At 67.2% G+C, this 114,514-nt stretch carries 97 protein-coding genes, 1 tRNA gene and 3 riboswitches (2 of these 101 running past the window's edge); of the genes, 52 read left to right on the top strand and 46 right to left on the bottom strand.

Features of this window, described 5'->3' with window-relative positions:
- A protein-coding gene (locus ABLE91_RS08035) for an RluA family pseudouridine synthase (protein WP_348930184.1) crosses the window boundary here: on the bottom strand, positions 1-286 show its 5' portion. It extends 755 nt beyond the left edge of the window; the window shows 286 of its 1,041 coding nt (coding positions 1-286); its start codon is at positions 284-286; the stop codon falls past the left edge of the window.
- Between ABLE91_RS08035 and ABLE91_RS08030 the strand changes: the two genes are divergently transcribed.
- Entirely contained in the window at positions 285-629 is a 345-nt protein-coding gene (locus tag ABLE91_RS08030) for a hypothetical protein (protein ID WP_348930182.1), read from the top strand. The two genes, ABLE91_RS08035 and ABLE91_RS08030, sit on opposite strands and share 2 nt — an antisense overlap.
- 96 nt (positions 630-725) lie before the next feature.
- Here the strand turns inward: ABLE91_RS08030 and ABLE91_RS08025 are convergent, their stop codons facing one another.
- Both ABLE91_RS08025 and trxA read right to left on the bottom strand, forming a co-directional pair.
- On the bottom strand, positions 726-1,400 hold the full coding sequence (locus tag ABLE91_RS08025) for an LON peptidase substrate-binding domain-containing protein (protein WP_348930180.1): 675 nt from the start codon (positions 1,398-1,400) through the stop codon (positions 726-728).
- An 8-nt stretch (positions 1,401-1,408) separates the two neighbouring features.
- Positions 1,409-2,323, bottom strand: coding sequence for a thioredoxin (gene trxA / locus ABLE91_RS08020; protein ID WP_348930178.1), 915 nt, complete (start codon positions 2,321-2,323; stop codon positions 1,409-1,411).
- A 455-nt stretch (positions 2,324-2,778) separates the two neighbouring features.
- On the opposite strand from trxA, the gene ABLE91_RS08015 reads away from it, so the two are divergent.
- The 13 genes from ABLE91_RS08015 to ABLE91_RS07955 all read left to right on the top strand — a co-directional run bounded on the left by ABLE91_RS08015 (position 2,779) and on the right by ABLE91_RS07955 (position 21,441).
- Complete coding sequence (locus tag ABLE91_RS08015) at positions 2,779-4,071, top strand: SPM autocatalytic domain-containing protein (protein WP_348930177.1); 1,293 nt, start codon at positions 2,779-2,781, stop codon at positions 4,069-4,071.
- Positions 4,072-4,196: 125 nt separating this feature from the next.
- Entirely contained in the window at positions 4,197-7,649 is a 3,453-nt protein-coding gene (gene smc / locus ABLE91_RS08010) for a chromosome segregation protein SMC (protein ID WP_348930175.1), read from the top strand.
- Between the two features lie 354 nt (positions 7,650-8,003).
- Positions 8,004-8,189, top strand: coding sequence for an AtpZ/AtpI family protein (locus tag ABLE91_RS08005; protein ID WP_348930173.1), 186 nt, complete (start codon positions 8,004-8,006; stop codon positions 8,187-8,189).
- Between the two features lie 78 nt (positions 8,190-8,267).
- The gene (locus ABLE91_RS08000; RefSeq protein ID WP_348930171.1) at positions 8,268-9,020 is read left to right on the top strand and encodes a F0F1 ATP synthase subunit A; all 753 of its coding nucleotides are present in this window, start codon (positions 8,268-8,270) and stop codon (positions 9,018-9,020) included.
- 55 nt (positions 9,021-9,075) lie between these two features.
- Complete coding sequence (locus ABLE91_RS07995) at positions 9,076-9,303, top strand: F0F1 ATP synthase subunit C (protein ID WP_348930170.1); 228 nt, start codon at positions 9,076-9,078, stop codon at positions 9,301-9,303.
- A gap of 72 nt (positions 9,304-9,375) precedes the next feature.
- Positions 9,376-9,984 (top strand): F0F1 ATP synthase subunit B, encoded by a 609-nt coding sequence (locus ABLE91_RS07990; protein ID WP_348930169.1) that lies wholly within the window; start codon positions 9,376-9,378, stop codon positions 9,982-9,984.
- Between the two features lie 60 nt (positions 9,985-10,044).
- Entirely contained in the window at positions 10,045-10,539 is a 495-nt protein-coding gene (locus ABLE91_RS07985; protein ID WP_348930167.1) for a F0F1 ATP synthase subunit B family protein, read from the top strand.
- Positions 10,540-10,607: 68 nt separating this feature from the next.
- Positions 10,608-11,852, top strand: coding sequence for an SGNH/GDSL hydrolase family protein (locus tag ABLE91_RS07980; protein WP_348930166.1), 1,245 nt, complete (start codon positions 10,608-10,610; stop codon positions 11,850-11,852).
- Positions 11,853-12,712: 860 nt separating this feature from the next.
- Positions 12,713-13,666 (top strand): zinc metalloprotease HtpX, encoded by a 954-nt coding sequence (htpX, locus tag ABLE91_RS07975; protein WP_348930164.1) that lies wholly within the window; start codon positions 12,713-12,715, stop codon positions 13,664-13,666.
- Positions 13,667-13,817: 151 nt separating this feature from the next.
- Complete coding sequence (rsmB, locus tag ABLE91_RS07970; protein ID WP_348930162.1) at positions 13,818-15,170, top strand: 16S rRNA (cytosine(967)-C(5))-methyltransferase RsmB; 1,353 nt, start codon at positions 13,818-13,820, stop codon at positions 15,168-15,170.
- Between the two features lie 43 nt (positions 15,171-15,213).
- The gene (locus ABLE91_RS07965) at positions 15,214-16,935 is read left to right on the top strand and encodes a heparinase II/III family protein (RefSeq protein ID WP_348930161.1); all 1,722 of its coding nucleotides are present in this window, start codon (positions 15,214-15,216) and stop codon (positions 16,933-16,935) included.
- A 47-nt stretch (positions 16,936-16,982) separates the two neighbouring features.
- Positions 16,983-18,572, top strand: a complete 1,590-nt coding sequence (gene purH / locus ABLE91_RS07960) for a bifunctional phosphoribosylaminoimidazolecarboxamide formyltransferase/IMP cyclohydrolase (RefSeq protein ID WP_348930159.1) — start codon at positions 16,983-16,985, stop codon at positions 18,570-18,572.
- A gap of 202 nt (positions 18,573-18,774) precedes the next feature.
- Positions 18,775-21,441: a bifunctional acetate--CoA ligase family protein/GNAT family N-acetyltransferase gene (locus ABLE91_RS07955; protein WP_348930157.1), complete on the top strand. Its 2,667-nt coding sequence runs from the start codon at positions 18,775-18,777 to the stop codon at positions 21,439-21,441.
- A 25-nt stretch (positions 21,442-21,466) separates the two neighbouring features.
- Here the strand turns inward: ABLE91_RS07955 and ABLE91_RS07950 are convergent, their stop codons facing one another.
- Genes ABLE91_RS07950 through hmuQ form a run of 3 tightly spaced genes read right to left on the bottom strand, consistent with a single transcriptional unit; the run spans position 21,467 to position 23,098 of the window.
- The gene (locus tag ABLE91_RS07950) at positions 21,467-21,718 is read right to left on the bottom strand and encodes a hypothetical protein (RefSeq protein WP_348930155.1); all 252 of its coding nucleotides are present in this window, start codon (positions 21,716-21,718) and stop codon (positions 21,467-21,469) included.
- Between the two features lie 8 nt (positions 21,719-21,726).
- Positions 21,727-22,770, bottom strand: coding sequence for a ferrochelatase (hemH, locus tag ABLE91_RS07945; protein ID WP_348930154.1), 1,044 nt, complete (start codon positions 22,768-22,770; stop codon positions 21,727-21,729).
- A 10-nt stretch (positions 22,771-22,780) separates the two neighbouring features.
- A complete protein-coding gene (gene hmuQ / locus ABLE91_RS07940) occupies positions 22,781-23,098 on the bottom strand; it encodes a heme-degrading protein HmuQ (protein WP_348930152.1) in 318 nt (105 codons plus the stop codon).
- A gap of 149 nt (positions 23,099-23,247) precedes the next feature.
- On the opposite strand from hmuQ, the gene ABLE91_RS07935 reads away from it, so the two are divergent.
- Both ABLE91_RS07935 and ABLE91_RS07930 read left to right on the top strand, forming a co-directional pair.
- A complete protein-coding gene (locus tag ABLE91_RS07935) occupies positions 23,248-24,087 on the top strand; it encodes an SDR family NAD(P)-dependent oxidoreductase (RefSeq protein ID WP_348930150.1) in 840 nt (279 codons plus the stop codon).
- A 178-nt stretch (positions 24,088-24,265) separates the two neighbouring features.
- Positions 24,266-27,118, top strand: a complete 2,853-nt coding sequence (locus ABLE91_RS07930) for a DUF4114 domain-containing protein (RefSeq protein WP_348930148.1) — start codon at positions 24,266-24,268, stop codon at positions 27,116-27,118.
- 116 nt (positions 27,119-27,234) lie between these two features.
- Here ABLE91_RS07930 and ABLE91_RS07925 read toward each other — a convergent pair whose 3' ends face one another.
- Complete coding sequence (locus ABLE91_RS07925) at positions 27,235-28,131, bottom strand: LysR family transcriptional regulator (protein WP_348930598.1); 897 nt, start codon at positions 28,129-28,131, stop codon at positions 27,235-27,237.
- Positions 28,132-28,242: 111 nt separating this feature from the next.
- On the opposite strand from ABLE91_RS07925, the gene ABLE91_RS07920 reads away from it, so the two are divergent.
- Positions 28,243-29,226: an MBL fold metallo-hydrolase gene (locus ABLE91_RS07920; RefSeq protein ID WP_348930146.1), complete on the top strand. Its 984-nt coding sequence runs from the start codon at positions 28,243-28,245 to the stop codon at positions 29,224-29,226.
- A gap of 33 nt (positions 29,227-29,259) precedes the next feature.
- Here the strand turns inward: ABLE91_RS07920 and ABLE91_RS07915 are convergent.
- Positions 29,260-29,334 (bottom strand) — tRNA-Val (locus ABLE91_RS07915).
- Positions 29,335-29,578: 244 nt separating this feature from the next.
- Here ABLE91_RS07915 and ABLE91_RS07910 point away from each other — a divergent pair.
- Positions 29,579-30,706, top strand: coding sequence for an extensin-like domain-containing protein (locus ABLE91_RS07910; protein ID WP_348930144.1), 1,128 nt, complete (start codon positions 29,579-29,581; stop codon positions 30,704-30,706).
- Between the two features lie 49 nt (positions 30,707-30,755).
- Here the strand turns inward: ABLE91_RS07910 and ABLE91_RS07905 are convergent, their stop codons facing one another.
- Complete coding sequence (locus ABLE91_RS07905) at positions 30,756-32,417, bottom strand: L-lactate permease (protein WP_348930143.1); 1,662 nt, start codon at positions 32,415-32,417, stop codon at positions 30,756-30,758.
- Between the two features lie 472 nt (positions 32,418-32,889).
- Here ABLE91_RS07905 and ABLE91_RS07900 point away from each other — a divergent pair, with 472 nt between their 5' ends.
- Entirely contained in the window at positions 32,890-33,765 is an 876-nt protein-coding gene (locus tag ABLE91_RS07900) for an EamA family transporter (RefSeq protein ID WP_348930141.1), read from the top strand.
- 5 nt (positions 33,766-33,770) lie between these two features.
- On the opposite strand, the gene gcvPB is transcribed toward ABLE91_RS07900, so the two are convergent.
- From gcvPB to ileS, 11 genes are all read right to left on the bottom strand, one after another.
- Entirely contained in the window at positions 33,771-35,336 is a 1,566-nt protein-coding gene (gcvPB, locus tag ABLE91_RS07895) for an aminomethyl-transferring glycine dehydrogenase subunit GcvPB (protein WP_348930139.1), read from the bottom strand.
- Positions 35,333-36,676 carry an aminomethyl-transferring glycine dehydrogenase subunit GcvPA gene (gene gcvPA / locus ABLE91_RS07890; RefSeq protein ID WP_348930138.1) on the bottom strand — a complete coding sequence of 448 codons (1,344 nt, stop codon included), beginning with the start codon at positions 36,674-36,676 and terminating at the stop codon, positions 35,333-35,335. Before gcvPA ends, gcvPB begins: the two co-directional genes overlap by 4 nt.
- Positions 36,677-36,692: 16 nt before the next feature.
- Complete coding sequence (locus tag ABLE91_RS07885) at positions 36,693-37,166, bottom strand: OsmC family protein (RefSeq protein WP_348930136.1); 474 nt, start codon at positions 37,164-37,166, stop codon at positions 36,693-36,695.
- Positions 37,167-37,170: 4 nt separating this feature from the next.
- Positions 37,171-37,548, bottom strand: coding sequence for a glycine cleavage system protein GcvH (gcvH, locus tag ABLE91_RS07880; RefSeq protein ID WP_348930135.1), 378 nt, complete (start codon positions 37,546-37,548; stop codon positions 37,171-37,173).
- An 18-nt stretch (positions 37,549-37,566) separates the two neighbouring features.
- On the bottom strand, positions 37,567-38,703 hold the full coding sequence (gene gcvT / locus ABLE91_RS07875) for a glycine cleavage system aminomethyltransferase GcvT (RefSeq protein WP_348930133.1): 1,137 nt from the start codon (positions 38,701-38,703) through the stop codon (positions 37,567-37,569).
- A gap of 57 nt (positions 38,704-38,760) precedes the next feature.
- Positions 38,761-38,861: riboswitch (glycine riboswitch) on the bottom strand.
- Positions 38,862-38,863: 2 nt separating this feature from the next.
- A riboswitch (glycine riboswitch) is annotated at positions 38,864-38,977 on the bottom strand.
- Positions 38,978-39,233: 256 nt separating this feature from the next.
- Complete coding sequence (locus ABLE91_RS07870) at positions 39,234-40,133, bottom strand: hypothetical protein (RefSeq protein ID WP_348930131.1); 900 nt, start codon at positions 40,131-40,133, stop codon at positions 39,234-39,236.
- A gap of 113 nt (positions 40,134-40,246) precedes the next feature.
- Entirely contained in the window at positions 40,247-41,599 is a 1,353-nt protein-coding gene (locus ABLE91_RS07865; protein ID WP_348930130.1) for a M16 family metallopeptidase, read from the bottom strand.
- Complete coding sequence (locus ABLE91_RS07860; RefSeq protein ID WP_348930597.1) at positions 41,596-42,975, bottom strand: M16 family metallopeptidase; 1,380 nt, start codon at positions 42,973-42,975, stop codon at positions 41,596-41,598. Before ABLE91_RS07860 ends, ABLE91_RS07865 begins: the two co-directional genes overlap by 4 nt.
- A gap of 76 nt (positions 42,976-43,051) precedes the next feature.
- The gene (locus ABLE91_RS07855; RefSeq protein ID WP_348930128.1) at positions 43,052-43,747 is read right to left on the bottom strand and encodes a hypothetical protein; all 696 of its coding nucleotides are present in this window, start codon (positions 43,745-43,747) and stop codon (positions 43,052-43,054) included.
- Between the two features lie 52 nt (positions 43,748-43,799).
- Complete coding sequence (gene lspA, locus ABLE91_RS07850) at positions 43,800-44,312, bottom strand: signal peptidase II (protein ID WP_348930126.1); 513 nt, start codon at positions 44,310-44,312, stop codon at positions 43,800-43,802.
- A 4-nt stretch (positions 44,313-44,316) separates the two neighbouring features.
- Positions 44,317-47,301 (bottom strand): isoleucine--tRNA ligase, encoded by a 2,985-nt coding sequence (gene ileS / locus ABLE91_RS07845; RefSeq protein WP_348930124.1) that lies wholly within the window; start codon positions 47,299-47,301, stop codon positions 44,317-44,319.
- A 436-nt stretch (positions 47,302-47,737) separates the two neighbouring features.
- On the opposite strand from ileS, the gene ABLE91_RS07840 reads away from it, so the two are divergent.
- Positions 47,738-48,766, top strand: a complete 1,029-nt coding sequence (locus ABLE91_RS07840; RefSeq protein ID WP_348930122.1) for a uroporphyrinogen decarboxylase family protein — start codon at positions 47,738-47,740, stop codon at positions 48,764-48,766.
- A 286-nt stretch (positions 48,767-49,052) separates the two neighbouring features.
- Here the strand turns inward: ABLE91_RS07840 and ABLE91_RS07835 are convergent, their stop codons facing one another.
- The 3 genes from ABLE91_RS07835 to tesB form a co-directional block, all read right to left on the bottom strand.
- A complete protein-coding gene (locus ABLE91_RS07835; protein WP_348930121.1) occupies positions 49,053-50,540 on the bottom strand; it encodes an ammonium transporter in 1,488 nt (495 codons plus the stop codon).
- A gap of 29 nt (positions 50,541-50,569) precedes the next feature.
- The gene (locus ABLE91_RS07830; protein WP_348930119.1) at positions 50,570-50,908 is read right to left on the bottom strand and encodes a P-II family nitrogen regulator; all 339 of its coding nucleotides are present in this window, start codon (positions 50,906-50,908) and stop codon (positions 50,570-50,572) included.
- A gap of 257 nt (positions 50,909-51,165) precedes the next feature.
- Positions 51,166-52,035 carry an acyl-CoA thioesterase II gene (gene tesB, locus ABLE91_RS07825; RefSeq protein WP_348930117.1) on the bottom strand — a complete coding sequence of 290 codons (870 nt, stop codon included), beginning with the start codon at positions 52,033-52,035 and terminating at the stop codon, positions 51,166-51,168.
- A gap of 107 nt (positions 52,036-52,142) precedes the next feature.
- Between tesB and ABLE91_RS07820 the strand changes: the two genes are divergently transcribed.
- Positions 52,143-53,399: a ubiquinone biosynthesis hydroxylase gene (locus ABLE91_RS07820; protein WP_348930115.1), complete on the top strand. Its 1,257-nt coding sequence runs from the start codon at positions 52,143-52,145 to the stop codon at positions 53,397-53,399.
- A 3-nt stretch (positions 53,400-53,402) separates the two neighbouring features.
- On the opposite strand, the gene ABLE91_RS07815 is transcribed toward ABLE91_RS07820, so the two are convergent.
- The 4 genes from ABLE91_RS07815 to ABLE91_RS07800 are packed head-to-tail and all read right to left on the bottom strand — an operon-like array spanning position 53,403 to position 55,227.
- Positions 53,403-53,741, bottom strand: coding sequence for a type II toxin-antitoxin system HicB family antitoxin (locus ABLE91_RS07815; RefSeq protein ID WP_348930113.1), 339 nt, complete (start codon positions 53,739-53,741; stop codon positions 53,403-53,405).
- A complete protein-coding gene (locus tag ABLE91_RS07810; protein WP_348930112.1) occupies positions 53,738-53,992 on the bottom strand; it encodes a type II toxin-antitoxin system HicA family toxin in 255 nt (84 codons plus the stop codon). Before ABLE91_RS07810 ends, ABLE91_RS07815 begins: the two co-directional genes overlap by 4 nt.
- Before the next feature lie 47 nt (positions 53,993-54,039).
- Positions 54,040-55,008, bottom strand: coding sequence for an alpha/beta hydrolase (locus ABLE91_RS07805; protein ID WP_348930110.1), 969 nt, complete (start codon positions 55,006-55,008; stop codon positions 54,040-54,042).
- A gap of 6 nt (positions 55,009-55,014) precedes the next feature.
- Entirely contained in the window at positions 55,015-55,227 is a 213-nt protein-coding gene (locus ABLE91_RS07800) for a Trm112 family protein (RefSeq protein WP_348930108.1), read from the bottom strand.
- Positions 55,228-55,483: 256 nt separating this feature from the next.
- On the opposite strand from ABLE91_RS07800, the gene ABLE91_RS07795 reads away from it, so the two are divergent.
- Complete coding sequence (locus tag ABLE91_RS07795; protein WP_348930107.1) at positions 55,484-56,383, top strand: DMT family transporter; 900 nt, start codon at positions 55,484-55,486, stop codon at positions 56,381-56,383.
- 146 nt (positions 56,384-56,529) lie between these two features.
- Here the strand turns inward: ABLE91_RS07795 and hisS are convergent, their stop codons facing one another.
- Positions 56,530-58,032, bottom strand: coding sequence for a histidine--tRNA ligase (hisS, locus tag ABLE91_RS07790; RefSeq protein ID WP_348930105.1), 1,503 nt, complete (start codon positions 58,030-58,032; stop codon positions 56,530-56,532).
- A 220-nt stretch (positions 58,033-58,252) separates the two neighbouring features.
- The gene (locus ABLE91_RS07785) at positions 58,253-59,023 is read right to left on the bottom strand and encodes an MOSC domain-containing protein (protein WP_348930103.1); all 771 of its coding nucleotides are present in this window, start codon (positions 59,021-59,023) and stop codon (positions 58,253-58,255) included.
- A gap of 459 nt (positions 59,024-59,482) precedes the next feature.
- Here ABLE91_RS07785 and clpB point away from each other — a divergent pair, with 459 nt between their 5' ends.
- A complete protein-coding gene (gene clpB, locus ABLE91_RS07780; protein ID WP_348930101.1) occupies positions 59,483-62,119 on the top strand; it encodes an ATP-dependent chaperone ClpB in 2,637 nt (878 codons plus the stop codon).
- A gap of 132 nt (positions 62,120-62,251) precedes the next feature.
- Here clpB and ABLE91_RS07775 read toward each other — a convergent pair whose 3' ends face one another.
- A complete protein-coding gene (locus tag ABLE91_RS07775) occupies positions 62,252-62,488 on the bottom strand; it encodes a hypothetical protein (RefSeq protein ID WP_348930100.1) in 237 nt (78 codons plus the stop codon).
- Between the two features lie 173 nt (positions 62,489-62,661).
- On the opposite strand from ABLE91_RS07775, the gene ABLE91_RS07770 reads away from it, so the two are divergent.
- Positions 62,662-64,254 (top strand): gamma-glutamyltransferase family protein, encoded by a 1,593-nt coding sequence (locus ABLE91_RS07770; protein ID WP_348930098.1) that lies wholly within the window; start codon positions 62,662-62,664, stop codon positions 64,252-64,254.
- 152 nt (positions 64,255-64,406) lie between these two features.
- Here ABLE91_RS07770 and ABLE91_RS07765 read toward each other — a convergent pair whose 3' ends face one another.
- Entirely contained in the window at positions 64,407-64,604 is a 198-nt protein-coding gene (locus ABLE91_RS07765) for a hypothetical protein (protein WP_348930096.1), read from the bottom strand.
- Between the two features lie 147 nt (positions 64,605-64,751).
- Positions 64,752-65,345 carry a CarD family transcriptional regulator gene (locus ABLE91_RS07760; protein WP_348930094.1) on the bottom strand — a complete coding sequence of 198 codons (594 nt, stop codon included), beginning with the start codon at positions 65,343-65,345 and terminating at the stop codon, positions 64,752-64,754.
- Positions 65,346-65,842: 497 nt separating this feature from the next.
- Between ABLE91_RS07760 and ahcY the strand changes: the two genes are divergently transcribed.
- The 3 genes from ahcY (at position 65,843) to ABLE91_RS07745 (ending at position 70,618) form a co-directional block, all read left to right on the top strand.
- Complete coding sequence (ahcY, locus tag ABLE91_RS07755) at positions 65,843-67,237, top strand: adenosylhomocysteinase (protein ID WP_348930092.1); 1,395 nt, start codon at positions 65,843-65,845, stop codon at positions 67,235-67,237.
- 301 nt (positions 67,238-67,538) lie between these two features.
- A complete protein-coding gene (locus ABLE91_RS07750) occupies positions 67,539-69,425 on the top strand; it encodes a potassium transporter Kup (protein ID WP_348930091.1) in 1,887 nt (628 codons plus the stop codon).
- A 155-nt stretch (positions 69,426-69,580) separates the two neighbouring features.
- A complete protein-coding gene (locus ABLE91_RS07745) occupies positions 69,581-70,618 on the top strand; it encodes a putative bifunctional lysylphosphatidylglycerol flippase/synthetase (protein WP_348930089.1) in 1,038 nt (345 codons plus the stop codon).
- Between the two features lie 6 nt (positions 70,619-70,624).
- Here the strand turns inward: ABLE91_RS07745 and ABLE91_RS07740 are convergent, their stop codons facing one another.
- Positions 70,625-71,239 (bottom strand): hypothetical protein, encoded by a 615-nt coding sequence (locus ABLE91_RS07740; RefSeq protein WP_348930088.1) that lies wholly within the window; start codon positions 71,237-71,239, stop codon positions 70,625-70,627.
- A gap of 322 nt (positions 71,240-71,561) precedes the next feature.
- On the opposite strand from ABLE91_RS07740, the gene ABLE91_RS07735 reads away from it, so the two are divergent.
- From ABLE91_RS07735 to phoB, 7 genes are all read left to right on the top strand, one after another.
- Positions 71,562-72,890, top strand: a complete 1,329-nt coding sequence (locus ABLE91_RS07735) for an ATP-binding protein (RefSeq protein ID WP_348930086.1) — start codon at positions 71,562-71,564, stop codon at positions 72,888-72,890.
- A 137-nt stretch (positions 72,891-73,027) separates the two neighbouring features.
- Positions 73,028-74,071: a phosphate ABC transporter substrate-binding protein PstS gene (gene pstS / locus ABLE91_RS07730; protein ID WP_348930084.1), complete on the top strand. Its 1,044-nt coding sequence runs from the start codon at positions 73,028-73,030 to the stop codon at positions 74,069-74,071.
- Positions 74,072-74,450: 379 nt separating this feature from the next.
- Positions 74,451-75,428, top strand: coding sequence for a phosphate ABC transporter permease subunit PstC (gene pstC, locus ABLE91_RS07725; protein WP_348930083.1), 978 nt, complete (start codon positions 74,451-74,453; stop codon positions 75,426-75,428).
- A gap of 19 nt (positions 75,429-75,447) precedes the next feature.
- The gene (pstA, locus tag ABLE91_RS07720; RefSeq protein ID WP_348930082.1) at positions 75,448-76,281 is read left to right on the top strand and encodes a phosphate ABC transporter permease PstA; all 834 of its coding nucleotides are present in this window, start codon (positions 75,448-75,450) and stop codon (positions 76,279-76,281) included.
- Positions 76,282-76,372: 91 nt separating this feature from the next.
- Positions 76,373-77,197, top strand: a complete 825-nt coding sequence (pstB, locus tag ABLE91_RS07715) for a phosphate ABC transporter ATP-binding protein PstB (RefSeq protein WP_348930080.1) — start codon at positions 76,373-76,375, stop codon at positions 77,195-77,197.
- 19 nt (positions 77,198-77,216) lie between these two features.
- Positions 77,217-77,942, top strand: a complete 726-nt coding sequence (phoU, locus tag ABLE91_RS07710) for a phosphate signaling complex protein PhoU (RefSeq protein WP_348930078.1) — start codon at positions 77,217-77,219, stop codon at positions 77,940-77,942.
- A gap of 31 nt (positions 77,943-77,973) precedes the next feature.
- The gene (gene phoB, locus ABLE91_RS07705) at positions 77,974-78,675 is read left to right on the top strand and encodes a phosphate regulon transcriptional regulator PhoB (RefSeq protein ID WP_348930076.1); all 702 of its coding nucleotides are present in this window, start codon (positions 77,974-77,976) and stop codon (positions 78,673-78,675) included.
- Between the two features lie 454 nt (positions 78,676-79,129).
- Here phoB and ABLE91_RS07700 read toward each other — a convergent pair whose 3' ends face one another.
- The gene (locus tag ABLE91_RS07700; protein ID WP_348930074.1) at positions 79,130-81,079 is read right to left on the bottom strand and encodes a methyl-accepting chemotaxis protein; all 1,950 of its coding nucleotides are present in this window, start codon (positions 81,077-81,079) and stop codon (positions 79,130-79,132) included.
- A gap of 531 nt (positions 81,080-81,610) precedes the next feature.
- Between ABLE91_RS07700 and ABLE91_RS07695 the strand changes: the two genes are divergently transcribed.
- A complete protein-coding gene (locus ABLE91_RS07695) occupies positions 81,611-82,579 on the top strand; it encodes a Bug family tripartite tricarboxylate transporter substrate binding protein (RefSeq protein ID WP_510181916.1) in 969 nt (322 codons plus the stop codon).
- 145 nt (positions 82,580-82,724) lie between these two features.
- On the opposite strand, the gene ABLE91_RS07690 is transcribed toward ABLE91_RS07695, so the two are convergent.
- Positions 82,725-83,237, bottom strand: coding sequence for a GcrA family cell cycle regulator (locus ABLE91_RS07690; protein ID WP_348930073.1), 513 nt, complete (start codon positions 83,235-83,237; stop codon positions 82,725-82,727).
- A 452-nt stretch (positions 83,238-83,689) separates the two neighbouring features.
- Here ABLE91_RS07690 and ABLE91_RS07685 point away from each other — a divergent pair, with 452 nt between their 5' ends.
- The 3 genes from ABLE91_RS07685 to ABLE91_RS07675 all read left to right on the top strand — a co-directional run bounded on the left by ABLE91_RS07685 (position 83,690) and on the right by ABLE91_RS07675 (position 87,017).
- On the top strand, positions 83,690-84,895 hold the full coding sequence (locus tag ABLE91_RS07685) for an aspartate aminotransferase family protein (protein WP_348930071.1): 1,206 nt from the start codon (positions 83,690-83,692) through the stop codon (positions 84,893-84,895).
- Positions 84,892-85,821, top strand: coding sequence for an ornithine carbamoyltransferase (gene argF, locus ABLE91_RS07680; protein ID WP_348930069.1), 930 nt, complete (start codon positions 84,892-84,894; stop codon positions 85,819-85,821). The genes ABLE91_RS07685 and argF overlap by 4 nt, the downstream gene beginning before the upstream one ends.
- A 200-nt stretch (positions 85,822-86,021) precedes the next feature.
- Entirely contained in the window at positions 86,022-87,017 is a 996-nt protein-coding gene (locus ABLE91_RS07675; RefSeq protein ID WP_348930067.1) for an Hsp33 family molecular chaperone, read from the top strand.
- 216 nt (positions 87,018-87,233) lie between these two features.
- On the opposite strand, the gene ABLE91_RS07670 is transcribed toward ABLE91_RS07675, so the two are convergent.
- The 3 genes from ABLE91_RS07670 to ABLE91_RS07660 all read right to left on the bottom strand — a co-directional run bounded on the left by ABLE91_RS07670 (position 87,234) and on the right by ABLE91_RS07660 (position 90,434).
- Entirely contained in the window at positions 87,234-88,736 is a 1,503-nt protein-coding gene (locus tag ABLE91_RS07670) for a TrkH family potassium uptake protein (RefSeq protein WP_348930065.1), read from the bottom strand.
- A 9-nt stretch (positions 88,737-88,745) separates the two neighbouring features.
- Complete coding sequence (apaG, locus tag ABLE91_RS07665) at positions 88,746-89,138, bottom strand: Co2+/Mg2+ efflux facilitator ApaG/CorD (protein WP_348930063.1); 393 nt, start codon at positions 89,136-89,138, stop codon at positions 88,746-88,748.
- 93 nt (positions 89,139-89,231) lie between these two features.
- Positions 89,232-90,434 carry an O-succinylhomoserine sulfhydrylase gene (locus ABLE91_RS07660; protein WP_348930061.1) on the bottom strand — a complete coding sequence of 401 codons (1,203 nt, stop codon included), beginning with the start codon at positions 90,432-90,434 and terminating at the stop codon, positions 89,232-89,234.
- Between the two features lie 56 nt (positions 90,435-90,490).
- Positions 90,491-90,569: riboswitch (SAM riboswitch) on the bottom strand.
- A gap of 95 nt (positions 90,570-90,664) precedes the next feature.
- On the opposite strand from ABLE91_RS07660, the gene ABLE91_RS07655 reads away from it, so the two are divergent.
- Complete coding sequence (locus tag ABLE91_RS07655; protein ID WP_348930060.1) at positions 90,665-91,768, top strand: 2'-deoxycytidine 5'-triphosphate deaminase; 1,104 nt, start codon at positions 90,665-90,667, stop codon at positions 91,766-91,768.
- 3 nt (positions 91,769-91,771) lie between these two features.
- Here ABLE91_RS07655 and ABLE91_RS07650 read toward each other — a convergent pair whose 3' ends face one another.
- The 3 genes from ABLE91_RS07650 to ABLE91_RS07640 all read right to left on the bottom strand — a co-directional run bounded on the left by ABLE91_RS07650 (position 91,772) and on the right by ABLE91_RS07640 (position 94,841).
- Positions 91,772-94,039, bottom strand: coding sequence for an FUSC family protein (locus ABLE91_RS07650; protein WP_348930058.1), 2,268 nt, complete (start codon positions 94,037-94,039; stop codon positions 91,772-91,774).
- Positions 94,040-94,130: 91 nt separating this feature from the next.
- On the bottom strand, positions 94,131-94,427 hold the full coding sequence (locus tag ABLE91_RS07645) for a hypothetical protein (protein ID WP_348930056.1): 297 nt from the start codon (positions 94,425-94,427) through the stop codon (positions 94,131-94,133).
- Between the two features lie 108 nt (positions 94,428-94,535).
- A complete protein-coding gene (locus ABLE91_RS07640; protein WP_348930055.1) occupies positions 94,536-94,841 on the bottom strand; it encodes a hypothetical protein in 306 nt (101 codons plus the stop codon).
- A 271-nt stretch (positions 94,842-95,112) separates the two neighbouring features.
- On the opposite strand from ABLE91_RS07640, the gene zapE reads away from it, so the two are divergent.
- From zapE to lpdA, 7 genes are all read left to right on the top strand, one after another.
- The gene (zapE, locus tag ABLE91_RS07635; RefSeq protein ID WP_348930054.1) at positions 95,113-96,297 is read left to right on the top strand and encodes a cell division protein ZapE; all 1,185 of its coding nucleotides are present in this window, start codon (positions 95,113-95,115) and stop codon (positions 96,295-96,297) included.
- Positions 96,298-96,460: 163 nt separating this feature from the next.
- A complete protein-coding gene (mdh, locus tag ABLE91_RS07630) occupies positions 96,461-97,426 on the top strand; it encodes a malate dehydrogenase (RefSeq protein ID WP_348930052.1) in 966 nt (321 codons plus the stop codon).
- A gap of 123 nt (positions 97,427-97,549) precedes the next feature.
- On the top strand, positions 97,550-98,749 hold the full coding sequence (gene sucC / locus ABLE91_RS07625; RefSeq protein WP_348930050.1) for an ADP-forming succinate--CoA ligase subunit beta: 1,200 nt from the start codon (positions 97,550-97,552) through the stop codon (positions 98,747-98,749).
- Between the two features lie 3 nt (positions 98,750-98,752).
- On the top strand, positions 98,753-99,637 hold the full coding sequence (gene sucD, locus ABLE91_RS07620) for a succinate--CoA ligase subunit alpha (protein WP_348930048.1): 885 nt from the start codon (positions 98,753-98,755) through the stop codon (positions 99,635-99,637).
- 402 nt (positions 99,638-100,039) lie between these two features.
- Positions 100,040-102,982: a 2-oxoglutarate dehydrogenase E1 component gene (locus ABLE91_RS07615; protein WP_348930046.1), complete on the top strand. Its 2,943-nt coding sequence runs from the start codon at positions 100,040-100,042 to the stop codon at positions 102,980-102,982.
- Between the two features lie 51 nt (positions 102,983-103,033).
- Positions 103,034-104,272: a 2-oxoglutarate dehydrogenase complex dihydrolipoyllysine-residue succinyltransferase gene (gene odhB / locus ABLE91_RS07610; RefSeq protein WP_348930044.1), complete on the top strand. Its 1,239-nt coding sequence runs from the start codon at positions 103,034-103,036 to the stop codon at positions 104,270-104,272.
- A gap of 112 nt (positions 104,273-104,384) precedes the next feature.
- Positions 104,385-105,785, top strand: coding sequence for a dihydrolipoyl dehydrogenase (lpdA, locus tag ABLE91_RS07605; RefSeq protein ID WP_348930042.1), 1,401 nt, complete (start codon positions 104,385-104,387; stop codon positions 105,783-105,785).
- A gap of 98 nt (positions 105,786-105,883) precedes the next feature.
- Here the strand turns inward: lpdA and ABLE91_RS07600 are convergent, their stop codons facing one another.
- The gene (locus tag ABLE91_RS07600) at positions 105,884-106,033 is read right to left on the bottom strand and encodes a hypothetical protein (protein ID WP_348930040.1); all 150 of its coding nucleotides are present in this window, start codon (positions 106,031-106,033) and stop codon (positions 105,884-105,886) included.
- A gap of 264 nt (positions 106,034-106,297) precedes the next feature.
- Between ABLE91_RS07600 and ABLE91_RS07595 the strand changes: the two genes are divergently transcribed.
- Entirely contained in the window at positions 106,298-106,819 is a 522-nt protein-coding gene (locus ABLE91_RS07595) for a hypothetical protein (protein WP_348930038.1), read from the top strand.
- Here ABLE91_RS07595 and ABLE91_RS07590 read toward each other — a convergent pair.
- Positions 106,816-107,799 (bottom strand): tyrosine recombinase XerC, encoded by a 984-nt coding sequence (locus tag ABLE91_RS07590; protein ID WP_348930036.1) that lies wholly within the window; start codon positions 107,797-107,799, stop codon positions 106,816-106,818. The two genes, ABLE91_RS07595 and ABLE91_RS07590, sit on opposite strands and share 4 nt — an antisense overlap.
- Before the next feature lie 343 nt (positions 107,800-108,142).
- Between ABLE91_RS07590 and ABLE91_RS07585 the strand changes: the two genes are divergently transcribed.
- A complete protein-coding gene (locus ABLE91_RS07585) occupies positions 108,143-108,649 on the top strand; it encodes a PadR family transcriptional regulator (protein ID WP_348930034.1) in 507 nt (168 codons plus the stop codon).
- Positions 108,650-108,739: 90 nt separating this feature from the next.
- Here ABLE91_RS07585 and ABLE91_RS07580 read toward each other — a convergent pair whose 3' ends face one another.
- Positions 108,740-110,473: a tetratricopeptide repeat protein gene (locus ABLE91_RS07580; RefSeq protein WP_348930032.1), complete on the bottom strand. Its 1,734-nt coding sequence runs from the start codon at positions 110,471-110,473 to the stop codon at positions 108,740-108,742.
- 304 nt (positions 110,474-110,777) lie between these two features.
- Between ABLE91_RS07580 and ABLE91_RS07575 the strand changes: the two genes are divergently transcribed.
- Both ABLE91_RS07575 and ABLE91_RS07570 read left to right on the top strand, forming a co-directional pair.
- Positions 110,778-111,647 (top strand): 4-(cytidine 5'-diphospho)-2-C-methyl-D-erythritol kinase, encoded by an 870-nt coding sequence (locus ABLE91_RS07575; protein WP_348930030.1) that lies wholly within the window; start codon positions 110,778-110,780, stop codon positions 111,645-111,647.
- Positions 111,644-111,964 (top strand): YnfA family protein, encoded by a 321-nt coding sequence (locus ABLE91_RS07570; protein ID WP_348930028.1) that lies wholly within the window; start codon positions 111,644-111,646, stop codon positions 111,962-111,964. Before ABLE91_RS07575 ends, ABLE91_RS07570 begins: the two co-directional genes overlap by 4 nt.
- Before the next feature lie 130 nt (positions 111,965-112,094).
- On the opposite strand, the gene ABLE91_RS07565 is transcribed toward ABLE91_RS07570, so the two are convergent.
- Complete coding sequence (locus ABLE91_RS07565) at positions 112,095-113,102, bottom strand: polyprenyl synthetase family protein (RefSeq protein ID WP_348930026.1); 1,008 nt, start codon at positions 113,100-113,102, stop codon at positions 112,095-112,097.
- 144 nt (positions 113,103-113,246) lie between these two features.
- Between ABLE91_RS07565 and ABLE91_RS07560 the strand changes: the two genes are divergently transcribed.
- Both ABLE91_RS07560 and ABLE91_RS07555 read left to right on the top strand, forming a co-directional pair.
- A complete protein-coding gene (locus ABLE91_RS07560) occupies positions 113,247-113,474 on the top strand; it encodes a putative signal transducing protein (protein WP_348930025.1) in 228 nt (75 codons plus the stop codon).
- Positions 113,461-114,228: a tRNA1(Val) (adenine(37)-N6)-methyltransferase gene (locus ABLE91_RS07555; RefSeq protein WP_348930023.1), complete on the top strand. Its 768-nt coding sequence runs from the start codon at positions 113,461-113,463 to the stop codon at positions 114,226-114,228. The genes ABLE91_RS07560 and ABLE91_RS07555 overlap by 14 nt, the downstream gene beginning before the upstream one ends.
- A gap of 36 nt (positions 114,229-114,264) precedes the next feature.
- Here ABLE91_RS07555 and ABLE91_RS07550 read toward each other — a convergent pair whose 3' ends face one another.
- A protein-coding gene (locus ABLE91_RS07550) for a DUF4114 domain-containing protein (RefSeq protein WP_348930021.1) crosses the window boundary here: on the bottom strand, positions 114,265-114,514 show its end. Its footprint extends 3,098 nt past the window's final position; the window shows 250 of its 3,348 coding nt (coding positions 3,099-3,348); its start codon lies beyond the right edge, outside the window — the gene reads right to left on this strand; its stop codon occupies positions 114,265-114,267.

Here is a 114,514-nt window from a genome sequence, read left to right as displayed (position 1 = left end):
CGGGCAAAGGTTCGGCGGGCTCGGGGGCGGGCACGCGCAGGGTCAGGACATCCCCGGCATTGACCCGCTCGGCCGCGTCTCCTACCACTCTCGCGCCGTTCTCCACCCGCCCCTCCGTCACGAGGCGCTGGATGCGGGTGCGGCTCAAGGGGGCGAGGCGGGCGGCCAGCAGCCGGTCTGTGCGCTCCCCGGCCTCCTCGGCGGAGACGGCGACTTCGTGCACCTCGTCCGCCGCCTCGGTGGCGACATCGAGCGCGTCGTCGTTCTCGAAATCAGGTTGATCCATGTTTCTCAGTCCGCCCGAACCCGACACTCAGGATCCCCTCTCGCCGGAGCAGGAGCGGGTGCTGCGCAAGGTCCGGCGCTTTTCCTCGGTTTCGATCCTGATCATGGTGCTGGGGCTTGCCTCGGTGTTCGGCGTCATTGCCTATCGCATGCTGCGTGCCAAGTCGGTGAGCCCCGGGGAGATCACCGCCACCCTGCCGAAGGGCGCGCATATCGTCTCCACGGCGGTGTCCGGAGACCTTCTGGTGCTGACGCTGGACATTGGCGGCACGGTTGAAATCCGCACCTTCCACCTCGCCACCCTGGCGCCGGCCGGGCGCCTGAGGTTCGCGGCGGAGCCTTAGCTTTTCTTCTCCGTCATCCCCGGGCCTGACTCGGGGATCTCCCAGGATTGAGAGAGATGGCTGGGTCAAGCCCGGCCATGACGGCTACGATACGCGCTATTGAAGCGACGGCTCGCCGTCGTCTCCCGGCATGCGGGCGAGCATCATCTGCGTGATGGCCACCAGCATGTCGGCCCGCTCCTTCAGGTCCTTCGCCTCCAGCAGCGCCTGCTTTTCCAGCGCGCCATAGGGCGACATCACGGAGAGCGCGTTCACCAGCGTCTCGGTGCCCGCCTGCTGGATGCCGTCCCAGTCCGCTTCCAGCTTGTTGGCTTCAAGAAAGTCCGCCAGGGCGCCCAGCAGCGCGGAGCGGTCCACCTTGTCCTCACCCACGCCTTCGTCGAAATCGCCGGCGAAGGGGAGGGCGTCGACGCGGCATTGCCTATAGGGCGTGGTGGCGGCCATCTCCTCGACGATCTTCACCCGGCAGATGCCGGTGAGGGTGACGAGGTAGCGCCCGTCGCCGGTCTCGGCGAACTGGGTGATGCGGCCGAGGCAGCCCACCTGGAACAGATGCGGCCCGCGCGCATCCTCAGGCTTCGATTCATCCGGCTGCACCATGACGATGATGCGCTCGCCTGCCAGGGCGTCGTCCACCATTTCCAGGTAGCGCGGCTCGAAGATGTTCAGCGGCAGCTCGGCGCGCGGCAGCAGCAGCGCGCCGGAGAGCGGGAAGACGGGCACGACCGCCGGAACGTCGCCGGGGGCGTGGTATGAGCGATGGGCGGCCACGATTTTCCTTATGAGAACAGGATGGTCGAGAGCTTCCTGCGCCCGGCCACGGTATGGGGGTCGGTGGGCCCCCACGCCTCGAAGAATTGCAGAAGCTGCTTGCGCGCGCCGTCCTCGTTCCAGGCGCGGTCGCGCTTCACGATGTCGAGGAGGTGCTGGAGCGCGAGATCGCGCTTGTTGCGCGCATTGAGCGCCAGAGCGAGATCGAACCGGGCCTGATGATCGGCCGGATCGGCGGCGATGGCGGCTTCGAGCGGCGCGATATCGCCGAGGGAGGCGGCCTGCTCGGCCAGTTCCAGCGCCGCGCGGGCGGCGGAAACGGCGGTGTCGTTCTCCTTGCCGGGGGGCACCATGGCGAGCGTGGCCTTGGCCTGCTCCAGCGCGCCGCCCAGCACCTGGGCGCGCACGAGGCCGCCAAGGGCCTTCAGGTTTTCCGGCTCCTCGGCCAGCACATGGGCGAAGATTTCCGCCGCGCCGGGGGCATCGCCCTCGGTGAGCGCCTGCTCGCCGGCGGCGAGGATCTCGGCCACATCCGCATCCACCGCGCCGCCCAGGAGGCGCTCGATGAAGCTTTTCACCTGGCCTTCGGGCAGGGCGCCCATGAAGCCGTCAACCGGCTGGCCGTTCACGAAGGCATAGACGGCGGGGATGGACTGTATGCCGAGCCGGCCGGCAATGGCCGGGTGCTCGTCGATATTCATCTTGGCAAGCTTCACCTTGCCCTTGGCGGCCTTCACCGCCTTCTCGATCACCGGGCCCAGGGTCTTGCACGGGCCGCACCAGGGCGCCCAGAAGTCCACCAGCACCGGGCGGCGCCGCGATTCTTCGATCACGTCGGCCATGAAGGTCTGGGTGGTGGTGTCGATGACGAGATCGTCGGCGTCCGCCACCGTGCCGTTCACTTCGCCCTGGTTGAGCAGCATGTGTCCTCGTCCTTAGAAAAGCCTCGCGCCGTGCGCGCCCTTTAAATGGGGCGCCAAGCCGCGAACGCAATCGCCGCAAGAGCTTCTAGAGCGCCGGAGGCCCGGAGGGAAGCTCTGCGGCCCGCGATCGTCACGGCAGGGCTGACCCGGCCGCCTGTTCCGCCTTGTTCCGGAGAGATCCAGGTCCGCGTCAAGGCGCTGAACGGCGGCAAGAGGATGCGCGAAGGGAGTGCGCTACATTATTTTGGCGGCAAAATAGATCGTGCGTGAATCTACGGAATATCGCGTGATTGATGACAAATTTAATAAGAAATATGATGTATCTGCGGCAAATCATCGAATAATTTTTCTGGCGTGTTTCAAGTTATCGCCATCGCATGTAAAAAATAGGATGGATTGAAGTCGGGGGAATTGATAAATTTCTTAGAAATTCTTTCTCTGTGCGGGTGGAGAAAATGACTGCCGTATTAGATCAGTTAAGGGGTGCTTTCGCATCATACAAGCGCGGGGTGCTTCCTGGTGGATACGTCCGTGTTGAAGGCCTGAACTATAGTGACGGCAATACAGGTCTTTTTACTGAAGTTTATATTAAAGATAACTCCATCATCGTTTCGTTTCGTGGAACCGATGACGCGGCAGATGCTTCGTGTAATTTGGGTATGGGCTGGCCGCAGTATGAAAAAAATAGATCTCAAGTCCAGGCCATTATCGACCGGGCGGCAAATCTTGGAGGTCAGGTTCACCTGACGGGGCACAGCCTGGGCGGCGCTATAACGCAGTTTGCCCTGTACGAATATGCTTTGAGAGATCCAGCTAATCTCCGATCTATTTCATTTTCAACATGGAACAGCTTGGGAGGGTGCTGGGGTTTACGGGGTGGGTATGGGGATTTGTACGATAATTCGTCGTTGAGTCAGTTTGATGGATATCATTATATACATATCAAAGACTTTGTGGGGCGCTTAGGAGGCGACCATGTGGGAGGGCGAACGGTTATGCTCTCGTCGCTCGGGAACGAGCGGCTCTCTCTGATCGAGGCGCATGGGATCGCGGCCCTCAAGCAATCATTGGAGCAAGGCACTCACGAAGGTCGTCCCGATTACATCTCGATCAGTGAGTTTGGGAAGGAGTTCGTTTGCGGTATTTCTCAATTTCTATTGAAGAATAATTATGGAAAAATAAAAGAAACCATAGATAATTTTAAGAACTGGCCGAAAGAACAAAGAATTGAAATACTTAAAGATTTTTTGATTTTGATCGATAATATCCAAGATAAATACGAAACGGAAAGACTTCTGCCGCCGGGCTGGCTGTCTGACACGCTAGACGCCGTGATGATGGGGGCGATCCAGGGGCTTGAAGACGTCCTCCGAAACCGACTCCGTCGCCTGATCGAACCCGCCGTCATCGATCGAGACGGCATCGATCTCGTCGCCCGAACTGATGAGGATGCCGTTTTCGCCGAACTGCACGTCCGGATGGATGCGGATGGCGGTGGCGAGACCGATGCCGGCGAACTTCTCGCTATGGCGCCGGCAGGATTGGGATCGATTGATCTGCGCTTTACCACCTTGAGTTCCACCCCAGAGGGCAACCGCATCCACGAGCAGTCGACCTTTGAGAAGACCAGCGGCAAGGCCGGCACTGTCGCCGACGGCCGCATCGACGTCGACAATGCCCTAACGCTGCGTGATGCTGCCTCCTCTGGCGAGCCGATAGGCGATGCACGTCCCGGCATGCGTGACTAGGTGGTGCAGGCGGCTCGGAAGACCCCCAGCCTGTGGACCGGGCCTTCCCCGGCCTTGCTCCCAGCCGATTCGCACCCCACGGTGCATTTGACCGCAACCTGGGAAAGCTGGCACACCGCCGCGCAATGAAGTTCACCCGCCTCCGGCTCCTCGGCTTCAAGACCTTCGTGGAGCCGACCGAGATCCTGATCGAGCCCGGCCTGACCGGCGTCGTCGGGCCGAACGGCTGCGGCAAGTCCAATCTCGTGGAAGCCATGCGCTGGGCCATGGGGGAAAGCTCTCACAAGGCCTTCCGCGCCCAGGACATGGACGATGTGATCTTTTCCGGTACCACCAGCCGCCCGGCGCGCAATGCGGCCGAAGTGGTGCTGCATCTCGACAATACCGACCGCACCGCCCCCGCCGCCTTCAATGACAGCGACGCGCTGGAAGTGGTCCGCCGCATCGACCGGGGCGCCGGATCCCATTACCGCATCAATGGCCGGGAGGTGCGCGCCCGCGACGTGCACCTCTTGTTCGCCGACGCCTCCACTGGCTCCCGTTCCCCGGCTTTGGTGCGGCAAGGGCAGATCGGCGAGATCGTCGGCGCCAAGCCCGCCGCCCGCCGCCGCATCCTGGAAGAGGCGGCCGGCGTCGCCGGCCTCCATGCCCGCCGCCACGAGGCCGAGCTGCGCCTCAAAGCCGCCGAGGCGAACCTTCTGCGCCTGGAGGACGTGGTTACCCAGATCGGCGCCCAGATCGACGGCCTGCGCCGCCAGTCCCGCCAGGCCGTGCGCTACCGCACCCTGTCCGAGGAGGTGCGCAAGTCCGAGGCCGCCCTTCTCTGGTCGCGCTGGCGCGAGACCGCCGGGCAGCTTGCGGACGCCGAGCGTGCCGTGGAGGCGGCCACCCGCGAAGTGGCCGAGCGCACCCGCGCCCAGGCCGAGGCCGCGCGCCTCCAGGCCATTGCCGCCCACCATCTGCCGGGCCTGCGCCAGGCGGAGGCGGCGGCGGCGGCGACCCTCCAGCGCCTCACCATTGCGCGCAGCGAACTGGACAAGGAGGAGGCGCGCCTCGCCGCCCGCCGGCAGGAGCTGGAGCGCCGCATGCAGCAGCTCGGCCAGGACATGGCTCGCGAGAACGCGCTGTCCGCCGACGCCTCGGGCGTTCTGACGCGGCTGGAGGAGGAGGCGGAAGGGCTCAGGGAAGAGCACGAGCTCTCCGTGGATGCCGCCCGCGACGCCATGCTGAACGTGGCCGATGCGGAGCGCCGCCTGCTCTCCGCCGAGCAGGCCCTGGAGGAGCGCACCCGCGCCTATGCGGACGTGGGCGCCCGCCGGTCCGCCTTGGAATCCCAATTGCGCGACGCCCGCGCCCGCCTTGCCCGCAACGCCGCCGAGCGCGCCTCGGTGGATGCGGAGGAGGCGCGCCTGAGGCAAGAGGCCGGCACTGCCGACCTTGAGCGGCGGCGCGAGGAGGCCGAGATCGCCCGCGAGCGCCTTGCGGTGGCCGAAGAGGCCGCCAGCGAGGCCGAGGCCGCCCACGCCGCCGCCCGGCAGGCGACCGAGGCGCTGCGGCCGAGGCTGGGCGAGGCCGAGCGCACCTTTGGCCGGCTCGATGCCGAGGCCCGCACGCTGGAAAAGCTGCTGGCCTCCGCCGACCGCCGCTTCCCGCCGGTGGCGGATCTGCTCAGTGTGGCCAAAGGCTTCGAGGTGGCGCTGGGCGCTGCCTTGGGCGACGACCTAGATCTGCCCGTGGACGAGCGCGCCACCGCCCGCTGGGCCGGCGCCGCGCCGGAACCCTCCGATCCCGCTCTGCCCGAAGGGGCCGAGCCCCTTGCCGCCCGCGTCACCGGCGCGCCGGCCCTTGCGCGCCGCCTTGCCCAGGTGGGCATCGTGGCGAAGGAGGAAGGCGCGCGGCTCCAGGCTTTGCTCAAGCCGGGCCAAAGGCTTGTCTCCCGCGAAGGCGACCTCTGGCGCTGGGACGGGCTCATGGCCGCCGCCGATGCGCCCACCGCCGCCGCCCGCCGCCTTGCGGAGCGCAACCGGCTGGCGGACCTCAATATCGAGGTGGAGGAGGCGCGCCGGGCGCTCGCCACGCTGCGCGCCGATGCCACTGAGCTGGAGAATCGCCTGAAGGCCGCTGCCGGCCAGGAGCTTCAGGTGCGCGAGGCCCGCCGCACCGCCCAGCGCGCCGCCGAGCAGGCCCGCGAGGTGGAGGCCGCTGCCGAGCGTAAGGCCGGCCAGCACGCGGCCCGTCTTTCCGCCCTGGAGGAGGCGCGCGTGCGCATCGCCGCCGGCCGGGAAGAGGCCGAGGCGGTGGTGCGGGAGGCGGAAGCCGGCCTTGCCGCCCTTGAGGCGCCGGCCTTGATCGATGCCGATCTCGCCACCGCGCGCGGCGAGGCGGCCCAGGCCCGCGCCGTGCTTGCCGAAACGCGCGCCGCCGCCGCCGGCATCGAGCGCGACCGGGCGGCCCGCGCCAAGAGGCTGGAAGCCATTGCGGGCGAGGAGCGCTCCTGGCGCCAGCGCGCAGGCGGAGCCGGGGAGCGCGTCGCCGCCTTGGAGGCGCGCCGCGCCGAGGCGGCTAAGGAATTGGCCGAGACGGAAGATGCGCCGGGTGAAATGATCCTCCAGCGCCGCACTTTGCTCAGCGAGCTGGAGGCAGCGGAGGCCGCCCGCCGCAAGGCTGCCGATACGCTGGCGGAAGGGGAAGCGGCCCTCGCCGCCGCCGACCGGGCCGCCCGCGACACGCTGGAGGCCATGTCTGGCGCCCGCGAAGAGACCGCCCGCGCCGAGGCGCGCCTGGAAGGTGCCAAACAGCGCCGCGACGACGCCACCCGCGAGATCGCCGAGGCCTTCGAAGGCCCGCCCGAAAAGGCGCAGGAGGCCGCGGGCCTCGCTCCCGGCGTGGACCCGCCGCCGCTTTACGAGATCGAGGCCGCTCTCGACCGCGCCCGGCGCGAGCGCGAGCGGCTCGGCGCCGTGAACCTGCGCGCCGACCTGGAATTGCAGGAGGCCGAGGGCCAGTTCGGCACGCTGACCACCGAGCGGGACGACCTCACCGAGGCCATCAAGCGCCTGCGCGCCGGCATCCAGAGCCTCAACCGCGAGGCGCGCGAGCGCCTCCAGGCCTCGTTCACCGTGGTGGACGGGCATTTCCGCAAGCTGTTCGATACCCTGTTCGGCGGCGGCGAGGCGCAATTGGTGCTGACCGAGGCGGACGACCCGCTGGAGGCCGGCCTCGACATCATCGCCAAGCCGCCGGGCAAGAAGCCGCAGACCCTCTCCCTGCTCTCCGGCGGCGAGCAGGCGCTCACCGCAATGGCGCTGATCTTCGCCGTCTTCCTCACCAATCCCGCGCCCATCTGCGTGCTGGACGAGGTGGATGCGCCGCTGGACGATGCCAACGTGGAGCGCTTCTGCACCTTGCTGGACGAAATGACGCGCCTCACGGACACGCGCTTTCTCACCATCACCCACAACCCCATCACCATGGCGCGGATGAACCGTTTGTTCGGTGTCACCATGGCCGAACGGGGCGTCTCGCGGCTCGTCTCGGTCGATCTACAGAGCGCGGAGCGCTTACGCGAGGTGAGCTGAACTGCCGCGTGGTGTCGCAGGCGGTAAAATTTCTCAGCAATGTCATATGGTTACGCTGTATTTCAGTGTCCTTGACACTCATTTTTGCCGCAACTATGGTGCCGCGCGGTTTCGGGGGCCGCGATCGTTGTGGTCCTTTCTTCCGAAGCCGGAGTTTCCGCCATGCCCAAACGTTCGGATTCCGACCCTCGGGATACGGGCGAAAGGCCGGCGGACCAAGGCCCGGAGGCCGGTGATCCCGCTCTCTCCGAACGGCTTCAGCGGCTCAATGCCGCGCTTGACAAGGCGCGGCCGAGAGACCAATCGCAGCCGTCAGGGAAGGGCAACGACACGTCCACCTCTTCGGGCTTGGCCATGGCCTTCCGGTTGGGGTCGGAGTTTGTTGCGGGAGTTCTCGTAGGGGCGGCCATTGGCTGGGGCATCGACCAGATGTTCGACCTGGCGCCCTGGGGGATCTTGGTCTTCACCCTGATCGGTTTCGGTGCCGGCGTGGTCAATATGATGCGCGCCGCTGGCGAGATCGGACGCAAGAAGTCCTGAGGGGCGAGCCCCGAGGGTCTTCTAGAATTTTCATGATTAGGCGCGGCACTTGCCGCACGACACAGGGGCGCGCGTCGGATGACCATAGATCCGATCCACCAGTTTGAAGTGCAGCGCTACGTCGAGCTGCTGCACATCGGCGGGGTGTCGTTCAACTTCACCAATGCGTCCGTGTTCATGGTCGGCATTGTCGGCGCCATCTTCCTGTTCCTCACCTATGCCACCCGTGGCCGCACCCTGGTGCCGGGTCGCATGCAGTCGGTGGCGGAGGTGAGCTACGAATTCATCGCCAAGATGGTGCGCGATTCCGCGGGCACCCAGGGCATGGTGTTCTTCCCGCTGGTCTTCTCCCTCTTCATGTTCGTGTTCGTGGCGAACGTGATCGGCCTCGTGCCCTACACCTTCACCATCACCGCCCACATCATCGTCACCGCCGCTCTGGCGCTGCTAGTGATCGGCACCGTGATCATCTACGGCTTCTACAAGCACGGCATGCACTTCCTGCACCTGTTCGTGCCGTCGGGCGTGCCGAGCTTTCTCCTGCCTTTCGTGGTGCTGATCGAGGTGGTCTCCTTCCTCTCGCGCCCCATCTCCCTCTCGCTGCGTCTGTTCGCCAACATGCTGGCCGGCCACATCGCCTTGAAGGTGTTCGCCTTCTTCGTGGTGGGCATGGCCTCGGCCGGCGTCGCCGGCATGTTCGGCGCGGTGCTGCCCTTCTTCATGATCGTGGCGCTCACCGCGCTGGAGCTGCTGGTGGCGGTGCTGCAGGCCTACGTGTTCGCGGTGCTCACCTCGATCTACCTCAACGATGCGGTGCATCCGGGACACTGATCCCGGCCCGCGTCCGAACCTTCAAACGAGTTCAAGTTTCTCAAGGAGCAGAACAATGGAAGCGGATGCTGCAAAGTACATTGGCGCCGGTCTCGCCTGCCTTGGCATGGGCCTCGCCGGCATCGGTGTCGGTAACATCTTCGGCAACTTCCTCTCCGGCGCCCTGCGCAACCCGTCGGCGGCCGACGGCCAGTTCGCCCGCGCCTTCATCGGCGCGGCGCTCGCGGAAGGTCTCGGCATCTTCTCGCTGGTCGTCGCCCTCGTCCTGCTCTTCGTGGCCTGAGCCGGACCGGGCCTCGGCCTTGGCCGGGGCCTTTTCAGGCACATGACCTTCGGGCAAGCGGGAACGCGCACCATGATCAAGACGTCTAAGCTGACTTTGTCCGCCGTGCTTTCCGGCTCGTTTCTCCTTGGGGGAACGGTTCTGGCGGTGGCTGCGGAAGCCGAGGGCGGTCATGGCGGCGGCTTCCCGCCCTTCAACCCGGAGCATTTCGCCTCCCAGCTCCTGTGGCTGGCGATCACCTTCGGGGCGCTCTACCTCCTCATGAGCCGGGTGACGCTTCCGCGCATCGGCCGCATCCTGGAAGAGCGCCACGACCGTATCGCCCGCGATCTGGAAGAAGCGAGCCAGCGCCGCAGCGAGAGCGAAGCCGCCCTCGCCGCGTATGAAAAGGCGCTGACGGAGGCCCGCAACAAGGCCAATTCCATCGCCGGCGAAGCCCGCAACCGGCTGAATGCCGAGAGCGAGGCCAACCGCAAGAGCCTGGAGGCGACCCTCGCCACCAAGCTGGAAGAGGCCGAGCGCCGCATCGACGCCACCAAGGTCGAGGCGCTGTCCCATGTGCGCGGCATCGCCGTCGATACCGCGCAGACCATCGTGACGACCCTTGTGGGCGTCACCCCCGCTGCGCACGACGTGGAGGGCGCCGTCGATACGGCCCTCGCCATCAAAGCCGCAGCCTGAGGACGAACAGTACCCGCGCCCCGCGCGGGCGAAAACGAGATCGGTGATCGAGGATCCGCCATGAATGAAATGGAACTGGCCGAACTCTGGGTCGCCATCGCCTTCTTTTTGTTCGTCGGCATCCTGATGTATTACGGCGTGCACAAGTCCATCGCCTCGGCCCTGGACAGCCGCGGCGCGAAGATCGCCGCCGAGCTGGACGAGGCCCGCCGCCTGAAGGAAGAGGCGCAGAAGCTGGTCGCCGAGTACAAGCGCAAGCAGCGCGAGGCGGAGACGGAAGCCGAATCCATCGTCACCGCCGCCCGGGCCGAGGCCGAGCGCCTCGCCGCCGAGACCCGCACCAAGCTGGAAGATTTCGTCGCGCGCCGTACCAAGATGGCGGAAGACAAGATCGCCCAGGCCGAGACCCAGGCGCTCGCCGACGTGAAGGCGTTCGCGGCCGATGCGGCGGTGAAGGCGGCCGAGGGCATCCTCTCCCGCGTCGCCCACGAGGCCGGCACCGCCGAGCGGCTGATCGGCAACGCCATTGCCGACGTGAAGTCCAAGCTGAACTGAGGCCTTCGCGTCGACAGGGCCACGGGCCGTCTTGAAACGGCCCGAGAGCTCATGTCATGTCTTGCGGCATGAGCCGCTTTCTCCGCCATAGCCACACCGCGACCCTGCGTGCCCTGCTCGGGGCGCTGCTCTGCGTCTTCGCGGCTATGGGCCCCGGCGCCGCCCTCGCCCAGGACATCCTGCGCCCGCCCGGCAACGTGCCGCGCCCGCCGGCGAACGTTCCCCAAGGCGGCCTCAATTTGTTCGGCGGCTGGACCCTGTTCAAGCAGCAGGCGCCCCCGCCGGTCCAGGCGCCCCCCGCCAAGCGCCCGCCGCCGGAGCCGGAGGGCGCGGTCTATTCCGGCGCGGACGAGGCCGCGCAGGGCAAGAAGCAGCCGCCCGCAAAATTTGTGCTGGTGATGGGGGACGGGCTCGCCGCCCAGCTGGCCCAGGGCCTTGCCGACATCTATGTGGGTGACCGCTCGAACCCCGCCATCATCAGCCGCACCGATGACGATGAAGGCTTCCTGCCGCCCGAGCGGCCCGGCGGTCCGGACGTCATGTCCCGCATCCCCGAGGCGGTGAGCGCGGCGCGGCCCAATGCCACCATCCTCGCGCTCGGCTCCAACGATCTGCGCCCCATCAAGGAGGGTGATCTGACGGTGGAGCCTTTGACCGACCGCTGGATCGAGCTCTACGGAAAGCGGGTGGACGAGGTGCTGGCGGCACTGCGGGCCAAGGCCGGCGGCGTGATCGTGGTGGGCACCGCCCCGGTCCAGAATCCCGACACCTCCGCCCAATATGAGCGGCTGAACGACATTCTGCGCACCCATGCGGCGCGCGCGGGCGCGGCCTATGTCCCCGTGTGGGACGGTTTTGTGGACGAGGATGGCAAATATGCCGCTTCCGGTGCAGCCGTGGACGGCCAGCGCCGCCGCCTGCGCAACAGCGACGGTGTGCGCTTCACCAAGGCGGGCGCGCGCAAGCTCGCTTTCTTCACCCAGAAGGACGTGACGCGCCTTATCGCCGAGCCGTCGCGCGAGGAGGTACCGGCGGCGGCCGTGGGCGACGGCACCAAGCCGGCCTTCTCCCTCACCGACGGCCCGCGCGGCGCGAATGCCCTGGCCGGGGCGACGGCGACCCCCGCTGCCATCCCTGCCTCCGTGCCCTTGAGCGAGACTGCGCGCTTCCTCACCGAGGGCGCGCCCATCCCCGCGGTTGCCGGCCGCGCCGACGACCATTCCTGGCCGCCCCGCCCGTTACAGCCGCCCGCCCCGCCCCAGGCGGCAACCGGGCCCGACGCGCCGGCGCCATCGGTTCCTGCAGCGCAGTAGGACGAAGCGCGAGCAGCAGAAGTCCTCACCCTTGCCGGATCGTTCCGAGCCGCGGGGCGGGCCTCCCTCTCCCGCTTGCGGGGGAGGGCTGGGGAGGGGGGCCTTCAAGCAGAGCAACGGCTTGGATCCTTAGGACCAATCAACATTCACTCTTGGGACTATGGCACCAAGCACCGTCATGCCCTGGCTTGTCCCGGGCATCCACGTCCATCCTCTAAGTCCGCACCACGCGGAGCCCCGTGGATGGCCGGGACGAGCCCGGCCATGACGGCAGGAAACGTGGTGAGCCTGCCTATTTCTGAATGTCGATTGGCTCGAGGCGCGTACCCTTTGCCCCCTCCCTAGCGCTCCTGCGCAAGCGGGAGAGGGAATAAGGCGTGATTCACCGAGGAAAAACAGGCGCATAGCGCGGGGGGCGTGTCCCGAAAGAGGACGCGCCGGCCTGTGATCCCGGCACGCAGGGAGAACGAACAGGGCGCGAATCGCTGCTGTGCCCATGATCGCCATCTGTTCTCCTTGTCGCTGCCCATTCCGCGTCGTCCCAAAGCGGGACAGGCAGGTGAGCGGCCCCGGTACGCAGCCGGAACGAACAGCGCCCGAATCGCTGCCATCGGCCTGATCGCCGTCCGTTCTCCCCGAACGCACCGCGATTGCAGCGTTCCGAAACGGGACATGCAGGAGGGCGCCCGAGGTACGCAGCGGGAACGGATCCCGCCCGAATCACCGCCCCGGCTCCGATCTCCCTTCGTTCCAGCCATCCTTCTGCCCTTGCGACACCCGTGCCGCATTCCCATCCTATTCTGTGTCCGCCGCGCAGCGTGCGTGGGCGGGAGTGCGGCATCTGCCGCGCGGAGGAGAAGATGAATTACGTCCGGACGGCCTTCCTGCTTGCGGGTCTGACCGCCCTGTTCATGGTGGTGGGCTTCGTCATCGGCGGGCAGAGCGGCATGCTGATCGCCTTCCTGGTGGCGGCGGCCATGAACCTTTTCAGCTATTGGAACGCCGACAAGCTGGTGCTGCGCATGTATGGCGCGCAGGAGGTGGACGAGCGCCAGGCGCCCGAGCTGGTGCAGATGGTGCGCGAACTGGCGGTGCGGGCGGACCTGCCCATGCCCAAGGTCTATCTGATCGACAATCCCCAGCCCAACGCCTTCGCCACGGGCCGCAACCCGCAGAATGCAGCGGTGGCGGCCACCACGGGTCTGCTCCAGATGCTCAACCGCGACGAAGTGGCGGGCGTGATGGCGCACGAACTGGCCCATGTGAAGCACCACGACACGCTCACCATGACGATTACCGCCACCATTGCCGGCGCCATCTCTATGCTGGCGAATTTCGGCATGTTCTTCGGCAGCGGAAACCGGGAGAATAACGGCTCGCCGTTCGGCGCCATCGGCACCATCCTCATGGTGTTCCTGGCCCCGCTCGCCGCCATGGTGGTGCAGATGGCCATATCCCGCTCGCGGGAATATGAGGCGGATCGGGGTGGGGCCGAGATCTGCGGCCAGCCCATGGCGCTCGCCTCGGCGCTGGCGAAGATTTCCGGCGCGGCCCATCAGGTGCCGAACTACGAGGCCGAGGCAAACCCGGCCACCGCGCACATGTTCATCATCAACCCTCTCTCGGGGCAGCGGATGGACAATCTCTTCTCCACCCACCCGGCCACCGAGAACCGCATCGCCGCCCTCCAGGAACTGGCGCGGCAGATGGGGCCCTCCGGCCCGGCCCCCGGCAGCTTCGCCCCCCGGCCGGCGGCGCGCGGCCCGTGGGGCGGTGGCCAGCGGTCCGGCGGCGGGCGCGGACCCTGGGGCTGAGGCCGCCAGTTGGTCGTCATCCCCCGGCTCGACCCGGGGATACCTCTCCGGTCCGGGAGATGGCCGGGTCACGCCCGGCCATGACGGCCGTTGGACCGGGAGAAACCCTGAAAAGGTTGCCTTCCCGGCCCTTACCCCTTACGTGCGCGGGATGAGAACACCCACCCGACCGCGCCAAGCGCCTGCACGCCAAGCGCCCGCCCGCCCGGCGCAGCCCGGCCTTTCCGCGCGCCTTCTTGCCGCCGATGCCCTCGACCGCGTGCTGCGCGCAGGCACGCCCCTGGAAGACGCCCTCCAGGACATGCCCGGCCTCGAACCGCGCGACCGGGCACTCGCCTTCCACATCCTCGCCGTCTCGCTGCGGCGGCTCGGCAGCCTGCGCGCGGTGCTCGCCGGCCTGATGGAAAAGGGCATGCCGCGCTCCGCGCCCAAGGTGGAGGCGGTGCTGCTGACCGGGGCGGCGCAGATCCTGTTCATGGACGTGCCGGACCATGCCGCTGTCGGCCTCTCCGTGGAGATCGCCCGGGGCGACAATTCCACCGCCGGCTTCTCCGGCCTCATCAATGCGGTCCTGCGCCGCCTCACCCGCGAGGGGCCGGGCCTTCTGGCGCGCATCGATCCGCTCGATGCCGATACGCCGGAATGGCTGCGCAAGCGCTGGGCCGCCACCTATGGCGCCGACCGTGCGCGCGACATCGCGGCCGCCCACGCCCACGAGCCGGCTCTCGACCTCACGGTGAAATCCGACCCCGAGGGCTGGGCGGAAAAGCTCTCCGGCAAAGTCCTTCCCACGGGCAGCGTGCGCATCCTGGAAGCAGGGCCGGTGCGGGCGCTGCCGGGCTATGAGGAGGGGGAATGGTGGGTGCAGGACGCCGCCGCGGCGCTGCCGGCCCGCCTGCTTGGGGATGTGCGCGGCCTGAAGGTGGTGGATTTGTGCGCCGCGCCCGGCGGCAAGACCGCCCAACTGGTCGCTGCGGGCGCGCAGGTGACCGCCGTCGACCGCTCCGCCGAGCGCCTGCGCCGGCTGTCGGAGAACCTCACCCGGCTCAAGCTGGAAGCCGAAGTGGTGCAGGCGGATGCCGGCGCCTTCAAGGGCGGCCTGTTCGACGCGGTGCTGCTGGACGCGCCGTGCACCGCGACCGGAACCCTACGCCGCCATCCCGACATCGCCTGGAGCAAGCGGCCCGACGACGTGGCGGCGCTGGCCATGCTCCAGTCCCGCCTCCTGAACCATGCGCTGGATCTGGTCCGCCCCGGCGGGCTCCTGGTCTATTCCACCTGCTCGCTGGAGCCGGAGGAGGGGGAAATCCAGGTGGAAGCCCTTCTCGCCGCCCGCCCGGACGTGGCGCGCGAGGCCATAAGCGGAAAAGATGGCGCAGCGGTTGCGGCGTTCACCACTCCTCAAGGTGATTTGCGCACTCTGCCCTGTGATTGGGTGCGGGGAGAGCCGGAACGCTCCGGCCTCGACGGCTTTTTTGCCGCCCGCATGCGCAAACGCGGCTGAGGACCGTCTCGTCGGAATGACCCGGGGAGCCATTGCAGAACGCATGCGCCTCGCGGCCTTCCTCGCGGGGCGCTCCTGGCGTTCGCTTCTGTCCCGCACCCCCGCGGCGCCGCTGACGCTTGGCAATGTGGCCGTGCCGGTGCCCGAGCGCCTGCTCATCGCCCCCCAGGATTTGCGCACCGGCGATGCCACCCGCGCCAGCGAGATCTATGCCGGCCGCTTCGCCTTCGCCGGCAAGATCGCCATGCTGGAGGGCAAGACCCCGTTCGAATTGGAGCCGCCCTCCGACGAATGGGCCGAGACGCTGCACGGCTTCGGCTGGCTGCGCCATCTGCGCGCCGCCGGCACCACCATCGCCCGTGCCAATGCCCGCGCTCTGGTGGGCGACTGGATGCGCGACCCTGGCGCGGCCCGGCAGGTGGCGGGACGGCCCGAGGTGGCGGCGCGGCGCATCATCTCCTGGCTCACCCAGGCGCCCTTCGTGCTCCAGGACGCCGACCACGATTTCTACAAGCGCTTCATGCGCTCGCTGGCCCGGCAGGTGCGCCAGCTCCGCCGCATGGCGGCCGATGCGCCGGACGGTTATCCCCGCCTCATCGCCCTTATCGCCTTGGTGCTGGCGGGCCTGTGCATGTCCGACCAGGCGCGCCTGTCGCGCGCCGCTCAAAAACGCCTCGTGGAGGAGCTGGACCGGCAGATCCTGCCCGATGGCGGCCCGCTCACCCGCAGCCCCGGCATGCTGATCGCGCTGCTGCTGGATCTTCTGCCGCTGCGCCACGCCTTTGCCGCCCGCAACCAGCCGGCGCCGCCCGCGCTCATGAACGCCATCGACCGCATGATGCCCATGCTGCGCTTCTTCCGGCATGGCGATGGCGCGTTCGCGCTGTTCCACGGCATGAGCCACACGGCGGCGGACCAACTCGCCACCATCCTCGCTTATGACGATGCGCGCGGCGCGCCGGTGGCGAACGCGCCCCATTCCGGCTTCCAGCGCCTGGAGGCGAAGGGCACGGTGGTGATCGCCGATACCGGCACGCCGCCCCCGCTCGCCGCCTCGGGCGAGGCCCATGCCAGCTGCCTCGCCTTCGAGATGTCCTCGGGCCGCCACCGCATCATCGTCAATTGCGGCATGACGGAAGTGAACCGCGACCGCTGGCGGCAGGCCGCGCGCGCCACCGCCGCCCATTCCACCGTGGTGGTGGGCGACACCTCCTCCTGCCGCTTCCTGCAGAATGGCCGGCTCGCCCGCGCGGTGGGCGCGCCCATCGTCTCCGGCCCGCGCAACGTGCCGGTGCAGCGCGGCGGGCGCGACGGCGCCATCCTGGTGCGCGCGCGGCATGATGGGTATGCCGAGCCGTTCGGCGTTTTGCACCAGCGCTCCTGGCGGCTCTCGGCGGACGGCAGCCGGCTCGACGGGGAAGACCAGTTCAGCCCGGCCACGGGCACGGCGGCGTTGCCGCCCGTCGCCTTCACCGCCCGCTTCCACCTCCACCCTGCCGTGGAAGTGGAGCGTCTGGACGACCCCTCCACCATGCTTCTCACCGTGCCCGGCGGCGAGGCCTGGGTTTTCGTCGCGCCCAACCAGACGGTCCAGGTGGAGGAGAGCGTCTATCTCGCCGCCCCTGACGGCCCGCGCCGCAGCCTGCAGCTGGCGGTGTCCGGTGCGGTGAACGAGACCTCGCGCCTGCTCTGGACGCTGGTGCGTACCAAGGAAGGTGAGGAGCCGCGCGGCGGCCATGCACGGAGCGCACGGCGCGGCGGGTGACGGGCGGCGCGCTCCATGTTAGGGCGAGCCAACTCCGGAGAACTGCCATGACCGTCGATGTCCGCCCCGTCACCCGCGCCCTCATTTCGGTATCGGACAAGGCCGGCCTGATCCCCTTCGCCTCCGCACTCGTGAAGAACGGCGTGCAGCTCATCTCCACCGGCGGCACGGCCAAGGCCATTGCGGATGCCGGCCTGCCGGTGATCGATGTGGCCGAGCTGACCGGCTTTCCCGAAATGATGGACGGCCGCGTGAAGACGCTCCACCCCAAGGTGCATGGCGGCATCCTCGCCATCCGCGCCGATGCGGGCCACCAGGCCTCCATGGCCGAGCACGGCATCGCCCCCATCGATCTCGTGGTGGTGAACCTCTATCCCTTCGAGGAGACCGTCGCCCGCGGCGCGGACTTCGAGACCGCCATCGAGAACATCGACATTGGCGGACCCTCCATGATCCGGGGCGCCGCGAAGAACCATCACGACGTGGCCGTGGTGGTGGACACGGCGGACTATGAGGCGGTGATCGCAGAGATCGAGCTGCATGGCGGCACGACGCTCCCCTTGCGCCGCCGCCTCGCCCAGACCGCCTATGCCCGCACCGCGGCCTATGATGCGGCCATCTCGAACTGGTTTCCCGGCGAACTGAAACTCACGGCTCCTGCCTATCGCGCCACGGGCGGCAAGCTGCTGGAGGAGCTGCGTTACGGCGAGAACCCGCACCAGTCGGCGGCTTTCTATGCCACCGCCGAGCAGCGCGCGGGCGTCGCGACGGCGAAGCAGGTCCAGGGCAAGCAGCTCTCCTTCAACAATATCAACGACACCGACGCGGCCTTCGAATGCGTCGCCGAATTCTCGCCTGAGCGCACGGCGGCGGTGGTGATCGTCAAGCACGCCAATCCCTGCGGCGTGGCCGAGGGCGGCTCGCTGCTGGAGGCCTATAAGAAGGCGCTCGCCTGCGACCCCGTCTCGGCCTTCGGCGGCATCATCGCGGTGAACCGGCTGCTGGACGCTGAGGCGGCGCGGGCCATGACCGAGATCTTCACCGAGGTGATCATCGCCCCCGACGCCTCCGAGGAGGCCATCGCCATCATCGGCGCGAAGAAGAATCTGCGCCTCCTGCTCACCGGCGGCCTGCCGGACCCGAAGGCGCCTGGCCTCAACATCCGCACCGTGGCCGGCGGGCTCCTCGTGCAGGGCCGCGACAACGCCTCCGTGGACGACATGGAGCTGCGGGTGGTCACCAGGCGCGCGCCCACCAATGCGGAGCTGGCGGACCTGCGCTTCGCCTTCCGGGTGGCCAAGCACGTGAAGTCCAACACCATCGTCTATGCCAAGGACCTCGCCACCGTGGGCGTCGGCGCCGGCCAGATGAGCCGCGTGGATTCAGCCCGCATCGCCGCCCGCAAGGCGCAGGATGCGGCCGAGGCGGCGGGCCTCGCGGAGACCCTGACCAAGGGCTCGGTGGTGGCCTCGGACGCCTTCTTCCCCTTCGCGGACGGGCTCCTGGCGGCGGTTGAGGCGGGCGCCACGGCGGTGATCCAGCCCGGCGGCTCCATGCGCGACCAGGAAGTGATTGAAGCGGCGGACGCGGCGGGCCTCGCCATGGTGTTCACCGGCGTGCGGCACTTCAAGCATTAGACCAAGCCGTCATTCCCGGGCTTGACCCGGGGATCTCCCGGAGGCGGAGGCAAGGCGTAGCCACGGAGAATTCCCTCCCTCGCAAAGGGGGAGGGGGCCAAGCGAGAGTTGTTGCGCCGCATCAATGCGGCATCGAACGGTAGAAGGCACACGAACGGCGGTACATAAATCCCGGTAACAGATCCCGAGCGAGGCAGGCCCCATGACCACCCGCAATCTCGACGCGCTGTTCCATCCTTCCGCCATCGCCCTTGTGGGCGCCAGCAACCGGGCCGGTTCGGTCGGCTCGGTGATTGCCCGGAATTTGTTCGAGGCGGGCTTCCAGGGGCCCATCCTCACCGTGAACCCCAAGGAGCGCGCCATCCGCTCCTCGCTCAATTATGCCAGCATCGCGGACCTGCCCATTCCCGTGGACCTCGCCGTGGTGGCGACCCCGCCGGACGCCATCCCCCAGGTGATTGCCGATCTCGGCGCCAAGGGCTGCCGGGCGGCGGTGGTCATAACCGCCGGCTTCGGCGAGGGCGACAAGGTGGAAGGCAAGGAGCTGCGCCAGAAGATGCTGGATGCGGCGCGGCCCCATCTGCTGCGCATCGTGGGGCCGAACTGCATCGGCTTCATCTCCACCGGGCCGGCCATCAATGCCTCATTCGCGCATCTGATGCCGCGGAAGGGGGATGTGGCGTTCGTCACCCAGTCCGGCGCCATGGCCACCGCGGTGCTGGACTGGGCCGATGCGCGCGGCTTCGGTTTCTCCCACATCGTCTCTTTGGGCGACATGGCGGACGTGGATTTCGGCGATCTGCTGGACCACCTCGCCCTCGATAACCAGACCCGCGCCATCCTGCTCTATGTGGAAAGCATCACGGATGCGCGGAAATTCATGTCCGCAGGCCGCATCGCCGCTCGCGCCAAGCCGGTCATCGTCATCAAGGCGGGCCGCAGCGCGGCGGGGGCGAAGGCGGCGCTCTCCCACACCGGCGCGCTGGCGGGCGCGGACATTGTCTATGACGCCGCCTTCCGCCGCGCCGGCATGCTGCGCGTCCACGAGCTGCGCGAACTGTTCGAGGCGGTGACCACCCTCTCCTCCGGCCTCCGGCTGAAGGGCGAGCGGCTGTCCATCCTCACCAATGGCGGCGGCGCGGGTGTGCTCGCCACCGATGCGCTGGAGGGCACGCCGGGCAGCCTCGCGACGCTGGACCCGAAGACCATCGCGCAACTGGATAAGGTGCTCCCCGCCACGTGGTCGCGCGGCAACCCGGTGGACATTATCGGCGATGCGCCGGGCCGGCGTTATGCGGACGGCCTCTCGGCATTGCTCTCGGACCCCGCTTCCGATGCCGTTCTGGTGCTAAACTGCCCCACCGCTGTGGCGGATTCCACAGAGGCGGCAGAGGCGGTCATCGACACGCTGGCGCGCCATCCCGGCGCCCCGGTTCTCACCTGCTGGCTGGGCGAGACGGCGGTGGCCGAGGCGCGGCGGCGTTTCGCGGCAAAGCGCGTGCCGACTTACGAGACCCCGGACGAGGCCGTGCGCGCCTTCGTCCATCTCGCCGCCTACCGCCGCAACCAGGCGATCTTGATGGAGACGCCGCCCGCCCGCGGCTTCGACGAGCCGGACCGGGGCAAGGCGCGGGAGATCGTCCAGGCGGCGGTGGCGGCAGGGCGCTCCACCCTCACAGAGTTCGAGGCGAAAAGCGTGCTCGCGGCCTATGACATCCCCACCGTCGCGACCCGCCTTGCCCATACGCCGGAAGAGGCGGCGCAGGTGGCGCGGGAGATCGGCCGGCCGGTGGCGCTGAAGATCCTCTCCCACGCCATCACCCACAAGACGGACGTGGGCGGCGTGCGCCTGGACCTGCGTACCGCCGAGGCGGTGGAGGAGGCGGCGCGGACCATGCTGGCGACGGTGGCCGAGCGCCGGCCGGATGCGAAGCTCGACGGCTTCACCGTGCAGGAGATGATCCACCGGCCCGAGGCGCACGAACTGATCGTCGGCATTTCCAACGACGCTACCTTCGGCCCGGTCATCCTGTTCGGCGAGGGCGGCGTCGCCGTGGAGGTGATCGCCGACCGCGCCGTGGCCCTGCCGCCGCTCAACCGGCTGCTGGCGCGGGAGATGATCGAGCGCACCCATATTTCGCGACTGTTAGCCGGCTATCGCGATCGCGCGCCCGCCGACATGGAGGCCATCGAGGCCACCTTGGTGAAGATCTCCGACCTGCTGGGGGACATCCCAGAGATCACCGAGCTGGACATCAACCCGCTGCTGGCGGATTCCGCGGGGGTGATCGCACTGGACGCCCGCATCGTCGCCCATGCGGCGGAAGGCTCTGGCACCCGACACTTTGCCATCCGGCCTTATCCCACGCGGCTTTCCGGCACCATTTCGCTCGCCGACGGGCAGGTGCTGGAGCTTCGCCCCATCCGCCCGGAGGACGAGCCGGCTTTGGTGGAGATGGTGCGCCGCTCGGACCCCGCGGACGTGCGCATGCGGTTCCTCGGGTCCATCAAGGATTTCCCGCACCTCATGGCGGCGCGCCTGTCGCAGATCGACTACCACCGGGAGATGGCGCTGGTGGCGCTGAACGGTGAGGGGGAGATCCTTGGCGCGGTGCGCATTATCGCCGATCCCGACAATGAGGAGGCCGAATACGCCATCATGGTGCGCTCGGACCAGAAGGGGCGGGGCCTCGGCTACGGGCTGATGAACGAGATCCTCAGCTATGCCCGCCGGCAGGGGCTGAAGCGCATCTTCGGCGACGTGCTGCGGGAGAACCAACCCATGCTGCGCGTGGCGGAGGACCTGGGCTTCACCGTGCGCGTGGGGAGCGATGATCCCACCATGGTGCGGGTGGACCTGGATTTGTGAGACGGCCCCTTTCCGCCCTCTCTCCTCAGCTCTCCCGATGGCCCTTCATTCCCATCCCGCCGGCCATCCAGATCGCCAGGGAGGAAAGCATGAACGGCCCGAGAACCGTGAAGCCCGACCATTCCTTGTCGATCATGAGGATGATCAAGGCGCCTCCTATGAGGCCGCCCACCGCGCTGAAGATCAGCCGCGCGCGCATATCGAAGCGAAGCCGGCCATGGATGTAGGCGTAGACCATCATGAGCAGGATGACGATGACGGGAACGAACTGAAGCATTGCCTTGTCTATCCCGCCATCCACCCGGACAATTCCCGCCGCACCACGTGCTCGATCACCTGCATGCCCTCTGCCGTGTCGTTGAGGCAGGGGATGGCGGCGAATTTCTCGCCGCCATTGTGCAGGAAGATCTCCCGGTTCTCGACGCCGATCTCCTCCAGCGTCTCCAGGCAGTCGGCGGTAAAGCCCGGATTGACGATGGCGAGCTTCTTCACGCCGCTCTTTCCCAGCGCCTCCACGGTCTTGTCCGTATAGGGCTGGAGCCATTCCTCGGTGCCGAAGCGGGACTGGAAGGTGAGGCGGAAGCGCTCCTCGCTGAACCCCAGATATTCCCGCATCAGCCGCGCCGTCTTCACGCACTGGCAATGATAGGGGTCGCCCTTGGCGAGGTAGGATTGCGGCACGCCGTGGAACGAGGCGAGGATCACCTCCGGCTCGAAATCGAGCTTCGCGAGGTTTGCCTTCAGGCTCTCGCACGCCGCCGCGATATAGACTTCATCGTCGTGCCAGGGCGGGGCGACGCGCAGGATGGGCTGCCAGCGCATGGTCTTCAGCGCATCGAAGGCCTTGTCGCAGACCGTGGCGGTGGTGGCGGCGGCATATTGGGGATAGAGCGGCACGATGAGAATGCGCTCGCAGCCCTGTTTCTGAAGCGCCTCCAGTCGCTCGGCGATGGGCGGCTTGCCGTAGCGCATGGCCCAGTCCACCACGATGCGCGCATCGTCCGGGGCGAGGCTAGCGGCGAGCTTCTCCGCCTGGGCGCGGGTGATGGTCTTCAGCGGGCCCTCGTTGCGTTCCTTGTTCCAGATGCTGTCATAGTCCTTGCCCTTCGGCCCGGGCCTTTTGGTGAGGACGATGAGGTTCAGCACCAGCCACCAGACCACGCGGTTGACCTCGATGACCCGCCGGTCGGAGAGGAACTCCTTCAGATAGGCCCGCATGGACCAGTAATCGGTGGCCTCGGGCGTGCCGAGATTGACCAGCAGCACGCCGATGCGCCCGGAGGCCACCTTGGGATGGCCGGGCGGGAAATGATCGGCTGCCTTCAGCATGGGCGGAGGCTCACGACGCGCTCTGGGACAGGATGCTCTCGAAGCCCTCGAATTCGGGATGGCCGAGATAATGCACCTTGTTGTTGCCGGCATCGCGATGGGCGGCGCGGAAGGCCTCCGAGCGGGTCCAGGCCTCGAAGTCGGCTTTGGAGCGCCAGAGGCTGTGGGAGGCATAGAGGACATGGTCCTCCTTGGCCGGACCCTTCAGGAGATCGAACTTCACGAAGCCGGGAACGGTGGAGAGGTGGCTGTCCCGCTCGCGCCAGATGCGCTCGAACTCGGCCTCGGAGCCCGCCTTCACCTTGAAGCGGTTCATGGCTACGAACATGGAATCTCTCCATTTTTTCGGTCGGATCGCGGCGTGCCGGCAGGGCAGCGGTGACGCGATCTTGTTCGGCGCCAAGTCTATCCCGCCCTTGCGCCGGGTGCGCAAGGGCGCTCTTTTCCGCAGCGACCTTATAGCCGCAGGAGCCCATCATGGCCTCGACCTCCTTCTCCCATCCCGCCCTTGCCCCCGGCCGGGTCGCGGTCATCACCGGCGGCGCCTCCGGCCTTGGCTTTGCGGCGGCACAGCGCTTCGCCGGGCTCGGCATGAAGGTGTGCATCGCTGATTTGCCCGGCGAGCGGCTGGACAAAGCGAAAGCGGCCCTCGGCGGGGCGGCCATGGCGGCGGGGGTGGATGTGAGCCGCCGGGAGGAACTGGAGCGGCTGGAAGGGGAGGTGAGGGCGGCCTATGGCGCGGTGGACGTGCTGATGAACAATGCGGGCATCCACGGAACCAGCATGTTCTCGGACCCAGAAGCCTGGCGCCGCGTGATCGAGGTGAACCTCTGGGGTATCATCAACGGCTCCCAGGTGTTCGGCCCGCACATGATCGCCCAGAGCACCCCCGGCCTCATCATCAATACCGGCTCCAAGCAGGGCATCACCACCCCGCCGGGCGACCCCGCCTACAATGTGTCCAAGGCTGGCGTGAAGGTGTTCACCGAGGCGCTCCAGCACGAGCTGCGCAACACAGAGGGCTGCAAGGTGAGCGCCCACCTCTTCATCCCCGGCTTCGTTTTTACTGGGCTCACCGCGCGCGGGCGCACCGAGAAGCCGGAGGGGGCCTGGACCCCCGAGCAGACCGTGGATTTCATGCTCAAGAGCGTGGACGCCGGCGACTTCTACATCCTCTGCCCGGACAATGACGTGACCCGCCAGATGGATGAGCGCCGCATCCTCTGGGCGGCCGGCGACATCGCCGAGAACCGGCCTCCGCTCTCGCGCTGGCACAAGGATTATGGCGAGGCGTTCGCGGCCTTCCTGAAGGGCTGAGCACAAGGAGCAATCGACATTCACTTTTGGGGACGATGGCACAAAGCCCGGCCATGACGGCAGGAAAGACGGTGAACCTGCTTATCTCTGAATGTCGATTGGCTCTGGGTTCAGGCTTGCCTTCCCGGCCCCCCTCGGAGCACGTTGCGCCGGGCTTCGAAGGGCTGGGAGGCATATTATGGGCTACGTCGCCAATTCTTCTTACGTCAATTTCTTGAGCTGGCGGTATAATGACGCCACAACGGTGCCCGAAGCTTTCGACTTCACCTCGGGTAACACCTATTCACTGACCGCCGACGTCCATATCAACCTTGCTTTGATGATCGACCGGGTCACCGACCCTTCCGATCTGTTGTCCCTGGACTGGGCGGACCGCCAGGCAGCCCTCGTAGACCTCAATGCGAAAGGGGAGCTCTGGACCACCTATGGCGGCTCCCAGGCGAACTATGACACGATCCGCACCGGCCTCTCCTCGCTCGGCATCGCTGTCGAGGCCGCCGGCACCGGCTATGTGAGCAGCGCCGAGTCCCGCACGCTGTGGGTCAGCCTCACGCCCCAGGAATTCCACGACCTCACCGGCCAGGACCTGCGATGGGTCGGCGGCACGGCGGACAATCCCTGGGCCATGTACTGGGACGGCGAGCTCCACCTTCCCGACGCCTGGAGCGGGCTGGTGAAGGGACTGTGGGTGGACTGGTTCACCACGCCCGCATCGGACCCCGCCACCTCGCACGAGGCCTCCCTCAAGCCGGGGCCCCAGAGCCCCGGCAATTCGTCCCTCGGCTTCCAGAGCTATTATGCGAGCCAGATCGCGGCGCTCTACAATTTCCCGCTCCAGGGGGATGCCCTGCTGCCCACGGGCATCATCGGGCTGGTGGAGCCGGCCATCGGCGCCGCGCTTCCCGCCGACACGCCGTCCGACTTCCAGACCCTCCTGGACAATTTCCGCACCCGCGCAGGCCTCACGTCGAGCGCGCCCTATTATCATGTGGGCACCCAGATCTGGGACGGCGCGGAGGACCGGGCGGGCGAGCGCTCCCTGGATGTGGGCGTGGTCGCCGCCATCAATCCGGACTCCACCATCGGCCTCTATAGCGGCCACGGCTTCGCCAGCCAGAGCAACTTCACCGGCTATCAGGGCGCCATCTGGGACATGGCCCACGATCCGGCGGTGATCTCCTCCTCCTGGACCGACAGCCTCTCGCCCGCGCCGGGTTCGCCCTTCCTGGACGCCTATCGTGAACTCTTCGTCGACGCCGCGCTGCGCAACCTCACCATGTTCAACGACGCCTCGGACGGCGGCTCGGGCGCGCAGATCGGCAACGGCCTCACCAATGTGTGGCAGAACAATCTCAGCCCCTATGCGGTGGTGGTGGGAGGCACCTCCCTCTCGACGCCGTCCCAGGCGGAGCTGGATCCCACCCTCACCTCCTACGTGGCCGAGGCGGATGCGCTGAACCGCTCCATGCTCGCGACCTTCGTGGCCGGGGGGCTGCGCACCCTGCCCACCGATGCCGACGCGCTCTCCGTCTTCCTGGAGACGGTGTGGAACCAGTATGTGCTGGCGGGCCATGCGCTGAACCCGGGTTATGTCACCAACGAGACCGGCACCGGCGGCGTCGACATCACCCAGCCGGTTCCCGACTATCAGCAGGATTTCGGCCTCACCCCCCACAGCGTTGGGCCGGACGGCGGCATCGGCCGCGGCAGCCCGGACGTCTCCGCCAATGCCGGCGGCAACCTGCAATACACCACCCTCAGCCCCGACATGCAGGACACCTGGTACGATTTCGGCACCAGCGCGGCGACCCCGCTCTGGGCCTCGCTGGGTGTCCAGATCAACGCCATCTTCGCCGACCAGGGCCTGCCGCGCCTCGGCTACATGACGGACCTGCTCTACCAGGCCGCCGTCATCGCCCCCGGCGCGTTCAACGACATCACCATCGGCAACAACATCTCCAGCTTCGTCTATGGCGGTACCACCAACAGCGACGGCGGCACCTTCATCACTCCCACCGGCTATGGCTATTCGGCGACGCCGGGCTATGACCTCGTGACCGGCCTCGGCACGCCCAACGGGGTGCTGCTGGCGCGGGCGCTGACCGCCATCGCGCATACGCAGACCTCTTCCCATGCGCCTTCGCTCGCGAGTGAAAGCGGGGGCGGTCTTGTGAGCGCGGTGAGCCAGTCGCTCATCGCCCAGGCGGTGCTCGCCGACCATGCGTCCGTCTCGGTCCATGCCGGCGCCAGCGGCTTCTCCGGCTTGGAAGGCGCCACCGAGGCGCAGGCCTGGACGCGCCAGTTCGCCCAGCAGGTGCTGCAGCAGGATTTCGACCCCAATCTCGTCCTGCAGTTCGACGGGCTGTCCCAGGTCCGGCCCCATGAGATCGACGCCGCGGCCGGCTCGGCCTTCTCGGTCACCATCGACGGCGCCGCGGGCACGACCCCGCAGGCGCGCCTTTCCAGCGAATACGGCTTCGTGGATTTCGTCGATGCGCACGCCGACAGCGCGGTGGAACTGGCCCGGCCCGTGGCCATCGCCGCCAATGCGGGCGGCGCCGACGACCAGATCGCCGTGGTGCGGCTGCGCCAGAGCGGGGCGAGCGATGGCCTGTCCGTCAGCTTCTACCAGGTGGACACGCTGGATGGGACCATCAACGGCGTCCGGCCGGGGGAGGCGGGCTATAAGGAGCTCGCCGCGGGTCGCGCCTACGAGCTAGCCAGTGGCGGCAAGGAGATTGCGGGACCGGGCTTCGGCCAGTTCGCTGAGACCGGCCTGCTCCATGTGGACCAGGGCGACCTCATCGCCATGGTCCTCACCAACGCCCAGTCGGGCGCGACGCCCCACACCTATTATGCCTTTGCCTCGGGCAATGAGCAGGTGGACGGGACGAACGTCGCCCATCTCTGGAGCTACGGCCTCAACACCTGGGGGTGGGAGGATCTCTATGGCGGGGGCGACCTCGACTACAACGACCTGGTGGTGCAACTGGACTTCACCAGCGCCTCGGGCCACGGCGTCCTGATCTGAGGCGCCGCGGCCCACGGTGTGGGCGGACGCGCTGCAGATTTTTGTCGGCAGCCGACCGCCTTATGCGCTCTTCATTCAAAACCGGGCCACCCTGCAAGGATGCCTAGCTCTGCCCCTCAGGACCACTCGAACACGCGGATATGCTGGAGGAAGGCAGCCATGGCTGCGCTTGGATGCCGACGATTGGGATAGTAGAGAAACCAACTCGGCATCTGCGGGCTCCAATCGCGCAACAGCTCGACCAGGCTGCCATCTTCCACGTGCGGCTTTGCATAATCCTCGAACACGTGGGCAATGCCTTGCCCGGCCAGCGCGGCCTGCAGCTCCTGATGGGCTGAACTCAACGTCAGGCGGCCTTCGGGATGGATCTCCAAGCTTTCGCTATCCTTCTCAAACCGCCACGTGGCCATCGTCCCGCCGGGGAAGAGGCGACGGATGCAGTCATGACCCATCAGGTCCGGAGGGGCCGAAGGCACGCCTCTGATCTTCAGATAGCTTGGGGATGCGGCGATCGCATATCGCAATCGCGGCCCCAGAGGCACGGCGATCATGTCCTGCTCCAGCTGCCTGCCGAAGCGGACACCCGCATCGAAGCCCTGCTGGACGATGTCGACGATGGCGGCGTCACTGACCAGTTCGACTTTGACTTCCGGATAGGTCCGCATGAAGTCGAAGATGAGCGGGCATAGAACGTGGTCGACAGCTGGACCCGGAGCGTTGATGCGAAGTGTCCCGGTTGGCTTCTCGCGCAGCTGGTTCAGATCGTCGATCGCCGCCCGGATGTCCCGCAAGGCGGGAGCCAGCCGCTCCAGCAAGCGCGCTCCTGCCTCAGTCGGAGCCACGCTTCGTGTCGTCCGGTTCAGCAGCCTGATGCCGAGGGCGTCCTCAAGCGAACGGATGCTTTGGCTGAGAGCGGCAGATGACACGCGACGCTCGGCTGCCGCCGCGCGGAAGCCGCCGCAGCTGACGATCGAAGCGAAGACATCGAGGCTATCGAGGCGGAGTGGGCGCATTGCAAAGTACAGCCTATCAAGCTGTTCGGATTTATCGATCTTATCCAAGCAATGACGCAGTGTCATGTAGGGCGGGACCGGTCGCAAGCGACCCTGCCAAGCGAGACGAAGATGACAGCTCCCACCTTGAACCGCCGCGCGCTCGTGCTGTCCGCCTTAGCCGGCAGTTCCGGCCTTCTTGTCGGCGCCGCCCAGCCCGCCAGCGCGCAGACGCCGGCGGCCATCCGCGGCAATGCCGGCCATTATCGCTTCCGGGTCGGAGAGATCAGCGCGACCGTCCTCAGTGACGGCGTCATTGGCGGGCCGCCGCGCGTTTATGCCAGCGACGCGCCGGAGGCCGAACTGCAGGAGGCGCTGAGGCGTGCCTTCCTGCCCGCCGACCACATGACGCTGAACCTGAACACGCTGCTCATCGAAACAGGCGGCAGGCGCATTCTGCTGGAAGCCGGTGCCGGGCAGACCATGGGCCCGAACGGAGGGCAGATCTTTGCCAATCTGGCTGCGATCGGCCTGACGGCGAGCGATATCGACGTTGTCGTCGTGTCGCACACGCATCCGGACCATGTGGGCAATCTGCGGACCGCCCAGGGCGGCAGGGCATTCCCGCGCGCGACGGTTTTCGCGCCAAAGGCCGATTGGGACTTCTTCGTCCGCAACGATCCCGATCTCTCGTACATGCCGGTGCCGGAAGATTTCCGGCGACGGTTCGGCGCGGCGATCAAGCAAAGCGTCGAACCTGTCGCCAGGGATATCGAACTTTATGAGGCGGGGGCGGAGATCGTGCCGGGTCTCACCACCATCGCGGCATCCGGCCATACGCCGGGCATGGTCTCATTCCTGGTCCATTCGGGGAGAGACCAATTGCTGCTGACGGCCGACCTCGCCTACCACCCCGTCATCAATGTCGATCGCCCCTGGAAGCCGGGACCCGACCGGGACAAGGACGCCGCCTTGAGCGCGCGCCGCCGGATATTCGACCAGGCGGCAGCCGAGCGGATTCCGGTGCTCGGCTTCCACTACCCGTTCCCCGGCCTCGGCCACCTGCTCAAGACAGAGACGGGCTACCTCTGGGTGCCGGCGGGCTGGCAGTTCTGAAGCTGCCAAGACGGAGGGTGCTGAAGGTGCGGATGGTGGGCGCGACAGGGATCGAACCTGTGACCCCTACGATGTCAACGTAGTGCTCTCCCGCTGAGCTACGCGCCCATCCGCCGGGAGGCGCCTCTATATCGACTCGCTTGCCGGGACGCAAGGCGTCCGCGTTCCGTTTTGCTTTGCTACGCCTTTATCTCCGTTCCCCCCTTCCGGGAGGGGCAGTGGGGACGCCTCCGCGCTCTTAACCCGATCTCAACGACCGCCCGTGCATGGTGCCCCCATGACGCGCGGAGTATTCAGGTATTTCGTAGCCCCGCTCGTCTGCGTGGGGCTCCTGTCGGGCTGTCGTTTCGATATGTTCGACCGACGGGAGCCCTGGCGCGCCGAGGCAGAGGAGAGGTGCATCGCCGAGAAGGGCGTGACGGTCTCCGCCTATGTGGAGCCCGTGAGCGCCATCAATCGCGGCGTCTGCGGCATGGAGCATCCCTTCAAGGTCGCCGCCCTTGAGGACGGCGCCATCGAGGTGAAGCCTGCGGCGACCCTCGCCTGCCCGATGATCCGCAACCTGAATGTGTGGATGGACCAGGTGGTGCAGCCCGCCGCCATGGCCTGGATGGGCCAACCGGTGGTGGGCATCAAGCAGATGTCCTCCTATTCGTGCCGCGGCATGAACGGTGACCCCTCAGCAAAGATTTCCGAGCACGCCTTCGGCAATGCGCTGGATGTGGGCGCCTTCACCTTCGCCGACGGCCGCACGCTGACGGTGAAGGACAATTGGAAGGGCCCCCAGGAGGCGCGCGGCTTCCTGCTCCAGGTGCAGGCGGGCGCATGCGACGTGTTCACCACCATCCTGGCGCCGGGCTCCAACATCTATCATTACGACCACATCCATGTGGACCTGATGCGCCACGCCAAGGGGCGGACCATCTGCAAGCCGGAGCCCAAGCCCATGGCGCCGCCGGTTCTGATGGCGCGCCAGCCCGGGCCGCCCTATGGCGCGCCCATGATCGCCCCGCCCTCCGGCCCGCCGCCGCTGTCGCGCCCCGAGCCCGCGCCCTCCATGCCGGCCAATGCGCCCGCCGGCGCCCCCCTCGACATCCTGCCCCACCCGCCGGAGCAGGAGGACGACCAGCCGGATACGCCGCAGCCCCAGATGCAGCAGCCTCAGGTGCAGCACCCCCGCATGCCGCAGCCGCCTTACGCGCAGAACCCGCAATACGGGCCGGCGCCGTCCTATGGCGCGCCGCAGCGCGCCTATCCGCCGCCAGGCGATGCGCACCAGCCAGTATTGCTACCGCCGGGGGCGGTGCCCCAGCCCAACGTGCTGCGCCCGCCCGGCCCCATGTCCTACGCGCCGGGAGCAGCGTCCCGGAGCGTCGGCCCGTTCGAAACGGGGTCGATCGCCAACCGGAAATATTATTCCGTGCCGATCCCTCAGCCCTCCACCATCCCGCTTCCCAGGGCGGAGCCGGGAGCGGACTGAGGGCGTGCGAAAGTCCCCGCCATCTCGCGATGGCGGGGTAAATGTCTGCTCAGTGGATGACCATGGCGGTGAACGGCCAGACATAGGCCTGGAGCATCACCAGCACGCCGACCAGACAGGCCAGCGCGATGGAGTGCCAGAACACGAAGCGCAGGATCGTGCCTTCATGGCCGAACCAGTTGGTGGCGGTGGAGGCCACCACGATGGACTGCGCGTCGATCATCTTGCCCATGACGCCGCCGGAGGAGTTGGCGGCGCCCATGAGGATGGGGCTGAGGCCCAGTTGCTCGGACGTGATCTTCTGCAATCCGCCAAACAGCACGTTGGAGGCGGTGTCCGACCCCGTCAGCGCGACGCCCAGCCAGCCCAGCAGCGTGCCGAAGAAGGGATAGAGCACCCCGGCATGGGCGAAGGCGAGCCCCAGCGTCGCATCGAGACCCGAGAAGCGGGTCAGGGTGCCGATGGCGAGCATGGCCGCGATGGTGATGAGCGAATAGCGCAGCACCCACAGCGTCTGAAGATACGCCGTGATGAGGCGCAGCGGCGAGAAGCGCATGACGATGGCCGCGAGGACGGCGGCGATCAGGATGCCCGTGCCGGTGAAGGACAGGTAGGTGAAGGCGAAGACGGCGCCCTCCGTGGCGGGCTTCGCCACCACCGGGGGCACCTTCTGGATCATGTTGTGGAGGCCGGCGATGGGCCAGTTGATGGTGAAGATGGGGTTCACCAGCGCCTTGAACCAGCCGGTGCCCCAGATGAACACCACCGCCGAGAGGATGATCCAGGGCGTCCAGGCCCAGAACACCTCCTCATTGCTCGCCTTGGCGCGCGGCGGCGGGGGCGGGGGCATGGTGTCGGCGCTGGTGTCGTGGGTGCGCAGCTTGGGCGAGAGCCACACTTCCTTCGGCTGCCACACCTTCAGGAAGGCGACGAGACAGCCCATGGAGATGAGCGAGGCGCCGATATCCACGATCCAGGGATTGATGAAGTTGGAGATGAGATATTGCGGCACGGCGAAGGAGACGCCGGTGACGAGGATGGCCGGCCAGATCTGGAGCATGCCGCGCCGCCCCGCAAACACCCAGATGAGCCAGAACGGCACGATGAGCGAGAAGAAGGGCAATTGCCGGCCCACCATGGCGCCGAGCAGATAGGGATCGAGCCCCGTCACCGAGGCGAGGCCCTGGATAGGCGTGCCGAGCGCGCCATAGGCCACCGGCGCGGTATTGGCGATGAGCGAGAGGCCGGACGCGGCCAGCGGTGAGAAGCCGAGGCCGATGAGGAGTGCGCCGGTGACAGCGACGGGCGTGCCGAAGCCCGAGGCTCCCTCGAAGAAGGCGCCGAAGGAGAAGGCGATGAGCAGCAATTGCAGCCGGCGGTCCTGGGTGATGCCGCCGATGGATTGCTGGAGGATCTCGAACCAGCCTTTCTCCACCGTCAGCCGGTAGAGGAAGATGACGTTGAGGATGATCCAGCCGATGGGGAAGAAGCCGGTGATCACGCCGAGGAACGTCGCCCGCAAGGCGAGGTCGGTGGGCATGGTGAAGACGAGGACCGAGACGGCGATGGCGGCGATGAGCGCGATGACGGCGGCGATGTGCGCGGGCACCTTACCGCTGGCGATGAGCACGAGAAGCGTGACCACCGGAATGGCCGCGACGAGGGTCGAGAGGATCGAGCTTCCGAATGGGTCGTAGACCTGGCTCCACATGGACGACTCCCTGATGTTCTTTTTGTTTTCGGGAGACGGGTTCTTGAGGCGCTCGGCTCCCGTGAGGGTCATTGCTGATCCCTTTGCGGTGCGAGTCAATAAATCTTCCGGCCAATACGCCACGGATCATGGAAATGCTTTGGGGAAAAGCAGATAAAAACGCCTATACTAACGTAAGGTCACGTAATTTATTTACCTAAGGGAATGCTGAGGCCAGAAATTGCATAGCCGCAGCTTGGAGAGCGGCGAGGTTGCGAGGCCTCCATCTTCCCTGGGCTTGGAACGGAGGCGTGTGGGATTGTCGGGCCGGACCTCAGGACCAGCGCGCCAGCAGTGGCAAGAGATTCCCATCCGGCCAGAGCGGCATAAGAGAAGGCGATGGGTGGCTTCACCGTGAATTGTTTGTGCTTTGGCGCACGCGAGCCTAGATGGCGGCCTTGAGATTTTCTCGCCTGTAGCGTTCGGATTCCCCATGACGCCCCGCCACATCGCCCTCGCCGTGCTCGTCGCGGCCATCTGGGGCTTCAATTTCGTCGTCATGCGGTTCGGGCTCGACCATTATCCGCCGCTGCTGCTCACCGCCTTGCGCTTCGCGCTGGCAGCCATTCCGGCGGCGTTCGTGCCGCGGCCCAAGATGCCGGTGCGCCAGCTGGTGTGGATCGGCGCCACCTGGTTCCTCGGCCAGTTCGCCTTCCTGTTCACCGCCATGGCCAACGGCATGCCGCCGGGCCTCGCCTCGCTGACGCTCCAGTCCCAGGCCTTCTTCACCATCCTCATCGCCGCCGCCGTGCTGGGGGAGCGCCCCTCCGTCCGGCAGATATCGGGCGTCGCGGTGGCGTTCGCCGGGCTTTTCCTCATCGGGGCGAGCGTGGGCGGGGACATGACCGTGCTCGGCCTCGTCTTCACCCTGGCGGGGGCGGTGAGCTGGGCGTGGGGCAATGTGCTGATAAGGCGGGCGCCGCGCTCGGACATGTTCGCTCTGGTGGCGTGGCTGAGCCTCGTGCCGCCGCTGCCGGCCCTCGCTTTGTCGCTGGGTGTGGAAGGCTGGCCGGCCGTCTCGTATGCGCTTCTCCATCCCACCTGGGCGGGGATCGGCGCGATCTTCTTTCTCACCATCGCCGCCACCTTCGTGGGCTACGGCATCTGGGGCCATCTGCTGAAGCTCTATCCGGCGAGCACGGTGGCCCCGTTCTCCCTCATGGTGCCCTTGTCCGGGGCGCTCTCGGCGGCACTGATCCTGGGCGAGCGCTTTCCCCCACTGCGGCTTGCGGGCATGGGGCTGATCGTCCTCGGGCTTCTGGTGGTGGCCCTGCCCCTGCGCCTGGGCCGGGGCAGGGCCAAAAAGTAGCGGCTCTATTCCGCCGCCCGCGGCAGCGCCACCGGCTTCGTCCAGCGCAGCACGGGCATACGCGCCGCCCGCGTTTCGTCCAGCCGCCGGCGGGGCGCGTAATAGGGTGCGCCCAGGAAGCGGTCCTTGTCCCCTGCCTTCGCCGCCATGGCGAGATCGCGCAGGGCGGCAATGAACAGATCGAGGGAGGCTTTGCTTTCGCTCTCCGTGGGCTCGATCAGCATGGCGCCGTGCACCACCAGCGGGAAATAGACCGTCATGGGGTGGTAGCCCTCGTCGATCAGCGCCTTCGCGATGTCGAGGGTGGAGAGGCCGGTACCGTCCAGCCACGCATCGTCGAACAGCGCCTCGTGCATGGCGGGGCGCTCGGCGAAGGGCGCGCTCATGACGTCCATCAGGCACGCGCGCACATAGTTCGCGGAGAGCACCGCGTCCTCGGAGGCCTGGCGCATGCCGTCCGCGCCGTGGGAGAGCATCCAGGAGAGCGCCCGTACGAACATGCCCATCTGGCCGTGGAACGCGCACATGCGGCCGAGCGCCTGCTCTGCACCTTCCGCCCCCGCCTCTTCGATAAAGCGCAGGCCGGACCCGTCTGCGACCACCGCCGGCACCGGCGCGAAGGGGGCGAGGGCCTCCGAGAGCACCACCGGCCCCGCGCCCGGCCCGCCGCCGCCATGGGGCGTCGAGAAGGTCTTGTGCAGGTTGATGTGCATGGCATCCACGCCGAGATCGCCGATGCGCACCTTCCCAAGGATGGCGTTGAAGTTGGCACCGTCCGCATAGAAATAGGCGCCCACCGCATGCACCGCCTCGGCGATGGCCACCACATCCCGCTCGAACAGGCCGCAGGTGTTGGGATTGGTGAGCATGAGGGCGGCGACGTCGGTTGAGAGCGCGGCCTTCACGCTCTCCGGGTCCACCGTGCCGTCCGGGCGGGCGGGGATGGATTTCACCTCATAGCCCAGCAAGGCGGCGGTGGCGGGGTTGGTGCCGTGGGCGCTCTCGGGCACCAGCACGATGTGCCGCTTTTCGCCCCGCGCGGCGAGCGCGGCCTTGATGGCCATCATCCCGCACAATTCGCCATGGGCACCGGCCTTGGGGGTGAAGGCCACAGCCTGCATGCCGGTGAGGACCATGAGATAGCGGCACAGCTCGGAGATGACGCTAAGCGCGCCCTGGGCCGTGGAAACAGGCTGGAGCGGATGGAGGTCGGCAAAGCCGGAGAGCCGCGCCATGCGCTCATTGAGGCGCGGATTGTGCTTCATGGTGCAGGAGCCGAGCGGGAATAGGCCGCTGTCGATCCCGTAATTCATGCGCGAGAGCCGCACATAATGGCGCATGGCCTCCGGCTCGGAGAGGCCGGGCAGGCCGAGGGGCGCCGTGCGCTGGAGCCCGCCGAGGCGGGGAGAGAAGGCTTCGGGCTCGTCGAGATCGACGCCGGTCACGTCCGTGCGGCCGATCTCGAACAGCAGGCCCTCCTCCAGGTCCAGCGCCTTGTTGCCGGTGAAGGTGATGGGGGCGGTGGAGGCGGCCTCCATGGGCGCTGTCGCGCCACGTCCTTCGCGGTTCATGCCAGCACCTCCTTCAGCGCAGCCGCATAGGCGGCGCGATCGTCCGCGGTCGTGGTCTCGGTGGCCGCTACCAGGATCAGGTCGTCGAGCCCGGCCTTGGGCGCGAGGCGGGAATAGGGGACGCCGCCGAGGATGCCTTTCTCCGCCAGCCTCTCGATCACTTCAGCCGCATCGCCCTTCACGCGGATGGTGAATTCGTTGAAGAAGCTCTCATTCAGCATGCTCACCCCGTCCAGCGCCGCCAGCCTGTCGGCGAGGTCGCAGGCGGCGGCGTGGTTGATGCGGGCAAGCCGCGTCAGGCCCGCTTCGCCGAGCAGCGAGAGGTGGATGGTGAAGGCCAGCGCGCACAGGCCCGAATTGGTGCAGATGTTGGAGGTCGCCTTCTCGCGGCGGATGTGCTGCTCGCGGGTGGAAAGGGTGAGCACGAAGCCGCGCCGGCCCTCCGCATCCAGCGTCTCGCCGGCCAGCCGCCCCGGCATCTGCCGCACGAACTTCTGGCGCGTCGCGAACAGGCCCACATAGGGCCCGCCGAAATTCAGCGCATTGCCGATGGACTGGCCCTCGCCCACCACGATGTCCGCGCCCTGCGCGCCCGGCGGCTCTATGAGCCCGAGCGAGACCGCCTCCGTGAACACCGCCACAAGCAGCGCGCCGGCGGCATGGGCCTTCTCGGCGATGGGCTTGAGATCCACCAGATGGCCGAACACATCAGGCGTCTGCACCACAACGCACGAGACCGTCTCGTCGATGGACGAGAGCACGTCGTCGTCCCCGCCGGGCGCGGGGGGCAGGACCACCAGCGGCTGGTTCGCATGGGCGCAGACGGTGGCAATGGTCTCGCGATAATGGGGGTGGAGGTTGCCCGCCAGCACCGCCTTGTCGCGCTTGGTGAGGCGGTGCGCCATGAGCACGCCTTCGGCGGCGGCGGTGGAGCCGTCATACATGGAGGCGTTCGCCACCTCCATGCCGGTCAATTCCGCCACCTGGGTCTGGAACTCGAACAGATATTGCAGCGTGCCCTGGGCGATCTCGGGCTGGTAGGGCGTGTAGGAGGTGAGGAATTCCGAGCGCTGGATCAGATGGTCCACGCTCGCCGGCACATGGTGGCGATAGGCCCCCGCGCCCACGAAGAACGGCACCGAGCCCGCCGGCACGTTGCGCGCGGCAAGGCGCGCGAGGGTGCGCTCCACGTCCAGCTCGCCTTTGCGGAGCGGCAAATCGGGCAGGGCTGTGAGGCGCTTGTCCTTAGGGATGTCGGCGAACAGATCGTCCACCGAGGCCGTGCCGATGCGGGCAAGCATCTCCACGCGGTCGTCGGGGGTGAGGGGCAGGTAGCGCATGATGCGTTCCCGATCGCTAGATGACGGAAAAGGTCGGCTGCACCACCACTTCGCCACGCAGGGAATTGGCGATGTAGCATTCCTCGTGGGCGCGGTGGTGCAGCTGCGCGAATTCTTCAGGGGTGGGCGCCTTGGCGCCGGAGAAGGTGACGTCCGGGTTGAGCGTCACCCGCGTCACATAGAGCTTTCCGGCCTCGTTCGGCCCCATCTCGGCCACCGCCGCATCCTCGTAGCGGTCAACCGTGAGGCCGGCGCGGCGGGCGAAATCCAGGAAGAACAGCATGTGGCAGCTGGAGGCCGAGGCGGTCAGCGCCTCCTCGGGGTCCACCGCATCCTCGCGGGAGAGCGGCACGCGCACGCTGCCCGGCGCGGAGGAGCCGGGGATCTCGATGCCGTCGAACGCCCAGACATGGGCGCGGCTGTAGCGTCCGTCGGTGAAGACGGCGTCGCCCCGCTCCCAGCGCACGGTCACGCGATAATCGTGGCCCATGGCATCACCCCAGGGTTTCGAGGAAGGCGTCGTAGGCGTCGGCGGACATGAGACCGTCCAACTCCTTGGGATCGGAGATCTTCAGCTTGATGAACCAGCCCTTACCTTCCGGGTCGTCGTTGACCGTGGCCGGGGTGGCTTCCAGGGCGCCATTCACCTCCACCACCTCGCCGGAGATGGGGGCGAAGACCTCGCTTGCGGCCTTCACGCTCTCCACCACCGCGGCTTCCTTGCCCTGGGCCACCTTGGTGCCGATCTCGGGCAGCTCCACATAGACCACGTCGCCGAGCTGGCTCTGGGCATAATCGGAGATGCCGATGACGGCCACGTCGCCCTCGACGCGGACATATTCATGATCCTTGGAATAGCGGGTCTCGCTCATGGTCCTCGTCCCCTCTTGTCAGGTCTTGCGAGCGTAGCGCTGGGCCACGAACGGCATTTGAACGACGGTTGCGGGCAGTGGCTTGCCGCGCACGATGATGTGGAGGGCCGTGCCGGGCGCGGAAAGCGCGGGCGGCACATAGCCCATGGCGATGGGCTCGCCCCGGGTCGGCGCGAAGCCGCCAGAGGTGACGATGCCCACGATCTGCCCGTCCTTGGAAATCTCCGCGCCTTCCCGCGCCGGGGCGCGGCCTTCCAGGCGCAGGCCGATGCGGGTGCGCGCCGTGCCGTCCGCCAGCTCGCGCGTGATGCGCGCCGCGCCGGGAAAGCCGCCCTCCGCGCGCCGGCGCTTCTGGATCGACCAGGCGAGCGCGGCCTCGATGGGCGAGGTGGTGGGGTCGATGTCGTGGCCGTAGAGGCAGAGCCCCGCCTCCAGGCGCAGGCTGTCGCGGGCGCCGAGGCCGATGGGCTTCACCTCGCGCTCGGCGAGGAGATGGCTCCACACCTTCTCCACATCCTCGTTCTCGACCGAGATTTCATAGCCGTCCTCCCCGGTATAGCCGGAGCGGGAGATGTGGCAGGGCACGCCGTCGAAGGTGGTGGGGGTCGCGTGCATGAAGGCCAGCGCCGCCGCCTCCGGCGAGTGGCGCGCCATCACCTCCGCCGCTTCCGGCCCCTGGAGGGCGATGAGGGCGAGGTCATCCCGCCGCTCCAGGCGCACGCCGGAGGGCAGGCGGGCGGCGATGTGGGCATAGTCCTCGTTCTTGCCGGCGGCGTTCACCACCAGGACGAGGGTGCCGTCCAGCTCCGGGTCGAGCGGGCGGGTGACCATCAGATCGTCGAGGATGCCGCCGTCATCGGCGAGCAGCTGCGAATAGCGCTGCTGGCCGTGCTTCAGGTTGAGGATGTCGGCGGGGATGAGGGCTTCCAGCGCCCGCGCGGTGGCCTCGTGGTTCGGGCCGATCAGCAGCGCCTGTCCCATGTGCGAGACATCGAACAGGCCCGCATGGGTGCGGGTCCAAATGTGCTCGGCGAGGATGCCGTCGGCATATTGCACCGGCATCTCGTAGCCCGCGAAGGGCACGAGGCGCGCGCCGAGAACGGCATGGGCCGCATGAAGCGGGGTGCGCAACAAAGGGGTGGATGATTCGGTCATTCGGTGTCCGCCGGGGTCGCGCCAATGCTGCCGGGCCTTTCAGCCCGGGTGGCGCCCCCTCTGTCACCGGAACCTGAGAGATTTCACCGCCCCGGTGGAACGGGTGCGGATTACTCCTTCGGTGAGCCGCATCCATATTTGCGGCTTCTTTCCAGAGGCTCGTCCCCCTGCGGCCCTTTTGCCTGAGCGGTTCCGGGGCGGTTGCGCCTTCGGCGCCGGCCTCATCCCGCAGCCGTGGGGCTTCGGGACAGCCGGTCTCTCCCGCAGGGATCGTCCGATCGATGGCGGCGAACCACCATCGCGCCGGAGCATAGAAGATCAGGCCGTGGCGTCAACGCGGGGGGATGTGGGATTTGGGGAGAGATCCGCGAGGCACGTGCTGTCGGCCCCCTCTCCCGCTTGCGGGGGAGGGCTGGGGAGGGGGCGAAGCCTCACGACAAAGATCGCTCTCGCCATTCCTTCACCATTTCCCCCTCCCTAACCCTCCCCCGCAAGCGGGAGAGGGGACGAGCGGGGAGAGGTGAGACGCCTCACTGCGCCGGCGGCGGGCCGAAGGTGGAGGGCGGCGGGCCGAACGTGCCGGCGGCCGGCGGTGCGCCGAACGAGCCGCTGCTGGGCGGCGGCGGGCCGAAGCTTCCGGAAGACGAGGCGCTGGGCGCAGCGGCCGGCGCAGGGGCTGCGGCCGGTGCGCTGGCCGCGGGCGCAGCCGGCACGGGCGCAGCAGCGGCGGGAGCTGCAGTGCTCGCAGCCGGGCGCGGGCGTGCGGGCGCGGTGCGCGGCCGGGTCTCGGGCGTGCCCTTCGGGTCGAAGCCCACATAGACGATGTATTTTTCGATCTCGGCGGGCGTCGTCAGCGGGAAGGAGATGGTGTCCTCCACCACCGAGAAGTTGATCTGGCTCTGGTCCGCCGGGATGTTCACCGGGACGGTGAAGAACTTGGTGAGGATGGTCTTAGGGTTCGGGCCTTCCTGGATAATCGCCACGCGGATTGGCACGTTCACGGCGCCCGGCGCGCCCTTGTCACCCAGAAGCACACGGCCCTCGATGCCGATCTTCATGGTCATGGTGCGGTCGACGATGGCGCATTCACGGGCAAGATTGCCGATGGACGCCTGATGGCGCAGGCCGCCGCCCGGCGCCGGCACCTGCCAGGCGGACGCGCCGGAGCGTACGTCCACCATGGGGCAGGAGAATTCGATGGCATCCGGCCCCGAGCCCACTGTCAGGGGCGCCGGGCCGGCAATCGAGGGCCCGCCTACGCCGGCCACGGCCTGGTCGGAAATGCGCTGGCCGCCGAGGGCCGGGTCCACATCCGTGCCGGGGGCGCCGAACAGGCCCTGGGAATTGCCGCCGCAGCCGGCAAGCATCATCGCCAGCGCGGCTGGCGCCAGCACGCGATAGAGCGAGGATGCAGCAAACGGCACAGGCATGGCATAGCTCCAAATCCGGGGTCACCGGGTGGGTTGTATAACAGAGTGTTAACGGCAGATGCAGGCGCGGAGCCGCCTTGCCGCCGACTATCCGCGCGCATGGTTAAGGGGGATCAGCCCCCGGAGAGGCCGTGGGGACGGCCGACCACCACGATCAAGGCGTTCGTCGCGTCCGTGAGACGTTTCGCCACGCGCTTGAGATCGTCGAGGGTCACGGCCTCGATCAGCGCGTTGCGGCGGTCGATATAATCGATGCCAAGATCGTCGATCTGGATCTGCAGCAGCTGGCCTGCAACCTTCGAGGAGGTGTCGAAGCGCAGCGCATAGCTGCCAGTCAGATAGCTCTTCGCCTCGTCCAGTTCCGCCTGGGCGGGGCCGTCATTGAGGATCTTGCGGAATTCCTCGCCGATGATGCGGATGGATTCCCCCGCCCGCTCGTTCTTGGTGGCCGTGCCGGCGAACCACAGGCCCACATGGTCCAGGGCCACCTGGTAGGAATAGACCGAATAGGCGAGCCCGCGCGCCTCGCGCACTTCCTTGAAGAGGCGCGAGGAAAAGGCGCTGCCGCCGAGAATGTGGTTCAGCACGTAAGCGGGGATGAAGTCGTTATCCTTGCGCTGAACGCCGCCAGTGCCCATGAGCACCACGGACTGGGGCACTTCCAGCGGGATCACGTCCACCGTGCCGATGCCCTTGGGAGCAACATCGGCCACGGGGGCGAGGTCGGCCTTGGCGGGCAGGGTGCCGAACACCCGGTCGAGCGCGCGGCCAAGATCCTCGGGGCTGATATCGCCCACCACCGCCACCTTCAGGTTGCTGCGGGCGAGATTGTGCTTGGTGAAGGCGGCAAGATCGGCGCGCGCGATGGTGGGAACGCTGGCGAGCGTGCCGTCCACCGGGCGGCCATAGGGATGGTCCGGGAAGGCGAGGGCGAACCAGCGCTCGTTGGCAAGGCTGTTCGGGTCCGTGGAGCGGCGGCGCAGCGAGGCGAGCTGGGCGGCGCGGATGCGCTCCACCGCCTCTTCATCAAAGCGCGGTTGGGTCACCGCGAGGCGCAGCAGGTCGAAGGCCGCATCCTTGTTCTCGGAGAGGGTGCGCAGCGAGCCGCGCAGGTCGTCGCGATTGGCGTCGAACGAGATTTCCATGGCCTTGTCGGCCACCGCGCGCTGGAAGGCGGCGGCGTCGAGATCGCCTGCGCCCTCATCCAGCAGCGAGGCGGTGAGGCTGGCGACGCCGGGCTTGTCCTTGGGGTCCTGCGCCGCGCCGCCGACAAAGGCGAATTCCATGGCGATGAGCGGCAGCGTGGTGTCGTGCACCAGCCACGCCTCGATGCCGCCGGGGCTCATGACGCGCGTGATGCGGGTCGTCTGCGACTGGGCCGCGACGGGGGAAACGAGGGAAAGGGCCATGATCACCAACAGAAGGATGTGCCCGAAGAGGCGGGCGGGGACGGCGCGCGCCGTCACGAACGGTTCTCCCGGGTTTCCGCCTTTGCGGGCGTCACCGGGATGGACGGCGGCGAGAGATAGCCGGTCACCGCCCGGTTGAGGGTGAGGTAGCGCTTGGCCGCCTCCTTCACATCTTCGGCGGTCACGGCCTTCACCCGGTCCGGCCACTCATTGACGTCCTTCACCGAGACGCCGGTGGCCCAGGCGGCGCCATAGATGCGGGCAAGGGTCGCCTGGTTGTCGCGGGCATAGATGGCGTCGGCGGTGAGGCGGGTCTTGGCGCGGGCCAGTTCCAGCTCGTCGGGGCCGTCAGTGGCGAGCTTCGCCACCACCTCGTCCATGGCTGCTTCCAGCTGCTCCAGCGTGATGCCGGGGCGGGGGGAGGCGGAGACGCCGAAGCGGGTCGCGTCATACGACGTGCCCTGATACCAGGCGCCGGCGCCGGCCGCGAGGCCCTTGTCCACCACGAGCGAACGATAGAGCCGGCCGGTCTGGCCGCCGCCGAGGATCTGCGCAGCAAGGTCCAGCGCTTCCGCCTCATCGCCCTTGCCGGTCCGGTAGGACGGCACGAGATAGGAACGCTGCACGCTCGGCTGGGCGACACGCGGATCCACCAGAGACACCCGGCGATGCGCCTGGGGCTCGGGCTCCTGCGGGCGGTTGCGCGGCGGGGTGTCGGCGCGGGCGACCTTGCCGTAGGTCTTCTCGGCGAGCGCCTTGACCTGGTCCGGCTCCACGTCGCCGGCCACCACGAGCACGGCATTGTTGGGAGCATAGAAACGCCGGTAGAAGGCGAGCGCATCCTCCCGGTTGAGCTGCTTGATCTCGTGCTCCCAGCCGATGATGGGGTGCTGGTAGGGGTGGTTGACGTAGGTGGCCGCCTGGAGCGCCTCGGAGAGGCGCGCGCCGGGGTCGTTGTCGGTGCGCATGCGGCGCTCTTCCAGCACCACGTCGCGCTCCGGCAGCACCACCTCGTCGGTGAGCTTGAGGCCGGTCATGCGGTCGGACTCGAAGGCCATCACCTTCTCCAGGTGCTCCTTGGCGACACGCTGGTAATAGGAGGTGTAATCGTACGAAGTGAAGGCGTTTTCCTGGCCGCCCAGGCGCGCCACGTCGGCCGAGAACTTGCCCGGCGGGGTGTTCTCCGTGCCCTTGAACATCAAATGCTCAAGGAAGTGGGCGATGCCGGACTTGCCCGGCTGCTCGTCCGCCGAGCCCACCTGATACCAGACCATGTGGGTGACGACGGGGGTGCGGTGATCGGGGATCACCATCACCTTCAGGCCGTTAGAAAGCTCGAACTGGCTCACCTGCGGGCCGGCGGCGCGCGCATCGGAGAGGGCGGCCGAAGCGGCGGTACCGGCGATGATGGCGGCCATGGCGAGGCGTCTCATTTTCACGATCAGGTTTCCAGGGGCGATGCATGGACTGCAGGCCCAGAGGGAACACGAAAAAGCGGGCGGGCGCCCGTCAGTTCTTCGTGTTCTGCATGTCGAAGAAGTTCGGGAACTTGAAGCCTTCTTCCTTCTTTTCGACCACGCCATAGGGGGCGTTGGGCGCCGGGGTCTGGTAGCCCGGAGGCGGCTCGACCAGGCTCTCGCGGGTCGGTTCGCCGTTGAAGGCGATGGGCTTGTCCGGGGTGAACGCGCCATTGAGGCCCTTGAACCAGCCGGTGAAGCCCAGCTCGCTCGGCATCAGTTCGTCGCGGGCGGGCCTGTCGGCGCCCACCGGCGCGCCATTGGCCACGCTGGCCGTGGGCTTATGCTTCACATTGTTGAGCTGCGACGGCAGCAGCGCCCGGCCGCGCTCATCGATGCTGTTGAGGCCCACGGGCGTCTTGTCCTCGGCATTGGCGGCGCGCGCGCGCAGCACATCCGGGTCTTTGGGCCAGTTGGGGTTGGTGACGGCGGCGCTCTCCTTCGGCGGCGGCAGGGCGGTCGCCGCAACGCCGGAGGGCGGCACCACCAAAGGTGCGCGCTCGCGATACTGGATAGGCGGCTTGTCGTCGCCGATGAGGCCCAGTGCCCCCATCACGCCGCGCAGCATGTCGCCGTCTTCGGCGGCGCGGGCCGGCGTGAGGGCGAGGCTTCCCGCCAGGACTACACCAAGACCGGCGGCCGGAAGCACCGCCAGGAGCCGTCGGCCCAGCATATGGGGCCGTTTCATCATCGTCCGCATGGGCTTTTCCCCTCGGAGCCGCGCTCCGCCCGGAACCATCTCAGCCTTTAGGGCTGACGTCCGAGGGCGGCGTTTTTGAGGCGCGCACAAAGAGGGCATCATAAAGGAGCAGGACGACGCCCACAACGACGGCCACATCGGCGATGTTGAACACGTACCAATTGAAGCCGAAGGCGTGCAGCGAGACGAAGTCGAACACCGCCCCGTAGACCAGGCGGTCCACTGCATTGCCCAGCGCGCCGCCGATGAGCAGGCCAAGGGCGATGGCCTCCAGCCGCCTGTTGGAGCGGGCGAGCCAGACGGCGAACAGGATGCTCGCCGCCACCTTGATGGCGAACAGGACCCACCGCCCCGTCTCGCCCTGGGGGAACAGGCCGTAGCTGATGCCGGTGTTCCAGAGATAGACGAAATCGAGGAAAGGCAGGATCTGCTTGGTCGGCTCGGTCCAATTGTCCGACCAATGGAGCACCGCCGTCTTGCTCGCCTGATCCAGCACGAGGACCAGAAACGCCACGATGATACCGAGGCGCAGGGGCCCGAAGACCTGCTTCATGGCCTCACTCCGCTGCGGCGCGGGCGGCGGCGCGCTCGCGCAGGGCCTGCGCGTCGCGGGGGGTCACGTCGGGATACTCGGGGTCGCTGCCGACGTCCAAGCTCACCTTCCAGGAGCGGGCGCATTTGCGCCCTTCCGCCAGCGCCGGCACCACGGCGACGCCGGGCACCTCGTCCAGGCGGAACGCGTCCGCCGGGCCTTCGCCGGGAATGAGGGTCGCGCCGCTGGTGATGCAGGCTTCCGCAAGATCGATGCCCTCAAGGGCGGTCAGCAGGTCCGGATTGGTCACATGGACCACCGGCGCCGCCTCCAGCGAGGAGCCGATGCGCTTGGCTGCGCGCTCCACTTCGAGGGCGCCGGTGATGACGCGGCGCACGTCGCGCACCTTGCGCCACTTCTCCGCCAGCGCGGGGTCGCGCCATGCCGGCAGCACGTGGGGGAAGGTTTCGAGATGTACGGAGGTGGCGTCCGGATAGCGCGCCAGCCACGCTTCCTCGCTGGTGAAGCAGAGGATGGGCGCGAGCCAGGACACCGTGCAGCGGAACAGATAGTCCAGCGCGGTGAGGCACGCCTTGCGCGTCGGCGAGGAGGCCGGATCGCAATAGAGCGCGTCCTTGCGGATGTCGAAATAGAAGGCGGAGAGATCCACCGTCATGAACTGCGCCAGCGCGGCGAAGATGCGCTTGTAGTCGAAATCCGCATAGGCTTGGCGCACCACCCCGTCGAGCTCGGCGAGGCGGTGCAGCATGAGCCGCTCCAGCTCCGGCATCTCGGAGACCGGTACGCGCTGGGCGTCCTCGAAATGGGCGAGGTTGCCGAGCATCCAGCGGATGGTGTTGCGCAGCTTGCGATAGGTATCGGCGGTGGTCTTCAGGATTTCCGGGCCGATGCGCAGATCGTCCGCATAGTCGGAGGCGCAGACCCACAGGCGCAATATGTCGGCGCCGGAGGATTTGATGACCTCCTGCGGCGAGACCACATTGCCCAGGGACTTGGACATCTTCCGCCCGTCCTCATCGAGGACGAAGCCGTGGGTCAGCACCGCGTCATAAGGCGGGCGCCCGCGCGTGCCGCAGCTCTCCAGCAGCGAGGAGTGGAACCAGCCGCGATGCTGGTCGGAGCCTTCCAGATACATCACCCGGTCGGGGCCGGCGGGCGGGCGGTTCGCCTTCAGGTCCGGGCGCACTTCGAGGGTGAAGGCGTGGGTGGAGCCGGAATCGAACCAGACATCGAGGATGTCATCGACTTTCACCCAGCCTTCGGCGGCCCGGTCACCCAGGAAGCGCTCGCGGGCGCCGAGCTTGTACCAGGCGTCTGCACCCTCAAGCTCGAAAGCCTCGGCGATGCGGGCGTTCACCGCCGCATCCTTCAGGATTTCCACCTCGCCGTCGCCCTTCTCCTTCACGAAGACGGCGATGGGCACGCCCCAGGCGCGCTGGCGCGAGACCACCCAGTCCGGGCGGCTCTCAATCATGCCGGTGATGCGGTTCTCGCCCGCCGCCGGCACCCATTCCACGGTCTTGATGCCGGCGAGCGCCCGCGCGCGCAGGGTGTCGCCCTGCCCGTCAATATCCTGGTCCATGGCGATGAACCATTGGGGCGTGTTGCGGAAGATGACCGGCTTCTTGGAGCGCCAGGAATGGGGATACTGGTGCTTCAGCCGGCCGCGCGCGAGGAGGTTTTCCGCTTCCACGAGCGCCTTGATCACGGCCTCGTTGGCATCGCCCTTCTCACCCTTCTCGGTGATGACGCGCTTGCCAGCGAAGCCGGGGGCCTGGGCCGTGTAGACGCTGTCCTCGTCCACCGGATAGGGGATGGCGGGGCTGATGCCGCGCTCCTCCAGCCAGCGGCGATGCGACGTCCAGATCTCGAAATCCTCGCGGCCGTGGCTCGGCGCGGTGTGGACAAAGCCCGTGCCGGCATCGTCGGTGACGTGGTCGCCATCCAGCAGCGGGACCTTGAAGTCGTAGCCGAGCGCGGCGAGGGGATGGGCGCAGACGAGACCCGCCAGCACGGAGGCCGGCACGTCCCCGCGCCGCTCATAGGCTGTGACGCGGGCGGTCTTGAACACCTCTTCCGTCAGCTTGTCGGCCAGGATCAGCGTGTCGCCGGCCTTGGCCCAATTGTCTGCCGGGGCGTCCGTGATCTCGTAGAGGCCGTAGGAGATCTTGCTCGAGAAGGAGATGGCCCGGTTGCCGGGGAGCGTCCAGGGCGTAGTGGTCCAGATGACCACGCTTGCGTCGTCGAGGCCAGCATCGCCGTTCTGGACCGGAAACTTCACCCACACCATGTCGGAGGTATGGTCGTGATACTCCACCTCCGCCTCGGCCAGCGCGGTCTTCTCCACCACCGACCACATGACCGGCTTCGACCCGCGATAGAGCAGGCCGTTTTCGGCGAACTTGATGATCTCGCGGGCGATCTGCGCCTCGCCGAGATAGCTCATGGTGGTATAGGGATGATCCCAGTCGCCCTCGACGCCGAGGCGCTTGAACTCGGTGCGCTGCTCGTTCAGCCAGTGCTCGGCATAAGCGCGACATTCCTGGCGGAAGGCGATCATGGCGGCTGAATCCGCAAGGTCGGGCTTGGACTTGCCCTTCTTGCGGTAATTCTCCTCCTCGATCTTCCACTCGATGGGCAGGCCGTGGCAGTCCCAGCCGGGGACATAGTTTGAATCGAAGCCCAGCATCTGCTGAGAACGCGTCACCACGTCCTTCAGGATCTTGTTCAGCGCATGGCCGATATGGATGTTGCCGTTGGCATAAGGCGGGCCGTCATGCAGCACGAAGCGGGCGCGGCCGCGCCCGTCCTCGCGCAGGCGCTCGCGCAGGCCGATGCGCGCCCAGCGCTCCAGCAACTCCGGCTCCTTCTGCGGCAGGCCGCCCCGCATGGGGAAAGCGGTCTGCGGCAGGAACAGGGTGGCGGAATAATCCACGGCGTCGGGCGACGTCTTTTGCGGCGTCTTCTGGGTCGGCGTCTTGTCGGTCATGGGTCAGGGGCTCGATAAGGGATCTTCGTTGCGGTTGCGCAATACCCGGCGAACCCCGCGCGCTCAGGCGCGCCGGCGGGGCGCCGGGCTCGTAATTCGCAACCTGTCGTGCGTCGTGAAGATCAGGAATGCCATGGCGGGCTTCTAGCAGGCGGCGGAGGCGGGGAAAAGCCGTGGCGCGACGCGCCGGTGCAAACCATATACCCGGAAGCTGCGTCATCGCGTATGAAGACGGCGACCTCCAGGGCCGATCGACATTCGCACATGAGCGCGTTCTTCACCTGTCCCACCGTCATGGCCGGGACAGGCCCGGGCATGACAGAGCCTTGCTGCATGGCCCCGCGCCTTGAATGCCGGTTGGTTCCAGGCCGCGGGCGGTCCCGGCCGCATGGAGGCCGCGGTGCGTCCGCCTCATCGAATTCCAAAGGGGTTCACCATGACTGACATCCTGCAGACCACCGTCGTCGGCAGCTATCCCCAGCCCGACTGGCTCGTCGACCGCGACGTGCTGAAGTCCCATTCCGTGCCGCGGGTGCGGATGCGGGACATGTGGCGCGTGTCCGAGCCGTTCCTGGAGGCGGCGCAGGACGACGCCACCATTCTCGCCATCCGGGACATGGAGCGGGCCGGCATCGACATCATCTCCGACGGCGAGATCCGCCGGGAGAGCTATTCGAACCGCTTCGCGACCGTGCTGGACGGCGTCGATATCGACAATCCGCACGAGCACATCCAGAAGAACGGGCTGGTCAGCTACCTGCCGCGCGTGGTGGGCAAGATCCGCCGCATCGGGCCGGTGGAGGTGCGCGACCTCGAATTCCTGCGCAAGAACACCGACCGCAAGACCAAGATCACCCTGCCCGGCCCCTTCACGATGGCCCAGCAGGCCCATAACGAGCACTATGACGACATCGAAGAATTGCTGATGGACCTCGCGGCGGCGGTGAACGCCGAGGCGAAGGATCTGGCTGCGGCCGGCGCCGACGTGATCCAGCTCGACGAGCCCTGGCTGCGGCACAATGTGGAGCTGGCCGAGCGCTGCGCGGTGAAGGTGTTGAACCGCGCGCTGGAAGGCATCACCGCCACCACCGCGCTTCATCTGTGCTTCGGCTACGCCCATCTCGTGAAGGGCAAGCCGTCGGGCTATTCCTTCCTGCCGCAGCTCGCGGACACCACGGCGCAGCAGATCTCCATCGAGGCCGCCCAGCCGAAGATTGACCTTGGCGTGCTGCGCGAGCTGGCGCCGAAGACCATGATCCTCGGCGTCATCGACCTCGGCGATGCCGGCATCGAGACGCCGGAGACCGTCGCCGGCCGCATCCGCACGGCGCTTGAGTTCATCACCCCGGACCGGCTCATCCCGGCGCCCGATTGCGGCATGAAATACATGCCGCGCGAGACCGCCTTCGGAAAGCTGAAGTCTCTCGCCGAAGGCGCCGCCATCGTCCGCCGCGAGCTGAGCTGATCGTTTCGGTTCGGGCGGCTTGCATCCCAGGACGTTCCGTCATCCTCGGGCTTGACCCGAGGATCTTCCTCAGGAATTGGCGCCTAGGATGACGGGAGATGCCCGGATCAAGTCCGGGCATGACGTGTGGGGGAGCGCAGCTCTGTCCCCAGAACGGACGAAGCCCCGGCGTTGCCGCCGAGGCTCCGTCTTCCCCTCTGTTATTTTTTAAGGCGGGCCTTGGGTCCGCCGGTCCTCAAAGAAGACCGGAGCGGCAGGCCTGGACTGCCGCTCCGGGAACCCGAGATCAGGAGTGGTAGGCGCGCTCGCCGTGCTCCGTGATGTCGAGACCCTCGCGCTCCTTCTCCACCGAGGCGCGCAGTCCGACGACCGCGTTCACGATGAAGTAGAGGATGGCGGAGCCGACGCCCGACCACACGAGGGTGACGCCGACCGCCTTGAGCTGGGCGATGACCTGGGTGGCCATGTTGTACTCGGCCACAGCGCCGGTGGTGTAGTCGTAGATGCCCGTGCCGCCGAGGGCGGGGCTCACGACGATGCCGGTGGCGATGGCGCCGAAGATGCCGCCGACGCCGTGCACGCCGAACACATCGAGCGAGTCGTCATAGCCGAATGCGTTCTTCACCGTGGTGCAGAAGAAGAAGCAGATGACGCCGACGAGCAGGCCCGAGATGAGCGCACCCATGATGCCGGAGAAGCCCGCCATGGGGGTCACGGCCACGAGGCCGGCCACCGCGCCGGAGACGACGCCGAGCATGGAAGGCTTACCCTTGGCGAGCCACTCGATGATCATCCAGGACAGGGCCGCCGCGCAGGTGGCGATGAAGGTGTTCATCATGGCGAGCGCGGTGAGGCCGTTGGCTTCGAGGTTCGAGCCGGCATTGAAGCCGAACCAGCCGACCCACAGGAGCCCGGCGCCGACCAGCGTGAGCGTCAGGGAGTGGGGCGAGAAGGCTTCCTTGCCGTAGCCGGTGCGCTTGCCGATGATGAGGCAGCCCACGAGAGCGGCGATACCGGCATTGATGTGCACGACCGTGCCGCCGGCGAAGTCGATGGCGCCGAGCTTGTAGATGTAGCCGGCATCCGCGAGGACCGCGTCGAGGGCTTCCTGGGCGGCGGTCTTGGCGGCGCCGTCAGCGGCGGCGGCGAGCGCCTTGGCGGCAGCGTCCACCGCGTCCGGGCCGGCCCAGTACCAGACCATGTGGGCCATGGGGAAGTAGATGAACGTCACCCAGAGGGGGACGAACAGCACGATGGCGGAGAACTTCACCCGTTCCGCGAACGCGCCGAAGATGAGCGCGGGCGTGATCATGGCGAAGGTCATCTGGAAGGCCACGAAGACCAGTTCCGGAATGGCGACGCCCACCGAGAAGGTGCCGCCGGCCGATTCAACGGTGATGCCCTTCATGAAGGCCTTGGCGAAGCCGCCGACGAAGTCCGAGCCGCCGGTGAAGGCCAGCGAGTAGCCGTAGAGCACCCAGATGATGCCGACGATGCAGACGGTGTAGAACACCTGCATCAGCACCGAGAGCATGTTCTTGCCGCGCACGAGGCCGCCATAGAACAGGGCCAAGCCCGGCACGGACATGGCGAGCACCAGGATGGCCGAGGTCAGCATCCAGGTGGTGTCGCCCTTGTTGATCACCGGGGCGGCGGCTACGGCAGCCGCGGCGTCGGGAGCGGGCGCCGCGGTCTGCGCCAGCACCGGCAGGGCGATGGCCGCCGCCGTCAGGAGGGTCGGCAGTCCCACGCGGGACCAGGTCTTGAACGTCATGGAAGAAGGCTCCGTCAAATGAGAAAGGCTCAAAGCGCGTCGGCGTCGGTTTCGCCGGTGCGGATGCGCACCGCGTGGTCGATCTGGAAGACGAAGATCTTCCCGTCGCCGATCTGGCCGGTCTTGGCGGCGCCGGTGATCGCTTCCACGACCTTGGCGACCTGGTCGGTGGGCACGGCCACCTCGATCTTGAGCTTCGGCAGGAAGCTCACGGCATATTCGGCGCCGCGATAGATTTCGGTGTGGCCTTTCTGCCGCCCGTAACCCTTCACCTCGGTCACGGTGAGGCCGTGAACCCCGATGCCGGTGAGGGCGTCGCGCACCTCCTCCAGCTTGAACGGCTTGATAATGGCCATGACGATCTTCATGGATCGGTCCCTGTCCCCGTGATTGCCCATTGCGGCCGGAAAGGCTCATGGGCGTTTGCCTCGGCTGCGCCGAGCGGGACGGGGAAATCCACGCCGCGGCAGACAAGCCTGCGACAGAGGGAATCAAGGACCGTGCCAGACGGGGGAATCCCCCCGGATTGCCTGCTTATTTTCTCGCCATGCCCACTGCCGTCACGGCAGCGTCGCAACCTTGCCTAAATTTTTGCCTAAAATTTAGCCGTATGCCTTCGAGGTGGTCAGGCGGGGGTAACGGGGCGCATCAGGCCCTCTTGCGTGGCCGAGGCCACGAGGACGCCGTCGCGGGTGAACATCTCGCCCCGGCAGAAACCGCGCGAGCCGTGGGCGACGGGGCTGTCCTGCACGTAAAGCACCCATTCATCCGCCTTGGGGCGCCGGTGGAACCACATGGCGTGGTCGAGGCTCGCCGTCTGCACGTCCGGGTCGAACACGCTCTTGCCGTGGGGCAGCAGCGCCGACTGGAGCAAGGCGAGGTCGGAGGCGTAGGCGAGGATCGCCTGATGAATGGACAGGCTGTCGGGAAGCGGGGAGCGCGCCCGCACCCACACGCTGGGGCGCGCTTCCGGCCCGCTCTTGCCGAGATAGGGGGAAAAGATGGCCGTGGGCTTCACTTCCAGGAAGCGCAGCGCCATCCAGTCGCGCTTGGCGGCGCGGGGATAGCGCGCCAGCAGCTCGTCGCGCCATGCCTCGCCGGGAGGCAGGTCCTCCGGCATGGGCACGTCGGGCATGGGCACCTGGTGCTCGAAGCCGCCTTCCTCCACCTGGAACGACACGGACATGGAGAAGATCGCCTTGCCGTGCTGGATCGCCACCACCCGCCGCGTGGTGAAGCTGCGGCCATCGCGGATGCGGTCCACGTCATAGACGATGGGGATGGAGGGATCGCCGCCGAGAAGAAAATAGCCGTGCAGGGAATGGGCGATGCGGTCGTCCGGCACGGTGCGCTGCGCCGCCACCAGCGCCTGGGCAATCACCTGCCCGCCGAACACCCGGCCCCCGCCCGGCGTACCGCTGCGACCCCGGAACAAATTGATCTCCAGGGATTCCAGGTCGAGGATGTCCAGGAAGGTCGCGACGTCATTGCTCATGAAGCAGGTCCCAGCAGGTGCGGGACCGGCCCGCTCCAGGCGACTGGAGCCATGTGGGTGATGCACAGTCAAGGTCGTGCGGCGCCGCGTGGCGCCGGGAGGAGTCCATGGACGTGAATTCGCAGACGCAGCCGGGCCAGACGAATCCGGGCCACGCGGACGTGGCCATTGCCGGCGCGGGCCTTGCCGGGCTCAGCCTCGCTCTGGCCCTGAAGGACGGGCTCGGCTCGGACGCCCGCATCGTCGTGCTCGATCCCGGCCTTGCGCGCGACGCCTCCGGCGACGTGCGCGCCTCCGCCATCGCCGCGGGCGCGCGGCGGCTCCTCACCGTGCTCGGCGTGTGGGATCGGCTCGGCGCCCATGCCGAGCCGATCAAGACCATGGAGGTGACCGACAGCCGTACCCGCGACGTGGCGCGGCCGGTCTACCTCACCTTCGACGGCGAGGTGCAGCCGGGCGAGGCGTTCGCCCATATGGTGCCGAACGCGCGGCTCCAGGCGGCCCTCACCGAGACCGCCCGTCAGGCGGGCGTGACGCTGCTGGCGGCGCCGGTGCATGGCTTCTCCACGGGCCGCAGCGGCGTGGACGTTTCCTTCGGCGCGGGCGAGAGCCTGCGGGCGAGCCTGCTGGTTGCCTGCGACGGGGCGCGCTCGCGCCTGAGGGAAATGGCCGGCATCCGCACGGTCTCGTGGGCCTATGGCCAGTCCGCCATCACCTTCACCGTGGAGCACGAGCGCCCCCACGAGGGCCGCGCCGAGGAGCATTTCCTGCCCGCCGGCCCGTTCGCCACCCTGCCTTTGCCTGACAATCGCTGCTCCATCGTCTGGACCGAGAAGGCGGAGGATGCGGCGCGCATCGTCGCCCTGCCGGACATGCTGTTCCAGGAGGAACTGGAGCAGCGCTTCGGCCTGTCGCTGGGCTGGGTGAAGCCGGTCTCCAAGCCGCAGGTGCATCCGCTCGGCTTCGCCATGGCGCGCAGCTTCATCGCCGAGCGTTTCGCCCTCGTGGGGGATGCGGCGCATGTGATCCACCCTATCGCCGGCCAGGGGCTGAATATGGGCCTGCGCGATGTGGCGGCGCTCGCCGAGGCCGTGACCGACGCGGCGCGGGTGGGCCTCGATTTCGCCGGGCCCGAGGTTCTGGAGCGCTATCAGCGCTGGCGCCGTTTCGACACCCTGGCCATGGGGGTTGCGACCGACGGGCTGAACCGCCTTTTCTCCAACCATTCCGACGCCCTGCGCCTGATGCGCGACGTGGGCCTCGGCCTGGTGGACCGCCTGCCGCGCCTGAAGGGCCTCTTCATCAAGGATGCCGCCGGGCTGACGGGCGCGGTGCCGAAGCTGATGCGGGGCGAGGTGCTTTAAGGGTCAGGAGCGGCGTTCGGTCGCTTCGGCCAGAACCTCCTCCGCCCATTGGTTCAGGCTCTTGCCGGCGAGTTCGGCGGCAAGGGCGGCGCGGCGATGAACTTCCGGATCGACCCGGAACATCATCTTCCCGGAAAAGGGCTTCTGCGGCGCCTTTCCGATGGCCGCGCATGTCTCGACATAATCGTCGACCGCCTCGTGGAAGGCTTTCTTCAACTCAGAGACGCTTTCGGCATGAAAGCCGACGATGTCGGCGATGCCGGCAATGTGGCCGACGAAGATTTCGTCCTCATCGTCATATTCGATGCGGGCCTGATAGCCCTCGTAGGCCATGGTGCTCACGGAACCACTCCGATCTGGATCAGGAACTTGCGCGCATCGCGCACCTGATACCGCTTCGCCTCTTTTTCGGGATGCGGCCGGTGAAAGCTGGCGACGGCATCGCCCTTCACGACTTTCACACGCGATCCGCTGCCTTCGATGAGGCGGCCTCCGGCAGCGACCAGAAGGGTCTCGATCGCCGCCCATTCGATGGGGCCCGAAACAGGCTCCTTGAAGACGGCGAGCAAGGTCTTCCGGTGCTTGCTGTTCATGCTGGCAATATGGCGACTGCTTGCATTTTTTGCAAGCAGTCTACCGGTTACGCCTGCGCCTCGATGAACTTCACCAGCGCTGGCAGAACGCCCGGATGCAGGGGCGCGCGGCGGTCGCGGTAGAGGGCGAAGTTGGCGGCCCGCTCGGCGGGGGCGGCCTTGAACATGTGGTTGGCGTCGGTGAGGGTCACCACCTCCGCGTCCGGCCGGCCACGCCTCAATGCGGCGAGGTCCTCGGCGCCCACCTGAAGGTCGCGCGTGCCCTGCAGAAGCAGCGTCGGCGTGGTGAGGCGGGCCAGTTCATGGGCCGGGTCCACCGCGCATTCGGAGGCGAGGAAAGGCTGCACGGAGGGGCGGAACGCCATGCGCAGTGCCTTGGGCACGTCGCTCACCTGCCCGCCGGCGGCAACCGTGGCGAGGATGGAGAGCGCCTTCGCCAGCATGGCGTCGGGCAGGTTCATGGCGCGGAACTGGTCGCCGAGGATCTGGTCCAGCCGCCGGCCGGCGCCGGCCAGGAGGGCAAGCCCGTTCACCTGGGTGCGGGCGGCGGCGCGGATAGCGACGCTCGCTCCCTCACTATGGCCGGCGAGGATCACCTCGTCCACGTCGTCGCGCGCCTTGAGGCTGGCGAGTGCGGTGAGCGCGTCGTCCACATACTGGTCGAAGCGCAGGTCCTCCTCCCGCCGCACCAAGGCGCTGCTGCCTCCGACGCCGCGCTTGTCGTAGCGCAGCACCCGGTAGCCGGCGCCCGCGAGCCCGAAGGCGAGCTGGCGGTAGAGGTCTGTGGCGATAGCGGGGCCGTTTCCGTCGCGGTCCGTGGGGCCGGAGCCGGCGATCAGCAGCACGGCAGGCCCGTCCGGGGGGCCGTTGCGCGCGGTGGAGAACGTGCCCGAGAGCCCGCCGGCGCGCCAGGGCTGCTCCACCACCTCGAAGGCGGGAGCGGCGCCGAGGCGCTTGGAGGCGGTGAGCAGCAGCGCGCAGGCGCCCGCCGCGAGGAACGCGCGACGCGTCGTCATCCGCGCTTAGCTGTTGAGCTCTGCGTCTTCGAGGCGGCGGGCCTCGTCTGCGAGCATGATGGGGATGCCGTCGCGGATAGGGAAGGCAAGCCGGGCGCCGCGCGAGACCAGCTCCTGGCGGGCCTTGTCATAGACCAGCGGCCCCTTGGTGAGGGGGCAGACCAGGAGTTCGAGAAGCTTTGGGTCGACCTCGTGGCCGGGCCGCTGCGGCTGCGTCATCGTTCAATCCCCTCCGGCCAGCGCGCGATCCGTCCCGCCTCTCGGCGGCCCCCCGGAGGGCGCGGTGCCTTTGCTGAAGCCTCTAGTTTATCTTGTGCAGCGCAAACGTCCACGGCAATTTTGCCGCGACACGTTCGACATCGTTATCGCAGAGGTCAAGGTCTGAAACGCAAAGTGATGACGCGCATCAGTTTCTTTTATTTCCCGTGTCCGTGCAGGAGGCCTAAGCAGGCCGCTTCACAGCAAAGTTTGTTTCATGAATCGTAATGTGTCTCTCGGTTTGCTGCTCGGCATTGTGGCTGTCACCTTGTTCGGCGCCACGGTTCCCGCCACCCGATATGCCGTCCACTGGCTCGATCCCGCCTTCTTCACCTTCGCCCGCGCGACGCTCGCGGGGTCGCTGGCGGCGCTGATCCTCCTGGTGCGCCGCTCGCCGGCGCCCTGGCGCCGGGGGGTACCGACCGGGGATTTCCTCATAGTCGCCGCCTGTCTCATGTTCGGCTTTCCGCTGCTGATGGCCTATGGCAGCGTCACCGTCCCGTCCTCCCATGCGGGCGTGGTGCTGGGCATCATGCCGCTCGCCACCACCCTGGCCGCGACGCTTTTGGCCGGAGAGCGGCCGAGCCTTGCCTTCTTCTCCCTCTCCTGCCTCGGCTGCGGCCTGGTGGTGGCCTTCGCGCTGAGGAATGGCGGGGCGGGGGATTTCGGCTGGGGCGATGCCATGCTGGGCCTTGCGGCCGTGGTCTGCTCCGTGGGCTATGCGGTGAGCGGGCGCCTCGCGCGGCAGGTGGCGGGGTGGGAGGTGATCTGCTGGGCGCTCACCCTCGGCCTTCCCCTCGCCATCCCCGCCACGATCCTCCTTGCCCCCTCAGGCCTCGGCGCGGTGCCGGTGGCGCCGTGGGTGGCGCTGGTCTATGTGGCGGCCATCAGCCAGCTCGTCGCTTTCTTCTTCTGGAATGCAGGCCTCGCTTTGGGCGGCATCTCCCGGATCGGGCAGCTGCAGCTGCTCCAGACCTTCCTGATCGTGGTGCTCTCCTGGCCCATCAATGGCGAACCGCCGGACGCGGAGACCTATGCCTTCATGGCCGCGGTGATGGTGGTGGTGGCGCTGGGCCAGAGGACCAAGGTGAAAGTGGCGGGGGTCGCGGCGGAGTGACACCTCTTCCTCGCCGCGCGCCCGCAACAGCCCTTTCCGTCATGGCCGGACCTGATCCGGCCATCTCTCGCAGGACCGGGTACGCCAGGACTCCAGGGGGATCCCCGGGTCAAGCCCGGGGATGACGTGGGCCGTGCGAGGCGCTGTCAGTCCGCCAGTCCCAGGGTCGGTTCGGCGCGGCGCTCCAGAACGCCGCGTATGGCGTCCACAAGCTCCGCCTCCTTCACCGCGAACTGGGCGGGGCGGGCGGCGCGGTATTCGGCATTGTCGGTGATGCCGGCGGCGATGCGCGCGCCCTCCACCAGATCCTTCACCTGCACCTCGCCCGCGGCCTTCTCGTTGGAGCCTTGGATGATCACGGCCGGGGCGCCGCGCTTGTCGGCGTACTTCATCTGCGCCTTCATGCCCGAGCCGCCGAGATACATCTCCGCGCGGATGCCGTTGGCGCGCAGGTCGGAGACCATCTTCATATAGTCGGCGATACGCTCCGGCTCCTTGTCCATGGCGAGCACCACCACGGGGCCGAGCTCGGCCTGCGTCTCCATCTTGCCGAGATGGGCGAGGGCATGGAGCAGGCGCGAGACGCCGATGGAGAAGCCGGTGGCCGGCACCGGCTCGCCGCGGAAGCGCGCCACGAGCCCGTCATAGCGCCCGCCGCCCGCCACCGAGCCGAAGCGCACCGGGCGCCCGTCCTCGTCGGTCACCTCGAAGGTCAGCTCGGCCTCGTAGACCGGGCCGGTATAATATTCGAGGCCGCGCACGACCGAGGGGTCGATGAGGATGCGCCCGTCATCATAGCCGGCGGCGGCCACCAGCTGGCCGATGAGGCGCAGTTCGTCGAGCCCGGCGCGGCCGGTCTCGCTCTCGCCCACCACCAATTGCAGCTTGTCGAGGCCGGCAAGGCCCGCGCCCGCGCCGACGAAGGCGATCACCTTGTCGATGTCCGCGCCGTCCAGCCCCGCCCCTTTGGTGAAGTCGCCGGAAGGGTCCATGCGCCCCTTGCCAAGAAGGGCGCGCACGCCTTCAAGGCCCACCTTGTCCAGCTTGTCGATGGCGCGCAGCACGGTGAGGCGGCGGCCCGCATTGGCCTCGCCGCCGAGGCCGATGGCCTCCAGCACGCCGTCCAGAACCTTGCGGTTGTTCACCTTGATCACATAATCGCCGCGCTGGATGCCCACGGCTTCCAGCGTATCGGCGGCCATCATGCAGATCTCGGCATCCGCCGCGACCGAGGGCGCGCCCACCGTGTCGGCGTCGAACTGCATGAACTGGCGGAAGCGGCCGGGGCCGGGCTTCTCGTTCCGGAACACATAACCCGAGCGGTAGGAGCGATAGGGCTTGGGCAGCTGGTCGAAATGCTCGGCCACGTGGCGGGCGAGCGGCGCGGTGAGGTCGTAGCGCAGGGACAGCCACTGCTCGTCATCGTCCTGGAACGAGAACACGCCCTCGTTCGGCCGGTCCTGGTCGGGGAGGAACTTGCCGAGCGCATCGGTATATTCGATGGCGGGGGTCTCCAGCGCCTCGAACCCGTAGAGCTCATAGACGGCGCGGATCTTCTCCAACATGGCGCGGGTGGCGGTCAGCTCGCCGCCGTGGCGGTCCACGAGACCGCGCGGGAGCCGTGCCTTGGGTTTGTTGTCGGTGGCCATGGGATGTGATGCTTTCCTGCGTTGGCCGCCTCTTAGAGGAGCGGGCGCGGGGCGGCAAGTTTTGGGCCGGGGCGTCGCACCTTCTACGGCGGCGACGCTACCAAGGACCCTCATGGCAGGACTTGATCCGGGGATCCACGGGGCTCCGCCGGGTGGGCGCTCAAAGGAGAGGCGTGGATGCCCGGGACAAGCCCGGGCATGACGGTTGCTCTTGGGGCTTTTACGCCGCCAGACGCACCTCGTCCCCCGGCGCAATGCGGCCGCCCGAGACCACCTTCGCATAGATCCCGCAATCCACGTGGCCGTAGCTCTGCTGGAGCCCCTTCACCACATTAAGGTCGCGCTCCGCCGTCACGGGGTTCACGCTGGTGGCGGCGCAGCGCTCGGTGCGCTTCAGCACTTCCAGGCGGACGTCGCCGATCTCCAGCGTGCGGCCGGCCAGATCCAGCTCGGAGCCGGGCTCCCACCCGTCCAGATGCAGGTTCATGCGGAAGCGGAGCGGGTCCACCGCAAAGCCCATCTTCCCTTCCAGGTCCCGCACGCTGGCGAGGTTGAGCAGGGAGACGAAGCCGGACTTGAGGGAATCCGTGAAGTGGTGCCCCGCGGGCGCTTCCAGCACGCGCAGCGTACCCTGCGCCTCCGTGCCCATGTAAGAGGTGAGAAAGTCCTCCACGCGCGTGCGTCCCTCCGTGGTGGAGAGGTCGCCCTGCACGGCGGGCTTCCCGTCGAGCGTCAGGGAAAAGACACGGCTTTCATGGTCGAATCGCGTCTTCAGCGCGGCGATGCGGGCATTGCGCATGAGGACCAGGAAGGCGGTCTTCTTCAGATAGGCGGGCGCTGCCGGGTCGAAGCCGCTCGGGCCGTTCTCCACCGCATAGAGCCGGTCTGCGGGAAAGAAGCGGTCCGCTTCCAGCTCCACGGCCTCCATGGGCTCAGGGGAGAAGCCCTTTACGGGGAAGCGCTGGATGGTGACGAGGCGCGCGGAAGGCATGGCGGCTCCTTAGATGATGTCTATCGGTGGCATTGCCGCGCCGCTGGGGTCAAGCCGGGCATGAGGCGGAAAGGAGAGAGCGGCGTTGCTCAAAGTCGTTGTCTTCTCCATCGGCCGTCATCCCCGGGCTTGCCCCGGCCATCCACGCTGCTCCGCTGGGTGGGTGCTTAAGGGCGAGGCGTGGATGCCCGGATCAAGTCCGGGCATGACGGCTGGCAAGGGGGACAAAGGCGGCGTCGGGGCCGGAAAACTGATCCCCATCAAGGTGCTCCAGGCGTTTGCGGTAAAAATCATCACCCGGATGTGACGTCCCCCTTCCGCTTCAGCCTGGCCACACCCACATGAGCCCCCAGCGGGTCGCGCCAGTCGTGCGCCCGTGGCGGCGGCCGGGATACGGCGCCGCATCCGACCGTTCCCCATGTGCTCGTCTGAGGCGTGGGGACGCCGAGGAGGAAAGACATGAATTTCGAAATCTATACGGAACGCGCCCGCGGCTTCGTCCAGTCCGCCCAGTCGCTCGCTTTGCGCGAGGGGCACCAGCAGTTCGTGCCCGAGCACATGCTGAAGGTGCTGATGGACGACCCCGAGGGCCTGTGCTCCGGCCTCATCCAGCGCGCCGGCGGCAACCCCACCCAGGTCCGCGCGGATGTGGAGGCCGCCATCGCCAAGCTGCCGAAGGTGCAGGGCGGCTCCGGCCAAGTCTATCTCAGCCCCGCGCTTGCCCGTGTGTTCGAGGCTGCTGAGCAGGCTGCCAAGAAGGCGGGCGATGGCTATGTGACCGTGGAGCGCCTGCTCCTTGCCCTCTCCATCGAGAAGGACAATGAGGCGGGCAAGATCCTGGCGCGCGCCGGCGTCACGCCGCAGAACCTCAATTCCGCCATCGAGGCGCTCCGCAAGGGCCGCACCGCCGACAGCGCGACGGCCGAGAACGCCTATGACGCGCTGAAGAAATATGCTCGCGACCTCACCCAGGCCGCCCGGGACGGCAAGCTCGACCCGGTCATCGGCCGCGACGAGGAGATCCGCCGCACCATCCAGGTGCTGGCGCGCCGCACCAAGAACAACCCCGTGCTCATCGGCGAGCCCGGCGTCGGCAAGACCGCCATCGTGGAGGGCCTCGCCCGCCGCATCGTCGATGGCGACGTGCCGGAGAGCCTGAAGAACAAGAGCCTTCTGGCCCTCGACATGGGCTCGCTCATCGCCGGCGCGAAATATCGCGGCGAGTTCGAGGAGCGGCTGAAGTCCGTCTTGTCCGAGGTCACCTCGGCCGAGGGTGGCATCATCCTGTTCATCGACGAGATGCATACGCTCGTCGGCGCCGGCAAGACCGACGGCGCCATGGATGCGTCCAACCTGCTGAAGCCGGCTTTGGCGCGCGGGGAGCTGCACTGCGTCGGCGCGACCACGCTCGATGAATACCGCAAGCATGTGGAGAAGGATGCGGCCCTCGCCCGCCGGTTCCAGCCCGTCTTCGTCAACGAGCCGTCGGTGGAAGACACCGTCTCCATCCTGCGCGGCCTGAAGGAGAAGTACGAGCTGCACCACGGCGTGCGCATCACCGACAGCGCGCTGGTGGCCGCCGCGACCCTCTCGAACCGCTACATCACCGACCGGTTCCTGCCGGACAAGGCCATCGACCTGATGGACGAGGCGTCTTCGCGCCTGCGCATGCAGGTGGATAGCAAGCCCGAGGAGCTGGACAGCCTCGACCGGGACATCATGCGCCTGAGGATCGAGCAGGAGGCCCTGAAGAAGGAGACCGACACGGCCTCCAAGGACCGCCTCGCGCGCCTCGACAAGGAACTGGCGGACCTGGAGGAGCGCGCGGCTGTGCTCACCTCCAAGTGGAAGTCCGAGAAGGAGAAGTTGGGCGAGGCGACCACGCTGAAGGCCAAGCTCGACCAGGCGCGGGCGGACCTTGCCTCCGCGCAGCGGCAGGGCGAATACCAGAAGGCCGGCGAGCTCACCTATTCGGTGATCCCGGACCTGGAGAAGCGCCTCGCCGAGGTGGAGGCCGCGGGCGGCAATTCCGGCATGGTGGAAGAGGCGGTGACGCCCGACCATATCGCAGGCGTCGTCTCCCGCTGGACCGGCGTGCCCGTGGACAAGATGCTCCAGGGCGAGCGCGAGAAGCTGCTCAAGATGGAGCTGGAGCTGGCGAAGCGCGTTGTGGGCCAGAGTGAGGCGGTGGCTGCCGTCTCGACCGCGGTCCGGCGTGCGCGGGCGGGCCTCCAGGACCCGAACCGGCCCATCGGCTCGTTCCTGTTCCTCGGCCCCACCGGCGTCGGCAAGACCGAATTGACCAAGGCGCTCGCGAGCTTCCTGTTCGACGACGACACCGCCATGGTGCGCATCGACATGTCGGAATTCATGGAGAAGCATTCCGTGAGCCGGCTCATCGGCGCCCCTCCCGGCTATGTCGGTTATGACGAGGGTGGCTCGCTGACCGAAGCCGTGCGGCGCCGGCCCTATCAGGTGGTGCTGTTCGACGAGGTGGAGAAAGCCCACCCGGACGTCTTCAACGTCCTCCTCCAGGTGCTCGATGACGGGCGGCTGACGGACGGGCAGGGGCGGACGGTGGACTTCCGCAACACGCTCATCGTCATGACCTCCAATCTCGGGGCCGAGTTCCTGGCCGATCCCCGCCAGCCCGTGGGCTTCGGCCTGCCCGGCCACGAGCAGGACAGGGTGGTCTCGGACGAGGAGGCCTATGATCTGGTGATGGGAGCCGTGCGGCGTCACTTCCGCCCGGAGTTCATCAACCGCATCGACGAGATCGTCATGTTCCACCGCCTGAAGCGGGATCAGATGGGCGCCATCGTGGACATCCAGCTCGGGCGTCTCGCCAAGCTGCTGGAGGACCGCAAGATCGTGCTCGATCTGACCCCGGAGGCGCGGACCTTCCTTGCAGACAAGGGCTACGACCCGGCCTATGGCGCGCGGCCGCTGAAGCGGACGATCCAGAAGCTGGTGCAGGACCCCCTGGCGGAGAAGATCCTCGCCGGGGACATCCTGGACGGTTCGCTCGTGCGGATCGGCCTTGAGGGCGGCCACCTCACCTTCGCGCCCGAGGGCGCGGTGGAGCAGGCGGCCTGAGCGGACTCGTCCGCTGCGCCCGGGCGTGGCCCGGGTCATAAGCTCAATGTCCAAGACACTCGAAATCCCCGGGCCAAGCCCGGGGATGACGCTTGAGGGCTCCGGCGCCTTCAGGGAGGGCGCCGCTTGGGCTCAATGCGTCAGGGCGGCCTCGGTGCGGGCGGCGGAGCGGGCATAGCGCCAAGTGGCGTAGAGCGCGGGCACGGCGAAGATCACCATCAGCACGTATTCGCCGGCCTCGCCCAGATTGAACAGGCCGGCCACGGCCCAGCCCGCGGCAATGGCGGTCACCAGCGTCTGCACGCCGACGAACACCGTGGCGCTGATGACGGTCAGAAGATTGCCGCCCCGGGCGCTGGTCGCTGCCATTCTCGTCCTCTCTTCTCCGCGCTCAGTGGCGGAGGCGGCCCGAAGGCCATCCTGTCTTGCGCTTTCGCTCGCCTTCGGGAACAACCCGCTGGCGCGAAAACCCGTTGAAAATCGGCCGGGACACTGCGACGCGCCCGCGTCCCGGTCAAGTGCCCGCCCTCAGGAGGCCCTTCATGCACGAAAGCGTCAGATGCGGACACGCGATGGTCGCGGCGCCGCACAGTCTTGCTGTCGAGGCCGGGCGGCAGGTCCTGAGCGAGGGCGGTAATGCGGTGGAAGCGGCGCTCGCGGCGGCCGCCGCCATCGCCGTAGTCTATCCCCACATGAACCATCTGGGCGGCGATGGCTTCTGGCTGATCCGCGAACCCTCGGGCCGCGTGCGCTATATCGAGGCCTGCGGCTTCGCCGGCGAGAAGGCGACGGCCGCCTTCTATCGCGACCAGGGTCATGAAACGATCCCGTTCCGCGGGCCATTGGCGGCGCTCACTGTGCCCGGCGCCGTGAGCGGATGGGAGTTCGCCCACGGCATCGCACAGGCAGCCGGCGGGCGCATGCCGCTGGCCGAGTTGCTCGGCCCCGCCATCGCCCATGCCCGCGCCGGCGTGCCGGTGACGCGCTCGCAGGTTGCCCTGACGAGCGAAAAGCGCGCCGAGCTTGAGCCCTCGCCCGGCTTTGCCGCCACCTTCCTGCCGGGCGGCAAGGTGCCGGAAGTGGGGCAGGTGCTGGCGAACCCGCGCCTTGCCGACACGCTGGAGCATCTTTCCCGCGCCGGCCTCGACGATTTCTACCGCGGCGACGTGGGCCGCGAGATGGCGGGGGACCTCGAGAAGATCGGCAGCCCGGTGACGCGCGCTGACCTCGCGCGTTATTCCGCCATCACCCGCGCGCCGCTCTCCGTGCGGCTCGCTCAAGGAGAAGTGTTCAATGCGCCCCCGCCCACGCAGGGGCTCGCCTCCCTCCTCACCCTCGCTTTGTTCGAGCGGCTCGGGGTGAAGCGCGCGGAAGGCTTCGAACACGTGCACGGGCTGGTGGAGGCCACCAAGCGGGCCTTCCTGGTGCGCGACGAGGTGGTATGCGATTTCGAGCATCTGCGCCACGACCTCGCATCCTTCCTGAGCCCCGCCGCCCTCGATGCGGATGCGGCGAGGATCGACATGCGCCGGGCGCTGCCCTGGCCGCAGGTCGCAAAGAAGGGCGACACTATTTGGCTCGGCGCCGCGGACGCGTCGGGGCTGGTGGTGTCATACATCCAGTCCATCTTCTTCGAATTCGGCTCCGGCTGCGTGCTGCCGGGAACGGGCGTGCTGATGCAGAATCGCGGCGCCAGCTTCTCGCTGGACCCGAAGGCGGCGAACCCGCTGCGTCCCGGCCGACGGCCGTTCCACACGCTCAATCCGGCCCTGGCGCAGCTCAATGACGGCCGGGTCATGGCCTACGGCACCATGGGCGGGGAGGGGCAGCCGCAGACGCAGGCGGCGGTGTTCACCCGCCATGTGGTGTTCGGCGAGCCGCTGGGCAGCGCGATCTCCGCGCCTCGCTGGCTTTTGGGGCGCACCTGGGGCTCGGTGCAGACCAATCTGCGGCTGGAATCGCGCTTCGATGACTCCCTCGTGTCCGCGCTCCGGAGCGCCGGCCATGATGTGGAGGTGCTGCCGGAGCCCTTCTCCGACACCATGGGCCATGCCGGCGCGGTGGTGCTGCATCCCAAGGGCGAGGTGGAAGGCGCGCACGATCCGCGGGCGGATGGGGGCGCGGACGGGTTCTGAACATAAAAAACCCCCGGCGTTGCCGTCGGGGGTTCCTGATGCGCCGCCATGGCCGCGCTTGGGCGGGCCATCTCCGGGCTGCGCGCCCACGGACGGTGCCGGGGCGGCAAAGAGATGCCCGGGTCAGGCCCGGGCATGACGGAGAGGCAGCTTCAGCGCTCGCCGCGCTGCGTATCTTTCTGCTGCTGATCGCGCTGCGGATCGGTGCCGCGGTGCTGGTCCTGCTTGCCGCCCTGCTGCTGGCCACCCTGCTGTCCGGGGCGCTGCTGTCCGGGCATCTGCTGCTCATGCTGCTGGCCGGGCTTGCCCTGGCCGCCTTGCTGAGGATTCTTCTGGGGATCTTTGCTCACGATGTCCTCCTAGTCGTCTTCTTCGTCGTGTTCCCCCAAGCGTTCGACAACGCGAATTTTTGCGCTCCGGTTCCGTCTTTTCGTTACGTCAAAGAAAAAGGCCCGGCGAATGCCGGGCCTTTTCTTGAACGCGATCAGAAGAAGCAATCAGGCTGCAGCCTCTTCCGGCTCCAGGTCCGCATCGACGTCGGCGTCGGCTTCCTCAGCCTTCGCCGCGCCGCGGCGCGGGCCCTTCTGGAGGTTCTGCTCGATCAGCTTCACCGATTCGGTCTCGGTGATATTCTCCACGGCCGAGAGCTCGCGCGCCATGCGGTCGAGGGCGGCCTCATAGAGCTGGCGCTCGGAATAGGACTGCTCGGGCTGCGCGTCGGAGCGGTAGAGGTCGCGCACCACTTCGGAGATGGCGATGAGGTCGCCCGAATTGATCTTCGCTTCGTATTCCTGCGCGCGGCGGCTCCACATGGTGCGCTTGACGCGCGCGCGGCCCTTGAGCGTGTCCAGAGCCTTGGCCACCACGGGGGCGTCCGAAAGCTTGCGCATGCCGACGGCGGCGACCTTGGGAACAGGAACGCGCAACGTCATCTTGTCCTTTTCGAAGGAGATGACGAAGAGTTCAAGCTTGAAGCCCGCGACTTCTTGCTCCTCAATGGCCACGATACGGCCGACACCGTGCGAAGGGTACACGATATGCTCGCCCGTCTTGAAACCAAGGCGGGCCTGCGCGCTCTTCTTTGTCGACATGCTATAGACCACTCCTGACCCGGCCCTGGGGCCGGATCGTTAGCGCGCGAACGCCCTTTTCGGGACAGGCCCGGAGCGATGACGCACCTGCGCTGGTGACTGGACCGTCTGGCCGGAACGCCCACCGGTCCGCTCATGTCAGTCGAAGGCCAAAGCCTGACCCGCCGCACCCACGCCGACGTGTCAGCTGGATGCCTTAAATTCTCGCCCCTATGTTCCCGAGAATGCGCCAATGTCCAGGCACGATGCGGATGATACAGGAAGCAATCGACTGTAAAGGCTTGTATAACACAAAAAGTGCCTGAATCAAAGCATTGTCCGTTTCATCCTTACGTCCTTCGCGCAGAGCGCTCATGCATTGGGTGCAAGGCACGCCTTTCGGGTGCTGGATCAAGGATATAAGCATTTCTTTATATCGTGTTTGATGGGCGCCGCGTCTCGTGCTACAGGCACGCCCAGCCGGCAGCGCGCCGGGCGGCAGACGGAGTGAAGAGCCCATGAGCGACTATGTGGTGAAGGATATCAATCTCGCCGATTGGGGCCGCAAGGAACTCAACATCGCCGAGACCGAGATGCCCGGCCTGATGGCCACCCGCGCCGAATTCGGGCCGTCCCAGCCGCTGAAGGGCGCCCGCATCGCCGGCTCCCTGCACATGACCATCCAGACCGGCGTGCTCATCGAGACCCTGAAGGCGCTCGGCGCCGATGTCCGCTGGGCCTCCTGCAACATCTACTCCACCCAGGACCATGCCGCCGCCGCCATCGCCGCCGCCGGCACCCCGGTCTTCGCCGTGAAGGGCGAGACCTTGGAGGAATACTGGGACTACACCCACCGCATCTTCGAGTGGGCCGACGGCGGCGCGCCGAACATGATCCTGGACGATGGCGGCGACGCCACCCTCCTCGTCCATCTCGGCCTGCGCGCCGAGAATGGCGACACCGCGTTCCTCGACGGCGCCACCAACGGGGAGGAGGAAGTCCTCTTCGCCGCCATCAAGAAGCGCCTCAAGGAAAAGCACGGCTGGTACACCACGCTGGCCAAGTCGATCCGCGGCGTGACCGAGGAGACCACCACGGGCGTGCACCGTCTCTATGAGATGCAGAAGAAGGGCACCCTTCTCTGGCCCGCCATCAACGTGAACGACAGCGTCACCAAGTCCAAGTTCGACAACCTCTATGGCTGCCGCGAGAGCCTTGTGGACGGCATCCGCCGCGGCACCGACGTCATGATGGCCGGCAAGGTCGCCATGATCGCCGGCTTCGGCGACGTGGGCAAAGGCTCGGCCGCCTCGCTGCGCAATGCCGGCTGCCGCGTGATGGTGTCGGAGATCGACCCCATCTGCGCGCTCCAGGCCGCCATGGAAGGCTATGAAGTGACCACCATGGAAGATGCCGCGCCGCGCGCCGACATCTTCGTGACCGCGACCGGCAATCTGGACGTGATCACGGTGGACCACATGAGGGCCATGAAGGACCGCGCCATCGTCTGCAACATCGGCCACTTCGACAGCGAGATCCAGGTCGCCGGCCTGAAGAACTTCGCCTGGCACAATGTGAAGCCGCAGGTGGACGAGGTCGAGTTCCCCGACAAGAAGCGCATCATCCTTCTCTCGGAAGGGCGCCTCGTGAATCTCGGCAATGCCACCGGCCATCCGAGCTTCGTCATGTCCGCATCCTTCACCAACCAGACGCTGGCGCAGATCGAGCTGTGGACCAAGCCCGGCCAGTACGAGAAGAAGGTCTACACGCTGCCCAAGCACCTCGACGAGAAGGTGGCCTCGCTGCATCTCGACAAGATCGGCGTGAAGCTCACCAAGCTCTCCAAGCAGCAGTCGGACTATATCGGTGTGCCGGAGACCGGCCCCTTCAAGCCCGAGCTCTATCGCTACTGAGCCGGCGAATAATGGGTCCGGCGCGGGACATCCCCGCGCCGGACCCGGCCTTCCTCCCTATTGCACCGCGTAAAATCCCGCCGAGGCGTCAGAGACGCGCATTGTCATCCGACGCGATCGGAGCTAGGTGTGGGTGTCGCAAGACGCTAGGACATGCGCGTTGCCGGGGGGCTGCCTTGGACGGTATCGACGATGCGCGGGGATGGACCCGCGCGGTGTGCGATCGTGAACAGAGCCCCGAAATCAAGCACCCATCCCAATTTGCGGGGGCGGCGAACCCCGTGTTGAGCGCGCAGGTCTCATGTCGCTGAGCCTCCTTCGCGACCGGCAGCGCGTGCTGCCTTTCGCCGCCGAGATCGGCGCGCTCGGTGTCGTGTTCGGCGACATCGGCACGAGCCCGCTCTATGCGCTGAAGCAGGGCGTGCTCGCCGTTGGCGGCACCAATTTCCTGCCCGGCGACGTGCTGGGCCTGCTCTCGCTCATCACCTGGAGCATCATTCTCTCCGTCACGGTCAAATACGTGATGCTGGTGCTGCGGGCGGACAATGACGGCGAGGGCGGCATCCTCGCGCTCGTGACCCTCCTCGATCTTCACCGCAGCGCCATCGGCCTGCGCTGGTATCTTTTGGCGGCGGGCCTCCTCGGCGCGGCCATGCTGATCGGCGACGGGGTGCTCACCCCCGCCATGTCCGTGCTCTCCGCCATCGAGGGCCTGGAAGTCATAACGCCCCAGCTCGACGCATGGGTGGTGCCCATCACGGTGGTGGTGCTGCTCGGGGTGTTCCTGTCCCAGCGGCTCGGCACTGAACGCATCGCGAGCTTCTATGGCCCCATCATGGTGCTGTGGTTCGGCTCGCTGGCCGTGCTCGGGCTCTGGGGCATCATGCAGGCGCCCGAGGTGCTGATGGGCTTCGACCCGCGCCACGGCTTCGCCGTTCTCATCGACCATCCCGGCCTTGCGGGCGTGATCATCGGCGCCTGCTTCCTCGCCATCACCGGCGGCGAGGCGCTTTATGCGGACCTCGGCCATTTCGGCCGCAAGGTCATCGCCCGCGCCTGGCTCTTCGTCGCCATGCCGGCGCTGCTGCTCAATTATTACGGCCAGGGCGCGATCCTGCTGCGCGACCCCAATGCGGTGCGCAACCCCTTCTACGACCTCTGCCCCGATGTGATGGACGTGCCGCTGCTGCTGCTCGCCACCGCCGCCACCGTCATCGCCTCCCAGTCCATCATCACCGGCGTGTTCTCGCTGGCGAAGCAGGCCATCGAGCTCGGCTACCTGCCGCCCATGCGCATCCGCTACACCAGCGAGCACAACGAGCAGCATATCTATGTGGGGCGCCTCAACTGGCTGCTCATGATCGCCTGCATCGCCGTGGTGATCGGCTTCGAGGGATCGGACCGCCTCGCCTCAGCTTATGGCATTGCGGTGGCCTTCGCCATGGTCACCACTTCCATCCTGTTCGTGGCGCAGGTGAACCGCGCCTGGCACTGGCCGAAGCCGGCCGTGATCACGCTCGGCGTCTGCCTGCTCTCGCTGGACGCTGCCTTCGCCACCTCCAACCTCACCAAGCTGCATGATGGCGGCTGGTTGCCCCTCACCATTGCCGGCCTCGTCATCCTGGTGATGGTGAGCTGGCGCCGCGGCCTCGAGGCGGTGGTGGCCCAGCAGGTGCGCTTCACCGAGCCTTTGGACAATTTCGTCTCCCGCAAGGATCGGGCAAGCGACGGGGAGAGCCCGCGCACGGCCATTTTCCTCTCCCGCGCCGGCGCCATGACCCCGGTGGCGCTCTCGCGCATGGCCGATGTGATGAAGGTGCGCTTCCACCGCTCGGTCATCGTCTCCGTGTGGATTGCCGCGCGCCCGCGCGTCTCCGTGGACGACCGGGTGCGGGTGACGGTCATGGACGGCTCCTTCGTGCGGGTGGACCTGCGCTTCGGCTACATGCAGCAGATCGATGTGCCCTCGGTGCTCGGCCCGGCGCTCAGCGCCCGCGGCATCGATCCCGACGAGGCCATCTACGTGATCGGCCACGAGCGGATCATCCCGCCGGACGAGATCTTGCGCCCCAGAGACTTTGTGGGGCATGTCTTCGCCTTCCTCGCCCGCAATGCGGAGCGCTCGGTGGACCGGTTCGGTCTCCCGCGCGGCCGCACCATGGAAATCGGCTACCCCGTGAAACTGTAGGCCGAACCCAAGGCCTCGCCTTGGGATGGCCGTGTTGCGGCGGTAATAGCCGGTCGATCGGAAAAAGCGACGTAACGTAAGCGGGGGATACTCAGTTTCCCTCAAACGTGCTTGTCTGATGTGTCGGTACCGCCGGCTGGGGGAAATGGTGGTTTATGGCTCAATCAAGAATCTGGACCTTCCTGCGCGACCGGGTGGGACTTCACGGACTTGGCCTGGTTCTCAGCCTGCTGATCATCGGCTTTGCCGTGGTCGTGCTCTGGAACATGCTGCATGATCTAAAGTTCGCGCAGGTCATGGAGGCCCTGAAGGCAAAGAATCCGCTTTATGTCCTCGCGGCTTTTCTTCTGGTCTGCTGCGCCTACCTGACCCTCACCTTCTATGATTTCTTCGCCCTGCGCACCATCGGGCGGAGCCATGTGCCTTACCGCGTGGCGGCGCTGGCGGGTTTCTGCTCCTATTCGGTGGGGCACAATGTGGGCTTCACCGTCTTCACCGGCGGCTCGGTGCGCTATCGCATCTATTCCGCCTGGGGCCTCACCGCCATCGACGTGGCGAAGATCTGCTTCGTGGCGGGCCTGACCTTCTGGCTCGGCAACATCGCCGTGCTGGGCATCGGCATTATCATCCACCCTGAAGCCGCCACTGCGGTCGACCAGCTCCCTCCTTTGGTCAATCGCCTTATTGGCTGCGCCGCATTGGCGGTGCTGGCGGGCTACATCGTCTGGGTGAGCATGGCGCCGCGCAAGATCGGCCGGTCCACCTGGTTCGTGACCCTGCCCGCCGGCAAGCTCACCTTGGTCCAGGTGGGCATCGGCATCCTCGATCTCAGCCTGTGCGCCGCCGCCATGTACATGCTGATGCCCGAGAGCCCCTATATCGATCCCATCTCACTCTCGGTGATCTTCGTGACGGCGACGCTGCTCGGCTTCGCCAGCCACGCGCCCGGCGGGCTCGGCGTGTTCGATGCCGCGCTCCTCGTCGCCCTGCCGCAGTTCGACAAGGAAGAGATGGTCGGGGCGCTGCTGCTGTTCCGCCTGTTCTATTACATCGTGCCCTTCGCCTTCGCGCTGCTGCTGCTGGGCACGCGGGAATTGTCCATCAGCCTGAAGGGTCGCCGGGCTGCGGCTGCGGAAGCTGCCGCAGCCGCCGTCCCCATCGAGGCGGCGAACTCCAAATCGGCGGCGGAATAAAGCCGGTCAGTTCTTCAGAAGCCCGCCGAGGCCCGGCAGCAGGCCGGCCGCGCCCGGCGGGATTTTCAGGGTCTGCGTGCCCGGCGGCAGGCGGAACAGGGCCGGGTCCTGCGGGGCACGGGTGACGCTCATCGCCTCGTAAGCGATCTGGCGCTTGCCCTTGACCTCCACTTCGGTGCGCAGCGGGATGCCGTCCGCCGTGATGCAGGCGAAGGCCGGGCCGCCCACCGCCTCCGACTTGTCCACGCGCCAGATCTCGCACGGCTGGCCGGCGACCTCGCCAGGGCCCATGCGCGTGCCTTCGCCCTTCAGCATGGCGGCGCGATAGGCCGGCGGCACATCCGCCTCCACCGCCGCCTTGGGCACATCAGGCAGCATCATCAGCATCTTGCCGCGTTTCATGTCGATGATGCCGAGGGTGCTCGCCGGCAGGTTCGGCCCGGAAATCAGCACGCGGATCTTTGCGCCGCTATGGGCCATTTCCATGGTGGCCCCTTGCTGCAGCTTGGCCTTGAGGGCGAAATCGGTCTCGGGGACCGGCAGCGGGTCGGCGGCGGCCGTGACCGCCCAGATGACCAGCGCTGCCGCGCAGAGGGGAGGAGCAATGCGCATCGAATGCATGAACCTTCCTAACCCCTGCGCCATGGATGTCGAGCCCCCGTTGCGGTGCCGACGCGCGTTGTCGCCGGCCTCCCGTTACGTCCTAAGGGCGCAGAGCGGTGGAAGGTTCCGCCGGTCCCCGCGCGGGCTATGTCTTATTGTGTTCGTGAAACCGTTGCAGCATATGCAGAATTACCCGCGCGTACCGGTTCGGCATGCGACGGCGGCGCAGAGCGCCATTGCGCGATCGGGAGGTTGGCGTGTTTAGGGACAGCAGGCAGATTCTCCGTGCGTGGGAAAACCACGCCGGCTTGCCGTGGCCCGGCCGCCCTGGAGGCGAATCGTGAGCCGGGACGCATCATCTGGTGAGGCGGAGGAGCCGCGCCCCCTCCGGCACTGGCGTCGCTATGCCGCCGCGTTCGGCCTCGTGCTGCTGGTCGGCATTGTCGGCGTGCTGCTGGAGCTCGCCCACCCGGCCTTTGCCCTCGCGGCGGTCGCGTCGGCGGCCATCGGCTTCCTGCTGTGCGGTCTCGGCCGGGCGGCGCCCGCGCCGCCGCCCGTGCCCGCCCCCCTGCCGCCCCGCGCGCGGGTGGAGGGCGCGGTGGGTGCGCTGGTCTCCGCCTTGCCGGAGCCGGCCCTGCTTCTGACGCCGGCCGGCGACATTCTCATCGCCAATGAGCGGGTCGCCATCTCCGTGGGGCCCGCGAAGGTGGGCGATCCCCTGTCCTTCCTGGTGCGCGTGCCGGAGGTGCTGGAGGCGGTGCGTGCGGGTGCGCGCGATGGCCTGCCCCGGCGCGTGGAGTTTGGCGAGCGCATCCCCCTCGACCGGTGGCTGGAAGCCCATATCGTGCCGCTCCGCCTCCTGGAGAAGGAGCACGGACTGAGCCTCGAAGTGTCCCCGCCGGACACCGTCCTGCTCACCTTCCGCGACCTCACCCAGCAGCGCCGCGTCGAACAGATGCGCGCCGACTTCGTCGCCAATGCCAGCCACGAGCTGCGCACGCCCCTGGCCTCGCTTTCCGGCTTCATCGAGACGCTGCAGGGGCCGGCGCGCAACGATCCGGCCGCGCGAGACCGCTTCCTCGGCATCATGGTCGCGCAGGCCCGGCGCATGTCGCGGCTCATCGACGATCTGCTGTCGCTCTCGCGCATCGAACTCAACGCCCATGTCCGGCCTGAAACCCAGGTGGAGCTGGGCATGATCGTCGCCCATGTGTGCGAGACGCTTTCGCCCCTGGCGCGCGAGCGCGGCGTGGAGCTGAGCGTGCAGCGCCCGGAGCCGGCCGTCCTGGTGCTGGGCGAGCGCGACGAACTCATCCGCTTGGTGGAGAACCTTGTGGAGAACGCCCTGAAATACGGTGCCTCCGGCAAACGGGTGGAGGTGACGGTGGGCCTTGAGGGGGGCGAGGACGTCCAGGCGGCCTTCGTCTCGGTGCGGGATTTCGGGCCCGGCATCGCCTTGGAGCACCTGCCGCGCCTGACCGAGCGGTTCTACCGGGTGGATATTGCGGCGAGCCGCGACCAGGGCGGGACCGGGCTCGGGCTTGCAATCGTCAAGCATATTGTGGCCCGGCATCGTGGGCGATTGTCCATTGACAGCCAGCCCGATGCGGGCGCGACCTTCACCGTGCGCCTGGACTGTGTGGTCCGTCCTGTGAAAGCCATTGCTTAACAATGGGTTGAATTGTCATTCGACTGTCACGACAGGGTCATAGAACGGTGGCGCCTGGCCGCTAGAAGTTCCGGGCCCATGTTGCGTCGCGGCCCGCAGGCCGACGGGCGACACCTGATTGGCAAGGAGAGACCCCCGTGAAGCACATCACAGTTCTTGGCGCAGCGCTTGCGCTCGCCGGATCCCTGGTCGCTGGCAGCGCGTTCGCCGTGGACATCAATGGCGCCGGCGCCTCCTTCCCCGCGCCCGTTTACCAGTCCTGGGGTGCGAAATATAAGGAAAAGTCCGGGAACGCCCTGAACTACCAGTCCATCGGTTCCGGCGGCGGTCAGAACCAGATCATCAACCGCACGGTTGATTTCGGCGCTTCCGACGCGCCCATGGACAGCGCCAAGCTGACCTCCAACAACCTGCTCCAGTTCCCGACCGTGATCGGCTCGGTGGTCGCCACCGTCAACCTGGACGGCGTCGAGACCAACCAGCTCAAGCTGACCGGCCCGGTGCTCGCCGACATCTATCTCGGCAAGATCACCAAGTGGAACGATAAGGCGATCGCCGACCTCAACCCGGGCGTGAAGCTGCCGGCCACTGCCGTGGTCCCGGTCTACCGTTCGGATGCCTCCGGCACGACCTACATCTTCACCTCCTACCTCTCGGAAGTGAGCCCCGAGTGGAAGTCCAAGGTCGGCGCCGCCACCTCGGTGCAGTGGCCGACCGGCGCTGGCGCCAAGGGCAATGAAGGCGTCACCGGCAACGTGAAGAACACCAAGGGCGGCGTTGGCTACGTGGAGTTCATCTACGCGGCCTCCAACAAGCTGGTCGTCACCCAGCTCCAGAACAAGGCCGGCAAGTTCGTCTCCCCCGAAGTGAAGAACTTTGTGGAAGCCGCCGCCGCCGCCGACTGGGCCGGCTCCAAGGACTTCGCTGCGTCCATGATCAACACCGCCGGCGAAGGCGCGTGGCCGATCGTGAGCCCCACCTACATCCTGCTGCCGAAGAACCCCACCAACGTGGAATCTTCGCGCGAAGTGATGAAGTTCTTCGACTGGGCCTACGGCAAGGAAGGCTCCGAGATCGCTGAGAAGATGCACTACATCCCGCTCCCCGACTCCGTCATCGAAAAGGTGAAGGCGGCGTGGAAGGCGGAAGTGAAGTCTCCGGACGGCAAGCCGGTGTTCTGAGCCTAGAGGTTTCGGTGTCCTCCTCCTGCGGGGGAGTGGAGGGCACCGGAAAAGCAGCGCCCGGGGCGGAGGGGTAACCTATCCGGCCCGGGTGCAGTTTGAAGGGAAGAGCAGCAGGTTGCGTGTCGCTGGGGGTGGTGCGGCGGCCTGTCTTGCGGGGCATGTTTCGGAATTTCAGCCGGCCTCAGCGTTCCGTACCGGCATTTCAAGGGCTGGCTCCGCATAGCGCGGACGGGGACGCGGAAGACCGTATTCGTTTGGCAAGGTGGTCCGAGGACCAGGCCGGAAGCATCATGGGCAGGCGGTTCGGGGCGAGGCCCCGTGAGCTTGCCTTCGGCTACGCGGATGGCGTGGCGCGCGATTGGGGAAGAGCGGGACGATGGACGCGACGATCACTACCGCAAAGGCAGGGGCGCTTCAGCCCATTGACCAGGCGAAGCCCACCGGGGCGGTTGCCGATCCCATCTTCGTCGGTGCCCTCTGGGCGAGCGGCATCTTCGTCCTGATCCTGCTCGGCCTGATCATCGCGCAATTGTTCGAGGGCGGCCTGCCTGCGCTGCGCCACTTCGGCATCGACTTCCTGTGGACCGCGACCTGGAACCCGGTCACCGAGAATTACGGCGCGCTGGTGATGATCTACGGCACGGTGCTCAGCGCCGTGATCGCGGTCATCTTCGCGCTGCCTTTGTCCTTCGGCATCGCCTTCTTCCTCACGGAGATCGCGCCAGAGGCGCTGCGGCGCCCCATCGGCGTGGCGGTGCAGCTTCTGGCGGCGGTGCCCTCCATCATCTACGGCATGTGGGGCTTCTTCGTCGTCGTCCCGCTCATCGCCGCCTATGTGCAGCCCCCGCTGATCGACTGGCTGGGGCCGATCCCGGTTCTCGGCGTGTTGTTCTCGGGACCGCCGCTCGGCTCGGGCATGCTCACCGCCGGCCTGATCCTCGCTGTGATGATCATCCCCTTCATCACCGCCATGTTCGTTGAGACGCTTGAATCCGTGCCGCCCATGCTGAAGGAAAGCGCCTACGGCGTCGGCGCCACCACCTACGAGGTCTACAAGAACGTCTCCATCCCCTACGGCAAGACGGCCATGGTGGGCGCGGTGATGCTCGGCCTCGGCCGCGCGCTGGGCGAGACCATGGCGGTCACCTTCGTGATCGGCAATGCCACGCGCCTGTCCGCCTCGCTGTTCGCGCCGGGCGCTACCATCGCCTCCACCATCGCGAACGAATTCCCCGAGGCGGCCATCGGCTCCCTGAAGCTCACCTCGCTGCTTCAGCTCGGCTTCATCCTGTTCGTGATCTCGTTCATCGTCCTCGCACTTTCCCGGGCGCTGGTGCGCTCGCGGCTCGATTGATCGGGAAGGATAAAAGAACATGGCTTCCCTCGCCGCACGCCGCGCCAAGGACACCACCATCAAGGTGATCTCCACGGGCTTCGCCGTCTTCGCCATCTTCCTTTTGGCGTGGATCCTCTGGACGCTGGTGGCCCGGGGCCTTCCCGCCCTGTCGCTCACCGTCTTCACCAACGTGACCATGCCGCCGGGCATGAATGGCGGCCTTCTCAACGCCATCGTCGGCTCGCTGATCCAGATCGCGCTCGCGCTGATCATTGGTGGCCCGATCGGCATGTTCTGCGGCACCTTCCTGGCCGAGAACGGCAAGGGCACGAAAATCGGCTCCGCCGCGCGCTTCGTGAACGATATCCTGCTCTCCGCGCCCTCCATCCTGGTGGGCTTGTTCATCTACCAGTTCCTGGTGATCCCGTTCGGCGGGTTCTCCGGCTGGGCGGGCTCCCTGGCCCTCGCCATCCTGGTGATCCCGGTGATCGTGCGCACCACCGAGGACATGCTGAACCTCGTTCCGGTGGGCCTGCGCGAAGCCGCCTTCGCGCTCGGCGCGCCGAAATGGAAGGTGGTGATGATGATCACCTGGCGCGCGGCGCGCGCCGGCATCGTCACCGGCATTCTCCTGGCGGTGGCCCGCGCGGCGGGCGAGACCGCGCCGCTGCTGTTCACCTCGCTCGGCAACAATTCCTGGTCCGTGGACTTGTCCAAGCCCATGGCGAGCCTGCCCATTGCCATCTATCAGTATGCCGGAAGCCCGTTCGACGACTGGGTTGCTCTTGCCTGGGCCGGCGCGCTGCTGATCACGGTCGGCGTGTTGCTCCTGAATATCGTGTCCCGGCTGGTTCTGGCTCGGACGAAGTGAGCGGGGCGGCCCGACGGGCCGCACCGGACCCAACAAGATCACGACGGGGCCGCCCGACGGCCCCGCAGACCAGAGATCGAAGAGGCCGAACATGACTTCTGCAGTGGATCCGACCTTCAACATCGCGTCGTCTGTCGCCGCCAAGCCCGACGCCGTGCAGGCACCCACCAAGATCAAGGTGGACAACCTCAATTTCTATTACGGGCAGAACCATGCCCTGAAGAACATCAATTTCGAGATCCCCGAGAAGCGCGTCACCGCGATGATCGGCCCCTCGGGTTGCGGCAAGTCCACGCTGCTGCGCATCTTCAACCGCATGTACGACCTCTATCCCGGCCAGCGGGCCGAGGGGCAGGTGCTGTTCGACGGCGTCAACATCGTCGGCAAGGAGCTGGACCCCACCATCGTGCGCACCCGCATCGGCATGGTGTTCCAGAAGCCCACCCCGTTCCCCATGTCCATCTATGACAACATCGCCTTCGGCGTGCGCCTGCACGAGAACCTGAACAAGGCGAAAATGGACGAGCGTGTGGAAAGCTGCCTGCGCAAGGCGGCGATCTGGGAAGAGACCAAGGATCGCCTCCACACCTCCGCACTCGGCATGTCGGGCGGCCAGCAGCAGCGCCTGTGCATCGCCCGCACCATTGCGGTGCAGCCGGAAGTGATCCTTTTGGACGAGCCCACCTCCGCGCTCGACCCCATCTCCACCTCGAAGATCGAGGACCTGATCGACGAGCTGAAGCAGGACTTCACCATCGTCATCGTGACCCACAATATGCAGCAGGCGGCGCGTTGCGCCGACATCACCGCCTTCTTCTATCTGGGCGAACTGGTCGAGGTGGCGCCTTCGGACGTAATCTTTACCAATCCCAAGCAGATCAAGACCCGCGACTACATCACCGGCCGCTTCGGCTGATCGCAAAGGATCCGCGGACATGTCCGAGCATACCGTTACGGCGTTCGACGCCGAGCTGAAGGAAATCGGCCGCAAGGTGGTCGAGATGGGCGGCCAGGCCGAGCGCCTCGTCATTGATGCGGTGAACGCCCTCATGCGCCGCGACGCGGCCCTCGCCCAGCGGGTGATCCTGCTGGACACCAGCGTGGACAACATCCAGCGCGAGATCGAGGAAAAGGCGATTGTCGTCATCGCCAAGCGCCAGCCGGTGGCCTCCGACCTGCGCGAGCTGGTGGCGGCCATCCGCATCGCCAGCGATCTGGAGCGCATCGGCGATCTTGCCAAGAATGTGGGCAAGCGCGTGCTCGCCATCGAAGGCGAATACCACCCGCAGAAGCTGGTGCGCGGCGTGGAGCACATGTCCGACCTGGTGCTCGAGCAGCTGAAGGAAGTTCTCGACGCCTATGCCGGCAAGGACCAGGTCCGGGCCATCGAGGTGTGGCGCCGCGACAGCGGCATCGACACCATGTACACGTCGCTGTTCCGCGAGCTCCTCACCTATATGATGGAAGATCCACGGAACATCTCGGTGTGCACGCACCTCCTGTTCTGCGCCAAGAACATCGAGCGCATCGGCGATCACGCCACCAATATCGCCGAGACCGTCCACTACATGGTCTCCGGCCAGGTGCTGTCCGACGAGCGGCCGAAGGCGGACATCTCCAGCGAGACGTCCGTGCCGTTCACGGGACACGTGCAAGGGTAGTGGCTAAGACATTGGGCAGGGGTGATGGGCAGTGCCGGCACGTATCCTGATCATCGAGGATGAGGAGGCCTTGAGCCTCCTTCTCCGTTACAATCTGGAATCCGAGGGCTATGCGGTCGATGCGGTGATCCGCGGCGACGAGGCCGAGACACGGCTGCGCGAAAGCGTGCCCGACCTCGTCATCCTCGACTGGATGCTGCCGGGCCTGTCGGGCATCGAGCTGTGCCGCCGGTTGCGCACGCGCCCCGAGACCGAGCGCCTCCCCGTCATCATGCTCACCGCCCGCGGCGATGAGACCGAGCGGGTGCGCGGCCTTGCCACCGGCGCCGACGATTATGTGGTGAAGCCCTTCTCGGTGCCCGAGCTGCTGGCCCGGGTGCGCGCGCTGCTCCGGCGCGCCAAGCCCGAGCATGTGGCCACCCTGCTGCGGGCGGGCGACATCGAGCTCGACCGGGAGACCCACCGGGTGCACCGGGCCGGCCGCGAGGTGCATCTCGGCCCGACCGAGTTCCGGCTTCTCGAATTCCTCATGCAGAGCCCGGGCCGTGTCTTCTCTCGCGAGCAATTGCTGGACGGGGTCTGGGGGCAGGACGTCTATATCGACGAGCGCACCGTGGACGTGCATGTGGGCCGCCTGCGCAAGGCCATCAATCGCGGCCGGCAGATGGATCCCATCCGCACCGTGCGTGGGGCGGGCTATTCCTTCAACGAAATGTTCGCCCGCGCGCATTGAGCGCGGGCTCCGGCCGTTCCCGGCGCCGGCGCCGGCGTGAGCGCGCCCACCGGCCCGAGAGAGACGTGCCCGAGATCTCTGCGGTGACACCACACCAAGATCCGGGCGGCCGTGGCGCGAACCTGCCGGCTGTCCCTTCGGCTGAAGACTTGGAGCGCGGTCACGTCTGACGGCCGCGGAATGCTGTCATCAGAAGCGTGATTGTTCTTGGCTGGAGGCAAGGTCACTACCTGTGGGATCGCAATGCTATTCCGACAAGTGGATTTGACCCCATGCCGGCGGGCCTTTGAGGGCGTTCGCCTGCTACTGCGATGAGGCTGGATAAAGCCCAGCCCGGTCCGCAGTGCGGACCGGGCCGAGGATACTCATACTCACCCATGGCACCGGCCGGCACCTTGATGCTGCCCGTTCCGGAACCGCCAGGGCCACCCGGAGGTGGCCTGAGGCCGTGCGATCAGGCGGCGCGGATGCGCAGGACGAAGCTGTCCGTGGCCTGGCGCAGATCGGCGGAGGTGCGGGACAGTTCGGAGGACGCCTCCAGCACCTGGGTTGCCGCAGACCCCGTCTCCACCGCCGTCAGCGCCACCTGCTCGATATTGCTGTTGGCGTTGCGCGCCCCGTCGGAGGCGCGCGAGATGGAATGGGCGATCTCCTGTGTCGCCGCTGCCTGCTGGGTCACTGCGGACGCGATGGTGGTGGAGATGTGGCTGATCGCGCCGATGGTCTTGGCAATGTCGGCAATGGACTTGGCCGCATTGTCGGTGGCGTGCTGGACGGTGGAGATCTGCGCCTCGATCTCGGCCGTCGCCTTCGTCGTCTGGTCGGCGAGGCTCTTCACCTCGCTCGCCACCACGGCGAAGCCCCGGCCCGCCTCGCCCGCCCGCGCCGCCTCGATGGTGGCGTTGAGGGCGAGCAGGTTCGTCTGTCCGGCAATGTTGGTGATGAGGCTCAGAATGTCCCCGATGCGCCGCGCGGCATCGAGCAGCGCCGAGATCTTGCTCGCCGCGTCATTGGCTTCCTGAACCGCCGTGCCGGTGATGCGCGTGGATTCCGTCACCCGGGCGCCGATCTCCTCCACGGAGGCGGACAGCTCCTCCGCGGCGGCCGCCACCGTCTCCACCATGGTGGAGGCGATCTGAGCGGCCTGGGAGGCCTGGTCGGAGCGGCTCGAGGTGGATTCGGCCATGCCCGCCATGGCGCGGGCGGAGGCCTGGAGCTCCTCCGAGGTGGTGGAGACGGCGCCGGCGATGCGGCCGACCGCGCGGTCGAGCTCCTCGGCCACCTCCTGGAAGGCCTTGCGCCGGTCGGCTTCCGCCTGCTCGCGCAACTCCACCTGGTCGTGCTGAAGGCGGACCATCTCCATGGAATTGTTCCGCAGGATCTCGACGGCCCTGCCGATCTCACCGATCTCGTCGCGCCGCTCCGTGCCCGGGATGGTGACGTCGAAGACGCCGGCGGCAATTTTCTCGATCCCCTCCGACATCTGGCGGATGGGCTCGATGACGCGGCGGGTGATGAGGGTGCCGAAGCCGACCACCAGGACAAGGATGAGAAGGCAGGCGGCCGACGCGCCGATGAAGGCGATCCTGGCGTTGGAGATTTTCGTGTCCGCAAGCTGTTCGGCGCCGGCCAGCGCGGCGTCGCGCGGGGCCAGGGCTGCCACCAGCGCCGGGCGGACCGTGTTGCGCCATGCCTCGATGGAGACCTGGGTGTCCCTGCCGGCGACGGCTTCCTGGAAGGTATCCAGGATGAGCTTGCCGAGGACCTGCATGAACTCTTTGTCCGCCTTCTCCACGGCTGCCGTGATGCCGGGCACGTCGTCGAGGTCGTGGGCGGCATGCTGCACCAGGGACCAGAGCGTCGTTATCTGCCCGGTATAGGAATAGAATTGCTGGATCTGGGCCGGCGTCAGGGTGGTCCTGTTTCCGAGATAGCTGGTGAGCATGGTGGAGCGGCGGCCACCAATGTCGCGCAGCATGAGGGAGTAGCGGGCCATGCCCGCGAGGCTGCCGATTTCCCCGTCCTTGTCGTTGATGCGCAGTTCGAGGTCGTCGGACAGCCGGCTGATATTGCCGAGATTGGCCGTCACGTCGGACACGTAGCGGGCTTGAGCCTGCGGGTCGCGCCCGTTCGCCGGCTTGGCGACTTCGCTTTCAACCAGCGCGCGGGCGGTGCGCGCGGAAGCGAGGATCTTGGTGAGCGGGGTTTCGATCGCCGCCTTGTCGGCGGGCGCCAGGGCGGCCAGCGCGGCCTGGGTGCTCGCCACGGATTCGTCCGTCCGCCCCATATTGGCCTTGGCTTCAGAGGAAATCTGCGTCGTGCTCGAAAGCAGCGCTTGATTGAGGTCGCCTCGTTCGACGGAGATTCGCTCGCTCAGGCGGGCGAGACTGGCGAACACCTGCATCAGCGTCTTGGCTTTCGATGCATCGGCCCAGATCTGCCATTGATTGACAGCAAAAATAACGCTGCCTGCGACGGCCACGGCCCCGATAATCGACAGGCAAAGTAAAAACAGCCCCCGGACTCGCATTTTGATCCCCATTATCCCCCTGGATCGAACGAAGCTGAGCGAGTGGGCTTGCGCGAAGCTGTCCTATTTTGTGTACAAAAGAGCTGAATCCCGCGCAGATCCATAAAGTGGATGCAACTATAGTTTGCATTGCGTGATTTTTTGCGTGTAGGGGCGGATGTAGGTCGTCATCCCAGGCGGAATACAGGCCTGTACAGAGGCCGGCCCAGGCATGCGACGGGGAGGGCCGGAGCCTTTCTAAGCCCGCAGCCGTCGCGCCCGCCTGCAAGGAGCCTTGAGCTGCCGGGTGCGGGAGGCTTGCTTCAGGTCCATCCCGGCGGGTCCGGGGTCGCGTCCCCCAACGAAAGCCGCGGTTTCCCGGTTCTGCCGCTCCGTTCTATACATTGCAGCTGGAGGAGACGAACCATGAAACGCATTGCCTCAATTGCTCTCGCGCTGGCGCTCATGACGGGCTTTGCCCAGGCGCAGGAAGATTATCCCAACCGACCCATCAGGCTGGTGGTCCCGTTCGCGGCCGGCGGCTCCACGGACATCGTCGCCCGGATCATCGCCGCGAAGATGGGCGAGATCCTGAAGCAGCAGGTCATCGTGGAGAACCGCGCGGGCGCCGGCGGAAACACGGGCGCGGCGGTGGTCGCCCGGGCGGCGCCCGATGGCTATACGGTGCTGATGGGCACGGTCGCGACCCACGCCATCAACCCGGTCCTCTACACCAAGATGCCGTACGACCCCGTGAAGGATTTCGCGCCGGTCTCGCTGCTGGTGAACGTGCCCAACGTGGTGGTGGTGCACCCCTCGCTGAACGTGAAGAGCGTGGCGGAGCTCATCGCCCTGCTCAAGGCCAATCCCGGAAAGTACGAATATGCCTCCTCGGGCATCGGCACGCCGCTGCACCTGTCCGGCGCGCTGTTCGAGAGTATGGCCGACGTGAAGATGGTCCACGTGCCCTATAAGGGCGCAGGCCCGGCCATGGTGGATCTGGTGGGCGGCCAGGTGAAGATCATGTTCGATAATCTCCCGTCCGCCATCGGCCATATCCGGAAGGGCACCATCATCGGCCTCGCCATCACGACGAAGGATCGCTCGCCCGCGGCGCCGGACATGCCGACCGTCTCGGAATCCGGCCTGCCGGGTTATGAGACCTATTCGTGGAATGCCATCTTCGCGCCGGCTGGAACGCCGACCGCCATCATCGACAAGCTGGCCAAGGCCGGCATCGAGGCGGTTTCGTCGCCGGATGTGAAGGCGCGCCTCGCGGACCTGAGCGCGGTCAGCGTCGGCTCCAGCCCCGCTCAGCTCGCCGACCATGTGAAGGCCGAATTGGCGAAGTGGGGCCCGGTGGTCAAGGCCTCCGGCGCATCCCTGGACGAGTGAGGGCACGCCGCCCCTGGATGACGTCATCCCCGGACTTGATCCGGGGATCTCTCAGGCGGAGATCGATGGCCGGGTGAAGCCCGGCCATGACGTGAATGCGAGCATGAAAAGAAATGGCCGCCCGGAGGCGGCCTTTTTGCTTTCGTCAGCGGATGCCGACGAGGCGCCGGTCGCGCCGGCGGTCCTGGCTCGGCTGGTAGGCCATGCGCGCATGGTGGCTGCAATAGGGCACGCCGGGCGTGCTGCGCCCACCGCAGAAATAGAAGCTCTCCGTGCCGGGCTCGCCCACGGGCCAGCGGCAGGTTGCCTCGGTGAGGTTCATGATGGTGCAGCGCTGGGACATCGGCACCACATTGTCCACCATGGGCGCCGGGGCCGGGGCGGTCTCCACCATGGCGTCCAGAACGGGCGCGAGGGCGGTGTTGCCGATGGTGGCCGGGCGCTGGGGGGTGCCGCGCGGGGGCGGGGCCTCGACGCGGGCCTTGCGGGGCCGGGCCGGACCGGCGCTCTTGATCCGCCCGGAAAGACCGAGGCGGTGCACCTTGCCAATCACGGCGTTGCGCGTGATCCCGCCCAGCTCGCCCGCGATCTGGCTTGCAGACAGGCCCTCGCCCCACAGCCGCTTCAAGAGTTCGACGCGCTCATCGTTCCAGCTCATCGCTCTCCTCCTTGACGCACGGCCCGCATGCCGCTGCGGGCGCCGCGTCCTTTAATGAGAAACCGGATTCCCGGGGTCGGCCGGCTCAGCCTTTCCCGATCCGGTTCCAAGCCGCATCTGACGGACTCCCGCCTTGCTCCCGGAAACGCGCCTAGACGCGCGGGACGATGGGTGCCCGATACCTAATTGGAAACACGCCGCACGACATATCGTGGTCGACGAGGGTGAAGCTACAATATGCGCTGACTCCCGCACAGAGTCAGAATGGCGCAGGCGGTCGTTTTCCCCAGGTCCTTATGGTTTCGTTAACCATAGGTGCCGTATTGACCTCGCGCGCGCGATCATTAGAATCACCGGCGTCGGGCCGCCCCGCATGGGGGCGGCCTTTGGCGTTTCTACAACCGCACGGTGCCGAGCCGGCAAACCGCGCAAGCCCCATTGGGAGGGCTCCTGTGATCACCCCCGTCCTGCCGACCTACGCGCGTATCGACCTCGAATTCGAACGGGGAGAGGGCTGCTGGCTCGTCACGAAGGACGGGCGACGTTATCTCGATTTCACGGCCGGCATCGCGGTGAACATCCTCGGCCATGCCCACCCGTATCTGGTGGCGGCGCTCACCGAGCAGGCCGGCAAGCTCTGGCACATCTCGAATCTCTTCCGCATCCCCGGCGGCGAGCGCCTTGCCACGCGCCTGACGGAAGCGACGTTCGCCGACACCGTCTTCTTCACCAATTCGGGTGCGGAGGCGCTGGAGTGCGCCATCAAGATGGCGCGGCGCTACCACCATGCGAACGGCGCCGAGCGCCCGCGCATGATCACGTTCGAGGGCGCCTTCCACGGGCGGACGCTCGCGACCATCGCCGCCGGCGGGAACGCGAAATATCTCGAAGGCTTCGGCCCGGACCTGCCGGGCTTCGACCAGGTGCCGTTCGGCGATGTCAAAGCGGTGGAGGCCGCGCTGACACCGCAGACCGGCTCGATCCTGGTGGAGCCCATCCAGGGCGAGGGCGGCGTGCGCGTGCCGCCGGCCGAGTTCCTGCGCAGCCTGCGCGCCTTGTGCGATGCGCACGGCATGCTGCTGGTGCTGGACGAAGTGCAGAGCGGCGTCGGCCGCACCGGCCGCCTGTTCGCCCACGAAGCCACCGGCATCACGCCGGACATCATGTCGGTCGCCAAGGGCATTGGCGGCGGCTTTCCCATGGGCGCGTGCCTTGCCACCGAAGAGGCGGCCAAGGGCATGGTGCTCGGCACCCACGGCTCCACCTATGGCGGCAACCCGCTCGCCATGGCCGTGGGCAATGCGGTGCTCGACAAGGTGCTGGAAGAGGGCTTCCTGGAGCGCGTGCGCGAGGCGAGCCTCCGCTTCAAGCAGAGCCTCGCGGCGGTGATGGACAAGCATCCGGCGGTGCTGGCGGAGGTGCGCGGCGAAGGCCTGCTGCTGGGCCTGCGGGCGCAGGTGCCGGCGGCCGAGCTGGTCAACGCCTTGCGCGCCGAGGGCATGCTGGTGCCCGGCGCCGGCGACAATGTGGTGCGCCTCCTGCCGCCGCTGACCGTCAGCGACGAGGAGATCGGCATTGCCTGCGACAAGATCGACGCGGCTTGCCGTCGCCTTGAGGAGGCGTTCCACCTTTCGCCCGTGAAGGGAGCCGCGGAATGAGCGGCAACGGCGTGCGTCATTTCCTCGATCTGTCCGAGATTCCCGCCGCGGAACTCAGGCGCGTCATCGATCTCTCCAAGGACCTCAAGGCCCGCCGTCAGGCGGGGGAGGCCGGCCGCCCGCTCGCGGGCAAGTCGCTGGCCATGGTGTTCGACAAGCCGTCCACCCGCACCCGCGTCTCGTTCGACCTCGCCATGCGCCAGCTCGGCGGGGACACGATCATGCTCACGGGCGCGGAGATGCAGCTCGGGCGCGGCGAGACCATCGCCGACACGGCGCGGGTCCTCTCGCGCTTCGTGGATGCCATCATGATCCGCATCCTCGACCATGATCAGCTCATGGAACTGGCGCAGAACGCCACCGTGCCTGTCATCAACGGCCTCACGCGGGATTCCCATCCCTGCCAGGTGATGGCGGACGTGCTCACCTTCGAGGAGCACAAGGGCGCCATCAAGGGCCGCACGGTGGCCTGGACCGGGGATGCGAACAACGTGCTCGCCTCCTGGGTGCACGCCGCCCAGCGCTTCGAGTTCGCCCTGAAGGTGGCGAGCCCGAAGGAGCTGTCGCCGCGCGAGGCGCTGAAGGATTTCGTCAAGCGCACCAAGGCGAACGTGGAGTTCATGCGCGATCCGGAAGCGGCGGTGAAGGGTGCGGACTGCATCGTCACCGACACCTGGGTGTCCATGGGCGACAAGGAGACGGAGAAGCGCCACAACCTCCTGAAGCCCTATCAGGTGAACCGCGCCCTCATGTCCCGCGCCGCGCCCGGCGCCATCTTCATGCACTGCCTGCCGGCTCATCGCGGCGAGGAAGTGACGGACGAGGTGATGGACGGGCCGCAATCGGTGGTGTTCGACGAGGCCGAGAACCGCCTCCACGCCCAGAAGGGCATCCTCGCCTGGTGCTTCAACCAGGCGGGCGCGTAAGGCTCAGTCCGCGGCAAAATCCCCCTCCCCCTTGCGGGGGAAGGGGAGCCAAAGCGGGAAGGGTCTCCCGGCGAGGGCCGGGAATGCCTATATTCGGGACCAGAAACGCACTCTAATTTCCCCGCAGAGGCGAATTGCTGGTCGGACGAGCCTTCGGGCTCCCCCGCGACGCGTCCCTGTGAGCGGTCCCGAGGTCCATGATGGCAACCGACAAATCCAGCGAACAGCGGCTCGAAGGCGCGGACGATGCGGTGCTCCCCTTCCAGGTGGACGCCCTCGACATCCGTGGGCGCACCGTGCGCCTGGGCGCCTCCCTCGATGCGGTGTTGGCGCATCATGATTATCCCGGCGCCGTGAAGCGCCTGCTGGGCGAGGCGGTGGCGCTCACGGCCCTGCTCGGCACCTCGCTCAAGTTCGACGGCCGCTTCATCCTCCAGACCCAGACCGACGGGCCGGTAGACATGGTGGTGGTGGATTTCGTGAGCCCGGACAAGGTCCGCGCCTATGCCCGCTTCGATAAGGACGCGCTCGCCGAGGCGGAGCGCACCAACCATGCGACCCCCGCGGCCCTTCTCGGGCGCGGCCATCTCGCCATGACCATCGACCAGGGCCATTCCGCCCACCGCTATCAGGGCGTCGTGTCCCTGGACGGGGAGGGCCTGGAGGCAGCGGCGCACCAGTATTTCCAGCAGTCCGAGCAGATCCCCACCCGGGTGCGCCTCGCCGTGGGCGAGGAGATGCGGCCGGGCGGCGGCCCGTCCTCCTGGCGCGCCGGTGGGCTTCTGGCCCAGTTCCTCCCGGCGGAATCCACCCGCGCCGCGCAGGCGGACCTCCATCCCGGCGATGCGCCGGAGGGGACCGAGATCCATGTGGCCGGGGAGGACGATGCCTGGGTGGAGGCGCAGTCCTTGGTGGGCACGCTGGAGGACGTGGAGCTGATCGACCGCGACCTTGCCAGCGAGCGGCTGCTTTACCGCCTGTTCCACGAGCGGGGCGTGCGGGTGTTCGAGGCGCAGCCCGTGACCGCGCACTGCACCTGCTCGCGCGAGCGGGTGGCGGGGGTTCTGGCGAGCTTCGACAAGGGCGAGCGCCAGGAGATGATCCAGGATGACGGCCGCGTCAGCGTGACGTGCGAATTCTGCGGCCGCTCCTACGGCTTCGCCGCCGAGGAAGTGCTCGGCGACACCGACGCCTAACGCGGCTGGTGCGGGGACATTAGCCCCCCTCTCCCCGTAGGGAGGTGTTGCAATGTTAGGCGATGCCAGCGCCGTGCCCCCTCTCCCCGCGGGCGAGAGGGTTGGGGTGAGGGGGAACCCTCTCAAGTCCTGAAGCGCCGGAACCCCCTCACCCGCCGCTTCCGGCGTCCACCTCTCCCCCTCGGGGAGAGGTGGAACACCCGCATTTTCGCCCCGCTATCGCAGCCAGAAGCGTGGAAGCAGAAGCACCAGGACGGTGAGAATTTCCAGCCGGCCCAGGAGCATGGCGAGCGTGCACATCCACACCGCCCCTTCCGGCAGCGCGGAATAATTGGTGGCCGGCCCCACCACAGGGCCGAGCCCGGGGCCCACATTGGAGAGGCTGGCGATGGAGGCGGAGAAGGCGGTCCGCAGGTCGAGCCCCATGCAGCTCAGGCTGACGCCGATCACCACGAAGGTCGCGAAGAACAGGAAGGTGAAGCCCAGCACCGAGGCCACCACATCGTCTGCGACAGGCGCGCCGCCATAGCGGATGGGGAACACGCCGTTGCGGTAGAAGATGCGCTTCAGATGCTGGCGCACCGCCTCGCCGGCAATGGCGAGCCGCAGTGCCTTCATGCCGCCGGCGGTGGAGCCGGTGCAGCCGCCGAGGAACATCAGCACGAAGAACAGCGCGTCCGAGAGCGGTCCCCAGTTCGTATAGTCCACTGCCATGAAGCCGGTGGTGGAGATGAGCGAGGCCACCGTGAACAGCGCGCCGCGGAACGCCTGCTCGCCGTGGGCAACCCCCTGGAACGTCTGCTGCGCGAACGAGGCGAGGGTGAAGGCGGCAACGATCAGAAGGAACAGCCGCACCTCGGAATTGGTGACGAGCCGGGTGACATCGCCGGTGAGGGCGCGGGCGAACAGCGGGAAGGGCATGCTCGCCAGCAGCATGAAGACGATGGCCACATAATCCACCGCAGGGTTCGCGAACACCCCGATGGAGCTGTCGGAATTGGCGAACCCGCCGCTGGACAAGGTGGACATGGCGATGGTGACGGCATCGAAGAAGGTCATGCCCGCAAAAAGATAGCCGGCTGTGCACAGCGCGGTGAGCAGCGCGTAGGAGAGCAGCAGCCCCTTGGCGATGGTGCCCACCCGCGGCAGGAATTTTTCCGATTTGTCCGAGGATTCCGAGCGGAAGAGCTGCATGCCGCCAATGGACAGCACCGGCAGCACGGCGATGGCGATCACCACGATGCCCATGCCGCCGAACCAGTGCAGCAGCGCGCGCCACAAAAGGATGCCGGGCGACATGTCGTCCAGGCCCGACATCACGCTGGATCCGGTTGTGGTGAGGCCGGACACGCTCTCGAACATGGCGTGGGACAAGGACAAATGCGGCGGCCCCCACATGAAGGGCAGCGCGGCGAACGCGGACAGCACCGTCCACAGGCAGAAGGTGAGCAGGAAGGTCTGGCGCAGGTCCAGCCGCTTCGTCTGCGCGCTGCGGCCGGACATCCACAGCAGCACGCCCACGAAGATGGTGACCGCGGCGGTGCCGAGGAACACGTCTGCCCCGCTCACGCGGTGATGACTGGACACGTCCGCCAGCGCCGGCAGCAGCATGGCTGCGCCGAGGATGGACAGGACGATGCCCAGGGTCGCCGCGATCGGCCTCAGATCGAGGTCCGTCGCAGGGCGGCTGCGGGCGGTGGGGGCATTCGCGCTGTGCATCGTGTGCGTTCAGTTGAGGATGCGGCGCATGTCGGGCGTATCGAGAGAGAAGGCCGGAATCTCCACCGCGAAGGTCTCGCCCGCCTCGGAGAGCATGTCATAGCTCCCGTTCATGATGCCGGTGGCGGTGCCGAGCGGCACGCCGCTGGTATATTCGAAGCGGCCGCCGGGCGGCAGCACGGGCTCCTCGCCCACGACCCCCGCGCCATGCACCTCTTCCACATGCCCGCGCGCGTCGGTGATCATCCAGTGGCGGGTCTTGAGCTGGACGGTCGCCTGGCCGAGATTCACCACCTCGATGGTATAGGCCCAGAAATAGCGATTGTGCTCCGGGTCGGAGCGCTCCGCCACGTATCGCGGCGTCGCCGTGACCTGGATCTGGCGGGTTGTCGCCCGGTACATGCCCGTCCATCCTCCCGCTCGCAGCGCCTTCGGGCGCCGCGCGACAGTGAAGCCGCGTTGCGCGTCATGCGCAACGGGGCATGACGGGTTTCTTCAGACCTTCGCCAGCGCCTGCTCGATGTCCGCCAGCAGGTCGGAGGGGTGCTCCAGGCCCACGGATAGGCGCACGAGCCCGTCGGAGATGCCCATCTCGGCCCGCGCCTCGGGCGTGAAGCGCTGGTGGGTGGTGGTGGCGGGATGGGTGAGCAGGCTCTTGGAATCCCCGAGATTGTTGGAGATGCGGATGAGCCGCAGCGCATTGGCGAAGCGGAACGCGCCGGCCTTTCCGTCCTCCACCACGAAGGTGACGAGGGTGCCGCCGCCCTTCATCTGGCGCCGGGCCAGTTCCACCTGCGGGTGATCGTCGCGGAAGGGATAGATCACTTTCTCGATCCTGCCGAAGCCGGCGACCGCATCGGCGATGGCGACCGCGCTCGCCTGCTGCCGCTCCACGCGCAACCCCAGCGTTTCCAGTCCCTTCAGCATCACCCAGGCGTTGAACGGAGAGATGGAGGGGCCGGTCTGGCGCAGGAAGGTCTGGAGATGGTCGGTGATGAATTTCTCCGACGCCAGCACCACGCCGCCGAGGCAGCGGCCCTGGCCGTCTATGTGCTTGGTGGCCGAATAGATCACGATGTCCGCGCCGAGCTCGAGCGGCTTCTGCAGGAGCGGGGTCGCGAACACATTGTCCACCACCAGCTTCGCGCCCGCCTGATGGGCGATCTCCGCCACGGCAGCGATGTCCACGAGATCGAGGGTGGGGTTGGTGGGGCTTTCCAGGAAGAACAGCTTGGTGTTGGGCTTCACCGCCGCGCGCCACGCCTCGATGTCCGTTCCGTCCACAAGGGTGGTCTCCACCTGGAAGCGGGGCAGGAAATCTTCCAGGATCCAGCGGCAGGAGCCGAACAGAGCGCGCCCGGCCACCACGTGATCGCCGGTCTTAAGCTGGCAAAGCAGCGCCGCATGCACTGCGGCCATGCCGGAGGCGGTGGCACGGGCGGCTTCCGCACCTTCGAGCAGCGCCATGCGGCTCTCGAACATGGCGGTGGTGGGGTTGCCGTAGCGCGAATAGACGAAGCCGGGATCCTCGCCCTTGAAGCGCGCCTCGCAGGCCTCGGCGCTGTCATAGACGAAGCCCTGGGTGAGGTAGAGCGCCTCGGAGGTCTCGCCATAGGGCGAGCGCGTGGTGCCACCCTGAACCAGCAGGGTCTCGGGATGAAGGAGGGCGGGGTCGGCGGGGATGAACGAGTTGGCCAAGGTCTTCGCGCCTCCATATGAGGCCGAGGATACGGTGGCCGGGCGCTGCGCGCTCCGTTCGTCGTTCCCCGGCCTTTTAGCGAGTTGTTTAACGTGGCTGCAAGCCGGCCGGCTCAAATGACCACGATGGTTATCTTATAAAGCGTGGCCGGGCCTTGGCGTCAAGGGATGCGTCCGTTAAACCGAACGCACTGGTGCCGACATCTGGCCGAGTGGGGAGCTCGTCGCGCGTGGTGGATCAATCGAGACCCGGCATCCTGCCCGCCCAGGCCATCGCCGCTTTGCACGAGGCGGGCGGCATCGTCACGCGCCAGCCCTTCGATGACGATCAGGTCCAGCCGGCGAGCCTTGATCTGCGCCTGGGCCGCACCGCCTGGCGCATCCGCGCCAGCTTCCTGCCGGGCGGCAATCTGGCCGTGAAGGAGCGGCTCGACCAGCTCGCCCTCCACAAGCTTGATCTGCGCGAAGGCGCGGTGCTGGAGACCGGCTGCGTCTATCTGGTGGAGCTGTTCGAGCGCCTGAACCTCCCGGCGGACATCGCCGCCTCCGCCAATCCGAAAAGCTCCACCGGCCGGCTCGACGTGTTCACCCGCGTCATCGCCGACCGCGCGCGGGCGTTCGACGCCATTCCGGCTGGCTATGAGGGGCCGCTTTATCTGGAAATCTCCCCGCGCACCTTCCCGATCCTGGTGCGCGCCGGCTCGCGCCTCTCGCAGGTGCGTTTCCGGCGCGGCGTCTCGCGCCTGTCGGACCTGGAGCTGCTGAACCTCCAGAAGGACGAGTGCCTGGTGGATTCGGACGCGCCCGACGTGTCCGGCGGGGGCATTGCGGTGGGCGTGGACCTTGCCGCCTCCACCTGGAACGGCCTTCTCGGCTTCCGCGCCAAGCGCCATACCGGCGTCATCGACGTGGACCGCCGCGCGGCCTTGGATGTGGAGGATTTCTGGGAGCCGATCCGCGCCCGGGGGCAGGGGAGCCTCGTGCTCGACCCCGACGCCTTCTACATCCTCGCTTCCCGCGAGGCGGTGCACGTGCCGCCGGACTTCGCGGCGGAGATGGTGCCGTTCGACCCGCTGGTGGGCGAGTTCCGTGTGCATTATGCGGGCTTCTTCGATCCCGGCTTCGGCGATGCGGCGGTGGGCGGCCTGGGCGCGCGGGCGGTGCTGGAGGTGCGCTCCCGCGAGGTGCCCTTCATCCTGGAGCACGGGCAGATCGTCGGCCGCCTCATTTATGAGCGCATGTCCATGCGGCCCAACGTGCTCTATGGCGAACTGGGCTCCAATTACCAGGGGCAGGGGCTGAAGCTGTCCAAGCATTTCCGGCCGCTGGTGTAACCGTCACGCCGCCTCGGCCTGTGTCCCGATGGGCGCGCTCGGCTGGGGCCGCGCCGGCCGGGCGGCGCTGGGGGCGAGGATGGCGCCGAGGTCCGAGAGCGGCCGCAGCACCGCTTCCGAGAAGCTCAGATAATCCGCCACGAACGGCAGCAGCCGGCGGGTTTCCGGGTCCGAGCCGAAATCCAGCGCGATGGCGAGCGCCGCCTCCAGTTCCGGCGCCTGCGCGGGATTGGACTCTGGCGGCGCTTCCCCCAGGGCGGAATCGAAGGCGCGCAATGTCCGTGCGCGTGCTGCTTCCAAGGCGGTGGTGATTTCCGCACGCGGCGACATGGTGCCGAGGCGGTGGGCCACATCCTGAAGCAAAGCCAGATAGGTGGTGAGCACTTCGAGCGTCGAGACCAACGAGATCACATCGCCCGCCGTGCGGTGGCCGAGCACGGTCTCGGCGTCGATCTGCGGCAGCCGGTCGCCGATGGCGCGCAGTTCCATGGCCATGTCCGATGTCACCCGCCGGGACTGGGGCGCATCCCCCCGCGGCCAGGATTCCGCGAAAGCCTCCCGGCAGCGCCGGATCAAATTGACCACCTGGGTGCGGATCTGGTCGGCCACATAGACCGGCAGCACCAGCCAGGAGACGGCGAGCGCCACCAGAGCGCCGATGATGGTCTCGTAGATGCGCGCGATCATGCCATCCGTTCCGAGACCGGAGACGAGGTGCAGCGCCACCAGCACCGAAAGCCCCACGGCGGCGGAAGCCACATCGTAGCGGTCGCGATTGGTGAGGAGCCCAATCATCTGGCAGACAAGGCAGATGCCGGCGAGCACCCAGACATGGTCTTCCAGAAGCAGGATGCAGCCAAAGCCGATGATGACGCCGACAATGGTGCCGGTGCTGCGGTAGCGGGCCCGCAAATAGGTCTCGCCCACGCTGTTTCCCAGCACGAACATCACCGTCATCGTGGCCCAGTATGCGTGGTCGAGGCCGAGGAAGAAGTCGAGGAAGGTGGTGATGCCGGTGGCGATCAGCCCCTGGATGGCGACCTTCGTGAAGGGCGAAAGCCCCGGCTCGGCGGGCAGCGTCAGCGTTGCAGTGGTGGGGCCGGTCTGGCGGCGTGCGGACGGGCCTTCGGTCTGAAGGGTGGAGAGTTCGGAGACCACCAGCGAAAGGCGCTCGAAGGCGGTGACCGCCCGCAGCAATGCCAATTGCTCCGTCGGCTCCAGGTCTGGCGCCATGGCCACTTTCCGCAGGCGGGCGATGGCGTTCCCCATGCGTGCCCGCTCGGGAAAGGGCTCGCTCAGCCCCCCCTGGAGCTGGCGGGCCACGAGGTCGGCGGCGGCGGCCAGCGGCATGCGCCAGGAGGCGTCGGGCGCATGGGTATGGGGAATGCAGTCGCCGAGGAGCTGGGTTGCGATGCGCAGGCGATAGGCGAGCGAGCGCACGGCCTCGATATAGGGCCGGGCGTCGGGTGTCTCCGCCGACGCATTCACCAAGGCGGCCCGCACCCGCACGCGCACGGTGTCGTGAAGGGCGTTGGTGGTGGGCGGGATCTCTCCATTCTCACGCACGGCGAAGGCGAGCGTCGCGAGATAGGCGCCGATGGCAGCGCCCGCGTCTTCCACGGTCTTGTGATAGGCGGCCATGGCGGAGGGGCGCGGAAAGCTCAGGCGCACCAGGGACGCGACCAGCGCGCCCTGGCACGACGCGGCCAGCAAATAGGCGAGCTCGATGCGCATGGGATGGAGCGTTGCCGCCACGGTCATGATGATGACCATGGCGAAGCCGAGCCGCTGCCCCTCCATGCCGAAGCGGCGAATATAGAGCGCCGCGCAGGTGAGCGGCACCAGCAGCAGCTTCAGGAGGATGGCGTTGGTGGGGGATTCGCCGGGGCCGATGATGAAGACCAGCAGCAGAAGCCCGAACGTGACAGCGAAGATCTTGGCGAAGCTGCGCGCCTCCGTCCGCCGGTTGGCGGCGGGCGTGAAGGTGATCAGCACCAGCGCGGTCATGGCGCCGGCCATGGGAAACAGAACGTCGAGGTTCAGGGCGAACCACCGGGAGGTGGCATAGCCCAGGCAGATCACCAGGGTATACGAGATGGCCAGATGCAGTGCCCGGGTGCCGTCCACGTAGCCCGGATCGTGATCCTGAAGCCAAGCGCGTACGGCGCCCACGAGGGGGCGCGTGCGTCTGGGCTGTCCCCCGTCCATAAGTACCGACACCCCGGCCTCCCCCACCGAAGCCCGGCGGGTGCCGGACGGATAGATGGACATAGCGAAGCAATGCCATCTAACCCTTAACTCCATCTCTTTTCAAAGAGATGGAGGCCGAAGCGGGTGCGCGGGGGGCTGGGTTGGCTAAATATCAGCCCTTGATCTCAACGATGCGCCGGACGCCCGAGGTCTCTGCGGGCGAGACGGGCTCATCGGGATAGACGGGCACGTATTTGCTCGCCGTGGTGCCGACGGTGTCAAAGTCCTCTCCGCCGCTCTCCCTCGCGGAGGTTTCGCGCATGACAAGGTAAGGCCTCGGCGTACCGTGCCCGATGCTCGCCGTGGACGCGGCCGGGTTTGCCGGAGCGTTCTGCGCGACCGCGGCGGCGGGGAGGCCCGCGCCGGCGAGGAAGGCAAGGGCGATGAGCCCGGAGCGTTTCGTGATCATGTCCATGTCTCCTTGCCGGCAGCGGCCGCACGGGACGGTGGCGCCGTTCTGGGCGCGATCACCGGCAGCCTGCTGCGATCAGGAGAGCCCTCGGGCTCTCCGCTCCATTCAGCGCGTCATGTACTGAGGGCCGGGGGTCACCACATAAGTGGAGGGCTCGGGATAGACCGGCACGTAAACCCGCGGCGCGGGCTGGATGATGGTCGAGTTGCGCCCGCCAACGCCGGCCGAATACTGATCCTGATAGATCACATAGCCGCCATGGCGGCTGAGATAATCCATCTGCTGGGTCTGGATGGCGCTGTCATTGACCTTGGTGGTGGAATCGTCCGCCATCGCGGCGCCGGGCATGCCGGCGCTGGCGACGAGGGCGAGGGCGACGAGGCCGGAACCGGTGGCAATCAGTGTTTTCATGTCTAAATCTCCTCAGCCAGGGTAGCCGCGGCCGGCGCCTTTCAAGCGCTCGCCCGGCCCTTTGCCGGTATCCCGATGGATCTTCCCAGGGGACGTTCCGCGCTGTGTGTTCGGTTTAGCAACGCTGTGGAGGCGGGTTGGTTTCAGCCAGTCGGCGACTTCGTGGCGCCACATAACCGGCAACTTGACAGTCCGTGTCATTTCCCCGGGAGGCAAAGCGCGGTAAACGCGGCCATCCAAGTGGCAAGGCGGCGGGTCGGCGGGAGGTAGCATGGGGAGCGAGACGTCGGTGCGGGTGCGTGACCAGTACGCCGCGAAGATCTCCAACGGCGAAATCTCCCCGGACCCCGCCCAGGCCGCCATTGTTGGCGCCTTCGCGCGCCTGGAAGGCGAGTTGCGCGACCGCGCGCTGGCCAGCAAGTCCTCGGCGCTGGGGTGGCTGTTCCAGCGCCGCGCGCCGGTGCCGCCACGCGGGCTCTACATTTACGGGCAGGTGGGGCGCGGCAAGACCATGCTCATGGACCTGTTCTTCGCCTGCGCTCCGGTGCGCGACAAAAGACGGGCGCATTTCCACGAATTCATGGCCGACGTGCACGAGCGCATCTTTCAGGAGCGCGAGGCGCAGAAGCGCGGCGCGCGCAAGGGCGTGGACCCGCTCCAGCCGGTTGCCGACGAACTGGCGAAAGAGGCGAAGCTGCTCTGCTTCGACGAATTCCACGTCACCGACATCGCCGACGCCATGATCCTGGGGCGCCTGTTCCAGAAGTTGTTCGCCGAAGGCGTGGTGGTGGTCGCCACCTCCAACGTCGCCCCCAAGGACCTTTATGCCGGCGGCCTGAACCGGGCGCTGTTCCTGCCCTTCATCGGCATGATCGAGGAGCGGATGGAGGTCCTGAACCTCGATGCGCGCACCGACTACCGCATGGAAAAGCTCTCGGGCTTTCCGGTCTGGTACGAGCCGCTGGGGCCGCAATCCACCGCCGCCCTCGACCGGGCCTTCGAGACGCTGGTGGGGCCGGGCGGCGCACGGCCCGGCGAGATCGCCATGAAGGGGCGGGTCATTCCGGTGCCCGCCTGCGGCAACGGCACCGGGCGTTTCGCCTTCGCCGATCTGTGCGAGAAGCCCCTCGGCGCCACCGATTATCTGAAGATCTCCCGCACTTTCCACACGCTGGTGCTGGACGACATCCCCATCCTCGACGGCGACCGGCGCAACGAGGCCAAGCGCTTCATCTCGCTCATCGATACGCTCTATGACGGTGCGGTGAAGCTGGTCGCCTCGGCGGCGGCGGAGCCGGAGCAGCTTTATCTCGGCACCGAGGGCGCGGAAGCGTTCGAATGGGCGCGCACAGTGTCGCGCCTGCATGAGATGCGCTCATCGGACTACCTCGCGCGCGCCCATGGCCGGCCGGATTCTGCCGCCACAGGCTCGGCCTCGGGGCTGGTGGAGACCTAGATCCAGCGCGGATTCCGTATGCCAAGCCTGCGCTTGCTGCGACTGCTCACGATTCCGTGCGTTTGTGCGGCGCGTGCGTCTTGAACCCCTTGCCGGATGGGAGTAGTCAAGCCCCGCTCGGCCTTGGCCGCACCCTCCTTGCCTGTATCGAGGACTTCTCCACATGGCGCGCAACAAGATTGCACTGATCGGGGCCGGCCAGATCGGCGGCACGCTCGCACTCCTCGCTGGCCTGAAGGAACTGGGCGACGTCGTTCTCTTCGACGTGGCGGAGGGCACGCCCCAGGGCAAGGCGCTGGATCTCGCCGAGCTGTCCCCGGTGGCAGGCTTCGATGCGAAGCTGTCGGGCACCAACACCTACGAGGGCATCGAGGGCGCGGACGTGGTGATCGTCACTGCCGGCGTGCCGCGCAAGCCCGGCATGAGCCGCGACGACCTCCTCTCCATCAACCTGAAGGTCATGGAGCAGGTGGGCGCCGGCATCGCCAAGTATGCCCCGAACGCCTTCGTCATCTGCATCACCAACCCGCTCGACGCCATGGTGTGGGCGCTGCAGAAGTCCTGCGGCCTGCCCAAGGAGAAGGTGGTGGGCATGGCGGGCGTGCTCGACTCGGCCCGTTTCCGCTACTTCCTGGCCGACGAGTTCAACGTCTCGGTGGAAGACGTGACCGCCTTCGTCATGGGCGGTCATGGCGACACCATGGTGCCGCTCATCCGCTATTCCACGGTGGCGGGCATCTCGGTTCCGGACCTCATCAAGATGGGCTGGACCACCAAGGAGCGCATCGAGAGCATCGTCCAGCGCACCCGTGACGGCGGCGCGGAGATCGTGAACCTCCTCAAGACCGGCTCGGCCTTCTATGCGCCTGCGGCCTCCGCCATCGCCATGGCGGACAGCTACCTGAAGGACAAGAAGCGCGTGCTGCCCTGCGCGGCCTATCTCTCGGGCGAATACGGCCTGAAGGACATGTATGTGGGCGTGCCGGTGGTGATCGGCGCCAAGGGCGTCGAGCGGATCGTCGAGATCGAGCTCGACCGCGACGAGAAGGCCGGCTTCGACAAGTCGGTCGGCTCCGTCCAGGGCCTGATGGAAGCCTGCATCAAGCTCGCTCCCGACCTCGGCAAGTGATTGACGCGGCGGCCCTCCGGGCCGCCGTTTTCGTGTCGGCGGGGTTAAGCTTCGCCGGTTTGGCCAGCGGCGTGCCCGCGTCCTGCGGTGCGGGTGGTGCGCAACCCTTGGGGACCAAGCCCGATGAACATCCATGAATACCAGGCGAAAGCGCTTTTGAAGAAGTACGGTGCGCCGGTCTCGCGCGGCGTGGCGGTGTTTTCGCCTGCCGAGGCCGAGAAGGCCGCGTCCGAGCTGGGCGGCCCCCTCTGGGTCGTCAAGTCTCAGATCCATGCCGGCGGTCGCGGCAAGGGCAAGTTCAAGGAAGCTGCGGCCGGTGAGAAGGGCGGCGTGCGCCTCGCCAAGTCGGTGGAGGAGGTGAAGACCTTTGCCGGCCAGATGCTCGGCAACACCCTCGTCACCATCCAGACCGGCCCGGTCGGCAAGCAGGTGAACCGCCTCTATATCGAGGAAGGCTCCGACATCGCGAAGGAGTTCTACCTCTCCCTCCTGGTGGACCGCGAGAGTTCGGAAGTGGCCTTCGTGGTCTCCACCGAAGGCGGCATGGACATCGAAGAGGTGGCCCACCACACCCCTGAGAAGATCCTCAGCTTCTCCGTGGACCCGGTGAGTGGCGTCCAGGGCTTCCACGGCCGCAAGGTTGCCGCCGCGCTCGGCCTCACCGGCGACCTCGCCAAGCAGGCGGGCAAGCTGACCGAGGTTCTCTACAACGCCTTCACCTCGACCGACATGGCGATGCTGGAGATCAACCCGCTCATCGTCACCAAGGACAACCGCCTGGTGGTGCTGGACGCGAAGGTGTCGTTCGATTCGAACGCCATGTTCCGCCACGCCGACCTCGCCGAGCTGCGCGACGAGAGCGAGGAGGACGCCAAGGAGATCGAGGCGTCCAAGTATGACCTCGCTTATATCGCCCTCGACGGCACCATCGGCTGCATGGTGAACGGTGCGGGCCTCGCCATGGCGAGCCTCGATATCATTCAGCTGTACGGCGAGAGCCCCGCCAACTTCCTCGACGTCGGCGGCGGCGCCACCGAGGAGAAGGTGACGGCGGCGTTCAAGATCATCACCTCGGATCCCAACGTGAAGGGCATCCTGGTGAACATCTTCGGCGGCATCATGAAGTGCGACGTGATCGCGCGCGGCGTGATCGCGGCGGTGAAGACGGTGGGCCTCGAGGTGCCGCTGGTGGTGCGCCTCGAAGGCACCAATGTGGAAGAAGGCAAGGCGATCATCCGCGAGAGCGGCCTGAACGTCATCCCCGCCGACGACCTGGACGATGCGGCGCAGAAGATCGTCGCGGCCGTGAAGAAGGGAGCCTGAGTGATGTCCGTCCTCATTGATCGCAATACCAAGGTCATCACCCAGGGCTTCACCGGCAAGAACGGCACGTTCCATTCGGAGCAGGCCATTGCCTATGGCACCAAGATGGTCGGCGGCACCTCGCCCGGCAAAGGCGGCACCACCCATCTCGGCCTGCCGGTGTTCGACACCGTGATCGAGGCCCGCGAGGCCACCGGCGCCGACGCCAGCGTGATCTACGTGCCCCCTCCGGGCGCGGCGGACGCCATCCTGGAAGCCATCGACGCGGAGATCCCGCTCATCGTCTGCATCACCGAGGGCATCCCGGTGCTGGACATGGTGAAGGTGAAGCGCGCCCTCTCCGGCTCCAAGTCGCGCCTCATCGGGCCGAACTGCCCCGGCGTCGTGACGGCGGGCCAGAGCAAGATCGGCATCATGCCGGCGAACATCTTCAAGACGGGTTCGGTGGGCGTGGTCTCGCGCTCCGGCACCCTCACCTATGAAGCCGTGTTCCAGACCACCCAGACCGGCCTCGGCCAGACCTCGGCGGTGGGCATCGGCGGCGACCCGGTGAAGGGCACCGAGTTCATCGACGTGCTGGAGATGTTCCTGGCGGACGACGCCACCACCTCCATCATCATGATCGGCGAGATCGGCGGCTCGGCGGAAGAAGACGCCGCGCAGTTCATCAAGGATGAGGCGAAGCGCGGCCGCAAGAAGCCCATGGTCGGCTTCATCGCCGGCCGCACGGCCCCTCCCGGCCGTCGCATGGGCCATGCGGGCGCCATCATCTCCGGCGGCAAGGGCGGCGCCGAAGACAAGATCGCGGCCATGGAAGCGGCCGGCATCAGGGTGTCGCCGTCTCCGGCGCGCCTCGGCAAGACCCTGGTCGAAGTGCTGAAGGGCTGATCGCCACTCAGCCGTCATGCCGCGGCATGACGCCCAAAAGCTTGAAATGGGCCGCTTCCCGAAGCGGCCCATTTTCTTTTTATCCAATGTGTTAAGGCAAAACGCGCTTTTCCCGGCCCGCGACAACACCAAGTCAAAATTCTCCCTTAACAAGGGCGGTACGGGACGCAGAGCAGGCATGCTGGAACGTCGCGCAACAGGGGTTCGTCTGAAGCTCCAGCGGGTCTATGTATCTTCCGGGCACCGGCTGTCGCCCAGCCGGCCGGTCCACAGATGCTGTGGCGCGTGCCGAACTTGTGACGCGACCTCAGATTCATGACTGAAGCTGGCTTTTGGGCTTGGTTTTAGGCGCAACTTGCGCTTCTAAATGCATCGGCTCCGAAAGCCATCGGGATGGAACCCATGTCGCGCGCGGAACAGAACGACCTCTTCCTTTCTACCTCCTTTCTGTATGGAGGTAATGCTCAGTGGATAGAAGATCTCTATGCCCGCTATGAAGCCGATCCCGGCTCCGTGGATGTCCAGTGGCAGAGCTTCTTCGCCGCGCTGAAGGAAGACCCCTCCCAGGTTGTGCAGAACGCCAAGGGCGCCTCCTGGAAGAAGCCGAACTGGCCGGTCCACGCCAATGGCGAGCTGGTCTCCGCCCTCGATGGAAACTGGATCGAGGTGGAGAAGGTCGTCACCGATAAGGCGAAGGCCGAGGCCAAGGGCGTCGAGATTTCCGCCACCGACGTGCAGCAGGCGACGCGCGATTCCGTCAAGGCGCTGATGATGATCCGCGCCTATCGCATGCGCGGCCACCTTCATGCCGACCTCGACCCCCTGAAGCTCACCCCGCCCCGCGAGGCGCCCGAACTCGACCCCGTGTCATACGGCTTCTACGAAGCCGACATGGATCGCAAGATCTTCATCGACCACGTGCTCGGCCTTGAGTTCGCGACCGTGCGCGAGATGCTCGCCATCCTGCGCCGCACCTATTGCCAGACCATCGGTGTCGAGTTCATGCACATCTCCTCACCGGAGGAGAAGGCCTGGATCCAGGAGCGCATCGAGGGGCCGGACAAGGAAGTCTCCTTCACCCGCGAGGGCAAGCGCGCCATCCTCAACAAGCTGGTGGAGGCCGAGGGCTTCGAGAAGTTCCTCGACGTCAAGTACACCGGCACCAAGCGCTTCGGCCTCGACGGCGGCGAAAGCCTGATCCCGGCGCTTGAGCAGATCATCAAGCGCGGCGGCAATCTCGGCGTCGAGGACATCGTGTTCGGCATGGCCCATCGCGGCCGCCTGAACGTGCTGACCCAGGTGATGGGCAAGCCGCACCGCGCGCTGTTCCACGAGTTCAAGGGCGGCTCCTGGGCCCCCGATGAGGTCGAAGGTTCGGGCGACGTGAAGTACCATCTCGGTGCTTCGTCCGACCGCGAGTTCGACAACAACAAGGTCCACGTCTCGCTGACCGCGAACCCCTCGCACCTGGAAATCGTCAATCCCGTGGTGCTCGGCAAAGCCCGCGCCAAGCAGGACCAGCTCCGCGACAGCGAGCGCGTGAAGGTGCTCCCCCTGCTGATCCACGGCGATGCGGCCTTCGCCGGCCAGGGCGTGGTGGCCGAGTGCTTCGGCCTCTCCGGCCTGAAGGGCCACCGCACCGGCGGCTCGCTGCATTTCATCATCAACAACCAGATCGGCTTCACCACCAATCCGCGCTATTCGCGCTCCTCGCCCTATCCGTCCGACGTGGCGAAGATGATCGAGGCGCCGATCTTCCACGTGAACGGCGATGATCCGGAGGCCGTGACCTTCTGCGCGAAGATCGCCACCGAGTTCCGGCAGCGCTTCCACAAGCCCGTCGTCATCGACATGTTCTGCTATCGCCGCTTCGGCCATAACGAGGGCGACGAGCCGGCCTTCACCCAGCCGAAGATGTACCAGGTGATCCGCAACATGCCGACCACCTTGGAGATCTACTCCAAGAAGCTGGAAGCCGAGGGCGTGATCGACATCGGCGAGATCGACACCATGCGCGCCGCATGGCGCGACCGGCTGGAGGGCGAGTACGAGGCCGGCCAGGCCTACAAGCCCAACAAGGCCGATTGGCTCGATGGCCGCTGGTCCGGCTTCCGCGCCACCCATGACGACGACGATGCGCGCCGCGGCGACACCGGCGTCGGCATCGACGAGCTCAAGGCCATCGGTGAGAAGATCACCCGCGTGCCGGAGGGCTTCCACCCCCACCGCACCATCCAGCGCTTCCTCGACAACCGCCGCAAGGCGATCGAAGAGGGCGTGGGCATCGACTGGGCGACCGGCGAGGCGCTCGCCTTCTGCTCGCTTCTGACCGAGGGCCGCCCGGTGCGCCTCTCCGGCCAGGATGTGGAGCGCGGCACCTTCTCCCAGCGCCATTCCGTGCTCACCGACCAGGAGACGGAAGCACGCTGGGAGCCGTTCAACCATCTCTCGGACAGCCAGGCCAAGTACGAGGTCATCAACTCGATGCTCTCGGAAGAGGCCGTGCTCGGCTTCGAATACGGCTACACCCTGTCGGAGCCCAACACGCTGGTTCTCTGGGAGGCGCAGTTCGGCGACTTTGCCAACGGCGCGCAGGTGCTGTTCGACCAGTTCATCTCCTCCGGCGAGCGCAAGTGGCTGCGCATGTCCGGCCTCGTCTGCCTCCTGCCGCACGGCTATGAGGGGCAGGGGCCGGAGCATTCCTCCGCCCGTCTCGAGCGCTATCTGCAGATGTGCGCCGAGGACAACATGCAGGTGGCCAACTGCTCGACGCCGGCGAACTATTTCCACATCCTGCGCCGGCAGATGAAGCGCGAGTTCCGCAAGCCGCTCATCCTCATGACGCCGAAGTCCCTGCTGCGCCACAAGCGGGCGGTTTCCCGGCTCGACGAGATGGGGGACGGCACCTCGTTCCACCGCCTGCTGTGGGACGATGCGGAGCATGCGAGCGACGGCGTCAAGCTGGTGGCGGACGAGAAGATCCGCCGCGTCGTGATGTGCACCGGCAAGGTCTATTACGACCTTTACGAGGAGCGCGAGAAGCGCGGCATCAACGATGTCTACCTGCTGCGCGTGGAGCAGCTGTTCCCGTTCCCCATCAAGAGCTTGGTGCAGCAGCTCTCGCGCTTCAAGGGCGCGGAGATGGTGTGGTGCCAGGAGGAGCCGAAGAACCAGGGCGCCTGGGCCTTCGTGCAGCCTTACGTGGAATGGGTGCTGGAGAATATCGGCGCCGCCAGCAAGCGTCCGCGCTATGCCGGCCGTGCCGCCTCCGCGGCCACCGCCACCGGCCTCATGTCCAAGCACCTCGCCCAGCTCAAGGCTTTCCTGGAGGAGGCGCTCGGCTGAGCGTCTTCTACCCCCGTCCTGCCAACCTGAACGAACGAAAGAAGAGTTCTCATGGCCACCGAGATCCGCGTTCCCACGCTCGGCGAATCCGTGACGGAGGCGACCATCGGCAAGTGGTTCAAGAAGCCCGGCGATGCGGTGAAGGCCGACGAGCCGCTGGTGGAGCTTGAGACCGATAAGGTCACCGTCGAGGTGCCCGCGCCGTCCGCCGGCGTACTGGCCGAGATCATCGTGAAGGATGGCGAGACGGTGGGCGTCGGCGCGCTCCTCGGTTCCATCGGCGATGGCGCCGGTGCGGCCGCGGCCCCCGCCAAGGCGGAAGCGCCGAAGGCCGAGGCGCCCAAGGCTGCTCCCGCTCCCGCAGCAGCGGCCCCCGCCGCGGCGAAGGCCGCGCCGGCCGGCGACAACGGCCCGGCGGTTGCCCGCCTCGCCGCCGAGAGCGGCGTTTCGCCCGCCTCCGTGGACGGCTCCGGCAAGGACGGCCGTGTGACCAAGGGCGACATGCTCGCCGCCATCGCGGCTGCCGGCACGGCGCCTGCGGCGGCGCCGGCCCCGGTGGTCGCCCGCGCGCCGTCTTCCACTGAGGACGCGGTCCGCGAGGAGCGGGTCAAGATGACCAAGCTGCGCCAGACCATTGCGCGGCGCCTGAAGGATGCGCAGAACACCGCGGCCATGCTCACCACGTTCAACGACGTGGACATGTCCGGCGTCATGGGCCTGCGCGCCCAGTTCAAGGATGCCTTCGAGAAGAAGCACGGCACGAAGCTCGGCTTCATGGGCTTCTTCACCAAGGCGGTGATCCAGGCGCTCAAGGACATCCCGGCGGTGAACGCCGAGATCGACGGCCAGGACCTCGTCTACAAGAACTACTACAATATCGGCATTGCGGTCGGCACCGAGAAGGGCCTCGTGGTGCCCGTGGTGCGCGATGCGGACCAGATGTCGGTCGCCGAGATCGAGAAGGCCATCGCCAATTACGGCCGCAAGGCGCGTGACGGCAAGCTCGGCATCGAGGACATGCAGGGCGGCACCTTCACCATCACCAATGGCGGCATCTACGGCTCGCTGATGTCCACCCCCATCCTCAACGCGCCGCAGTCGGGCATTCTCGGCATGCATCGCATCGAGGAGCGGCCCGTGGCCATCAAGGGCCAGGTGGTGATCCGCCCCATGATGTATCTGGCGCTCTCCTACGATCACCGCATCGTCGACGGCCGCGAGGCCGTGACCTTCCTGGTGCGCGTGAAGGAGACCCTGGAGGATCCGGCGCGTCTCGTGCTGGATCTGTGAGTTCGTCTTTCCCGCCGTCATGCCCGGGCTCGGCCCGGGCATCCATGCGATCTCTCGCCGATATGGGTGGCCGGAACGGGGTCCGGCCGTGACGATCTGACCGGAGTTTTCCATGTCCTACGATCTCATCGTCATCGGCACCGGCCCGGGCGGCTATGTGTGCGCCATCCGCGCGTCCCAGCTCGGCCTCAAGGTGGCCGTGGTGGAGAAGCGCGGCACCCATGGCGGCACCTGCCTCAATGTGGGCTGCATCCCTTCCAAGTCGCTGCTCCATGCTTCCGAATTGTTCGAGGAGGCGGGCCACTCCTTCGCGGCCATGGGCATCGGCGTGTCCGAGCCGAAGCTCGACCTGAAGGCCATGCTCGCCTTCAAGCAGAGCGGCGTGGACGGCAATGTGAAGGGCGTCGAGTTCCTGCTGAAGAAGAACAAGGTCGACGTCCACTGGGGCACCGGCAAGATCCTGGGCGCCGGCAAGGTGGAAGTCACCGCCAATGACGGCGCCAAGCAGGTTCTGGAGACGAAGAACATCGTCATCGCCACCGGCTCGGACGTTGCGCAGCTTCCCGGCATCACCATCGACGAGGAGAAGATCGTCTCCTCCACCGGCGCGCTCACCCTCTCCAAGGTGCCCGGCAAACTGGTGGTGGTCGGCGCGGGCGTGATCGGCCTGGAGCTCGGCTCCGTGTGGCGCCGGCTCGGCGCCGAGGTGACCGTGGTGGAGTTCCTGGACCGCATCCTGCCCGGCATGGACGGCGAGGTGGCCAAGAGCTTCCAGCGCCTGCTGGAGAAGCAGGGCGTCGCCTTCAAGCTCGGCACCAAGGTCACGGGCGTCGAGACCAAGGGCAAGGGGCTGAAGGTGGCGGTGGAGCCCGCCGCCGGCGGTGCTGCCGAGACCCTGGATGCGGACGTGGTGCTGGTGGCCATCGGCCGCGTCGCCTACACCCAGGGCCTTGGCCTTGCGGAGGCGGGCGTCGAGACCGACAAGCGCGGCCGGGTGGTGATCGACCCCCATTTCAAGTCCAATGTGGACGGCATCTATGCCATCGGCGACGTGGTGGCCGGCCCCATGCTGGCCCACAAGGCCGAGGACGAGGGCGTGGCGGTGGCCGAGATCCTCGCGGGCAAGGCGGGCCATGTGAATTACGGCGTGATCCCGGCCGTGGTCTACACCACGCCGGAAGTGGCCTCCGTGGGCAAGACCGAGGAGGAGCTGAAGGCCGAGGGCATCGCCTATAAGGTCGGCAAGTTCCCCTTCCTCGCCAATGGCCGCGCCAAGGCCAATGCGCAGACCGACGGCTTCGTGAAGGTCCTGGCGGACGCCACCACCGACAAGGTGCTCGGCGCCCACATCATCGGCATCGAGGCCGGCGAGATGATCCACGAATGCGCGGTGCTGATGGAGTTCGGCGGCTCGTCCGAGGATCTCGCCCGCACCTGCCACGCCCACCCGACCCGCTCCGAGGCGGTGAAAGAGGCGGCCATGGCGGTGGAGAAGCGCGCCATCCACATGTGATCAGGAGGGCGGTCGCCCTCTTGGCGGTGCCCTGAAAAACCGAACGGCGCGGCCCGCTCTCGCAGGCCGCGCCGTTCGCGTTTCCAGCGTCGGAACGCTCAGCCGCCCTTCTGGTCGGTGGTCGTGGACGCGGTGGTTGTCGTGCTGGTGGTGGAGGTCGAGGCCAAACCGGGGCAGTCGCCCGCAAAAGCGGGAGCCGTGGCGGCGAAGACCGAGAGCATGCAGAAGGCGAAGGTCAGGCGCTTCATATGTGCCACTCCATTTGCTTGACCCTGAAAGCCTACGCCTGTTTCCCGCAGCGCCAAGCCCGTTCCGGCAGCATGCTGCCGTAAGGTGAGGCAGCGCCCCCGCTTCTCACGACCTGTTGAACGCCGCCGAGACCGTGTGTCTGCCGCTGGGACAGGCGGGGGGCGGATTGCTCCGCATTCGCGCCACGGTCGCGGTGTGTCGTTGCCGGCTGGAGAAAAGCCCGTAGATTGAAGGCGATGCCCATCCGCTCCTCCCGTCGCCCCATGCCCGCCTGGGCACGGCCGCTCCTTTTCGTCCTCGCCGTGCTGTTCCTGGTGGAGGCGTGGCTGTGGCGCCATCTCGGGCCGGTGGTGCAGCGCTGCCTGGAGATCATCCCCTTCGCCCGGCTGAAGCATGCCGTCGCTGCCTGGGCGGAGCGTCTGCCGGCCTATGCGGCGCTGATCCTGTTCCTCATCCCTCTGCTGCTGGTGGAGCCGCTGAACGGCGTGGCGCTCTGGGCCTTCGCCCACCACCATTGGAGCGTCGGCGTCGCGTGCCTCGTGGTGGAGAAGCTGCTGGGCGTGGGGCTGATGGCCTTTCTCTACGGCGCCTGCGAGCCGCAGCTGCGTTCCATCCCATGGTTCGCGCGGATAGTGGATTTCCTCCTGCGCCTGAAGGCGTGGGCGGATGCGGAAGTGGCCCCGTTCAAGGCGCGGGTGGTGGAGCTGATGCACCGCATCTCCGGCGGCGGAGGGCTCATGAACCGCATCACGGCGCTGAGGCGGAAGATCTTCTCGCGGCCTTAAGCGCGGGGATGCGCTGCCCGGTAGGCCCGCATCAGGGCTGAATCATCAAGCGCAGTATAGATCTGCGTCGTGGAGAGCGAGGCGTGGCCGAGCAGTTCCTGGATCGCCCGCAACTCCCCGCCCTGCGCCAGCAGGTGGGTGGCGAAGGAATGGCGCAGCGCGTGGGGCGTGGCGCTGTCGGGCAGGCCGAGGGCGCCGCGCATGCGCTCCACCGCAAGCTGGACGATGCGGGGCGAAAGCGGCCCGCCCCTGGCGCCCCGGAACAGCGGCGTGTCCGGCGCAAGCGCAAAGGGACACAGGGACACATAGTCCGCGACGGCCCGTGAGACCGGCGCGATGAGCGGCACCATGCGCGTCTTGTTGCCCTTGCCGAGCACGGTGACCTGGCCTTCCGCGCCCCCTTTGGGCGCCTGGTTCGCCTTCAGTCCCAACGCTTCCGAGATGCGGAGCCCGGCGCCGTAGAGCAAAGCGAGCACCGCCGCGTCGCGGGCGAGGACCCAGGGTTCCCGCGCCTCTCCGGCCCGCGTCTCGGGGTCCGAGAGAGCGAGGGCCGCCTGGACGGTGACGGGCTTGGGAAGCCCTTTCGCCACCTTGGGAGCACGCACCGCCGACAGCGGCCCGACGCGGCCAAGGCCTTCCCGCTCCAAATGGCGCGCGAAGGAGCGGGCGGCGGCCAGCAGCCGCACGAGGCTGCGCGCGGCCGCGCCATCGGCGCGCCGGGCGGCGAGCACGGCGCGCACATCCGAGGGGGCAAGCGCTGCCAGCTGCGTGAGGCCCGGCCGCCCGCCGAGATGATCGGCAAGGATGCGCAGCACCTGCGTGAGGTCGCGGGCATAGGCCTCGCGGGTCTTGGGCGAGAGCCGGCGCTCATGGGACAGGCGCGCCAGCCAGCCTTCCACCGCTTCCGCCACATCGCCCGCGCAGACGGACAGCAGCGCGCCGAGGGCGCGGCGGGCCTTGTCCTCGTCCGTCATGGCCATAGGCGGCTCCCGGAATGAATGGGCACTCTCCCCATTCATTCCGCCGGAAACATGAAGGGGGAGATAATGCCGTGTTTCCTCACCGCGGGAAGGGACGGGGCGCCTGCCGTAACACCCTCTTGCATTCTGCGTGTATCTAGCGATATAACTTCCGTGCGAGTATCTTTCGATATATCGCTTAGGAGAAAATCACATGTTTGGATGCAGGCATCATCACAGGGGCCGGGAGCGCTTCGACCAAGAGCGATTCGGCGAGGAACGCTTTGGCGCCGGGCGCCATGGCGAAGGCGGTCATTGGGGCGGGGGCGGCGGTCGTGGCGGCCGGGGACGCGGCGGCGGCGACATGTTCCGCCTCGGTCGCATGCTGGCCCAGGGCGACCTCAAGCTGCTCGCGCTCTCGCTCATCGCCGAGCAGCCGCGCCACGGCTACGAGATCATCAAGCTCATCGAGGAGAAGACCGGCGGCTGGTATTCGCCGAGCCCCGGCGTGGTCTATCCCACGCTCACCTATCTGGAAGAGGCGGGCTATGTGACCGCCGAGGCAGACGGCGCCAAGAAGCGCTATGCCATCACCCCCGAGGGCAAGGCCCATCTCGACGCCAACCGCGATCTTGCGGATGCGCTGGTGGGGCGGCTGTCGGAGATCGGCCTCAAGATGAGCAAGTTCCGCCGCTGGATGGGCGGATCGGAAGAGGGCGGCCATGGCCCCTCCGACCTCCCGCGCCTCATCACTGCGGCGATGGAAGACCTGCGCGACGCCGCCAAGGATCGCTTCGAAGGCGATCGCAGCGCCGAGCTTCGGATCGTGGAGATACTCTCCCGCGCGGCGAACGAGATCCGGGGGCAATGAAAGCCCCCGGCACGGCCCCGAGAGTGGACCCAAAAAGCAAATGCCCGGGCCAAGCCCGGGCATTCGTGTTTCTGGCGAGACGGATAGTCCTCAGCCGCCGTTCTGCTGCTCGGCCTTCTTGACCGGCGGCTCCGTTTCCGCCGCATCGAGGCCGTCCTGAAGCTTCTTGGCGATCTTCGCCATGTCCTCGGGCTCGGGCTTCAGATCCCGGGCGTGGTTCCACTGGAACGTGGCTTCCAGCTTGCGCCCCACCTTCCAGTACGCATCGCCCAGATGGTCGTTGATCACCGGGTCCTGCGGCTTCAGCTCCACCGCCCGCTCCAGCTCGTTCACCGCATCCTCGTAGCGGCCGAGCCGGAAATAGGCCCAGCCGAGGCTGTCGACGATGTAGCCGTCGTCCGGGCGCAGGGCGACCGCCTTGCGGATCATGTCCAGGCCCTGGTCGAGGTTCACGCCCTGGTCCACCCAGCTATAGCCGAGATAGTTGAGGACATGGGGCTGGTCGGGGAACAGCTCCAGCGCCTTCTTCAGGTCCGCCTCGGCAGCAGCCCAGTTCTTGCTGCGCTCGTTGCAGATGCCGCGGAAGTAGAACAGGGTCCAGCTGTTGCGCTGGGGGTTCGGCACCAGCGCGATGGCCTTGTCATAGGTGGAGACGCAGTCGGCGAACATCTTCCGCCCGCGCTCGATGCCGGCCAGCGCCACGATGGCGTCGAGGTCCTTCGGGTCCGTCTTGATCAGCGCCTGCAGGTGCTTGCGCGCGTCATCGAACTTCTCGTTGGCATCGAGATTGATGGCGAGTTGCACCTCCGCATTGCGCTTCAGCGGCGAGGCCTCGGGCACCTTCTGATAGACTTGGATCGCCTTGTCCGGCTGCTTCAGCTGTTCGTAGAGATCGGCCAGGGTCAGCCCCGCCAGCGGGTGGTCGGGATAGAGCCACAGAGCGAGCTGGAGATAGACGAGCGCGAGATCCTCGCCGCCCTGGCGCGCGAGCGCGGCGCCGAGCCCGTAGAGCACCTCGGCGGCGCCTTCCTGCGGGGTCTTCACCAGCGGGGGCAGCTGCTTGCCCTCCTTGATGTCAGCCACAGCCGCCTGGATCAGGGGATGGCGCGGCAGCAGCTTCTCGAAGCCCTGATAGGCTTCGATCGCGGTGGCCGCCCCGGCATTGCGCGAGGCCCAGCGGCCATAGGCATCCACCGAGCGCACGGCGGACGGGTCGAACTTCATGGCCGCTTCGAGCCGCTTGCCGGCCTCCTTCTTCATGCCGGCGGCATCGAGGATGAGCCCCGCATTCAGGTCCTTGAAGGCGGCGTACCAGTCCGGCCCCTGGAGGCGGTCGATCATGTCGACGCCGGCCTTGGCATTGCCGGAGCCCAGCATGGTCCAGGCGGCCAGCAGGGTGGCGGTGAGGTCGCCGATGGGGCCGCGGACGGACAGCGAGAGATTGGTGCGGGCGCGCTGATAGTCGCCCTTCTTGATGGCGCGGGTGGCGAGCACGAGGCGCGCGATGCGATGCGAGCGGTCGAGCTTCACCATGCGCTCGGCGAGTGGGACGGAATCGTCCACGTCCCCGTCCACCAGCATGGCGAAGAAGGCGCGCTCCATCACCTCTTCGTTGCGCGGGTCCATCTTCAGCAGCGCGCGCAGATAGGCGACCGCCGCGTCCGTGTCCCGCTCGGAGCCGGCGAGGCGCGCGGCAAGGTAGCTGCCGGCGACCGTGGGGTCGGTGATGGGCGGATAGTCCGCGCGGGCGGCCTGGGGCACCGCCACGGTGAGGGCCGCGCTGAAAGCAGCCGCGAGGGCCAATGGTGAGCGAGAGAGGAACATCTTCACCGTGCGGGAATCCTGAAGGGCGATGCTAGGGCGCGGTCTGTCCGGTGGCAGCGCCCCTGCTCCCACCGGAGAGGCGGATCGCCCCTAGCTTTGGGCTTAGAGAGATCTCATCCCTGACGGAAATGCAGAACGGTCCCGTCACGGCTGATCAGCCTCTCACGGCAGTAAAAACGCGGCACTTACAAACGCGATACATGGCGGGAGGATGGCCGCTTTCCCCCTGCGCCGCAAGCTTACCCGGCGCAAAGGCCCTGCTGCCGCTTGCCGCGCGCCGCCGATCGGGCCATAAGCCGCGCTCATGCAAAAGCTTGTGGCCCGTGCGCCGGCAAAGGTCAATCTGACGTTGCGCGTGCTGCGGCGGCGCGCGGACGGGTTTCACGATCTCGCGAGCTTCGTGGCCTTTGCCGGGGCCGCGGACCTGCTGACGCTGCTTCCCGACTTACCGCTCGGCGTGGAGGTTTCCGGGGAGCGGGCGCAGGCCGCCGGCCCGTCGCAGGACAATCTGGTGCTCAAGGCCGCGCGGGCGCTGATGGAGCGCGTGCCTGGCCTCAGGGCCGGGGCGTTCCATCTCGTGAAGCGCCTGCCGGTGGCGGCGGGCCTCGGCGGCGGCTCCTCGGATGCGGCGGCGGCGCTGCGCCTCTTGGCGGAGCTGAACGGGATCGCGCCGGATCATCCCGCGCTCATGGAGGCGGCCCGCTCCACCGGCTCCGACGTGCCCGTGTGCCTTGATCCGCGCGCCCGCTTCATGGGTGGGGTGGGCGACCGCCTCTCGCCGCCGCTGGCGCTGCCATCCCTCTTCGCGGTGCTGGTGAATTGCGGGGCGGCGGTGCCCACGGCGCCAGTGTTCAAGGGCCTCGGCCTACAGCCGGGCGCGGCGCTGGAGGGGCCGGAGCATCCCCGTGCACTGCCGGCGGAGCGCGGCCTGCTCCTGTCCATGCTCGCGGCGCTTTCCAATGACCTGGAGCTACCGGCTGAAGCGCTGGCGCCGGCCATTTCGGAGGCGAAGGCGCTGCTCGGAGCCGAGCCCGAGGCGCGCCTCGTGCGCATGTCCGGCTCCGGCGCCACGGTGTTCGCCCTCACCGACGATTGCCGCGCGGCGGCGCGCCTGTCCCGGCACATCGCCGCGCAACGTCCCTCCTGGTGGGTCCGCTCCACGGTGCTTCGATGACCATTGCTGCCTATATCATCGCCGCTTTGACCGAGATCGCCGGCTGCTTCGCCTTCTGGCACGTGGTGCGCTCCGGAGGCTCGCCGCTCTGGCTGCTGCCGGGTGTCTCCAGCCTTATCGTGTTCGCCGGCGCGCTGACTTTCGTGGACGCGGCGGCGGCCGGGCGGGCTTTTGCGGCTTATGGCGGCATTTATATCCTCGCCTCGCTCGCCTGGATGTGGGGCGTGGAAGGCGTGCGCCCCGACCGCTGGGACGCCGGCGGCACCGCTTTATGCCTCGTGGGCGCGGCCATCATCGTGTTCGGGCCGCGGGGGTAGATTTCCTCTCGCTCATGTCGTCTTCCCCGGACTTGATCCGTAGATCTCTTGGGAGGTCTGCTGCGTCGGTCCTGGAGGAGATGCCCGGGTCAAGCCCGGGCATGACGGCTCACATAGGGCCGTGCCCGCCTCAGTGCGCGCGGGCGATGCAGAAGTCGACGGCTTCCATGAGCGCATCCTTCGCGCCGCCCGGCTGGAACAGGGCGAGGGCGTCCTTGGCGATGGCGCCGTAATGACGGGCACGCTCGATGGTGTCCACCAGCGCGCGATGCTTGGTGAGAAGGCCGATGGCGTGGGCGAGGTCCGCATCGCTGCCTTCACCGCCTTCCAGGCAGCGCTTCCAGAAGGCGCGCTCCTCCGCATCGCCCCGGCGGAAGGCCAGCACCACGGGAAGGGTAATCTTCCCCTCGCGGAAATCGTCGCCCACATTCTTGCCGAGCTTGGCCTGGCTGCCGCCATAGTCCAGCGCGTCATCCACCAACTGGAAGGCGATGCCGAGATTCATGCCGTAGCTGCGGCACGCGCCCTGTTCGCCCTTGGGCTTCTGGCCGAGCACGGCGCCCACTTCGCAGGCGGCGGCGAACAGCTCGGCCGTCTTGCCGCGGATCACCGCCAGATAGTCGTCCTCGGAGGTCTCGGTGTTCTTGGCGGCGGCGAGCTGCATCACCTCGCCCTCGGCGATGACGCAGGCAGCGTTGGAGAGGATGTCGAGGCACTGGAGGGAGCCCACCTCCACCATCATCTTGAAGGCTTGGCCCAGCAGGAAATCGCCCACCAGCACGCTCGCCTCGTTGCCCCAGAGCTTGCGCGCTGCGGGCTTGCCGCGCCGCATGTCGCTCTCGTCCACCACATCGTCATGGAGCAGGGTCGCGGTGTGCATGAATTCAACGGAGGCCGCGAGCTTCACATGGCCGTCGCCGCGATAGCCGCTGAGGGACGCGCAAGCGAGGGTCAGCATGGGCCGCAGGCGCTTGCCGCCGCCGGAAATAAGGTGGTTCGCCACCTCCGGGATCATGGCCACGTCGGAGCCCGTGCGCGCGAGGATGGTCGCGTTCACGCGCTCCATGTCCCCCTTCACGAGGCTGATGAGGGCGTCGAGGGAGGGCTCGTTGGGCTCGAACGGAAGGACGACGGCCAAGGAAGGCTCCCGCTTGTCAATCACGCGGGCGCACCATAGGGATGCGGATGGGTCCCGTGCAAGCCGGCTGGCGCGATTTGAGCCGAGGCGTGGCAATCAGACCTAACGGGAGCCGCCAAGCAGCCCTACCCAAAGGGAGCGCCCATGCGCGAAGTGGTGCGGACCAACGACATGGTGCTGATCTCGGCGGTGGAGGCCTTGTTCGGCGCGGCGGAGATCGGCCATCTGGTGGCGGACGCCCATGTGAGCGCGCTGGAAGGCTCCATCGGGATCCTGCCACGCCGCATCCTGGTGCTCGACGAGGACCTGCCGCGCGCCCGGCTGCTCCTGAAGGACGCCGGCCTCGGCGACGTTCTTTATGACGGCGCCTGACTTTCCAACCACCCGCGATGCCATATTGGACGGTCGTCTCACGCTGATTCAGCCGGCGAAGGGGCACCGGATCGGCCATGATGCCGTGCTTCTGGCCGCCACTGCTCCGCGAGACACTTATCTCATAGCGGATTTCGGCGCGGGCGTCGGCGGCGCTGGGCTTGCGGCGCTGGTGCGCCTGCCGGGGGCCAAGGGCATTCTGGTGGAGATCGACCCGGCGCTGGCTCGACTTGCGGAGGAGAACGTCGCAAGCAATGGGCTCGCCGGGCGCTGCCGGGTGGTGTGCGCCGATGTGCGCAGCCTGGGCAAGCCGGGCGGCCCACCGGTGCCGGAGGCAGATGGGGCGGACCTCGTCCTCGCCAATCCGCCGTTCAACATGGAGAGCGCCCACCGCACCTCGCCCGATGCGGGCCGCGCGCTGGCGCATATGGCGGACGCCGGCACGCTGGAGGATTGGGCCACCGCCGCCTATCGCTGCCTCACTCCGGGCGGCCGGCTCGCCATGATCCTGCGGCCCACGGAACTTGCGCCTCTGCTGGCGACATTGGAGGGGCGGTTCGGCGCGGCGGAGCTGATGCCCGTCCACCCCCGCCCCGGCGCCCCGGCGGTGCGCCTCATGGTGCGCGCCGTGAAGGGCCGGCGCACGCCGCCGGCCATCTTGCCATCCTTCATCCTCGCCAATGCAGACGGCATGCCGACCGATGTCGCAGCCGCCGTGCTGCGCGGCCTCGAGCCGTTGCCACTCCCGTCTTAGGCTGGTCCGCTCAGGCGCGCCTGACGCCGCCCTTCTTCAACCCCACCAATCCGCCCCGTGCACGTCGTTGGCGGAGAAGGCGAGGGTGACGATGAGGTCGTTATAGTCGCGGTCGGATTGGCCGCCCATGATCGAGAGGTCCTCGATGCCGAACGTGGTGCCGTGCTCCGCATCACCCAGCGCCACCACCTGCACCGCGCCGCCGGCATTGGCCGCCGCATAGGAGGAGAAGACGGTGGCGGGATCATTGTCCACCAGCAGGAGCAGCCCGTAATTGCGGGCGGCG

It is taken from the genome of Aquabacter albus (genome assembly GCF_040049275.1).
In the GTDB taxonomy this organism is placed as follows: Bacteria; Pseudomonadota; Alphaproteobacteria; order Rhizobiales; family Xanthobacteraceae; genus Aquabacter.
This window is presented reverse-complemented; position numbering and strand designations above follow the sequence as displayed.

Coding starts and splice junctions, on each gene's coding strand:
- ABLE91_RS07695 (WP_510181916.1), top strand. CDS start 81,611: ATGAAACGCATTGCCTCAATTGCTCTCGCGCTGGCGCTCATGACGGGC.
- ABLE91_RS07830 (WP_348930119.1), bottom strand. CDS start 50,908: ATGAAGATCGTCATGGCCATTATCAAGCCGTTCAAGCTGGAGGAGGTG.
- ABLE91_RS07905 (WP_348930143.1), bottom strand. CDS start 32,417: ATGTGGAGCCAGGTCTACGACCCATTCGGAAGCTCGATCCTCTCGACC.
- ABLE91_RS07770 (WP_348930098.1), top strand. CDS start 62,662: ATGCACGAAAGCGTCAGATGCGGACACGCGATGGTCGCGGCGCCGCAC.
- phoU (WP_348930078.1), top strand. CDS start 77,217: ATGTCCGAGCATACCGTTACGGCGTTCGACGCCGAGCTGAAGGAAATC.
- gcvH (WP_348930135.1), bottom strand. CDS start 37,548: ATGAGCGAGACCCGCTATTCCAAGGATCATGAATATGTCCGCGTCGAG.
- ileS (WP_348930124.1), bottom strand. CDS start 47,301: ATGACCGACAAGACGCCGACCCAGAAGACGCCGCAAAAGACGTCGCCC.
- odhB (WP_348930044.1), top strand. CDS start 103,034: ATGGCCACCGAGATCCGCGTTCCCACGCTCGGCGAATCCGTGACGGAG.
- clpB (WP_348930101.1), top strand. CDS start 59,483: ATGAATTTCGAAATCTATACGGAACGCGCCCGCGGCTTCGTCCAGTCC.
- ABLE91_RS07785 (WP_348930103.1), bottom strand. CDS start 59,023: ATGCCTTCCGCGCGCCTCGTCACCATCCAGCGCTTCCCCGTAAAGGGC.
- ABLE91_RS07615 (WP_348930046.1), top strand. CDS start 100,040: ATGTCGCGCGCGGAACAGAACGACCTCTTCCTTTCTACCTCCTTTCTG.
- ABLE91_RS07930 (WP_348930148.1), top strand. CDS start 24,266: ATGGGCTACGTCGCCAATTCTTCTTACGTCAATTTCTTGAGCTGGCGG.
- smc (WP_348930175.1), top strand. CDS start 4,197: ATGAAGTTCACCCGCCTCCGGCTCCTCGGCTTCAAGACCTTCGTGGAG.
- ABLE91_RS07575 (WP_348930030.1), top strand. CDS start 110,778: ATGCAAAAGCTTGTGGCCCGTGCGCCGGCAAAGGTCAATCTGACGTTG.
- ABLE91_RS07870 (WP_348930131.1), bottom strand. CDS start 40,133: ATGCCTGTGCCGTTTGCTGCATCCTCGCTCTATCGCGTGCTGGCGCCA.
- ABLE91_RS07925 (WP_348930598.1), bottom strand. CDS start 28,131: ATGCGCCCACTCCGCCTCGATAGCCTCGATGTCTTCGCTTCGATCGTC.
- hemH (WP_348930154.1), bottom strand. CDS start 22,770: ATGCTGAAGGCAGCCGATCATTTCCCGCCCGGCCATCCCAAGGTGGCC.
- ABLE91_RS07935 (WP_348930150.1), top strand. CDS start 23,248: ATGGCCTCGACCTCCTTCTCCCATCCCGCCCTTGCCCCCGGCCGGGTC.
- ABLE91_RS07600 (WP_348930040.1), bottom strand. CDS start 106,033: ATGAAGCGCCTGACCTTCGCCTTCTGCATGCTCTCGGTCTTCGCCGCC.
- gcvPB (WP_348930139.1), bottom strand. CDS start 35,336: ATGAACCGCGAAGGACGTGGCGCGACAGCGCCCATGGAGGCCGCCTCC.
- sucD (WP_348930048.1), top strand. CDS start 98,753: ATGTCCGTCCTCATTGATCGCAATACCAAGGTCATCACCCAGGGCTTC.
- ABLE91_RS07595 (WP_348930038.1), top strand. CDS start 106,298: ATGCCCGCCTGGGCACGGCCGCTCCTTTTCGTCCTCGCCGTGCTGTTC.
- ABLE91_RS07795 (WP_348930107.1), top strand. CDS start 55,484: ATGAATCGTAATGTGTCTCTCGGTTTGCTGCTCGGCATTGTGGCTGTC.
- ABLE91_RS07885 (WP_348930136.1), bottom strand. CDS start 37,166: ATGGGCCACGATTATCGCGTGACCGTGCGCTGGGAGCGGGGCGACGCC.
- ABLE91_RS07910 (WP_348930144.1), top strand. CDS start 29,579: ATGTTCGACCGACGGGAGCCCTGGCGCGCCGAGGCAGAGGAGAGGTGC.
- lspA (WP_348930126.1), bottom strand. CDS start 44,312: ATGAAGCAGGTCTTCGGGCCCCTGCGCCTCGGTATCATCGTGGCGTTT.
- zapE (WP_348930054.1), top strand. CDS start 95,113: ATGGGGAGCGAGACGTCGGTGCGGGTGCGTGACCAGTACGCCGCGAAG.
- ABLE91_RS07855 (WP_348930128.1), bottom strand. CDS start 43,747: ATGAAACGGCCCCATATGCTGGGCCGACGGCTCCTGGCGGTGCTTCCG.
- ABLE91_RS07645 (WP_348930056.1), bottom strand. CDS start 94,427: ATGATCACGAAACGCTCCGGGCTCATCGCCCTTGCCTTCCTCGCCGGC.
- ABLE91_RS07690 (WP_348930073.1), bottom strand. CDS start 83,237: ATGAGCTGGAACGATGAGCGCGTCGAACTCTTGAAGCGGCTGTGGGGC.
- ABLE91_RS07640 (WP_348930055.1), bottom strand. CDS start 94,841: ATGAAAACACTGATTGCCACCGGTTCCGGCCTCGTCGCCCTCGCCCTC.
- gcvPA (WP_348930138.1), bottom strand. CDS start 36,676: ATGCGCTACCTGCCCCTCACCCCCGACGACCGCGTGGAGATGCTTGCC.
- ABLE91_RS07805 (WP_348930110.1), bottom strand. CDS start 55,008: ATGACGACGCGTCGCGCGTTCCTCGCGGCGGGCGCCTGCGCGCTGCTG.
- ABLE91_RS07580 (WP_348930032.1), bottom strand. CDS start 110,473: ATGTTCCTCTCTCGCTCACCATTGGCCCTCGCGGCTGCTTTCAGCGCG.
- rsmB (WP_348930162.1), top strand. CDS start 13,818: ATGAGAACACCCACCCGACCGCGCCAAGCGCCTGCACGCCAAGCGCCC.
- argF (WP_348930069.1), top strand. CDS start 84,892: ATGAGCGGCAACGGCGTGCGTCATTTCCTCGATCTGTCCGAGATTCCC.
- ABLE91_RS07700 (WP_348930074.1), bottom strand. CDS start 81,079: ATGCAGGTGTTCGCCAGTCTCGCCCGCCTGAGCGAGCGAATCTCCGTC.
- ABLE91_RS07900 (WP_348930141.1), top strand. CDS start 32,890: ATGACGCCCCGCCACATCGCCCTCGCCGTGCTCGTCGCGGCCATCTGG.
- ABLE91_RS08030 (WP_348930182.1), top strand. CDS start 285: ATGTTTCTCAGTCCGCCCGAACCCGACACTCAGGATCCCCTCTCGCCG.
- ABLE91_RS07820 (WP_348930115.1), top strand. CDS start 52,143: ATGGACGTGAATTCGCAGACGCAGCCGGGCCAGACGAATCCGGGCCAC.
- pstA (WP_348930082.1), top strand. CDS start 75,448: ATGGCTTCCCTCGCCGCACGCCGCGCCAAGGACACCACCATCAAGGTG.
- ABLE91_RS07585 (WP_348930034.1), top strand. CDS start 108,143: ATGTTCCGCCTCGGTCGCATGCTGGCCCAGGGCGACCTCAAGCTGCTC.
- pstC (WP_348930083.1), top strand. CDS start 74,451: ATGGACGCGACGATCACTACCGCAAAGGCAGGGGCGCTTCAGCCCATT.
- ABLE91_RS07750 (WP_348930091.1), top strand. CDS start 67,539: ATGTCGCTGAGCCTCCTTCGCGACCGGCAGCGCGTGCTGCCTTTCGCC.
- hmuQ (WP_348930152.1), bottom strand. CDS start 23,098: ATGTTCGTAGCCATGAACCGCTTCAAGGTGAAGGCGGGCTCCGAGGCC.
- pstB (WP_348930080.1), top strand. CDS start 76,373: ATGACTTCTGCAGTGGATCCGACCTTCAACATCGCGTCGTCTGTCGCC.
- lpdA (WP_348930042.1), top strand. CDS start 104,385: ATGTCCTACGATCTCATCGTCATCGGCACCGGCCCGGGCGGCTATGTG.
- ABLE91_RS07920 (WP_348930146.1), top strand. CDS start 28,243: ATGACAGCTCCCACCTTGAACCGCCGCGCGCTCGTGCTGTCCGCCTTA.
- ABLE91_RS08005 (WP_348930173.1), top strand. CDS start 8,004: ATGGCCTTCCGGTTGGGGTCGGAGTTTGTTGCGGGAGTTCTCGTAGGG.
- ABLE91_RS07555 (WP_348930023.1), top strand. CDS start 113,461: ATGACGGCGCCTGACTTTCCAACCACCCGCGATGCCATATTGGACGGT.
- ABLE91_RS07860 (WP_348930597.1), bottom strand. CDS start 42,975: ATGAGACGCCTCGCCATGGCCGCCATCATCGCCGGTACCGCCGCTTCG.
- ABLE91_RS07675 (WP_348930067.1), top strand. CDS start 86,022: ATGGCAACCGACAAATCCAGCGAACAGCGGCTCGAAGGCGCGGACGAT.
- ABLE91_RS07760 (WP_348930094.1), bottom strand. CDS start 65,345: ATGTCGACAAAGAAGAGCGCGCAGGCCCGCCTTGGTTTCAAGACGGGC.
- ABLE91_RS07560 (WP_348930025.1), top strand. CDS start 113,247: ATGCGCGAAGTGGTGCGGACCAACGACATGGTGCTGATCTCGGCGGTG.
- hisS (WP_348930105.1), bottom strand. CDS start 58,032: ATGGCCACCGACAACAAACCCAAGGCACGGCTCCCGCGCGGTCTCGTG.
- gcvT (WP_348930133.1), bottom strand. CDS start 38,703: ATGACCGAATCATCCACCCCTTTGTTGCGCACCCCGCTTCATGCGGCC.
- mdh (WP_348930052.1), top strand. CDS start 96,461: ATGGCGCGCAACAAGATTGCACTGATCGGGGCCGGCCAGATCGGCGGC.
- htpX (WP_348930164.1), top strand. CDS start 12,713: ATGAATTACGTCCGGACGGCCTTCCTGCTTGCGGGTCTGACCGCCCTG.
- ABLE91_RS07965 (WP_348930161.1), top strand. CDS start 15,214: ATGCGCCTCGCGGCCTTCCTCGCGGGGCGCTCCTGGCGTTCGCTTCTG.
- ABLE91_RS07995 (WP_348930170.1), top strand. CDS start 9,076: ATGGAAGCGGATGCTGCAAAGTACATTGGCGCCGGTCTCGCCTGCCTT.
- ABLE91_RS07800 (WP_348930108.1), bottom strand. CDS start 55,227: ATGACGCAGCCGCAGCGGCCCGGCCACGAGGTCGACCCAAAGCTTCTC.
- ABLE91_RS07810 (WP_348930112.1), bottom strand. CDS start 53,992: ATGAACAGCAAGCACCGGAAGACCTTGCTCGCCGTCTTCAAGGAGCCT.
- ABLE91_RS07570 (WP_348930028.1), top strand. CDS start 111,644: ATGACCATTGCTGCCTATATCATCGCCGCTTTGACCGAGATCGCCGGC.
- ABLE91_RS07670 (WP_348930065.1), bottom strand. CDS start 88,736: ATGCACAGCGCGAATGCCCCCACCGCCCGCAGCCGCCCTGCGACGGAC.
- tesB (WP_348930117.1), bottom strand. CDS start 52,035: ATGAGCAATGACGTCGCGACCTTCCTGGACATCCTCGACCTGGAATCC.
- ABLE91_RS07955 (WP_348930157.1), top strand. CDS start 18,775: ATGACCACCCGCAATCTCGACGCGCTGTTCCATCCTTCCGCCATCGCC.
- ABLE91_RS07840 (WP_348930122.1), top strand. CDS start 47,738: ATGACTGACATCCTGCAGACCACCGTCGTCGGCAGCTATCCCCAGCCC.
- ABLE91_RS07740 (WP_348930088.1), bottom strand. CDS start 71,239: ATGCATTCGATGCGCATTGCTCCTCCCCTCTGCGCGGCAGCGCTGGTC.
- ABLE91_RS08015 (WP_348930177.1), top strand. CDS start 2,779: ATGACTGCCGTATTAGATCAGTTAAGGGGTGCTTTCGCATCATACAAG.
- ABLE91_RS07650 (WP_348930058.1), bottom strand. CDS start 94,039: ATGTCCATCTATCCGTCCGGCACCCGCCGGGCTTCGGTGGGGGAGGCC.
- ABLE91_RS07985 (WP_348930167.1), top strand. CDS start 10,045: ATGAATGAAATGGAACTGGCCGAACTCTGGGTCGCCATCGCCTTCTTT.
- ABLE91_RS07835 (WP_348930121.1), bottom strand. CDS start 50,540: ATGACGTTCAAGACCTGGTCCCGCGTGGGACTGCCGACCCTCCTGACG.
- apaG (WP_348930063.1), bottom strand. CDS start 89,138: ATGTACCGGGCGACAACCCGCCAGATCCAGGTCACGGCGACGCCGCGA.
- ABLE91_RS07775 (WP_348930100.1), bottom strand. CDS start 62,488: ATGGCAGCGACCAGCGCCCGGGGCGGCAATCTTCTGACCGTCATCAGC.
- ABLE91_RS07590 (WP_348930036.1), bottom strand. CDS start 107,799: ATGGCCATGACGGACGAGGACAAGGCCCGCCGCGCCCTCGGCGCGCTG.
- purH (WP_348930159.1), top strand. CDS start 16,983: ATGACCGTCGATGTCCGCCCCGTCACCCGCGCCCTCATTTCGGTATCG.
- ABLE91_RS08000 (WP_348930171.1), top strand. CDS start 8,268: ATGACCATAGATCCGATCCACCAGTTTGAAGTGCAGCGCTACGTCGAG.
- ahcY (WP_348930092.1), top strand. CDS start 65,843: ATGAGCGACTATGTGGTGAAGGATATCAATCTCGCCGATTGGGGCCGC.
- ABLE91_RS07990 (WP_348930169.1), top strand. CDS start 9,376: ATGATCAAGACGTCTAAGCTGACTTTGTCCGCCGTGCTTTCCGGCTCG.
- ABLE91_RS07980 (WP_348930166.1), top strand. CDS start 10,608: ATGAGCCGCTTTCTCCGCCATAGCCACACCGCGACCCTGCGTGCCCTG.
- ABLE91_RS07950 (WP_348930155.1), bottom strand. CDS start 21,718: ATGCTTCAGTTCGTTCCCGTCATCGTCATCCTGCTCATGATGGTCTAC.
- ABLE91_RS07745 (WP_348930089.1), top strand. CDS start 69,581: ATGGCTCAATCAAGAATCTGGACCTTCCTGCGCGACCGGGTGGGACTT.
- sucC (WP_348930050.1), top strand. CDS start 97,550: ATGAACATCCATGAATACCAGGCGAAAGCGCTTTTGAAGAAGTACGGT.
- trxA (WP_348930178.1), bottom strand. CDS start 2,323: ATGCTGCTCAACCAGGGCGAAGTGAACGGCACGGTGGCGGACGCCGAC.